At 58.4% G+C, this 115343-nt stretch carries 108 protein-coding genes and 7 pseudogenes (2 of these 115 cut by a window edge); 67 read left to right on the top strand and 48 right to left on the bottom strand.

Annotated features, from left to right (window positions below; translation table 11 throughout):
• The 4 genes from FHT28_RS16270 to FHT28_RS16255 form a co-directional block, all read right to left on the bottom strand.
• Window positions 1–374 carry the 5' portion of an NAD(P)-binding domain-containing protein gene (locus FHT28_RS16270; RefSeq protein ID WP_168596744.1) on the bottom strand. The gene continues 247 nt to the left of window position 1, outside the view, so only the first 374 of its 621 coding nucleotides appear in the window; its start codon is at window positions 372–374; its stop codon lies beyond the left edge, outside the window.
• Between the two features lie 109 nt (window positions 375–483).
• Window positions 484–1428, bottom strand: coding sequence for an SDR family oxidoreductase (locus FHT28_RS16265; protein ID WP_168596743.1), 945 nt, complete (start codon window positions 1426–1428; stop codon window positions 484–486).
• 116 nt (window positions 1429–1544) lie between these two features.
• On the bottom strand, window positions 1545–2516 hold the full coding sequence (locus FHT28_RS16260) for an SDR family oxidoreductase (protein ID WP_168596742.1): 972 nt from the start codon (window positions 2514–2516) through the stop codon (window positions 1545–1547).
• 37 nt (window positions 2517–2553) lie between these two features.
• Entirely contained in the window at window positions 2554–3189 is a 636-nt protein-coding gene (locus tag FHT28_RS16255) for an NAD(P)-binding domain-containing protein (RefSeq protein ID WP_168596741.1), read from the bottom strand.
• A 104-nt stretch (window positions 3190–3293) separates the two neighbouring features.
• Here FHT28_RS16255 and FHT28_RS16250 point away from each other — a divergent pair, with 104 nt between their 5' ends.
• Together FHT28_RS16250 and FHT28_RS16245 are read left to right on the top strand one after the other, a co-directional pair.
• Window positions 3294–3773 carry a helix-turn-helix domain-containing protein gene (locus tag FHT28_RS16250; protein ID WP_348644991.1) on the top strand — a complete coding sequence of 160 codons (480 nt, stop codon included), beginning with the start codon at window positions 3294–3296 and terminating at the stop codon, window positions 3771–3773.
• Between the two features lie 575 nt (window positions 3774–4348).
• Window positions 4349–5479, top strand: coding sequence for an alpha/beta hydrolase (locus tag FHT28_RS16245; protein WP_234903992.1), 1131 nt, complete (start codon window positions 4349–4351; stop codon window positions 5477–5479).
• A 241-nt stretch (window positions 5480–5720) separates the two neighbouring features.
• Here the strand turns inward: FHT28_RS16245 and FHT28_RS16240 are convergent, their stop codons facing one another.
• On the bottom strand, window positions 5721–6626 hold the full coding sequence (locus tag FHT28_RS16240) for a LysR family transcriptional regulator (RefSeq protein WP_168596740.1): 906 nt from the start codon (window positions 6624–6626) through the stop codon (window positions 5721–5723).
• Between the two features lie 203 nt (window positions 6627–6829).
• Between FHT28_RS16240 and FHT28_RS16235 the strand changes: the two genes are divergently transcribed.
• Both FHT28_RS16235 and FHT28_RS16230 read left to right on the top strand, forming a co-directional pair.
• On the top strand, window positions 6830–7132 hold the full coding sequence (locus FHT28_RS16235; RefSeq protein WP_168596739.1) for an alcohol dehydrogenase catalytic domain-containing protein: 303 nt from the start codon (window positions 6830–6832) through the stop codon (window positions 7130–7132).
• 46 nt (window positions 7133–7178) lie between these two features.
• Complete coding sequence (locus tag FHT28_RS16230) at window positions 7179–7766, top strand: hypothetical protein (protein ID WP_168596738.1); 588 nt, start codon at window positions 7179–7181, stop codon at window positions 7764–7766.
• Window positions 7767–8109: 343 nt separating this feature from the next.
• Here the strand turns inward: FHT28_RS16230 and FHT28_RS16225 are convergent, their stop codons facing one another.
• A complete protein-coding gene (locus tag FHT28_RS16225) occupies window positions 8110–8940 on the bottom strand; it encodes a helix-turn-helix transcriptional regulator (RefSeq protein WP_168596737.1) in 831 nt (276 codons plus the stop codon).
• Window positions 8941–9049: 109 nt separating this feature from the next.
• Between FHT28_RS16225 and FHT28_RS16220 the strand changes: the two genes are divergently transcribed.
• On the top strand, window positions 9050–9784 hold the full coding sequence (locus tag FHT28_RS16220; protein WP_168596736.1) for a sulfite exporter TauE/SafE family protein: 735 nt from the start codon (window positions 9050–9052) through the stop codon (window positions 9782–9784).
• 172 nt (window positions 9785–9956) lie between these two features.
• On the opposite strand, the gene FHT28_RS36200 is transcribed toward FHT28_RS16220, so the two are convergent.
• Entirely contained in the window at window positions 9957–10247 is a 291-nt protein-coding gene (locus FHT28_RS36200) for an aldo/keto reductase (RefSeq protein ID WP_234904007.1), read from the bottom strand.
• A 286-nt stretch (window positions 10248–10533) separates the two neighbouring features.
• Window positions 10534–10860, bottom strand: a complete 327-nt coding sequence (locus tag FHT28_RS16210; protein ID WP_047557506.1) for a DUF5335 family protein — start codon at window positions 10858–10860, stop codon at window positions 10534–10536.
• A 358-nt stretch (window positions 10861–11218) separates the two neighbouring features.
• Between FHT28_RS16210 and FHT28_RS16205 the strand changes: the two genes are divergently transcribed.
• The gene (locus FHT28_RS16205; protein ID WP_168596735.1) at window positions 11219–13870 is read left to right on the top strand and encodes an erythromycin esterase family protein; all 2652 of its coding nucleotides are present in this window, start codon (window positions 11219–11221) and stop codon (window positions 13868–13870) included.
• A 248-nt stretch (window positions 13871–14118) separates the two neighbouring features.
• Here the strand turns inward: FHT28_RS16205 and FHT28_RS16200 are convergent, their stop codons facing one another.
• The gene (locus FHT28_RS16200) at window positions 14119–14379 is read right to left on the bottom strand and encodes a hypothetical protein (RefSeq protein ID WP_168596734.1); all 261 of its coding nucleotides are present in this window, start codon (window positions 14377–14379) and stop codon (window positions 14119–14121) included.
• A gap of 700 nt (window positions 14380–15079) precedes the next feature.
• Between FHT28_RS16200 and FHT28_RS16195 the strand changes: the two genes are divergently transcribed.
• Together FHT28_RS16195 and FHT28_RS16190 are read left to right on the top strand one after the other, a co-directional pair.
• Window positions 15080–15526 carry a pyridoxamine 5'-phosphate oxidase family protein gene (locus FHT28_RS16195; protein ID WP_037200539.1) on the top strand — a complete coding sequence of 149 codons (447 nt, stop codon included), beginning with the start codon at window positions 15080–15082 and terminating at the stop codon, window positions 15524–15526.
• 69 nt (window positions 15527–15595) lie between these two features.
• Entirely contained in the window at window positions 15596–15928 is a 333-nt protein-coding gene (locus FHT28_RS16190; protein ID WP_037200538.1) for a hypothetical protein, read from the top strand.
• A 217-nt stretch (window positions 15929–16145) separates the two neighbouring features.
• Here the strand turns inward: FHT28_RS16190 and ligA are convergent, their stop codons facing one another.
• Window positions 16146–18284: an NAD-dependent DNA ligase LigA gene (ligA, locus tag FHT28_RS16185; RefSeq protein WP_318284051.1), complete on the bottom strand. Its 2139-nt coding sequence runs from the start codon at window positions 18282–18284 to the stop codon at window positions 16146–16148.
• A gap of 424 nt (window positions 18285–18708) precedes the next feature.
• Between ligA and FHT28_RS16180 the strand changes: the two genes are divergently transcribed.
• The 7 genes and pseudogenes from FHT28_RS16180 (at window position 18709) to FHT28_RS16150 (ending at window position 23066) form a co-directional block, all read left to right on the top strand.
• A complete protein-coding gene (locus tag FHT28_RS16180; protein WP_113102326.1) occupies window positions 18709–18921 on the top strand; it encodes a ChaB family protein in 213 nt (70 codons plus the stop codon).
• A 380-nt stretch (window positions 18922–19301) separates the two neighbouring features.
• A complete protein-coding gene (locus FHT28_RS16175) occupies window positions 19302–19826 on the top strand; it encodes an Hsp20/alpha crystallin family protein (RefSeq protein WP_037200533.1) in 525 nt (174 codons plus the stop codon).
• Between the two features lie 107 nt (window positions 19827–19933).
• Window positions 19934–20026 (top strand): annotated as a pseudogene (locus FHT28_RS16170) (BAX inhibitor (BI)-1/YccA family protein); the annotation flags it as partial.
• 293 nt (window positions 20027–20319) lie between these two features.
• The gene (locus tag FHT28_RS16165; protein ID WP_092576817.1) at window positions 20320–20562 is read left to right on the top strand and encodes a hypothetical protein; all 243 of its coding nucleotides are present in this window, start codon (window positions 20320–20322) and stop codon (window positions 20560–20562) included.
• 57 nt (window positions 20563–20619) lie between these two features.
• Window positions 20620–21267, top strand: a complete 648-nt coding sequence (locus tag FHT28_RS16160) for a BON domain-containing protein (protein WP_168596733.1) — start codon at window positions 20620–20622, stop codon at window positions 21265–21267.
• A 350-nt stretch (window positions 21268–21617) separates the two neighbouring features.
• Window positions 21618–21779 carry a DUF3309 family protein gene (locus tag FHT28_RS16155; protein ID WP_113118394.1) on the top strand — a complete coding sequence of 54 codons (162 nt, stop codon included), beginning with the start codon at window positions 21618–21620 and terminating at the stop codon, window positions 21777–21779.
• A 141-nt stretch (window positions 21780–21920) separates the two neighbouring features.
• Entirely contained in the window at window positions 21921–23066 is a 1146-nt protein-coding gene (locus FHT28_RS16150; RefSeq protein WP_113118393.1) for an SbmA/BacA-like family transporter, read from the top strand.
• Window positions 23067–23191: 125 nt separating this feature from the next.
• Here the strand turns inward: FHT28_RS16150 and FHT28_RS36195 are convergent.
• Window positions 23192–23374: pseudogene (locus FHT28_RS36195) on the bottom strand (PRC-barrel domain containing protein); the annotation flags it as partial.
• Window positions 23375–23937: 563 nt separating this feature from the next.
• On the opposite strand from FHT28_RS36195, the pseudogene FHT28_RS36190 reads away from it, so the two are divergent.
• A pseudogene (locus tag FHT28_RS36190) lies at window positions 23938–24012 on the top strand (DUF736 domain-containing protein); the annotation flags it as partial.
• Window positions 24013–24078: 66 nt separating this feature from the next.
• Here FHT28_RS36190 and FHT28_RS16135 read toward each other — a convergent pair.
• The 4 genes and pseudogenes from FHT28_RS16135 to FHT28_RS16120 all read right to left on the bottom strand — a co-directional run bounded on the left by FHT28_RS16135 (window position 24079) and on the right by FHT28_RS16120 (window position 25950).
• A pseudogene (locus FHT28_RS16135) lies at window positions 24079–24277 on the bottom strand (HU family DNA-binding protein).
• A 38-nt stretch (window positions 24278–24315) separates the two neighbouring features.
• A complete protein-coding gene (locus tag FHT28_RS16130) occupies window positions 24316–24627 on the bottom strand; it encodes a WGR domain-containing protein (RefSeq protein ID WP_051964217.1) in 312 nt (103 codons plus the stop codon).
• A gap of 152 nt (window positions 24628–24779) precedes the next feature.
• Window positions 24780–25012: pseudogene (locus tag FHT28_RS16125) on the bottom strand (type IV secretory system conjugative DNA transfer family protein); the annotation flags it as partial.
• A 311-nt stretch (window positions 25013–25323) separates the two neighbouring features.
• Window positions 25324–25950 carry a hydrolase gene (locus tag FHT28_RS16120; RefSeq protein ID WP_168596732.1) on the bottom strand — a complete coding sequence of 209 codons (627 nt, stop codon included), beginning with the start codon at window positions 25948–25950 and terminating at the stop codon, window positions 25324–25326.
• Between the two features lie 450 nt (window positions 25951–26400).
• Here FHT28_RS16120 and FHT28_RS16115 point away from each other — a divergent pair, with 450 nt between their 5' ends.
• The 14 genes and pseudogenes from FHT28_RS16115 (at window position 26401) to FHT28_RS16050 (ending at window position 40042) form a co-directional block, all read left to right on the top strand.
• Window positions 26401–27984 carry a Na+/H+ antiporter gene (locus FHT28_RS16115; RefSeq protein ID WP_168596731.1) on the top strand — a complete coding sequence of 528 codons (1584 nt, stop codon included), beginning with the start codon at window positions 26401–26403 and terminating at the stop codon, window positions 27982–27984.
• A 327-nt stretch (window positions 27985–28311) separates the two neighbouring features.
• Complete coding sequence (locus FHT28_RS16110; protein WP_168596730.1) at window positions 28312–29217, top strand: AraC family transcriptional regulator; 906 nt, start codon at window positions 28312–28314, stop codon at window positions 29215–29217.
• A gap of 103 nt (window positions 29218–29320) precedes the next feature.
• On the top strand, window positions 29321–30220 hold the full coding sequence (locus tag FHT28_RS16105) for an AraC family transcriptional regulator (RefSeq protein WP_234903995.1): 900 nt from the start codon (window positions 29321–29323) through the stop codon (window positions 30218–30220).
• 242 nt (window positions 30221–30462) lie between these two features.
• Window positions 30463–31119: a hydrolase gene (locus tag FHT28_RS16100; protein ID WP_168596729.1), complete on the top strand. Its 657-nt coding sequence runs from the start codon at window positions 30463–30465 to the stop codon at window positions 31117–31119.
• 128 nt (window positions 31120–31247) lie between these two features.
• Window positions 31248–31955, top strand: a complete 708-nt coding sequence (locus tag FHT28_RS16095; protein WP_168596728.1) for an alpha/beta hydrolase — start codon at window positions 31248–31250, stop codon at window positions 31953–31955.
• 34 nt (window positions 31956–31989) lie between these two features.
• A complete protein-coding gene (locus FHT28_RS16090) occupies window positions 31990–32259 on the top strand; it encodes a XapX domain-containing protein (RefSeq protein WP_037198727.1) in 270 nt (89 codons plus the stop codon).
• A 27-nt stretch (window positions 32260–32286) separates the two neighbouring features.
• Complete coding sequence (locus tag FHT28_RS16085; protein WP_037198725.1) at window positions 32287–34173, top strand: amidohydrolase; 1887 nt, start codon at window positions 32287–32289, stop codon at window positions 34171–34173.
• Between the two features lie 11 nt (window positions 34174–34184).
• Complete coding sequence (locus FHT28_RS16080; RefSeq protein ID WP_080760561.1) at window positions 34185–34631, top strand: DoxX family protein; 447 nt, start codon at window positions 34185–34187, stop codon at window positions 34629–34631.
• Between the two features lie 54 nt (window positions 34632–34685).
• Window positions 34686–35534: a glyoxalase gene (locus FHT28_RS16075; protein ID WP_112442403.1), complete on the top strand. Its 849-nt coding sequence runs from the start codon at window positions 34686–34688 to the stop codon at window positions 35532–35534.
• 52 nt (window positions 35535–35586) lie between these two features.
• Window positions 35587–36990: an alginate export family protein gene (locus FHT28_RS16070; protein ID WP_112442294.1), complete on the top strand. Its 1404-nt coding sequence runs from the start codon at window positions 35587–35589 to the stop codon at window positions 36988–36990.
• Between the two features lie 140 nt (window positions 36991–37130).
• The gene (locus tag FHT28_RS16065; protein ID WP_037198721.1) at window positions 37131–38111 is read left to right on the top strand and encodes an alpha/beta hydrolase; all 981 of its coding nucleotides are present in this window, start codon (window positions 37131–37133) and stop codon (window positions 38109–38111) included.
• Between the two features lie 109 nt (window positions 38112–38220).
• Window positions 38221–38901 (top strand): YoaK family protein, encoded by a 681-nt coding sequence (locus FHT28_RS16060; RefSeq protein ID WP_168596727.1) that lies wholly within the window; start codon window positions 38221–38223, stop codon window positions 38899–38901.
• A 132-nt stretch (window positions 38902–39033) separates the two neighbouring features.
• Window positions 39034–39573: pseudogene (locus FHT28_RS16055) on the top strand (hypothetical protein).
• A 295-nt stretch (window positions 39574–39868) separates the two neighbouring features.
• Complete coding sequence (locus FHT28_RS16050) at window positions 39869–40042, top strand: hypothetical protein (RefSeq protein ID WP_168596726.1); 174 nt, start codon at window positions 39869–39871, stop codon at window positions 40040–40042.
• A 47-nt stretch (window positions 40043–40089) separates the two neighbouring features.
• Here FHT28_RS16050 and FHT28_RS16045 read toward each other — a convergent pair whose 3' ends face one another.
• A complete protein-coding gene (locus FHT28_RS16045) occupies window positions 40090–41586 on the bottom strand; it encodes a mechanosensitive ion channel family protein (RefSeq protein ID WP_210255770.1) in 1497 nt (498 codons plus the stop codon).
• Window positions 41587–41768: 182 nt separating this feature from the next.
• Between FHT28_RS16045 and FHT28_RS16040 the strand changes: the two genes are divergently transcribed.
• The 5 genes from FHT28_RS16040 (at window position 41769) to FHT28_RS16020 (ending at window position 48068) form a co-directional block, all read left to right on the top strand.
• Window positions 41769–42629 (top strand): MBL fold metallo-hydrolase, encoded by an 861-nt coding sequence (locus FHT28_RS16040; protein ID WP_168596724.1) that lies wholly within the window; start codon window positions 41769–41771, stop codon window positions 42627–42629.
• The gene (locus FHT28_RS16035; protein ID WP_168596723.1) at window positions 42626–43840 is read left to right on the top strand and encodes an MFS transporter; all 1215 of its coding nucleotides are present in this window, start codon (window positions 42626–42628) and stop codon (window positions 43838–43840) included. The genes FHT28_RS16040 and FHT28_RS16035 overlap by 4 nt, the downstream gene beginning before the upstream one ends.
• A gap of 183 nt (window positions 43841–44023) precedes the next feature.
• Window positions 44024–45328 (top strand): c-type cytochrome, encoded by a 1305-nt coding sequence (locus FHT28_RS16030; RefSeq protein ID WP_168596722.1) that lies wholly within the window; start codon window positions 44024–44026, stop codon window positions 45326–45328.
• A complete protein-coding gene (locus FHT28_RS16025) occupies window positions 45325–45813 on the top strand; it encodes a (2Fe-2S)-binding protein (protein WP_037198713.1) in 489 nt (162 codons plus the stop codon). The genes FHT28_RS16030 and FHT28_RS16025 overlap by 4 nt, the downstream gene beginning before the upstream one ends.
• Entirely contained in the window at window positions 45810–48068 is a 2259-nt protein-coding gene (locus tag FHT28_RS16020; RefSeq protein ID WP_047557435.1) for a molybdopterin cofactor-binding domain-containing protein, read from the top strand. Before FHT28_RS16025 ends, FHT28_RS16020 begins: the two co-directional genes overlap by 4 nt.
• Here the strand turns inward: FHT28_RS16020 and FHT28_RS16015 are convergent.
• Window positions 48058–48957, bottom strand: coding sequence for a LysR family transcriptional regulator (locus FHT28_RS16015; RefSeq protein ID WP_168596721.1), 900 nt, complete (start codon window positions 48955–48957; stop codon window positions 48058–48060). The two genes, FHT28_RS16020 and FHT28_RS16015, sit on opposite strands and share 11 nt — an antisense overlap.
• 104 nt (window positions 48958–49061) lie before the next feature.
• On the opposite strand from FHT28_RS16015, the gene FHT28_RS16010 reads away from it, so the two are divergent.
• The 6 genes from FHT28_RS16010 to FHT28_RS15985 all read left to right on the top strand — a co-directional run bounded on the left by FHT28_RS16010 (window position 49062) and on the right by FHT28_RS15985 (window position 54538).
• On the top strand, window positions 49062–50273 hold the full coding sequence (locus FHT28_RS16010; RefSeq protein ID WP_052212296.1) for an MFS transporter: 1212 nt from the start codon (window positions 49062–49064) through the stop codon (window positions 50271–50273).
• Between the two features lie 9 nt (window positions 50274–50282).
• A complete protein-coding gene (locus FHT28_RS16005; protein WP_168596720.1) occupies window positions 50283–51395 on the top strand; it encodes an FAD-dependent monooxygenase in 1113 nt (370 codons plus the stop codon).
• A 216-nt stretch (window positions 51396–51611) separates the two neighbouring features.
• Window positions 51612–51851 (top strand): DUF2188 domain-containing protein, encoded by a 240-nt coding sequence (locus FHT28_RS16000; protein ID WP_037198775.1) that lies wholly within the window; start codon window positions 51612–51614, stop codon window positions 51849–51851.
• Between the two features lie 171 nt (window positions 51852–52022).
• A complete protein-coding gene (locus FHT28_RS15995; protein WP_168596719.1) occupies window positions 52023–53090 on the top strand; it encodes an MBL fold metallo-hydrolase in 1068 nt (355 codons plus the stop codon).
• 283 nt (window positions 53091–53373) lie between these two features.
• A complete protein-coding gene (locus FHT28_RS15990; protein WP_168596718.1) occupies window positions 53374–53952 on the top strand; it encodes an AraC family transcriptional regulator in 579 nt (192 codons plus the stop codon).
• Between the two features lie 190 nt (window positions 53953–54142).
• Window positions 54143–54538 carry a response regulator gene (locus FHT28_RS15985; RefSeq protein ID WP_168596717.1) on the top strand — a complete coding sequence of 132 codons (396 nt, stop codon included), beginning with the start codon at window positions 54143–54145 and terminating at the stop codon, window positions 54536–54538.
• Window positions 54539–54545: 7 nt separating this feature from the next.
• On the opposite strand, the gene FHT28_RS15980 is transcribed toward FHT28_RS15985, so the two are convergent.
• From FHT28_RS15980 to FHT28_RS15935, 10 genes are all read right to left on the bottom strand, one after another.
• Window positions 54546–55163 carry a response regulator gene (locus FHT28_RS15980; protein WP_051963925.1) on the bottom strand — a complete coding sequence of 206 codons (618 nt, stop codon included), beginning with the start codon at window positions 55161–55163 and terminating at the stop codon, window positions 54546–54548.
• A gap of 71 nt (window positions 55164–55234) precedes the next feature.
• Window positions 55235–56452 (bottom strand): ATP-binding protein, encoded by a 1218-nt coding sequence (locus FHT28_RS15975; RefSeq protein WP_112442302.1) that lies wholly within the window; start codon window positions 56450–56452, stop codon window positions 55235–55237.
• Window positions 56449–57270, bottom strand: a complete 822-nt coding sequence (locus FHT28_RS15970; protein WP_047557420.1) for an alpha/beta hydrolase — start codon at window positions 57268–57270, stop codon at window positions 56449–56451. The genes FHT28_RS15975 and FHT28_RS15970 overlap by 4 nt, the downstream gene beginning before the upstream one ends.
• Window positions 57271–57833: 563 nt before the next feature.
• The gene (locus FHT28_RS15965) at window positions 57834–58976 is read right to left on the bottom strand and encodes a Xaa-Pro peptidase family protein (protein WP_168596716.1); all 1143 of its coding nucleotides are present in this window, start codon (window positions 58974–58976) and stop codon (window positions 57834–57836) included.
• A 6-nt stretch (window positions 58977–58982) separates the two neighbouring features.
• Complete coding sequence (locus tag FHT28_RS15960) at window positions 58983–60203, bottom strand: M20/M25/M40 family metallo-hydrolase (RefSeq protein WP_047640265.1); 1221 nt, start codon at window positions 60201–60203, stop codon at window positions 58983–58985.
• Window positions 60204–60226: 23 nt separating this feature from the next.
• Window positions 60227–61864, bottom strand: coding sequence for an ABC transporter ATP-binding protein (locus tag FHT28_RS15955; protein ID WP_168596715.1), 1638 nt, complete (start codon window positions 61862–61864; stop codon window positions 60227–60229).
• A gap of 1 nt (window position 61865) precedes the next feature.
• Entirely contained in the window at window positions 61866–62696 is an 831-nt protein-coding gene (locus FHT28_RS15950; RefSeq protein WP_047557407.1) for an ABC transporter permease, read from the bottom strand.
• Complete coding sequence (locus tag FHT28_RS15945) at window positions 62689–63636, bottom strand: ABC transporter permease (RefSeq protein WP_047557640.1); 948 nt, start codon at window positions 63634–63636, stop codon at window positions 62689–62691. Before FHT28_RS15945 ends, FHT28_RS15950 begins: the two co-directional genes overlap by 8 nt.
• 112 nt (window positions 63637–63748) lie before the next feature.
• Window positions 63749–65299, bottom strand: coding sequence for an ABC transporter substrate-binding protein (locus FHT28_RS15940; RefSeq protein WP_168596714.1), 1551 nt, complete (start codon window positions 65297–65299; stop codon window positions 63749–63751).
• A 12-nt stretch (window positions 65300–65311) separates the two neighbouring features.
• Window positions 65312–66634, bottom strand: a complete 1323-nt coding sequence (locus tag FHT28_RS15935) for a M20/M25/M40 family metallo-hydrolase (RefSeq protein WP_112442407.1) — start codon at window positions 66632–66634, stop codon at window positions 65312–65314.
• A gap of 128 nt (window positions 66635–66762) precedes the next feature.
• On the opposite strand from FHT28_RS15935, the gene FHT28_RS15930 reads away from it, so the two are divergent.
• Window positions 66763–67518: a GntR family transcriptional regulator gene (locus tag FHT28_RS15930; RefSeq protein ID WP_168596713.1), complete on the top strand. Its 756-nt coding sequence runs from the start codon at window positions 66763–66765 to the stop codon at window positions 67516–67518.
• A 213-nt stretch (window positions 67519–67731) separates the two neighbouring features.
• On the opposite strand, the pseudogene FHT28_RS36185 reads toward FHT28_RS15930, so the two are convergent.
• The 3 genes and pseudogenes from FHT28_RS36185 to FHT28_RS15920 all read right to left on the bottom strand — a co-directional run.
• A pseudogene (locus tag FHT28_RS36185) lies at window positions 67732–67854 on the bottom strand (integrase); the annotation flags it as partial.
• 109 nt (window positions 67855–67963) lie between these two features.
• Entirely contained in the window at window positions 67964–69157 is a 1194-nt protein-coding gene (locus FHT28_RS15925; RefSeq protein WP_168596712.1) for an MFS transporter, read from the bottom strand.
• A 10-nt stretch (window positions 69158–69167) separates the two neighbouring features.
• Window positions 69168–71834, bottom strand: coding sequence for a winged helix-turn-helix domain-containing protein (locus FHT28_RS15920; protein WP_168596711.1), 2667 nt, complete (start codon window positions 71832–71834; stop codon window positions 69168–69170).
• Window positions 71835–72266: 432 nt separating this feature from the next.
• Here FHT28_RS15920 and FHT28_RS15915 point away from each other — a divergent pair, with 432 nt between their 5' ends.
• Together FHT28_RS15915 and FHT28_RS15910 are read left to right on the top strand one after the other, a co-directional pair.
• On the top strand, window positions 72267–72800 hold the full coding sequence (locus tag FHT28_RS15915) for a hypothetical protein (protein WP_047640260.1): 534 nt from the start codon (window positions 72267–72269) through the stop codon (window positions 72798–72800).
• A gap of 258 nt (window positions 72801–73058) precedes the next feature.
• A complete protein-coding gene (locus tag FHT28_RS15910; protein ID WP_168596710.1) occupies window positions 73059–73568 on the top strand; it encodes a hypothetical protein in 510 nt (169 codons plus the stop codon).
• A gap of 617 nt (window positions 73569–74185) precedes the next feature.
• On the opposite strand, the gene FHT28_RS15905 is transcribed toward FHT28_RS15910, so the two are convergent.
• Window positions 74186–74737: a hypothetical protein gene (locus tag FHT28_RS15905; protein WP_168596709.1), complete on the bottom strand. Its 552-nt coding sequence runs from the start codon at window positions 74735–74737 to the stop codon at window positions 74186–74188.
• 209 nt (window positions 74738–74946) lie between these two features.
• Between FHT28_RS15905 and FHT28_RS15900 the strand changes: the two genes are divergently transcribed.
• Together FHT28_RS15900 and FHT28_RS15895 are read left to right on the top strand one after the other, a co-directional pair.
• Window positions 74947–75855: an AraC family transcriptional regulator gene (locus tag FHT28_RS15900; RefSeq protein ID WP_210255768.1), complete on the top strand. Its 909-nt coding sequence runs from the start codon at window positions 74947–74949 to the stop codon at window positions 75853–75855.
• A 232-nt stretch (window positions 75856–76087) separates the two neighbouring features.
• Window positions 76088–76579: an AraC family transcriptional regulator gene (locus FHT28_RS15895; RefSeq protein ID WP_168596708.1), complete on the top strand. Its 492-nt coding sequence runs from the start codon at window positions 76088–76090 to the stop codon at window positions 76577–76579.
• Window positions 76580–77471: 892 nt separating this feature from the next.
• On the opposite strand, the gene fumC is transcribed toward FHT28_RS15895, so the two are convergent.
• The 5 genes from fumC to FHT28_RS15870 all read right to left on the bottom strand — a co-directional run bounded on the left by fumC (window position 77472) and on the right by FHT28_RS15870 (window position 82838).
• Entirely contained in the window at window positions 77472–78932 is a 1461-nt protein-coding gene (gene fumC, locus FHT28_RS15890; RefSeq protein ID WP_168596707.1) for a class II fumarate hydratase, read from the bottom strand.
• Entirely contained in the window at window positions 78925–80229 is a 1305-nt protein-coding gene (locus FHT28_RS15885; RefSeq protein ID WP_168596706.1) for a threonine/serine exporter family protein, read from the bottom strand. The genes fumC and FHT28_RS15885 overlap by 8 nt, the downstream gene beginning before the upstream one ends.
• Window positions 80230–80241: 12 nt before the next feature.
• On the bottom strand, window positions 80242–81735 hold the full coding sequence (gene mqo, locus FHT28_RS15880) for a malate dehydrogenase (quinone) (RefSeq protein ID WP_168596705.1): 1494 nt from the start codon (window positions 81733–81735) through the stop codon (window positions 80242–80244).
• On the bottom strand, window positions 81728–82144 hold the full coding sequence (locus FHT28_RS15875) for a cupin domain-containing protein (protein WP_037198688.1): 417 nt from the start codon (window positions 82142–82144) through the stop codon (window positions 81728–81730). The genes mqo and FHT28_RS15875 overlap by 8 nt, the downstream gene beginning before the upstream one ends.
• A 472-nt stretch (window positions 82145–82616) precedes the next feature.
• Window positions 82617–82838 (bottom strand): LysR substrate-binding domain-containing protein, encoded by a 222-nt coding sequence (locus FHT28_RS15870; protein ID WP_081999647.1) that lies wholly within the window; start codon window positions 82836–82838, stop codon window positions 82617–82619.
• 561 nt (window positions 82839–83399) lie between these two features.
• On the opposite strand from FHT28_RS15870, the gene FHT28_RS15865 reads away from it, so the two are divergent.
• The 5 genes from FHT28_RS15865 (at window position 83400) to FHT28_RS15845 (ending at window position 87689) form a co-directional block, all read left to right on the top strand.
• On the top strand, window positions 83400–84233 hold the full coding sequence (locus FHT28_RS15865) for a formate/nitrite transporter family protein (RefSeq protein WP_168596704.1): 834 nt from the start codon (window positions 83400–83402) through the stop codon (window positions 84231–84233).
• A gap of 89 nt (window positions 84234–84322) precedes the next feature.
• Complete coding sequence (locus tag FHT28_RS15860) at window positions 84323–84571, top strand: hypothetical protein (protein ID WP_162693751.1); 249 nt, start codon at window positions 84323–84325, stop codon at window positions 84569–84571.
• Window positions 84572–85022: 451 nt separating this feature from the next.
• Complete coding sequence (locus tag FHT28_RS15855; protein WP_037198753.1) at window positions 85023–86606, top strand: PAS domain-containing sensor histidine kinase; 1584 nt, start codon at window positions 85023–85025, stop codon at window positions 86604–86606.
• Window positions 86599–87276 (top strand): response regulator transcription factor, encoded by a 678-nt coding sequence (locus tag FHT28_RS15850; protein ID WP_037198683.1) that lies wholly within the window; start codon window positions 86599–86601, stop codon window positions 87274–87276. The genes FHT28_RS15855 and FHT28_RS15850 overlap by 8 nt, the downstream gene beginning before the upstream one ends.
• 32 nt (window positions 87277–87308) lie before the next feature.
• Window positions 87309–87689, top strand: a complete 381-nt coding sequence (locus FHT28_RS15845) for a response regulator (RefSeq protein ID WP_037198682.1) — start codon at window positions 87309–87311, stop codon at window positions 87687–87689.
• A 161-nt stretch (window positions 87690–87850) separates the two neighbouring features.
• Here FHT28_RS15845 and moaA read toward each other — a convergent pair whose 3' ends face one another.
• Window positions 87851–88888 (bottom strand): GTP 3',8-cyclase MoaA, encoded by a 1038-nt coding sequence (moaA, locus tag FHT28_RS15840; RefSeq protein ID WP_168596703.1) that lies wholly within the window; start codon window positions 88886–88888, stop codon window positions 87851–87853.
• A 109-nt stretch (window positions 88889–88997) separates the two neighbouring features.
• Window positions 88998–89255, bottom strand: coding sequence for a LysR family transcriptional regulator (locus tag FHT28_RS36845; RefSeq protein ID WP_348644988.1), 258 nt, complete (start codon window positions 89253–89255; stop codon window positions 88998–89000).
• Window positions 89256–89612: 357 nt separating this feature from the next.
• Between FHT28_RS36845 and FHT28_RS15835 the strand changes: the two genes are divergently transcribed.
• The 4 genes from FHT28_RS15835 to FHT28_RS15820 all read left to right on the top strand — a co-directional run bounded on the left by FHT28_RS15835 (window position 89613) and on the right by FHT28_RS15820 (window position 93937).
• On the top strand, window positions 89613–90176 hold the full coding sequence (locus tag FHT28_RS15835; RefSeq protein ID WP_047640253.1) for a hypothetical protein: 564 nt from the start codon (window positions 89613–89615) through the stop codon (window positions 90174–90176).
• A complete protein-coding gene (locus FHT28_RS15830) occupies window positions 90173–91165 on the top strand; it encodes an NAD(P)H-quinone oxidoreductase (protein WP_168596702.1) in 993 nt (330 codons plus the stop codon). Before FHT28_RS15835 ends, FHT28_RS15830 begins: the two co-directional genes overlap by 4 nt.
• Before the next feature lie 85 nt (window positions 91166–91250).
• Entirely contained in the window at window positions 91251–92096 is an 846-nt protein-coding gene (locus tag FHT28_RS15825; protein ID WP_168596701.1) for a nitroreductase family protein, read from the top strand.
• Window positions 92097–92341: 245 nt separating this feature from the next.
• Window positions 92342–93937, top strand: coding sequence for a Na+/H+ antiporter (locus FHT28_RS15820; protein WP_246704869.1), 1596 nt, complete (start codon window positions 92342–92344; stop codon window positions 93935–93937).
• A gap of 252 nt (window positions 93938–94189) precedes the next feature.
• On the opposite strand, the gene FHT28_RS15810 is transcribed toward FHT28_RS15820, so the two are convergent.
• Both FHT28_RS15810 and FHT28_RS15805 read right to left on the bottom strand, forming a co-directional pair.
• Complete coding sequence (locus tag FHT28_RS15810; RefSeq protein WP_168596700.1) at window positions 94190–95233, bottom strand: MsnO8 family LLM class oxidoreductase; 1044 nt, start codon at window positions 95231–95233, stop codon at window positions 94190–94192.
• A gap of 5 nt (window positions 95234–95238) precedes the next feature.
• Window positions 95239–96216: an MsnO8 family LLM class oxidoreductase gene (locus FHT28_RS15805; protein WP_168596699.1), complete on the bottom strand. Its 978-nt coding sequence runs from the start codon at window positions 96214–96216 to the stop codon at window positions 95239–95241.
• Between the two features lie 403 nt (window positions 96217–96619).
• Between FHT28_RS15805 and FHT28_RS15800 the strand changes: the two genes are divergently transcribed.
• Both FHT28_RS15800 and fdhD read left to right on the top strand, forming a co-directional pair.
• Window positions 96620–97201, top strand: coding sequence for a response regulator (locus tag FHT28_RS15800; protein WP_168596698.1), 582 nt, complete (start codon window positions 96620–96622; stop codon window positions 97199–97201).
• On the top strand, window positions 97198–98010 hold the full coding sequence (gene fdhD, locus FHT28_RS15795) for a formate dehydrogenase accessory sulfurtransferase FdhD (protein WP_168596697.1): 813 nt from the start codon (window positions 97198–97200) through the stop codon (window positions 98008–98010). Before FHT28_RS15800 ends, fdhD begins: the two co-directional genes overlap by 4 nt.
• A 47-nt stretch (window positions 98011–98057) precedes the next feature.
• On the opposite strand, the gene FHT28_RS15790 is transcribed toward fdhD, so the two are convergent.
• Both FHT28_RS15790 and FHT28_RS15785 read right to left on the bottom strand, forming a co-directional pair.
• Complete coding sequence (locus tag FHT28_RS15790) at window positions 98058–98702, bottom strand: response regulator transcription factor (RefSeq protein WP_047557355.1); 645 nt, start codon at window positions 98700–98702, stop codon at window positions 98058–98060.
• Between the two features lie 53 nt (window positions 98703–98755).
• Window positions 98756–101050, bottom strand: a complete 2295-nt coding sequence (locus FHT28_RS15785) for an FdhF/YdeP family oxidoreductase (protein ID WP_037198671.1) — start codon at window positions 101048–101050, stop codon at window positions 98756–98758.
• 311 nt (window positions 101051–101361) lie between these two features.
• Between FHT28_RS15785 and FHT28_RS15780 the strand changes: the two genes are divergently transcribed.
• From FHT28_RS15780 to FHT28_RS15735, 10 genes are all read left to right on the top strand, one after another.
• Window positions 101362–101829, top strand: a complete 468-nt coding sequence (locus FHT28_RS15780) for a DUF992 domain-containing protein (protein ID WP_168596696.1) — start codon at window positions 101362–101364, stop codon at window positions 101827–101829.
• 111 nt (window positions 101830–101940) lie between these two features.
• Window positions 101941–102396: a hypothetical protein gene (locus FHT28_RS15775; RefSeq protein WP_210255767.1), complete on the top strand. Its 456-nt coding sequence runs from the start codon at window positions 101941–101943 to the stop codon at window positions 102394–102396.
• A 368-nt stretch (window positions 102397–102764) separates the two neighbouring features.
• Entirely contained in the window at window positions 102765–102965 is a 201-nt protein-coding gene (locus FHT28_RS15770; protein ID WP_037198668.1) for a hypothetical protein, read from the top strand.
• Window positions 102966–103149: 184 nt separating this feature from the next.
• Complete coding sequence (locus tag FHT28_RS15765) at window positions 103150–103626, top strand: DUF992 domain-containing protein (RefSeq protein ID WP_037198666.1); 477 nt, start codon at window positions 103150–103152, stop codon at window positions 103624–103626.
• A 105-nt stretch (window positions 103627–103731) separates the two neighbouring features.
• Window positions 103732–104583: a DUF1003 domain-containing protein gene (locus tag FHT28_RS36180; protein ID WP_348644987.1), complete on the top strand. Its 852-nt coding sequence runs from the start codon at window positions 103732–103734 to the stop codon at window positions 104581–104583.
• 82 nt (window positions 104584–104665) lie between these two features.
• A complete protein-coding gene (locus FHT28_RS15755) occupies window positions 104666–105235 on the top strand; it encodes an HdeD family acid-resistance protein (protein WP_047557344.1) in 570 nt (189 codons plus the stop codon).
• 170 nt (window positions 105236–105405) lie between these two features.
• Complete coding sequence (locus tag FHT28_RS15750) at window positions 105406–106662, top strand: chloride channel protein (RefSeq protein WP_210166083.1); 1257 nt, start codon at window positions 105406–105408, stop codon at window positions 106660–106662.
• A gap of 260 nt (window positions 106663–106922) precedes the next feature.
• The gene (locus FHT28_RS15745) at window positions 106923–107438 is read left to right on the top strand and encodes a DNA starvation/stationary phase protection protein (RefSeq protein ID WP_037198664.1); all 516 of its coding nucleotides are present in this window, start codon (window positions 106923–106925) and stop codon (window positions 107436–107438) included.
• Between the two features lie 14 nt (window positions 107439–107452).
• Entirely contained in the window at window positions 107453–108427 is a 975-nt protein-coding gene (locus tag FHT28_RS15740; RefSeq protein WP_037198741.1) for an alpha/beta hydrolase, read from the top strand.
• Between the two features lie 242 nt (window positions 108428–108669).
• Window positions 108670–108936: a hypothetical protein gene (locus tag FHT28_RS15735; RefSeq protein WP_047557342.1), complete on the top strand. Its 267-nt coding sequence runs from the start codon at window positions 108670–108672 to the stop codon at window positions 108934–108936.
• A 459-nt stretch (window positions 108937–109395) separates the two neighbouring features.
• On the opposite strand, the gene FHT28_RS15725 is transcribed toward FHT28_RS15735, so the two are convergent.
• From FHT28_RS15725 to FHT28_RS15700, 6 genes are all read right to left on the bottom strand, one after another.
• Window positions 109396–110109, bottom strand: coding sequence for a molybdopterin-binding protein (locus FHT28_RS15725; RefSeq protein WP_168596694.1), 714 nt, complete (start codon window positions 110107–110109; stop codon window positions 109396–109398).
• Window positions 110110–110208: 99 nt separating this feature from the next.
• Window positions 110209–111810, bottom strand: a complete 1602-nt coding sequence (locus FHT28_RS15720; RefSeq protein ID WP_112442353.1) for an MFS transporter — start codon at window positions 111808–111810, stop codon at window positions 110209–110211.
• Window positions 111807–112913: an HlyD family secretion protein gene (locus FHT28_RS15715; protein WP_112442355.1), complete on the bottom strand. Its 1107-nt coding sequence runs from the start codon at window positions 112911–112913 to the stop codon at window positions 111807–111809. The genes FHT28_RS15720 and FHT28_RS15715 overlap by 4 nt, the downstream gene beginning before the upstream one ends.
• A gap of 135 nt (window positions 112914–113048) precedes the next feature.
• A complete protein-coding gene (locus tag FHT28_RS15710) occupies window positions 113049–113405 on the bottom strand; it encodes an AraC family transcriptional regulator (protein WP_162693755.1) in 357 nt (118 codons plus the stop codon).
• A gap of 331 nt (window positions 113406–113736) precedes the next feature.
• Complete coding sequence (locus tag FHT28_RS15705) at window positions 113737–114693, bottom strand: AraC family transcriptional regulator (protein WP_234904017.1); 957 nt, start codon at window positions 114691–114693, stop codon at window positions 113737–113739.
• Window positions 114694–114778: 85 nt separating this feature from the next.
• Window positions 114779–115343: the end of a HAMP domain-containing sensor histidine kinase gene (locus FHT28_RS15700; protein ID WP_162740578.1), read on the bottom strand. The gene runs 644 nt beyond the window's last position; the window shows 565 of its 1209 coding nt (coding positions 645–1209); its start codon lies off the right edge, out of view; its stop codon occupies window positions 114779–114781.

Raw genomic sequence — 115343 nt, 5'->3', positions numbered from 1 at the left:
TTCACGACATGCGCGCCTGCGGGAAGGCCCTTGGCGGTCTCCTGTGCGCCTGAACTGCCATGGGGCGTTACGAGGCCCGAGAGGTCGGGTGCGACGGGGTTGGCGATGTCGATGATCACCTTGCCGTCCAGCGTTGACCCGAAGTCGGCCACCGCCGCCGCCGCACCGGCATACGGCACGGCGAGGATGACGATGTCGCCCGCAGGTGCTGCGCCGTAAGTTCCTGTGGTGGCTCCGGCTCCAAGTTGGTCGGCAAGCGCCTGCGCGTTGGCCACGGTACGGCTGATCACCTCGACGGTGTGTCCAGCCTTTGCGGTGCGGCCGGCGATTGCCGCCGCCATTTTTCCTGAGCCGATGATGCTGATAGTGCTCATGTGCAGTCTCCTTTTGAATCGGGGGTATTGCTCGTCTTCCCTGGACGGATCACACCATCACGGCGTTGCTGTCCTCCAGGCGCGGTATGACTAGCCGGCCTGTCGTCCCTCATCGGTCGGCGGGGAAGTAATGGCCGTTGTCCAAGTCGGCGAACAGGCCGGGCTGAGTTGGTTCCCAGCCAAGGGTCTGGCGGGTGATGGCGTTCGAGGTCGGGGTGTCGAGCGTGACCAGATTCGCAAGGAACCCAAAATATCCCGGCAGCATCAGCACGTCTGCAGGAATTGGCACAGCCGGCAGCTTCAAACGCTCGCCAATGGCCTCGGCGATCTGGCGGTAGGGAACGGCCTCGTCGGCAACCGCGTGCCAGTTGCATCCGGCAGGCCCCTTCTCCAGCGCCAAGCGAAATACGGCGGCAAGGTCGCGGGCATGCACGGCCCCCCACCGGTTCGTACCGTCTCCGGGATAACCGACGACACCCTTTTCCTTCGCCAGCCCGATCAGCAGCGGAAGGAAGCCGGCCTTGTCGGTCGAACTGTGCATGATTTCAGGAATCCGCACGATTGAAGACCGCACGCCCTTCTCGGCGAGGCCAATCACCGTGGTTTCCACGATGTTACGAACCCGCAGGGTGCCCTTGTAGGGATCGCCGCCAGGAAGGGGCGGATCCTTCTCGGTGGCTGGTCGGCCCAAGCCTTCCCACCCAGGTGAGCCAATACTTCCCGACGCGATCAGCGGCTTTCCGCTTCCCGCCAGTGCCTCGCCATAGGCGAGCATGATCTGGAGTTCGGCGGCGGCTACAGCGTTGATCCCACCTGTTGGAATGAGTTCTTGCCGGTGCGCGACATGGATGACGCCGTCCGAGGCCGCGGCCGCCTCCATGAGACCGTCGATATCCTCGAGGCTGCCGCGACGCACCTTGGCGCCGAGCGCGGACACTGCCGCTGCGGCCGCGTCAGAGCGTGCCAAGGCGGTGACCGCGTGGCCGGCGGCGATGAGATCGGAAATGATGTACGGACCGGAATGGCCGGTGCCGCCAGTAACAAATACGTGCATGTAACTGCTCCTTGTGAGCGATTTGAGGTGAGGGCGTTGGTGCGAGTGCACTCAGCCGAGAAGGCTGATGCCGATTGCGAAGTTGGTGTGCCTGATGAGGAGAGGCTCAGATCAACTCAAGCGGCAGGGAAGTAATGGCCGTTGTCCATGTCCTCGATCAGACCGGGCTGGAGAGGCGCCCAGCCGAGCGCCCGTCGCGTGATGGCGCTCGATGCCACGAAGTCACCGGTGACCACCGCCGACAGGCCGCCGAAATATCCCGGCACCATCATCTCATCGGCGGGAACGCTCTTGGCGGGCAGACCGATGCGCTTGGCGACGGCCTCGGCGATCTCCCGGAACGGGACGCCCTCGTTGCCCACCGCGTGCCAGGTCTTTCCCGCAGCGCCCTTTTCGAGTGCAAGACGGAACAAGGATGCCAGATCGCGTGCATGTACGGCAGGCCATCGGTTCGCGCCGGCTCCAGGATAGGCGACGAAGCCTTTCTGCTTCGCGAGCCCCGTCAGCCCGACGAGAAAGCCCGCACGATCGGTTGGGCTGTGCACGATGAGAGAAATCCGGACGACCGAAGACCGCACCCCCTTCTCGGCAAAGCTTAGCACGGTGGTTTCCACGATATTGCGAGACACCAGAGTGCCTTCGTCCAAGGGGCCGCTCGGCAAAGCAGGGTCATCCTCCGTCGCAGGTCGGCCGAGGCTGATCGACGCACCGATGCGGCCAGCACGGCCTGCGTTCGAGGGCGCGCCGATGCTGCCCGCCACGATCAGCGGCTTATTCGTGCCGGCCAGCGCATCGCCCAATGCCAGCACGATCGCGAGCTCAGAATCGCGCAGGGCGGTTAGCCCTCCGGACCGGAGGAGGTCGGCCCTGTAGCCGAGGTGGATGACGCCATCGGACTCCGCAGCTGCCACCTTCAGCACATCGAGATCGGCGAGGTCGCCACGACGCACCTTGGCGCCGAGCGCGGACACCGCGGCGGCCGACTCGTCCGATCGCGCCAGACCGGTGACCTCGTGGCCGGCCGCGATAAGTTCCGGGATGACGTACGAGCCGGCGTGGCCGGAGGGGCCGGTGACGAAGACGTGCATGGCAATGCTCCTTGCGAAAAATGGGATATTAGGGCGCTCAGTCGAGGAGTTTGACGCCGATCGAGAAGTTGGTGTGTTTGACGGCATGGGTAACGAGCCCGAGCACAAGCATGCAGGCGTGTTCCAGCGCCCGCGCCATGGATAGCGGCCCGGCATCCATCGAGCGCAGTCCGAGGCTCTCGACGAAGACCGAGACGCGGGCCTTCGCCTGCGCGCCGTCTCCAGCAATGAACACGTCCACCGGGTGGCCCTCGACTGGGCCAGCGGCGAGGACCTGGGCATTCAGGGTGTTGAACGCCTTTACGATTTCCGTATCGGCAGGCGCAGCCTTGGCGATCTCTTGCGCGCCAAAGCTATCGTCAGGGGTCAAGAAGCCCGAGAAATCGGATTTGATGGGGTTGGTGATGTCGATGAGGATTTTGTCAGAGAGCTTCTCGCCATAGTGCTTCACGATGTCCAGAACTGCCGTGTATGGAACGGCGAGGATGACGATGTCCCCGGCCGGGGTGGCGGCGAACGTTCCTGTCGTTGCACCGGCGCCGAGCGCATCGGCCAACGTCCGCGCTTTGGCGGTGTCGCGAGCCATCAATTCGACCGTGTGTCCGGCTTTGACGGCAAGGCTCGCGATTGCCGCAGCCATGCCGCCTGAGCCGATTATACTGACAGTGCTCATGTTCGTGTTCCTTGCCGGTTTTCCTAATGACATCTCGTTACGCGTCGGGCGGGGTGTCTGTTGCCATTCACGCGCAAGCATTATGTCTACTGGACCGCTGATCCATTTATATTCGGATCACTGATCCAAATATACGGACCATCGATCCATTTATCAAGGCGCTTGATGAGAGCCGAAAAAAAATTTACAGCCACCTCCTCGCAGTCGCGCGTGACGTCGTTGCCGAGCACGGGACCGATGTATCGATGCGCGATATTGCCCGCCGGGCCGACTTTGGGTTGGCTACACTGCTCCGCCATTTCCCGACGCGAGAGCGCTCTTCGAAGTGCTGCTGCGGACCAACCTGGACACTGACACACAGAGCACATGAACTTGAAGCGTCGGCTCCGTCTGCCGAAGCGCTCCTGACCTGCTTTCGCGAATGGATCGCAATAGCTCAAAGCCACAGGGGCGTCGTTGCGCTGATGGCGGCTTGCCCACACGGACCCCGACTCCGCGCTTTATGCTTCATGCGCGGCGATGCTCGCAGCGCGCGCGACTGTTGCTCCAAGCTCAGGCCGAGGGGATGGCGCGCATTGACATGACAGGTGAGGATCTGTTCGGCGCTGACGTCAGCGCTTGGATGGCTCGTCGACCTGCCTTCATTCGCGCCACGGGCAGGACATCTGGTTCACATCGTCGCAAGCGCGATCCTGACAGATGGGCTTGGCGACGAAGTCGAGAATCAACGCGGCGGCCGTTCGCCTTCGCATACGGCAAAACCAACAACCGAAGATGATTTAAGGACCAAACATGACAATTGCACCCGAGCCAGATTCCGTGGGGCTGGCGTCTGAACAGCATTCGGCCGAAAATCCTGCCGCTTTATGGACCTGCTTCTAATGGCATCGCTGGCGAAGGGATCAAGTGGGCGGCTACATTCGATTAGAAATATGAGCGCGGCGGAAGGAGAAGTTTGCCTCCTTTCCGGCAGGGCGCAACTTATTGATTTTCATTCGTAAATTGATGTAGCGTCGGCCACGACCGGCGTAAGTCTTGACCCCCGCTACTTTTTCAATATCTTCAACGTTTTCAGATCGTTGTCGCGGATTCCAGCGGGGGTCGATCTTCGGCTCCGGGTCACACACTAAAGGACCATTGGACCAACCGGAGTTTGACGATGACAGCCGTACTTCAATCGATCAATGTTGCTGTCGGGCCAATGCCGGACCGACGTTCCATTCTCCTGCGAATGTCCGCGGACGCGATCTCCAGCGCAGCATGGGGTGCGCCTAGCTCCGCGCCAACGCTGGTGTCGCGCATTTTCAATACGCCGCGTCACACAACTCACTACCTCGAGTGCGGACCGGCCGACGGACCGTTGATGTTCTTCCTGCATGGGTTCCCGAGCATCAGTTTGATATGGCGGGCCCAGATGGAGGCGTTCGCCGGCGGCGGCTGGCGCTGCGTCGCTCCCGATCTGCGCGGCTTCGGCGGCTCTTCTGCCCCGGCAGCCAAAGACGCTTACTCCATACAGGAAATCGTGGCGGATATGACGGAGCTTCACGACCACCTTGGCGGCAAACCTGCGATCTGGGTTGGCCACGACTGGGGCAGTATCGTGGCTGGGGCATTGGCCTCGCATGAGCCTGAGCGCAGCCGTGGCGTTGTGCTGGCGTCGTGGGCGTATTTTCCTGAGGCGAACAGCCTGCCTACGCTCGTGTCGCTGGTTGATCGAACGATCTATCCGGCTGACCAGTATCCGGATGGCCAGTGGGACTACGTCCGCTACTACATGACGAACTTTGATGGGGCAGTCGCTGATCTTGAAGCAGACCATGCAGCATATCTTGCCTCGGCCTATCAACCCGGCAGTCCTGACGTCGTTGGAAAGGTTTCGCCGATGGCGATCGTAACGCGCGACGGAGGACGCTTTGGCGCTGCACATCGTGCCCCGCCGACTAAACCAAATCCCGCGCTGTGGCTCCCAGCGGACTTCGAGGTGCTGGTACAGTCGTTCAAGGCTCATGGCTTCCGCGGCCCCTGCGCGCTGTATACAAACGATGACGCCAACATCGCCTACGCCCGCGAAGCGGCCAATGGCGGGCGCCTCTCGCAGCCGATCCTTTTCGTTAACGGCGATTTTGATCAAATCTGCACCATCGCTGGAAATCGCCAAGGCGACCCGATGCGCGCGGCCTGCACAGACCTTACCGTGACGAGCCTGCCCGCCGGACATTGGCTCCCGCTTGAATGCAAGGCGGAACTCATCCAGGTCATCCGCAGCTGGCTTCAGAGCAAGAAGCTCTGATGACGGGATGGAAAAGTGGAGTCTCCAACGTGGAGCGGTCGGCCTACGATGGGTCAACCACGCCAGGTTTCGCGTTGAATAGGCCAATCAAGATGCAGTGCGACTTTGACCACTTATAAGGTCTATCGTGTGTTGGATACGAACCTGCATCGAGACCGACCGCCGATGAGCTGACCCACCGAGAGTTTTCGAAGCCTCGCAGACTCAGGCGTTTCAACAACACGCTAGATGGCGTCAGAACTCAAAGAGGTGACGCGACCTTGGGCAATGCCCCTGCAAGTGCGTCGATAGCGGACCGCACGCGGGTGGGCAGATGAGGTCCCTCGGGCCAGACGGCCCACACTTCCGACACGTGAGAAGACATCTGGGGCATTACTCTTACGAGTTCTCCGGACTCGACACGTTTCTGAACAAGCCAATAGGGCAACCAGGCCAGTCCGAGACCATCCGCCACGGCGTCCGCGATGGCGTCGATGTCGTCGAATCGGAACCGGGACCTCGGATTGAATTCGAGGACGGTTCCTTCCTGCTCGAGCGTCCAGGACTGCACCCTTCCGCTGCGGCCGTAGGTGACGGCGTCGTGAAAAGCGAGCTCCGACACTGTCCCCGGCTCGCCTCGAGCTTCGATATACGCCGGAGAGGCGTACAGCATCGTTTCCTCTTGGCCTATGCGACGGATTCGTATTCCCGCGCCGTTGCCCGGCGAGCCGTTGCGGATCGCGAGGTCGAATCCATCTTCCAGAAGGTCAACCTTCCGATCGCTGAAGTTCAATTCCAGTTCGAGTTCGGGATTTTCTTTCGCGAGGTCCCTGAGAACGGGGGCGACGCACATTCGTCCGAACAAGACCGGCATGGATACTCTGAGCTTTCCTCGTGGCACCTTCAGACCAGAATCAAATGCCGCCTCGACGGAACGCAGTTCCGTGATTGCTCTCTGACAATGCTCATAAAACATCTGCCCGTCCGCAGTGACATTTTGGTGGCGGGTGGTCCGGTCGAACAGCCTGACCTTCAGGTCCGCTTCTAGGCGAGCGACAGCCCGTCCGACCGATGACCGTGAGAGGTTCAGTCGGCGGCCGGCTTCCGAAAAGCCTGCACTCTCGACAGCGCATACGAAGACGGGAATATCACCCATTGAGATCGTCATGACGATATTGTAGCGCAGCGCGCAACATAGTCGAGCGAAAACGGCTCAACCGTTGCGCAAAGGGGAGTGATAACGTCCTTTCACCGATGTGAAAAGGACTGAAGCAATGCAAAAAACTCATGCGGCGTAGGGAATTGTCGGCTTTCGGCCCGGAGAACCTAAAGCTCAAAGACGCGCCTATTCCCGCGTTTGGAGATAATGAGGTGCTCATCAAGGTCAACGCAGTCGCACTCAATTACCGCGATCAGGAGGTCATCGCAGGCAATATGGGCGAGTTCAACTGGCCTGTGACGCTGGCTTCCGACATGTCCGACGCGGTCGTGGGCGCGGGGAGGTCCATTGCACAGTTCGCTGTCGGAAATCGCGTCATCTCCACATTCTTTCCAGAGTGGAGGGATGGTCGACCGATCATCGACGCTCGCTACGGCTTATCGAACCTCCCGCAAGCCCTCGAGCATCTCAATCGTGGTGCCTTCGGCAAGATCGTTATCGGTCTCTCGCTTTAACCAAACACACTAGAAACGAGGTGCTTTCATGTATCGTCGAAACTTCATGAAAACTACGGCATTCCTCGCCGCGGCAATGGCGGGTGGACTCGTCACTGCCACGACCGCCAAAGCGGCGGATAGAACAGAACTGAATGAACTCGGCGTCGAAGGGCAGCTGCTTGCAACTCGAATAGGACTTTGGGATCTGGCCGAAACCATATGGCGATCGCCGGGCGCGGGACCCGAGACATCGACGGGACTGGTGGCCGAGCGCTTCATGATGGGTTCTGTTCTTCAGGAGATCATCCGGCTGGAAAAGGACGTCGCAAGGCACGAGGTCAGGCGGACCGATCTGCTGACGTTCGATCGCGTCGAGGCCCGATGGCAATATGTCTCTTTCGACACACGCGATCCCGTCGGCCTGATGCCGGCGTGGAGTAACGTTGCCGGAGACGGGAAATCAGTGGAGCTGTTTTTCTATCCGATCGCGGCCTGGAACGACGGCGGAAGCGCGGGCACGCTGATGCGAATGCGGCAGGTGACGCGTTTCGATGGACCCGACACCGACGTCAAGGATCAATACTTCACCTTGGCGGACGGAAACGGGACGGAATGGCTTGGACATCGGTATAGTTACAGCCGGCGTCGGTGAGATTGAGTGGATCGATGCGACGGCGAATCAAAAATTCGACAGGGAATGCGCTCGTTCCGATGCGTGATTCGACGTCGATCGGCGGGGACCTGCTTGGATGCCGATCGGCAAGTCGGATTCCGTGCGAATGGGATCTCTCGCCGCTAAGGTGGCAAATTATTAAACCAACCAAAGAGAGCCTCGTTTACGGAGGCAGGCCGCTCGAGCATGAGTTCGTGGCCGGCATCTAGGGGGCGTTTGCGGTAGGGGGCGGAATCCCACCTAAGGCGACCGGAACTCTGTAACCGAATATCCCGGGGCGACTTCTGAGAGCGAGCTTTGCGCCGAGAATTGCAGATCGATTTCAGCTTGGCCCGGGACGCACTGAAGTTGACGGGCAAGACGATGCCTGGCCTCGAATGAAAATTACGATCCGCAGGTCTGGCCACGCTTCCGGCATCAGGAGGTGATGGTGAAAATGTTGGTCGCCATGGCGACGTGAATGGAAATGCGTGGCTCCTTCGCCAGGACTGCTCACCTCATAATCTGCCCACAGGCGGCGGAACTCGGGGCAGAGATCGGTCAACTCATTCACAAGAGAGAAAAAAGGTGCCTTGTCCGGAGCAAGGCCGAGGTTGACGCGGAACCTTGCGAGCAATGCACGGGCGTCCGCCTGCCAGTCCGGCATTGAGCGACGATGATAGCTACGGAGAAACATCAGCCGAATGACATTGCGCTCGGCTGGAGGAATAGAAGCGAAATCGCCGAACATCTCCGTGTTGGCGGTATTCCAGGTGGACACGTCGAAGCGGCTGTTTCGAGCGTAGGCTGGATTGCTGATGCCGTCGAGAAGGGCTTGTAAGCCGTAATCCTGCTGCGTTGGCACAAGCAAGCCGGACGGTGGTGGTCGCCGATGCTCTGCCAGGGCGAACAAATGCTCTCGTTCAGCTACGCTGAAACGTAGACCGCGCGCCAAATTGTCGAGAAATGCAGCTGAGACCTGGATGTCCTTGCCTTGCTCAAGACAAGTGTACCAGGTGAGACCGATCCCCGAAAGCGCTGCGACCTCTTCGCGCCGCAGGCCTGGTGCTCGACGCCCGGAGCCGCTGGGCAGGCCAAAATCTGTCGGGGACAACCTGTTGCGCCTCGATTTTAAGAACACCGCCAGCTCTGCCCGTACCTCCCTATCCACCATAACATTCCGCTCCAGCCTGATAGTGCCAATGGTAGCATAACTTCTCCACTTCTCATCGCCGGCCGCTTTCGGCATCCTTCAGCATGTTCAGATTATTTCGAGGGCCTGAATGGCGATGTTGATTTGTGCGCTGATGGCAGCAGCGGCGGCAGGATTTTCGCGAGGATTTGCCGCGTTCGGGACGGCGATGATTTACGTTCCCCTTGTTGCGCTAGCGTATGACGCTCAAACCGCTGTCGTTACATTGTTCCTCATCGATCTGCTGCCCTCCCTTCCTCTTGTTTGGAAGGCGATTCCACAGTGCGATAGGCGCACAATTTTCTGGATGGCCATCGGCGCGATTGCGCTGACCCCATTGGGTGTGATGGTTCTCCTTGTCGTCGAGCAGTCCCTTGCCCAACTGATCGTGGGCTTGTTCCTATTGTTGGCTACGTCAAACATGCTGTTCAGCAAGGCGTTCCGTCTTGGTGCCGGGCCGGCCCGGAGTGTGGGAGCCGGCGCAGTGTCCGGTTTCGCGGGAGGCGTGTGCGGAATCTTCGGGCCACCCGCGATGATCTATCTGCTTGGGCGGAATATGGACGCACGAACGACACGTGCTGACGCGATTGTGTTCTTGACCGGCGAGAGTCTGATCCTGGGTGCGACCTACATCGGTTATGGGATGGTTACGGCACCCCGACTCCATCTGTCGCTTTTGCTTGTTCCAATCTACGCGATCTGCATCTGGCTGGGGGCGAAAGGGTTTTCTCACACCAGCGAAGCTTCGTACCGGCGAATTGTTCTTTGGCTGCTGCTCGTCGTTTCCGTATTGATTACGGCGAAAGCCGCATTTTCCGTGGCTTGACAATGGCAATAGCCGGCGCGTTGGCCGACTGGGGCCGATTGTCGACCGTCCGCCGTTGTGAAATGCAACTCGACATGCGGAAGTTGGCCGCCCAAAGCCAAGGTTTGAAGGGCACGTCGCGGCCGTTTCCGAGGGCCTCGATGCGCAGTAAGGACCGCGCATCGATCTGGCATCAGACCGCAACACCCCGCACGGCTGCAGCGAGCGGTTCAAGTGTTGTCATCTCCTGCTCTGTTAGAGTGATGGAGACCGCAGCAACGTTCTCCTCCAGAAGGGGGCGTTTGCGTGTTTCGGGAACCGGAACCGCCTTTGCGTTCAACGTCCTTAACCGAGCGCAAAGCCACGCGAGGACAAGCTGAGCTGGCGTGATGCCTTTGGCTGACGCGATCTCCTCGATTTTGGCGACGAGACGCATGTTGGCTATGCGGTTGTCTGGAGAGAAGGGGGCAATGCTGGCGGACATCGCCACCGGATAGACCCGCTGGCAGATGCCTGGCCCGTGAGCATGCCGCAGCCAAGCGGCGAGTACCGCACGATCGTCACGCCGAGTTTGGCGGCCGCGGGCACGACATACGTCCCTATTTCACGGGGATCGTCGTATTGTCGTGTTCTCTCGGAAATCTCTTCTTTAGCCACGATTGGCATATGGAAATCCGCCGAACAAACCCGATCAATCGTGCATTGAAGCGCGCAGCCAAATCCGATTTATCCGTTGCGCCTCTTAATCCGCTTCGCTGTCACCGATCTCATTACGGCTGCCGCGATGGCAGCAGCGTCACGATCTGATGCCGATCGTCTTGATCGACGATATCCAACGCCACCAAGGTCCCATCATCTTCCCTGATGGAAATCGCCTTGGGGCGATTGATGATGTGTTCGAGGCCGTCCAAGGAGATCTCAAGCGTATTCTTCTTAGGTTCGTAGGTCATTCCCAACAGTGGTGACGACGAGGTAAGGACCTGATCGCCCAAGGTAATCCCGACCACTTCAACCCGAACGTGCTTACCGCTGAGGGTCTTTACAAGGCTTTTGAAATAGGCTTGCCATTCTGCTGGAGCGATGGTCTTGCTCATCATGGTCTTCGTCCTTTTGAAAGCATTAAACTAAGACCAGGTATCGCTGGAATGATATGATCTGAATCAAGGATATCCTTATTTCTTCAGAAATGGTCAGAACCACGAGATTGTTGCATGGCTGCCGTCGTAAGTGCGCAGTAGAAAACACGCGAATTCCGCGCGATCATTGTAGAGTTCTCCCTCTAACCAGCCCCTCGTCGCAAATAGATCGGGGAAAATAACCGGTCCCCATTTTTAGCTTCCGACAGCCGATCCAATGCGGCCATGAACTGTGATCTAGTTGCCGTTCTATATGCGGCCATAGCGAGGATTTGATCTGCATCAATGTGGCAGATCACTGACTAGACATAGTGTTTTTATGGTCAAATCACATTACCAGTTTAGCGACAGGTCCGATGCAGGCCGTCAGTTGGCGGCCAGATTGGTCACGCTCGCTGATCGTCCGGTCGTTTACGCCTTGCCGCGCGGTGGCGTGCCGGTGGCGCTGGAAATCGCACGCGCGCTTCGTGCGCCGCTCGATCTCATTCTAGTGCGCAAGATCGGCGCGCCGGGTGCTCCCGAAGTGGCGCTCGGTGCGGTTGTCGAAGGCGAAAGCCCTCAGACAGTCATCAACGAGGACGTGCGACTGGCGACCGGTGTCGATGACGCCTATCTCGAGCGCGCGCGGCAGCGGGAACTCACCGAACTCGAGCGCCGCCGCGCACTCTACCTTGGTAACCGCGCGCGACTGGAGCCGACCGGACATACCGCTATCATCGTCGATGATGGACTTGCCACAGGGGCTACAGCCAAAGCCGCGCTCATCGCGATTAAGAGCCAAGGTGCGGCCAAGACCATCCTCGCCATCCCCGTCGCACCGGAAGAAACGCTGGCCGAAATGCGTCAGCACGCCGACGTTGTCGTGTGTCTGAATCCCGCCAGGAATTTTCAAGGAGTAGGCGGATTCTATCGCGATTTCCACCAGCTCACCGATGAAGAGACGATCGGGCTGCTGAGACAAGGGTGGGCCGAAGGCGCTGACGCTGCGCCCGATCACTCCAGGCGCCGGATCGCAGTTCCCCCGCTCGGTCTGGTCGGCGATCTAAGCCTACCGCCGGATCGACGAGGCATCATCCTTTTCGCCCATGGCAGCGGGTCGAGCCGGCTCAGTCCGCGCAACATTGCCGTTGCCGACCGGCTGAATGCCGAGGGCTTCGCGACACTTCTTCTGGATCTGCTGACGGTGGATGAGGCGAGGGACCGCCGCAATGTCTTCGACATTCCATTGCTCGCGGAGCGTTTGCTTGAGGCCGCGATCTGGATCGGGGCGGAGCCGGACATCGCCGATCTGCCGCTTGGCCTGTTTGGCGCGAGCACCGGGGCCGGGGCAGCAATGCTGGCGGCAGCGGAGCTTCGGGGCCGCGTGGCGGCGGTGGTCTCGCGTGGTGGTCGCCCCGATCTGGCCAGCCCACGGCTCGGCGGGGTGGAAGCGCCGACACTGTTCATTGTCGGCGGCGACGACCAGCAGGTTCTTGCACTGAACCGCAAGGCACTGGCTGCCCTCACATGTGACAAGCTGCTGAGGATCGTCCCCAACGCCACCCATCTGTTCGAGGAGCCTGGCGCACTTGAGACAGTGACCGACATGGCAAGCGCCTGGTTCCAGCATTATCTGTCTCCGCCGGTGCAAAGCCACGTGCCGACGCCTGCAGGAGTTCAGCCAATATCGCCGATGTCGGTGGCAGCCTTGCTGCGGGCCGCAGCTGAACCGTTGCCCTCGCTGGATGATCCTGCCTTCCCCGCTGCCTTCGACCGGTTTGCTGATGCACGCGTGGTGTTGCTTGGCGAGGCCTCTCACGGCACCTCGGAATTTTACCAGGCCCGCGCCGCCATCACGCGTCGGCTGATTGAGAAACATGGTTTCACGATCGTTGCAGTCGAGGCCGATTGGCCAGATGGCGCCGCGGTTGACCGTTATGTGCGACAAAGCCCACATCAGCCGATGAATTCAACGCCTTTCGCCCGATTCCCGACCTGGATGTGGCGCAACAAGGACGTCGATGCATTTGTCAGCTTCCTGCGCAATCATAACGCCACAAAATTGCCCAACGACAAGGTCGGCTTCTATGGCCTCGACCTCTACAACATGACGGCATCGATCGCCGCGGTGCTCGCCTACCTTGACCGCGTCGATCCAGAGGCTGCGGCGGTGGCGCGCGGGCGCTATGCCTGTTTGTCGCCGTGGTCGCGGGAGCCGGCGGCCTATGGTCGTGCATCACTGACTGAAGGTTATGCACTATGCGAGCGGCCGGTGACGCGCATTCTCGTCGATCTCCTGCAAAAGGAGTTCCAATACGCCAAAAAGGATGGCGCTGAGTTCTTCGACGCCATGCAGAATGCTCGTCTTGTGGCCGATGCGGAACGCTACTATCGGGCCATGTATTACGGCGCTCACGAATCGTGGAATCAGCGTGACCAGCATATGTTCGATACCCTCCGGAATATCCTCGCATGGGCAGGTCCAAAGACAAAGGCTGTCGTCTGGGCTCACAATTCCCATATCGGGGACGCGCGATTCACCGATATGGGCATGGAGCACGGCGAACTGAACATTGGCCAGTTGTGCAGACAGGCCTATGGACACGACGCTGCCCTGGTCGGCTTCGGCACCCATACCGGAACCGTTGCGGCGGCCTCGGAATGGGACGCGCCAATGGAGATCAAGGCGGTGCGGCCATCTCGGCCCGATAGTTACGAGGCCTTATGCCACGACGTCGGTACTGAACGTTTCCTGTTGGACCTTCGCGCCGGACAGCACGAGGATCTCCGTCGCGGCATGGCTGAGCCGCGACTCGAGCGCTACATTGGCGTCGTCTATCGCCCGGAAACAGAGCGCTGGAGCCATTACAGCTACGCATCGCTGGCCGATCAGTACGATGCTTTCGTCTGGTTCGACAAAACAAGTGCCGTGGTCCCCTTGCCGACGCAGGTGGCTACCGGCGAGGATGAGACTTATCCATTCGGCCTCTGATCCAGAAGCACGCAACCGTTGTCCAAGTTGTTCCGCATGTCAGAATAGGTCAGCGGTCGTTGCCATCTTGCATCAACGAGCGCTGATCATCACCTGCACCCGTTCGCTCAGTGCGATGGACATCATTCTCCAGGACTGATCGACAAGTTTCAGGCGACACAGCAATGGGCGGCAATGTCGTCGCAGTCCTTAAGGTGCGGTTTGACAGCCAGTTGCCCTCATAAGCCGCCAGCCATTCTCGACCGGGTTCAATTCCGGCGATCTCGGTGGAAGGATGATCGGGTCGCCTGATCGAGAATGAGCACAGCGCGAGAACCTTTATCGACCGCATGGCTAATTTTCTCGCCGAATCCGGCTACCGTGGCGGACTTACGGCTCCATAGCTGCCCAGCGGCAACGCCGATCATCTCGCGCGACAAATCTGCATCCACGCCGTTCTCAACAAGCGAGCGCAGGTTCATGATGTCATTGCTCACCGGCGATCTTTCCATCAGCTTGGTCTTCGACAACACGACCCTACTGGAAAGCACTGAAGGCCTCCCGCAAAGCCGACCACCCGCTCTTCACCATGAAACGCGCGGGCATTCAGCGTTGCTGGCTGCCGTCGCGTACAGCACCTGCCGGCGCACAGTCGGGCGGAATTTTTTTGCCCTTTTGCCGCTCATATTGATTTGCCTCAATGCACTAACGCCACAGCAGAACTATCGTAAGATTGTTCGATAATGTATGCTCATTCAGGAGCGATGCTATGCTGAGAGTAAAGCGCGATAGTTTCGGAGGCCCGGCTGGTAACGCTGCGCCGTCGTTGGGTGAAATTGGGGGGCGAGTCTTCGTTCTTGAAGCTGTGGCGACCACCGCTCTAACAAGGCTTTTGAGGCACTGTGCTGCAGATGGTCGAACCGAACACATAGAAGCACTCCGGCGCGCAATCGAAAGGAAATGTCGCGAGGCAAACCTGCCCGAAGCTCAGATTGCGGCTGCGTCGGAATATGCTCAAGAGTTGTTTAAAGACGCAATGGAGCGGGCGGGGAAAACTCCAGTTACAGGGCAATGAGATCCAGAACGACGGTCCTTCGCCGTGGCAACTATTTGCATTCGCAGCGGCATGCCTTCGTGATCTCTATGCGCGCATTCGATTGCCGAAATGGAAGGTGCGGCGACGTTATCGTGTTGTTGATGGAAGATCCGCTATACCAGTGAGGAATAGCAATGAACATCCAAGAGATGGCATACGAGGATTGTATTGCCCTCGTAAAAAAACAATGGCTTGCGAGATTGGCCTGCGCGAACGCAAATATCCCGTATGTCGTCCCTGTTCAATATGCGTGCGCCGGTGACAGGTTATACGCATTTACTTTGCCAGGTAAGAAGCTGGATATCATGAGAGCGAACCCCAATGTATGCGTTCAAATTGACCAGCTTAAAAGCAAGCACTCTTGGAAAAGTGTAATTATCGATGCGAGATTCGTTGAGCTTGATGGCGATGAAAGTCGCGAAGAAAAGCATCGGGCCTGGTCCCTGCTAGCGCAACACCTTGATTGGTGGGAGCCTGGTGCTTTGAAACCATCCTCCAGATTGGCGGATGCAACCCCCAAAACACACACTTTCTTTGCTCTCGATATGATTGACGTGAGTGGGCGCGCCACGGCGAGCTAGGAAACCAGGAACTTCCAAGGTGCGAGGAGAGCAAAAAGTCGCTTTCGTCTCCTCATAAGGATTTTCGCCATGCCAAAAATCGACGGTAAAAATTCAAGTGACAAAGGCAATGCAATAGCGCCAACGATTGGGGAAATTGAAGGTCGTTTTCTTGTTCTTGAGCTTGTCGCTTTGAGTTCCATGACAAGATTGCTTCGTCTCCACGACGAACAGGAAAAAGCAGAGTTAATTGCAGAGATACGGCACGATATCGAAATTAAAGGCCGCGATTGTGGACTTCATTTTCGAGATATAATCGACGCGCAAAGCTACGCCGAAGATTTATTGAGGGACGCTCAAGCTCAAGCGGACGGTCTCGATGACATTAAGCATGCATTCCTGAAATCAGATAGGGATGAGTAAATGCTAGCGGGTAGTGGGCTCCCCATCGCTTTATGGTGAGTCCGGCATCACATTCAGGTCGATGCTTTGCGGGCATTGATGCCAGCAGATGGTCAAACAAGCACGAAGCGGGCGGATTGCTATCCAGGTGGTTCACGCACTCATCACGATTTGCATGATTGTCGGACCGATTGGAAGAATATGTGTGCTGACCAGCTGCGTTGTTGAGCCCTGACACCTACCCGCGCGCCATCCTCAGCCATTCCGCTTCAGACAGAACCGTGACCCCGAGCCTTTTTGCCTCGGCAAGCTTCGATCCGGCGCCTGGGCCGGCAACGACAAAGTCGGTTTTCCCCGAGACCGAAGTTGCGGCTCTGGCGCCAAGCCGTTCCGCCTGCTCTTCCGCCTCTTCGCGCGTCATCGATGTCAGCGATCCTGTAAAGACGACGATCCGTCCTGCCACGGGCGACAGAATGTCGGATCGCGGCATGTCAAGGATAACCACTTGCCCGATGAGGCGCCGGACGATGTCGAGATTGTGAGTCTCGCCAAAATAGGACGCGATGCTGTCGATAACGGTGTCGCCGATTTTGTTGAGCGCGTTCATTTCCTGTCTCGCTCCCGCATCGCCCGCCGCGATTTTCAAACATGCGGCTTCAAATTGGCTCCATGAGCGATAGGTTCTGGCCAGGACTAAGGCTGTCGTCTCGCCCACATGGCGAATGCCCAGCGCATAGATGAAGCGATCAAGGGCAATACGGCGGCGCATCTCAATCGCGCGAAACAGATTTTGAGCGGACTTCTTGCCGAAACCCTGCTGTCCTGCAAGTCCGATGTCGCTGGTGCGCCCTGCCAATGTGAAGATATCGGCGGGCTCGCAAATCCAACCATGTTTGAAGAGGAATTCTATTTTCTGTTCTCCGAGGCCTTCGATATTGAAGGCATGACGGGATGCCAGCAGCTTGAGATGTTCGATCTTTTGGTAGGGGCAGGCCAATTCTCCCGAACAGCGCAGATGGGCGCCTTGCTCCCCGGAATGTGTCAACTCTCGCACGACCTCCGTCCGCAGCGAGCACGGGCATGTCGTTGGAAAATGATAGGGTTGGGAGGTTTTTGATCGTTTTTCCGGCAAGACGTCAACAACTTGCGGGATCACGTCACCGGCGCGTTCGATGACGACTGTATCATTGATGCGAATGTCGCGTCCCCCACGAACAACCTGTCGGTTTGCGCTGACGCCTGCGATGTAATCCTTGTTATGAAGCGTGGCCCTTCTAACGACGACGCCCCCAATATTGATTGGCTCAAGTTTAGCAACTGGCGTCAGGACGCCCGTGCGCCCCACCTGCATCTCTATATCCGTCAGGACGGTTACGGCGCGTTCCGGTGGAAATTTGTGAGCGATCGCCCAGCGTGGGCTACGTGCGATCGAACCGAGCTTGTTTTGCCAGTCGATCCTGTCCACCTTATAGACGACGCCGTCGACATCGTAGTCGAGTTTCGCCCGAATCTCCTCGACTTCTTGATGAAACGCGAGCAATTCTCGATCCGAATGACAAGTCCTGGTCAGAGGGTTCGTTTTAAATCCGCAGGAAGCAAACCAGCGCATCATGTCGGATTGAGTAGCCGCCGGCATCCGGCTCATTTCGCCCCAGGCATATGCGAAGAAACCGAGGGGACGAGAGGCGGTAATCCGCGGATCCCTCTGGCGCAAGGAGCCGGCTGCCGAATTGCGCGGATTGGCGAAGGTTTGCCTGCCGGCCGCCACCTGAGCTGCGTTGAGTTTCAGGAAATCGGTCTTGGTCATATAAACCTCTCCCCGCACCTCACAAATATCCGGCACGTTGCCGCCACGCAGCCGCTGGGGTATTTCTGTCACCGTTTTGATGTTGGCCGTAACATCTTCACCTTCGGCGCCGTCACCACGTGTGGCGCCAGTGACAAGGGCACCCTTCTCGTATCGCAACGATATCGAAAGACCATCGATCTTTGGTTCCGCGCTGAAGGCGATGGCTTCCGTTCCCCGAATTTTGAGCGACCTGCAGATCCGGTCGAAGAAATCGCTGACTTCTTCATCGGACATGGCATTTTCAAGGGAAAGAACCGGCACGACATGGTGGACTTTGCGGAATTCGGTCGCCGATGCGGCGCCAACCCTCAAGGACGGGGAGTCGGCGCGTAGCAATTGTGGAAATCGTTGTTCGATCGCAGCGTTGCGGGCGCGAAGCGCATCGTATTCCGCGTCGGTGATTGTTGGCCGATCCTCTTGATAATAGCGCTGATCGTGAGCGGCGATTTCCTTTGCAAGCCGTTCGAGTTCAGCAGCGGCTTGTGCGGTGGTGAGATCGTCAGCAGCAATGTCGTTGGTGTTTTTCACTGTCGAACTCAGCCCTGGTGTTGCCGGAGGTAAGCATGTGAGACCCAATCCGAATCCCGGTTGTGGATGCCGCCGAGGCATCGACTCTTGCCTTCAGGCTTGAATCGGCGAAGGCATCGGGGGCTCCAGGCCGCATCTCATTTGTAACAGCCGGAGCAATCGACACGATGATCTTGATCAATCACCGTCGATCTGGCGCCAAATTCGCCGTCTTCGCAGTTTGATTGCGCGCAATGCGCTGCCAAGGCTGCTCGTTCAGAATACATTAGTGTGGAGCGGTCGATTTCGCGCGAGAAGTCCGCCAATGTCGAAAGAAATGTCATTTGAACCGCGCTTTATGGCGGGCGACCAGCGGCGATTTTGCGCTTATTCTCAGCGACTTCGCCCTCTCCAGCCCTGCCGATTCTTAAGGAGAATGACGTCGATGCCTTACAATTCGATAGGAGAATTGCCTCCTTCCGTTGGCAATCATCTGCCGATCCATGCTCAGGAAATTTATCGGGCAGCGTTCAACAATGCATGGGAGGAATATGCCGACCGCGGCAGGGTGCGGGAACAGATTGCACACCGTGTTGCTTGGGCAGCCGTCAAACGGCTTTACGTCAAACAGCGGGACGAGTGGATCTCCCGAGCCTGATGGGTATCCCTCCCATCATTCGTCTCCGGTTCCCTGGTCTTCCTCAAAGTAAACCGATCCCTCATGTGGTCGCGGCAACAATGAGACAGTTCGGCCTCCGTGCAGAAACGAACCATGGTCAGGCGTTTTGATCCACATCAATGAAGGACTGCTTAGAAGAGCGTTCTCTAAAATTCCTGCGGGATCGAGCCAGATTAGGTGACGCGACGCAAGATGAAGCGTCCCTGACGCATCGACAGAGTCATGAACCTGTATTGGCAGTGACATCCGGCAGGCAGGATTTGCCGCCCTTTTGCTTTTGCGCCTTCGGGAGAACTTAAGGCGGAAGAGCAAGGATTGGCGGTGCCTGTAGGGATTTGTCCAACTCCAGGAGATGAGCCATGGCTGACGCCGTTACAAAACTGCCTATCCAGAAATCCTCTGTGCCCGCAAAAGCTGAACAATGGGCACCGTTTGAGACCCTGCGTCGAGAAATCGACCGCGTGTTCGACGGCTTCCGTCCGTTCGATTGGCGTCTGCCGTCGAAAATGCTCGATTTCGAAGTGCCCCGTATCTCCCGCGCCGAATGGCAGATCGCTCCAGCCATCGATCTCGTCGAGAAAGATGGCGGCTACGAGATCACGGCGGAGCTTCCCGGCCTTGATGAAAAAAACGTCGAGGTCAAACTTTCCAATCACACATTGACGATCACGGGAGAGAAGAGCGAGGAAAAGGAAGACAAGCGGAAGGATTACTATCTGTCCGAACGCCGCTACGGTTCCTTCCAGCGCAGTTTCCAACTTCCTGAGGGCGTCGATGCCGACAAGATCGACGCCCAGTTCGCCAAGGGCGTGCTGACGGTCAAATTGCCAAAGACCGCCGAAGCAAAGAAGGCGGAAAAGAAAATTACCGTCAAGACGGCCTGATGTCCCGCGAGCCGCTTTCGGTGCGCCATCCGTTGTGGCGCACCATCGGTATGTCGGTTTCAGCATGTTCTGCGTATGCAGAAAACGACCCGGATGAAGCGCTATCAAAAAAGGCGCCGATGGGAGCCCTCACGCTCGATCTCGATTTTATCAATCTGTTCATGATGCTCTTGCGGTTCACCGGTCAACGACGGGCATAGCGATTGATTTGGTACCAGGAGTGAGCCACCGGGCAACTGCTTCTGTTGCGCTGATGGCCGGCGACCGAGCCGTTGGCGCCGGCGCCGCAGCCAGCCTGCACTTCATGCAGTTTCCTGGCAAGAACAAGTCAGGAAATCCGTATTGGAAGAGCAATAATTTGATTCAAATCAACGTCGTAGTATTCTGATTTTGCTTACTATTTGCAAAAATCAATCTGAAGAGCCCTCAGGTTTCCGCGGGGTGCTTGGTGTTTTTGCGAACGCCCTTTCTTTATTTCTGATGGAGAGTAAAGATGAAGATATTAACGGCAATTGCGGTCTCTTCTATGGGCCTCGTCGGCCTGATGACCGGTAATAATGGCAGCGATGCGGTTACCAAGGGCCCGCGAATTACACACCTGGCCGTTATCTCCGCGGAGCGAATCCGAATTCAGCAATCGCGTGCACGGCTAGATGCCTTGCGTGGGGCTTTGCTCCAGCAGAAAGCCCGACTGCGCGCGAAATCCGCAAACGACGGCGTCGTGCTTCCGGTATAAACGGGTGCGCCTTTCGTCGATTGCTTACAAGTCCAGAAGAGCTGAAAGGAGCAAGTCATGGACGATATCACCCTGAGACAAAACATTCTCGATGAACTTGAATTCGAACCGAGCATCGACGCCGCGAGTATCGGCGTCGCTGTCGACAATGGCATCGCAACCCTCACTGGCCATGTCAGCTCGTATTCCCAAAAGGAAACCGCCGAACGGGTCGTGAAGCGAGTGAAGGGCGTTCGCGGCATTGCCGAAGAGATCGAAATCAGGGTGTTCGGCACTTATGAAACGGAAGACGAAGACATCGCCAGCCGGGCCGTGAAAATGCTCGACTGGAATGTGTCCGTTCCGAAGGGCGCTGTCCAGGTCAAGGTCCAAAAAGGCTGGGTCACGCTCACAGGTAAAGTCGAATGGCAGTATCAGAAGAACGCTGCGGCTGATACCGTTCGCGACCTTGCTGGGGTGGTTGGTCTATCCAACATGGTCGAGATCACCCCACGTGTCAGTGCCAATGATGTGAAGAAGCGGATCGAGGACGCATTCAAACGGGACGCGGGACTCGAATCCCAACGCATCAGCGTTGAAGTTTCCGGCGGCAGCGTCACTCTCAAGGGTAAGGTTCATACCTGGTCGGAACGGACAGCGGCGGACCGTGCGGCCTGGTCCGCTCCGGGGATCAAGAACGTGATTGATCAAATCGCGGTCGGGTGATCTCATTCGACGAAGAAAGGGATTTGGTGCGACGTCAAACGCGTCGCACCAAATCTTCGATTCAAGTCCGTGGGCCTGCACAGACACCAGATACGAGCTGCGCCACCGATCCGGGCCGTCCTGGTCTACCACCGATCTTAACGGCCCATTGCTGCTCGCTGCGGATGAGGTTCCGTCCGCCAATTTTGACGCGGATCAATGTAGTTCTCTGCAATGCTGTTAGGTTTGGATCGCTAATTCAATAGGCGTTTGTATCGGCGTGCTCTGCTCGATCGCAGATTTGCAATATCTGGGCGATCGACAAAAGCCGTATTGCAATGAAGCGCGAGGCGAGCCCGAGGAGGCCACCCATGTCTCTACTATTGATAATCCTGATCCTCTTCTTGCTGTTCGGCGGCGGCGGATACTATGGCTATAGTAGATATGGCGGAAGGGGATTGGGCGGTGTCGGTCTTCTGCTTATCGTCGTCCTGGTTATTTTGTTGTTTGGTGGACACATGGGACGCTTCTAAAGCAGCGATTTGTTCGGTTACGCGCCGTTTGCAAGTCGTGCCACGAATTGTCGGAGTGTCAGCTCACGGGCAAGAGAAGATCAGGCTGGATGCATCCCCACTGTTGCAGAAGCGGCTACATACCACCAGGGAGCCTCTGCGTTGCAAAAGCACAACCCGCCTCCACCAAGAAATGTCGAAGCGTCGGTCCGAGAGACGGCCCCAACAGCAGGTTTTTCGGTGGATCGCCGACGCGCGTTGGTCAGCCGCTTCTGGCGGAGTGCGTCGGGCTTCTGGCGAGGCCCAAAGGCCTTAACGGCATGGTTGCCGACTGCGGCTCTCTTAGCAAGCGTGTTGCTGCAATTGCTGATCCAATATCGCCTGAACTATTGGGGGCGCGATTTTTTTGACGCTTTTGGGCGTCGTGACAGCGCCGTCCTGAGAGCCCAGGCACTGCTTTTCTTGCCACTTGCCGGTGCAAGCATTCTTGTTGCGGTTCTTGGTGTCTGGTCGCAGATGACGACGCAGCGACGATGGCGTGCATGGCTGACACAGCATTTGATTGATCGTTGGCTCGCCAATGACCTGTTCCGAAAACTTCCATTTGCCGTCGGCGAGGATCAGAACGCTGAATATCGGATCGCGGAAGATGCCCGCGTTGCAACTGATGCCCCAGTCAGCATGGCAGTAGGCTTGCTGAAGGCGGTACTCAGTGCGGGCATCTTTATCGGCATACTTTGGAATGTCGGTGGCGACCTCGTCATCGGCGTCGTCGGACATGAATTGACGGTGCCCAAATATTTGGTCATCGCGGTTGCGACCTATTCGGCGCTTATGACTCTCGCAATGACCATCATCGGTCGTCGTATGGTGAAAATTATTGCCGGCAAGAACGCTGCCGAGGCGCAGTTTCGTTCGATTGGCTCGAATTTGCGTGAACGCGACACGGCGGCGGCGAGATCGCAAGGAGAGATTCAACAGCAGCACTCGCTCAGTCTAGCGCTAGATGACGTAATAAATCGTTGGCGTGAGCTGTGCGCCCAGCTGATGCGTACGACCCTCGTATCTCAGGGAAACGTATTGCTCGCCCCGGTCATCGGCTGGGTCCTATGCGCTCCGAAGTATTTGGTTGGGACGATGTCACTGGGTGAGGTCGCCCAGGTGACCGCGGCGTTCGTTATTGTCCAGGCGGCGCTCAATTGGCTGGTCGACAACTATGCGAGTTTGGCGGACTGCCTTTCCTCGATCAATCGCGTCGCTTCGTTGCTCATGGTGCTTGATCAGCTTGATAGCGAAGGGCGCGATTAAGTTCGCCACGTGGTCTGCATCACGGAAAGTCGGGTCAAGGCTCGGAAGCAACCCATTCCAACCATGTGTGGGCAATGGACTTTGTCCACGCCCAGTTGGCCACGGCTCCGTCCCGTGTCCATTTTTTAACGGCGATGCTCAGGCATGTCCTTAAGCTGGTCCTTGGTCCAGGTCGTGACCGCATGGACCTCGCAATCCTCATCACCCATGAAGTCAAGGTCCGTCAACGGAACCGCAACCGGCTTGGCGCCTATTCTGAGAAACCCGCCGACGTCGATGATCGCCTGGCTGCCGGCATCGTGGACGTGCGTGCAGCTTGCGGCCTTGTGCAGGATTTGAGGCTTCTTATCTTTTAACTAGTTCTACAGGCAATTCTGCAATGGATCGAATGGTGCCCAATATGCTGTCCGAAAGCTCAGTCGAGATACTGCCGCCTGTGCGCGAAGACACGCCCGGACCGGATAGGGTTACATGCCTTTGCTGTCATAAAGCCCGATCGTTATCCAGCATGGATGACGATGGTTGCGGGATATGCGACGAGTGCCTCGCTCCATGACCGACGAAGTACTAGAGAACGGTCCCGCGCCGGCCTCGACGCTGGCACGTTCTCTCGTCAAGTTGCCACACGGCTGTCTCGAGTCGCGACGATCGAAAGCATTGGATCGTCGATCCGTATTGAAGGCGCCAAATTAAGGGACCGCGACCTCGAACGACTGCTCTCGAACCTCCGTCTCGGCTCGTTCACCAGCCGAGACGAACGGGAGGTCGCAGGCTATGCCGAGGTGATGGAAACGATCCTCTCCTCCTTCGACGCGATCCCGCTTAACGAAAATCACATCCGCCAACTCCATCGGGATCTGCTCGCTCACGCGAGCCAAGCTTCGCCGCCCCGATCCATGCAACCCTGATCGAGGGCGAAGGCGAGGAAGGCTTCTCGCTCATCTGATCCCGGTTGATCGGGGACTGATTGCATCGAAGGCCCCACCGAAAGGCGAGCCTTCCCTTTTGGGGATCATTTGTTCAGTGCATCCTTGAGCGCCTCCGCAGGCGCAAATCTCAGCTTCTTCGAAGCCCGGGATGGAGGTCTCAGCGTCGGAGCCGGCAGCTTCTGCAATTGCCTTGAACACGGCTTCGACGATGCCTTTGGCCTGGACCTTCGTCAGGCTGTTGTCGGCCGCGATCTTGTCGGCAATTTCATTGGCGGTGGTCATGGAATTCCCACGCATAATTTATGAAGACGGAATCCCTGTCAGCTTGCGATGAGTTTATCATTGACGCGCTGCGAGGACGAATGCCGGATAGCCGGGATTTCCACAGTTGGTTTTGGTTTGTAGCCTCGATTTCGTTTTTTGCGGAGAAGCTCGAGAAACAGCTCAACAGCATGCTTCTCTTCATTGAAGACGTGCATCTTCTGCTGGCCGTGTGTCCCGATCCTCCCCCAACTGCGCACCAGCGATACTTCTCCAAAGAGTGTCGGCTGGACGGCAAGCGCATAGAACCGTGCCATATTCTTCTCAGGCTCGATACGCTCGATATAAAGGTGATAGGGTTGAACGATCATCTACGCAGAATCGCGCGTTCGGATTCCGGCGTCCAATCAGAGTTTTGAATCGTTCGATGCGCACGGATTCATTTTCGTGATCGCAGGTTGCCGCGGACGCTGACTTGCCGCTGGTGGTGACGAAGACGGTATCTGGCGCGCGCTAGTCATCGTCACTCACGTCGTTTCACGCGTTCGACGTTCCTGTAAAATCGGCTCTCGCCGACAGATGCGTTCATATCTTTGCGTCGGAACCAGATAGCCCGCACCTGAGCGGCGGGTCGCCGGCGGTGAACACGATTTGTTCGTCGCCGCGCATGCGCAGAACCTCATGCGGAAGGATCAGTGGCCGACGCGTGAGCCGCTTCGAGCGTATGCGCGATGATCCCGACATCTGCGACGAACGGGGAGGCCCAAAGGCTTTCGTACAATCACAATATGCAGCCGTTGTAGAGTTCCGCAGTGAACCAACTCGTTCTTCTGCTTGGCTCTGACTGGGCCGCGCTCGAGACAAGGCAAATGAAAGACTTTACTTTTCATGACCATCGCAGGGTCACGACCAAAATGGCAAACTTGGTGGATTTTGCGCTGAACTCCACAATGTGCGTCGGCCAAGGCATGGCTAGGTGCTCTGAAGATCTCTCCGACTGGTCGAAGCTACGAGCTGGAACGATCTGTCATGCTGTCGGATTGAAATCGAAAGTCATCGTGGGCCCCTCAGGCGGGTTTCACCATGTCACGGGCATAGTCGAGTCCGATGCCATAACCGCCGCCGTGGTCAACAACGATGCTTCGTGCGGCCTCGTACGTGTCGTGCCTTGTCCAGTCCCGCTGCATCTCAAGCAGAAACTGCAGCCACGAAGTTATGATCGCGCCTGCCTGCTCCAATCGTCGAAGCGCTGCATCGTGGCTGGCCGACGTCAGGCCGCCGCATGCATCGGCGACGACGTAAACCTTGTAGCCATCGGCGAGCGCCGACAGCACGGGAAAGCTGACACAGGCCTCGGTCAGCAGCCCTGCGAAGACAAGCGTCTCGCGGCCTGTGGCGACGATTGCCGCCTTGGCCGCTTCGTCTTCCCAAAGATTCATATTGCGTCGCTCGATTGGGGTTATATCGGCTAATACGGCCCGCAGAGGCGGCATGAGCGGCCCGCTGTAGACCTTGGATGCAGACGTGCTGACGACGACGGGTATCGAAAAGGCTGTTGCCGTTCGCGCCAGGGCCACGGCGTTGCTGCGCAAAAGCTGCCGGTCCGCTGAACCGGCTGCAAAGGCAAGGCCGGCCTGTTCATCAACCAGGACCAGAGCGCAATCAGCGGGGGTGAGAAGCGGAATTTCGGCCATGACGGATCTCCGTGGGATTGTAAGGCATGATGTCGAGCGGAGAATAAGATCAGAGCGTCTGCATTATCTTGTCGATTGCACTCGAACTTGTCGGAATGCCCTCAGATCGGCCACGAACATGGTTGCGACCTGGTTGCTTGCGCGGTCGGTTTGGCCGGAGGGGCGAAGGAGCGCTCTCGTATCGGATCGCATCAGATGGTGATTGCGAGCGTGCCGGGAATGAACACTCGCAGAATGGCTGCCGGACGCTCGCGACAGCCTGATTGGAGAGAATAGGGTTTCGCGCTCGATGGGGGAAATCGGCAGTGCTTTTCTCCAACGCCAGCGCAATCGTCCAATCTCGCCGCCAGCATTTTCTTTACGTCTTGGACTATGCGACTTGGCCCGGCTGAAGTTGCTTGGACGAATTTCCGGTGCCGTAGCTAAAGGCTAAGTCAAACTCGAGCCCACATGTCAGTTGAATCAACATACGAATTTCTCGTTCTTCTGCTGATGGCGACGATCGTGCTTGAGCTTATCGCTCGCCGTTTGCGTTTGCCGCCAGCGGCAGCGCTCATCGTCGGCGGCGTGGTTCTTGCGCTAATGCCGGGCGTTCCAACGATCAAGATCGATCCAGAAATGATCATGCTGATCTTCTTGCCGCCTCTCTTGATGAGCGGCGCCTATTTCACGGTCTGGCACGAGTTCAAGAAGCATTTCGCGGAGATAGCCTCACTGGCGCTGGGCGCCGTTGTATTCACGACACTGACCGTCGGAACCGTCTTCCATCTCCTTTTGCCCCAATTGCCATGGGCTGTGGGGTTCTCATTGGGCGCAATCGTCTCGCCACCGGACGCCGTTGCCGCCGGAGCAGTTCTCGAGAGGCTCCGCCTTCCTAGCCGGATTTCGGCACTTCTCGAAGGCGAGAGCTTGGTCAACGACGCCAGCGGCCTCGTCCTGCTGCGGTTTGCCGTCGCCGCCGCCCTGACCGGGAGCTTCAGCATTCCCGAAGCGATCGGCGCCTTCACGTGGGTAACGGCCGGAGGGGTGATCATCGGCCTTGTTGTTGGTTTGGTGGGGGTTTGGGTAATCCGCAGGCTACGCGACAGCGAGCTGATCATTACGGCAACGCTTCTCCTGGCCGCGCTCTCTTATATCGGGGCTGAACGCCTTGATAGTTCGGGTGTTCTGTCGACCGTTACGACTGGGCTGATTCTGGGATTTCATCAGCACGAAACCTTTTCGGCTTCGACCCGGGTGCGAGCTCAAGCGTTCTGGAAGGCGCTGGTCTTTCTGCTGGAGTCCCTGCTTTTCATCCTGGTAGGCCTGTCGTTGCGAGGTGTGCTTGACCGAATAGGTGGTGCCGAGAAGGGTATCGGCGATCTAATCCTTCCGGTTTCCGCCGTCGTTCTGACAGTGATACTCGCGCGGTTTGCATGGTTGCTCGCAACAGGGACATTGAAACGCCTTTTGCTGTTTAGAGGTCACACGCGCGGAAAACCGTCCTCGCTGGCAACGGCCACGATTATCAGTTGGGCTGGGATGCGCGGTGTGGTGACGCTTACCGGGGCTTTGTCGCTTCCAGAACATATGCCCGGGAGAGACGTCGTCCTCATAGCGGCGTTTGCGGTCATCATGGTGACAGTGCTCGTGCAAGGCTCGACCCTTGCCCCTCTTGCAGCCTTGTTGCGAGTGGCTAGTCCCGACGAAGAACAGCATTTTCGGGAGAACGAAGCTTCGGCATGGAGGCGCGTGGCGGAATCTCAGTATCACGCCATCCAAGAGTGCTCACGGAAAGAGGATGGTGGCGAAAAACATCCTCGGCTACTCGAACAATACCGGCATCGGGCTGAGGTTGCCGCTCAGTACGAAGCTGACCGTGACACACACGAGAGCATCAAAGTGGCCCACTTCAAGGCGGTTCTCGTCGCGCTTCAAGCTGGCCGCGCCGAAATTCTGCATATGCATAGGGCAGGCGAAATCCAAGACCGCGTAATGCGCGATCTCGAACATGAGCTGGATCTGCAGGAAATAGCCGCCGAGAACCGATTGTGATCCGCAGCGCGGCCGGTCGGTTATAAATCCGGGTCCCCGCTGCCTTCCCTTGGATGAGAGACATGCATTGATGCGGGTCGCTATTCCTTGATGTTGGACAGTTATTAAAGCCACTTTTGCGGATTCGAGACCTTTGCGACCGTGGGCGTAAGATTGTACAAGATAATTTCATTGGTTGCGGTGAGGCTGGTTCTCACCGGGGTTGAAATCTGAGTTTCGGTGGGATGACCGTTGCGTACCTATGCGGTAGAGAATTATATGGTCTGTGGGGGCAATTGTTTTTTCGCGGGTCTCGCGAACACGTGAAAGCGTCTTGGAGGAGCGGGATTGAGCCTGGCCTATCTTGAATTGAACACGCTAGGTCCGTATTTCGGCCTTCCAGAGGCCGCCTCGCTGAACACCGTGCCTGTCAGGTCTTCATCTATTTGCGTGACGAGAATCGCCAAGGATGTCGCTGACGGCGAGAGGCCGATTGTCTGCCTTCCCGTTTGCGATGCCTACTTCCTGATGGTGTACACCAAGGAGGCGCATCATTGCGATATCTTGCCGGATGGAACCAGGACGCTGCCCCGCAGATTTGAGCGAGGATCGGTCTGCCTTGTTGACCTCTCCGAAGGAGCATCCATCGTCTTACACGCAGACCTTCATTCCGCTACTTTTTTTCTGCCAAAGGCACTTATCCAAGAGGTCGGGGAATTATCCAGAGCGAGCCCGACAATCCAGCTGCGGTGTCGAAGGGGCGAGAGGGATCCGGTCTTAAGCAATCTCACCGACGTCGTTCTCTCCCTCTTCGATCGACGGACTGCGTCGTGGGAGGCACTCCTGAAACACCTGGCAATTGCGATATGCTCTCATCTGATCGAGGACCTCATTGGGGAGACGGAGGCTGGCCTGGACGACGCGATCCTTCCCTATAATCGCGAAACCGCGGCAAAAGAGTTCATGAGAAAAAACCTTGCGCGTGAATTGTCCGTCGCGGAAATCGCCGCCGCGGCTGGCCTCTCCGCTAATCATTTCTCACAGGGATTTAAGAAGGTGACCGGCGTCACGCCCCATCAATGGCTGATGCATGCGCGCGTGGAGGCCGCAAAGGAGCTGCTGCGCGGAAGCGAGGCATCACTGAAAATGATCGCTGACGCGTGTGGCTTCGTGGATCAAAGTCATTTTACCAAGGTATTTTCCCGTGAAACCGGCGTAACGCCGGCAGTTTGGCGAGCCGGCTACATCAACTAGGGCTAACCAACCGGAACCGTTTTTTCGTAAAAAAATCGTTGGATTTTACCAGAGAAATACCGTAGCGTCGCGGTCGGTGAGGGTGGGTTTGCCGGAGTGGACATTGGAAAGAGAATCCGAAGGCGTAGATTTGCCTCGAATACCAGCTCCCAATCGATGGACGATGAAAGCGTCGGCCATCACCGTAACGCGCTTGAGTTACGACCGAGACGATCTCCCGATTGCTCCACCGAGCAAACGTGATGAAGCGGTGTCTGTCATTATCCAATTGACCGATTTCAAGATGCATCGGCTTTGGAAAAATAATGTGCTTATTTTCGAAGGCGGTCATCCGAAGGGCGCGATCGCGATCACCGATCTCAGAGACGAGTGGCAATGCCATCATCTCTCGCCATTCGATAACTTGCGATTCAACATACCCTTGTCATTTGTTCGCTCGTTCCTGGAGGATATCGGCCGTCCGCAATTCGACGGGTTCGATTGCAGGCCCGGCACGAAGGACGATGTTATTCTTGGCCTTGCTCAGGCTGTTTTGCCCTATCTGGTGCGCCGCCATCAGGCCAATCAACTATTTTTCGAGCAGATCAGTTTAGTGTTGTTGACGCATCTGACGCAGACCTATGGCAGCCAGTATTTTTCGACGAAGAAGAACGGTGTTCTTGCGCCGTGGCAAGAGAAGAGAGTACTCGAATTCCTGACCACAAACGCCTTTGCACAAGTTTCGGTCACCGATCTTGCTCAGATATGCGGCTTGTCACGCAGCTATTTCATCAGGGCTTTTAAGGAAACATTCGGCAGAACGCCGTATCGCTGGGTGATGGAGTACCGCATTTCGAAGGCGAAAGACCTCCTGCTCTCCGATCTGTCAATTCCAGAGGTGGCAGTTGCATGCGGCTTTGCCGACCAGAGCCATATGACGCGTGCTTTTTCCGATATTGCCGGCCATCCGCCTGCAACGTGGCGGCGGCAGCACCGACCGAAATCAGTTGATAAGCCATCGTAAAAATTTCTGAATACGTTCGAGGCGGCGCCTCTGAATAGGCGCGAACGCTTTTGCGCTCGAGATTTTACTGGCCCCCGCCAGCTTTTCAGTGTCGGGATCCGTGGACTCCGAAACAGTCCGAACATCCAAATCGTCCTTCTAAGCGACAAGAAGATTGTTGCGGCAGCGGGCATCATCCCCTCCGTCAACGCAATTTTGCTGAATGCCGACGCAGTTCAGCTCAACGCTTTTGAGGAAATACGATGACTGTAAATGCGACACCGACGCCGGGCTTGAAGCTTCTCACTCCGAAGGATCACACGCTGATCATGATCGATTTTCAGTCGCAGATGTCTTTTGCGACGAAAAGCATCGATGCTATCAATCTGCGGAATAACGCGGCTCTCGTTGCCCACGGCGCCAAGGGCTTTGGCGTCCCCACAATTCTGACGACGGTCGCCGAAAAGAGCTTTTCTGGCCCAATGTTCTCCGAGATCACCGATGCTTTTCCCGAGCAGAAGCTCTTCGACCGCACGTCGATGAACACCTGGGAAGACGCTGAGGTTATTAGAGAAGTCAACCGTATCGGCAAGAAGCGCATCGTCCTCTGCGGCCTGTGGACCGGCGTCTGCATCGTCGGACCTGCACTGTCGGCTATCGAACAGGGCTTCGAAGTTTTCGTACTGGCGGATGCCTGCGGAGACGTATCCGACGAAGCTCACAATCGGGCCATGGACCGTATCGTTCAGGCAGGCGCACAGCCGATGACGTCGCTTCAGTATCTGCTCGAGCTGCAGCGCGACTGGGCACGCACCGAGACCTACGACATGACCACGGGTATTGCCAAGAAGTTCGGCGGTTCCTACGGCCTCGGCATCATCTACGCCAAGACCATGTTCGGCGCCTCCGAAGCTCATTGAGCGGAGCAACCTGCCGCGACTTCCGAAAATAACGTCGTCGCGGCCAAATCCCTGCCTTGCTCCGTGGTGCGATTTTTCTGCGCCACGGTACGCCCAATCCGTTGTCACTCAAACGCAAGGAGCGAACCATGAACGCTTCACCGTCGAATCGCGCCACCGTCGTCCTCGTGCATGGGGCATGGGCAGACGCATCCAGTTGGCGATCCGTCATCTCCCGCCTGCAGAAGCAGGGTGCCTCTGTCGTTGCCGTCCAAAATCCGACGACGTCTCTATCGGCTGATGTCCAGGTCGTCCGCCATGCCTTGAACGGGATCGACGGACCCGTCGTTCTCGTCGGGCATAGCTGGGGAGGGACGGTCACTACCGAAGCGGGCAACGATCCCAAGGTGAAGGCTTTGGTCTATGTCGCCGCTTTCGCGCCGGATGTCGGCCAGTCGACGGGCGATCAGGTCGCTGCCTATCCGTCGCCTCCCGGCCTGGGGAAGATAAGTCTCGACCGTGGCGGCAGCTACATGATGAGCGTGGATGGCTGGATCAATGACGTCGCCCAGGATTTGCCCGAAGAAGAGGCGCGTGTCCTGGCTGCTGTCCAGCCGCCGCTTGGCGCTGGAACGTTTTCCGACAAGGTGACCGAGGCGGCCTGGTCCGATCGCAGGAACTGGTACGTTGTCTCGACCGAAGACCGCGCCGTCAGCGTCGAGCTTCAAAGGGCATTGGCCAAAAAGCTGAAAGCCCGCACAACAGAACTCAAAGCCAGCCATATGTCGTTGCTCTCTCAACCGGACGCGGTTGCCTCCGTCATTCTCGAGGCGGTTTCCGAGACATCCGCACGCTAGACGCCAACGCGCTAACCCCACAGGACAGATACTCGTGAAAATTTACCTTCTCTCACTCGGGGCGGGCTTGCTCGTCGGTATCGTTTATAGCCTGCTGAACGTCCGTTCGCCGGCTCCGCCCGTCATCGCCCTCGTCGGTCTCCTCGGTATCCTCGTCGGAGAGCAAATCATTCCCTTCGCCAAGACCCTGATCAACAAGGAGCCGGCCGCCGTCTCCTGGATGCATCAGATCAAGCCGCACGTGTTCGGCCACCTGCCGAAAGGCGATCGGCCCGCCGATACCACGCCTTCCGATAAGGCCTGATGCCCTTTCCAACCGAGGACGAAGACAATGGAAAATACGACCGCCGACCTCATCCTGCATCATGGCCTGATCAAGACGCTTGATCGCACAAATCCAAGTGCTAGCGCCGTTGCAATCAAGGACGGCAAGTTTCTCGCCGTCGGCCACGACGCCGAGGTCATGGCGCTGGCCGGTCCGGCGACGCGGGTGATAGACCTCAAGGGCAAGCGCGTCTTGCCGGGCCTGATCGACAACCACACGCACGTCGTTCGCGGCGGCCTGAATTTCAACATGGAACTGCGCTGGGACGGCGTGCGCTCGCTTGCCGACGCGATGAACATGCTGAAGCGGCAGGTGGCGATCACACCGCCGCCGCAATGGGTTCGCGTCGTCGGCGGCTTCACCGAGCACCAGTTTGCCGAAAAGCGCCTGCCGACCATCGACGAGATCAACGCGATCGCACCCGATACCCCGGTCTTCATCCTGCATCTTTATGATCGCGCGATCCTGAATGCCGCGGCTCTGCGTGTTGTCGGCTACACCAGGGACACGCCGAACCCGCCTGGCGGCGAGATTACGCGCGATACCAATGGCAATCCGACTGGCTTGCTGCTCGCCAAACCCAATGCCGGCATCTTATATTCCACGCTCGCCAAGGGGCCGAAGCTACCCTTCGACTATCAGGTCAACTCGACCCGTCATTTCATGCGCGAGTTGAACCGTCTCGGTGTGACCGGTGTCATCGATGCAGGCGGTGGCTTCCAGAACTATCCCGACGACTATGCCGTCATCCAGAAACTCGCCGACGAAGACCAGATGACGGTGCGGCTGGCTTACAACCTCTTCACCCAGAAGCCGAAGCAGGAGAAGGAAGATTTCCTCAACTGGACGAGCTCTGTAAAGTACAAGCAGGGCGATGACTATTTCCGCCACAACGGCGCCGGCGAGATGCTGGTCTTTTCCGCGGCCGACTTCGAGGATTTCCGTGAGCCGCGTCCCGACATGCCGCCGGAGATGGAAGGCGAACTGGAGGAGGTCGTCCGCGTTCTTGCCGAGAACCGCTGGCCCTGGCGCATGCATGCCACTTACGACGAAACCATCAGCCGTGCCCTCGACGTCTTCGAGAAAGTCAACCAGGACATCCCTCTCGAAGGTCTGAACTGGTTCTTCGACCATGCCGAGACGATCTCCGATCAGTCGATCGATCGCATTGCCGCTCTGGGCGGTGGCATCGCCGTCCAGCACCGCATGGCCTATCAGGGCGAATATTTCGTCGAACGCTATGGTCATGGCGCAGCCGAAGCAACGCCACCGATCGCCCGCATGCTGGATAAAGGCGTGAAGGTTTCTGCCGGCACCGATGCCACCCGCGTCGCCTCCTACAACCCCTGGGTGTCGCTTTCCTGGATGATCACCGGCAAGACGATTGGCGGCATGCAACTTTATCCTCGTGCCAACTGCCTCGATCGCGAGGCGGCGCTGCGAATGTGGACGGAGAACGTCACCTGGTTCTCCAACGAGGAAGGCAAGAAAGGCCGCATCGAGAAGGGCCAGTTCGCCGATCTCATCGTGCCGGACAAGGATTTCTTTGCCTGTGCCGAGGAAGAGATTTCCTTCCTCACCTCCGAACTTACCATGGTTGGCGGAAAGATCGTCTACGGCGCTGGCCCCTTCGCCGAGCTTGATGAAAACCCCGTTCCGCCCGCCATGCCCGACTGGTCGCCGGTGCGCAGCTTCAAGGGCTATGCCGCCTGGGGCGAGCCGGAGGGTGCGGGAAGAAACTCGCTGCATCGCCGCCTGATCGCCTCCTGCGGCTGCGCCAACGACTGCAACGTCCACGGTCATGCCCACGCCAATGCCTGGACGTCGAAGTTGCCGATCTCTGATCTCAAGGGCTTCTTCGGAGCCCTCGGTTGCGCGTGCTGGGCAGTATGAGGAGGAACGAGATGCACGCTCTTGAAAGCAAATTTGCTGGGATAGCGCGCCCCGTTTTCGGGGCGCCATGGATGCGCTTTGTCGCCTATCTCGGCCTCTGTGCCGCCTATCTGCAGGGGGGGCTCGACAAGCTCACCGACTTCAATAGCGCGATCGGCGAAATGAACCATTTCGGCCTGTCTCCTGCACCCGTTCTCGCGGTTCTGGTCATCATCCTTGAACTTGTCGCCTCGGCAATGATCCTCACCGGGTTCTTTCGCTGGCTGGGTGCGCTTGCGCTCGCCGCCTTTACGCTTCTGGCCACTTTCCTGGCGCTTCGCTTCTGGGAGCTACCTCCCGGAATGGAGCGCTTCATGGCGGCCAATTCTTTTTTCGAACATCTTGGTCTTGTCGGTGGCTTCCTGCTAGTAGCCTGGCTCGATCTCGGTCGGGATATCTCAATGACTATGGAGGCTTAAGACATGCTTACCCGTTATGCTTACACGATCGGACTTCTGACCGCCCTTGTCTTGATGCCGACTGGTGCCGTGCTTGCCCGGGCCACACACCCGCAGCTTGGCGTCGGTTCGCAATATGACACCTCGCATGTCTACGTCGATCCAGACAAAGTGGACAGCTTCGTCAGCAGCTTTCTTGGTACCTTTGGTGGCACCAGCACCAAGCAGGTCGTCGCCACGGTGACGCCGACACCGAGCAGCACGAGCTCGCAGCTCCTGCAGACGCCGGTCGGAACCGTGTCGCTCTTCGGCTTCAAGACGCCGATCCCTTATCCGTTCGGCTATGAGCGAACCGGATATCTGGTTACCGACATGGATCAGGCGATCGCTGCCGCCCGCGCCGCCGGTGCTTCGGTCGTTGTCGGCGTCTTCCCCGATCCGATCGGCCGCGATGTGGTTGTTCAATGGCCGGGCGGGGTCAACATGCAGCTGTATTGGCACACGAGCAAACCGGCTTATGCCGCCTTCGAGACGATTCCGGAAAACCGGGTCTATGTGTCTCCGGATGTCGTCAGCAATTTCGTCAAGGCATTCCTTGCTTTCTCTCAAGGCAAGGTCGTCTCGGACGACAAGAAAGCCTCGGGCATCGAAATCGGCCGCCCCGACGACACGTTCCGCCGTATTCGCATCGAGTCTGTTTTCGGCAAGATGACCGTGCTTGTCACGGACGGGCATCTGCCGTTCCCCTACGGTCATGAGACGACGGGATACCAAGTATCGGATCTCGCAGCGACGCTCGACAAGGCCAAGGCGAACGGAGCGACGGTCCTGGTCAATGCCTACAGCTCCGACAAGCGCCAGGCCGCGATGGTCGAATTCCCGGGCGGCTATGTTGCCGAGATTCATTCGCTTTCATCGCAGTAATCTTTAAAGGGGATCGTCACGATCCCGGTGCATCTCGGTTTCGGAGTTTGATATGCGCGCGCAATGCGTCTTGATCTTGATTGCGGCGGCTGCCTCGTGCGTGTCGTCGGCAGCGTCCGCTGCCGACAAGCCGGAAAAGCAGAAGCGCCCTTCGATCCAATCCAATCGCTGGCAGGAGAATTGGTCGGTGCTGGTAGATCCGACGCTCAGAACGGCACCGCTTGATGCACTCAAATATGTTCCGCTGTCGGGAAGCCAGTCTGGAACCTATGTTTCGTTCGGGGCCAACCTGCGCGAACGTTTCGAGAGCAATCGCTCGCCGGCCTTTGGAATAGGCGGTGTCGAGCGCGACAATTATGTCATTCAGCGTGCACAGTTCCACATCGACCTGCATCTTTTTGACGATTGGCAGGTCTTCACGCAGTTCGAAGACGATCGCGCCTTTGGCAAGAAGGACATCGGTCCGGCTGATGCCGACAAGGTAGATCTTCGTCTCGCGTTCGTCAGCTACTCTCATACATTCGACGCAGGAACCTTCAAGGCCCGGGTCGGCAGGCAGGACTTCGCGTTCGATCTGCAGCGTTTCGTCTCGTCGCGTGACGGCCCAAACGTCCGCCAATCCTTCGATGCGGTGTGGGCCGATTGGGAGTCGGACCCCTGGCGCTTCATCGGCTTCGTCAGCCAGCCCGTGCAATACAGGAATGAGAGGCCGTTCGACGACACGTCCAATGGCGATTTCCGTTTCAGCACCCTACGCATCGAGCGTCAGGTGTTCGACGGCAACGAGTTGAGCGCCTATTATTCGCTCTACCAGCGCCGGAATGCGCATTATCTCGACGCTTCAGGCGATGAGGATCGGCACATAGTCGATGCCCGCTTTGCCGGCAACCACAGCGCGGTCGACTGGGATATTGAAGGCATGGGGCAGTTCGGTACCGTCGGCGACAAGGACATAAGAGCTTGGGCATTCGGCGCCCGCGGCGGCTATACCTTTGAAGATGTTGCTTGGACGCCCCGCATAGGCCTCCAGTTCGATATCGCCTCCGGCGACCGTCATCCCGGCGATAACACCGTCGGCACATTCAATCCGCTGTTTCCAAACGGCTATTACTTCTCGCTTGCCGGTTACACAGGCTATGCCAACCTCATTCACCTCAAGCCTTCGGTCACCGTGAAGCCGAACGACAAACTGACGCTTACCGGCGCGGTCGGGTTGCTATGGCGGCAAACGACGGCAGACGCGATCTATGTCCAGCCCAGCCAGCCGCTGCTCGGAACCGCCGGTCGAGGCGGCGCTTGGACGGGAGCCTACGGGCAGATCAGGCTGGACTACACGTTCACGGCCAACCTTACCGGTGCGATCGAAGCGGTTCACTATGACATCGGCAATGCCATCCGCCATGCCGGCGGCCGCGACGGCAACTATCTCGGAGCGCAGCTGAGTTTCGCCTGGTGACACTGGGTCGAGGGGTTGAGAAAAGTCGTGAATGCCAAGCCCTCGTCACCTTAGCTTCGTCCAAACAACGCGACTATCAGACAAGAGCGGGGCGCTCTTCACAGGCTACTTCATGGGTGTGTAATCGAAGAGGAACGCCTATGTCTCACGACCCGGAAGTGATGATGTTTTCCCGCCGGCAGACACTACTTGCCGGTGCAACGCTTTCCGCCGCAATGGTGATGCCATCGCTCGCCCTTTCCAAAACCAACTCCGCACAGAAAGAAGGACTTCCGCCAATGACCACCAGTTTCATCGAAACGAAAGACGGCGTGCAGATCTACTACAAGGACTGGGGTCCGAAGGACGCCCAGCCGATCCATTTCCACCACGGCTGGCCGCTCTCCTCCGACGACTGGGACACCCAGATGATCTACTTCCTGCAGCACGGCTTCCGTGTCGTTGCACACGACCGCCGCGGCCACGGCCGTTCGTCGCAGGTCGCAGAAGGCCATGACATGGATCACTACGCTGCCGACGCCTCCGCCGTAGTCGAGCACCTGAACCTGAAGAATGCCGTTCATATCGGCCACTCCACCGGCGGCGGCGAGGTTGCCCGCTACGTCGCGAAGTTCGGTCAGCCGCAGGGGCGTGTCGCCAAGGCTGTTCTCGTCAGCGCGGTTCCGCCGCTGATGCTGAAGACTGAATCCAATCCGGGCGGCCTGCCGATGGAAGTCTTCGATGGCATCCGCAAAGGCGTCGCAGAAAACCGCGCACAGCTCTTCGTCGATTTCCCCACAGGTCCGTTCTACGGTTTCAACCGTGAAGGCGCCAAGATCTATCCCGGCGTGATCCAGAATTGGTGGCGCCAGGGCATGATGGGCAGCGTCAAGGCCCACTATGACGGCATCAAGGCCTTCTCCGAAACCGATCAGACCGAGGACCTCAAGAAGATCACCGTGCCGACGCTCGTGATGCATGGCGATGACGACCAGGTCGTTCCGATCGCCGACTCCGGTGAGCTTTCCGTCAAGCTCGTCAAGAACGGTACGCTCAAGGTCTACAAGGGTTATCCGCACGGCATGCTGACCACTCATGCAGACGTCATCAACCCCGATTTGCTCGCCTTTATCAAGGCCTGACGGTCTGAAGCCGGCCTGCGGCTACGCCTTTGCGCAGCCGCAGGTCTCCCGATCGAAGCACTGCTCAGAGCGCCAGATCACAGGCTGGATTTCCAACAGGGCTCAGTTAATGAAAAAAATCCCTCTTCCCCTTCTCCTCAGCTTCAATGGCGGCTATGTCGACACTGTCGGCTTTCTGGCGCTTGGCGGATTGTTTACCGCCCACGTAACCGGCAATTTCGTGACCTTGGGCGCATCGATAGCGCTGGGCACGGGTGGCGTGCTGTCAAAGCTTCTCGCTCTTCCTGTCTTTTGTGTCGTCGTCTTTGCATCTCGGATAATCGGAATTGTGTTGAGCCGAAGCGGGCGGCCAGTGCTGCGGTCCCTGCTTTTGGGCAAGCTGGTTCTGCTTCTCGCCGCATTTGCCGTCGCCCTAATCTATGGGCCGTTCAACGATCCAAACAGCCCGGCAGCCTTCGCAATGGGCATGGTCCTCGTCGCCGCCATGGCGGTGCAAAACGGCATCCATCGGGCTCACCTCCCAAAGTCTCCGCCTTCGACCCTCATGACCGGAACGACGACGCAGATCATGCTCGATCTTGCAGACATCGCCGCAGGGGGCAAATCGGAGAACACGACGGTTGCTTATTCGCGTCTCAAGCGGATGGTTCTGGCAGTCATCATTTTTGCGCTGGGCTGTGGGGCGGGAGCACTGGCATACGTCCTCGCCCCCATATGGTGCTTTGTCGTCCCCGCCATTCTCGCCATCTGTGCTCCCCTTGCCCAGATTGAAACGCCAGAGGGCGATTAACTCGTCTCTGATTGGCCCTGAGCATATCGAGCGATGTTCCGGCAAATGCGGGGGCGGCAAAATCCGACTCGCGTCAATTCCGGGAAGTCGCTTTCAAAGCGACTTCCACCCATCTCGTCAAAGGGGCTTGAAATGTCTGATCGTCAAATGTCGGATTCCAGCTACACCCATGTCATTGACGTCGGAATCGAGAATGTCGATATAGCCGAGTGGCTGTTCAGCCTGCCCGATGCGGAATATCAGCGTTGCTCCCCCGACCATATTGCCGCCGGCGCCACCTGGGCGGATGATGGCCGTCGGATGTCGATTAATGTCGAAACAATCGGCGGTAGCCTGGTGATCCAGCACTAGATTGCCGAGGTTGCCCGGCCGGACTATTGCAAGATGGTCTCCCTTTCGGACGTCATGACCGCTTACGGTCGGACCAAGGTGCAGGTCATTTGGGAATTGAGCGCCAAGGCGATCGACGCCGGTCGTTGCGAATACACCAACCATGTACGGGCATTCGCCACGGACGAATTTCTTGCATTCTGCGAGAAGAACAACATCAATTTCGCCGACGCCGCGAAAACCCGCCAGGAAGCATCGTCGGCGCACAATAAAGGCGAGACGCCGCTGTTTGCGGAGAGCATTGCGAGGCGTGCAAGGGAAAAGCATGATGTCGCAGCCTAGGGATTTCCCTGCGCCGAACTACGCGGGTTATCTCTCAGCAGCCCCTCCAGCGTTGGTAGCGATGGAGGGACGGCTTTTTCACTTAACTTTCACGACCCGGCGGCGCTGATGATCTCATCAACAATCGAACCTCATTGGTAACGGGGCGTTCAATCATATTCGATCCATTTCGCTATCCGCAGTTCGCCGTTTTGATGTGGGCGCATGTTCAAGTCTGAATGCGGATATTCAAGACGTTCGGATCGGGCGAAAGGATGATTGGTGAACGGATCGAAATTTGAAAAAGGACGTCTGAATGGTCGAAAAGAAGAGGATCGCCGATGCCCATGTTCGCAACGGTATTGCGAGCCTGCCGGAAATGGAAGACCTTTCGCTCGAGGTTCCCGTTACGAAGACATCGACCGAAGACAACGGTCTGGACGGAGCGCTTCCCGAGGGCGACGCGCCGGCCTCTGGCCGATTGGACTGATGTTGCAGCCATGTCGATGGACCCGTAGCCAGCCCTGAAGGCATCGGTCATGCCGTCGCTGAATGCGGCAGCTGGAAGAGATGGCGGATGCGGTTGGCCAATGTTTGCGCATGCTGCGCATGCATGTCGCCGACGCCCTGAAGACGCCTTTCCTGCTCAAGGCGATCGGCAAGCGTCAAGCCGATATCTTCCGCAAGAGCCGGACGGTCCCGCAAGATTTCGCAAAGCTGATCTCGGCCTATCTGACGGGTGACGACCGGTGTGAGCGCGACGATGCGGCCGGGCTCCTCCGCCCCGATCAACAGACCGCGCTCGCCGAAGAAATCGCCAGGCGAAAGCCGATTGAGCTCGATGTCCCCTCCATCCTCCTGCCGCACCACCATCACCACGCCGCTCTCGACGAGCATCAATGCAGACGAGCGTTCCCCCTGAGACAGGATCTCGGCACTCTTTGCATAGGTTCGCCGAACGGCCGCGTTCGAGAGGGTTTCGCGCTCCTTTTCGGTCAGTGCCAAAAACAACGGCAGCGTCTTGATGAGTTGCGACGACGTCTCGGGCGGTGCCTCTGATGCCGTCGCGAGCTGCAAGAGGGAGGGTGCAACGAGCGTGTTGTCACTGGCAAGCGCTATCCCCGCCGCCTGTGCGTGCCGGAACACCAGATCATAGATCTCATTCTTTGCGGTGAGTGTCTCAGATATGCTGCCGAGACGAAACGCCAGTTCAAATTCTATGGCCTCCTTGCTGAGGTTGACGATCGAAACCGTCGGTGCTGGAGCGCGCAAAATATGGTTGCTTGCCAACATGACCGTATCGAGCAATTGCGCCATGGCTGCTGGCGGTCGTGTCGGCGCAAGCCTGATCGACAGCGTAATCCCATGGGTTTCGTCGGGACTGTTGAGATTGACCAGTTGCGATTTTGCTAGCGCGCTGTTCGGGATGACCACGAGGTCGTTTGCCGCGTTGGACAGATGGGTGGCTCGCCAATTGGTCTCGATCACGCGACCTTGGACCCCGTTTTCGAGAATGATCCAGTGACCGACGCTATATGGGCGTCCGAGGTTGAGTGCGATGCCGGAAAAGACATCGGATAGCGAGCTTTGCAGCGCAAAGCCGAGGACGATCGCGAAGGCCCCCGATGTTGCGATCAGCGTGCCAACCGGCACGCTGAACACATAGGCCACCACGGAAAGGACTGCCCCCACATAGATGATCCCGGCGATCAAGTCCTGGACGAATCGGGCTTCGCGGGGGCGACGCTCGAAGATCAGGAATAATCTGATGCAACTGACGAGCATCATCGCGCCACCGAGCCACCAGATCGTCTTTGCGAGACCATAAAACAGCCGGTGCCACAAATCGGAAGCGTTGACCACCGCCGAATAGGGCGCAACCCCATTCGCCAAAAGAACAGCAGTCAGGGTTGCGAAGAAAGCGACATCGACGGCGAAGCGTACCGCCTTGTGCCGTGGCAGGGCAGAATGCGCCACTGTCAGCATGGCGACGAGAAACACAAATTGTACAATGGGATCAGATAGATATTGCATGGCGCGTTCCAGACTGCAGCCCACCAGCGGTAGACCATTGCCTAGGCGATGTCTTGGCGATTCCAATTGAATTTGGCGCCCCATTGTTCAGTAATAGTGAACAATTCATAGCTTCTGTAGCCAATTTCAATCTCGATCGAATTCGCCGACATCTGGTTCATGGAAACACAGGAGTTTGGCAAATGAACAAACCAATGACATTTCACAGCTTCAAGCATGGTCTCTTCGATGTCACGGTGCTGTCCGACGGACCGATCGTGCTCGACGGAGAAATTTTTGCGCCCCAAGCGACCGATGGTGAACGAGAGGAAATCGTCGCCCGGCTTGCCGGAGCCGATAACGTCGCCGAGGCGCAGTCCAACATTCCCCTGATCATCGCGGCAAACGATGTCATTCTTGTCGATGTCGGTGCGGGGTCGCTTTTTCAGCCGGGCGGGGGGCAACTCGAAGGCAATCTGAACTCCGTTGGTGTAAAGGCAGGGGATGTTACAAAGATCATCCTCTCGCATGCCCATCCCGATCATATATGGGGCATGATACGTGAGGACGGAACGCTGCGTTTCTCCAACGCGCGCTATTACATCACGCGCTCGGAATGGGAATTCTGGATGGGAGAAGAGGCAAGCGCCTTGCCAGAGGCAATTCAGCCTTTTGTCACCGGCGCTCGTCGCGACCTTCAAGCCATCGCGGATCGCGTGACATTCGTCGAAGATGGCGACGAGATCATACCCGGTCTCAGGGTTCTCTCGACGCCTGGCCACACGGCGGGACACATCTCGCTCGTGCTGGACGGCGACGTGCCGTTGATCATCACCGTCGATGCGACCGCCAGCCAGATCGTCTCCGTTGAGCATCCCGACTGGAGCTTCGGCTTTGACATGCATCCCGAAACGGCGAGAACCACGCGCCGCGCATTGCTGGAACGAGCCGCACGAGACAGTGCCATTCTTCTTGGCTACCACTGGACCTATCCCGGTGTCGGAAGTGTCAGCAAGGAGGGCGAGACCTTCAAATTCAGTCCTATGACGGAGGCACGATCATGAGGCGTAAGGTTCTCGGAAGAAAGGCGAGCTTCCTGACGGCTGCGGCGGTCGTCGCTCATACGATCTGGACCAGTGCCGCTCCTGCCCTGACGTATCCGCTCTATGCGCAGGAATGGCATCTGACGACCTTCACGACCACGGCGATCTTCGCCGTCTATCCGGTCTTTGTCGTCCTCATGCTCGTAGTCTTCGGCAATGTGTCGGACTATATCGGGCGCAGGGAGGCAATGCTGCTAGGTCTTGCGGCGTCGCTGACGGGCACGATCATGTTTGCGCTTGCGCCGGATGTGGACCGGATCTTCATCGGCAGGGCCTTCATGGGCGTCGGCGTGGGTCTGTCCGCTGGGCCGTCTGCTGCAGCGGTGGTCGAGTTCAGCGCGCCCGGCCGGACCGCCCAGGCCGGTAGTGCGACGGCAGCCGCCCAGGCGTTTGGCATGATCGGCGCAGCTCTGGCCGGCGGCGCATTGATCGAATATGCGCCTCTGCCGACGCGATTGAATTTCGTTGTCCTGACTGCGGTTCTTGTCGTCGTTATGGCTGCAACCTGGATGCTGCCGAACCATACGGCGTCGCGGCCAGCCGGCCGCTGGCGGCCGAGGTTGCCTTCCATCCCAAACGGCGTATTTGCGACGTTCGTGACGGCAACGGCCGCCGTGACGGCCTCTTATGTGCTCGGAGCCATGACGCTTTCTCTTGGCGCGCAGGTGGCGCGGGATATCATTGCGTCGCAGAATGCGCTCGTCAACGGCGGCACGATCGCTCTATTTGCGATTTCCTCCGCCATTGCCACCTTTCCGGCGCGAGGTGCCAAGCCTGGCAGGGTCATGCTCGCGGGTAGTGTTATCGCCATCGTTTCCTCGGGATTGCTGGCGCTCGCCGGGGCCCTGCACTCGCTGGTCTTCTATACAATTGCCCAGATCGGCAGCGGGATGGCCTACAGCCTGCTCCTTCTTGGGGGGCTTTCGTTGGTCAACGCCGCAGCTCCCGTGACGCATAGAGGCGCAACGCTCTCGGCGCTGTTCCTCGTTGCTTATCTGGCCCAGGCCGTCGTCGCCCTGTTGCTGGGTAAGATCGCGACCTGGGCGAGCCTCTCGTTCGCGGTGGATATCGGGGTGGCGACCGTCGCAGTGCTGGCATTGGTGACGCTCCTTCTCGACGCCGTCAGAAGTGCCGTCGCTAGCCGCAGCACCCGTGGGGCCCGCGGACACTGACCCCTTTCGCATAGGTGCAATGCAGAGCGGACCGTAAGGCGCGCCCTGCCATTGTTCTTGGACAGGGGAAGGGTTTGAGGATCAATCGATTTATCCAAAACGCCGGGCGTCGCGACAAGACACGGCAGAGGCCGAGGCCGATGAATGAAATAAAAGCAACGTTTACCAGAGCGAACCGCCCTCATGAAATTTTCGAAGCGATATCTGGCAATCGGAGCCGCGTTCGTGTCGGCTGCGATCGTTACCGGACTCGGACTGGCGGCATGGCTCGTCTACGAGCCGCCAATTGCCAAAATCCGCCGCCCGTCGGCATCAAACTTCGATCGCAACCTTGTGGTCAGGGGCGAGCAGCTTGTCACCGTCGGTGATTGCATCGTCTGTCACACCGCGCCGAACGGCGCTCCCTTCGCTGGCGCGCGCGCCCTGCCGACGCCCTTTGGGACGCTTTTTTCGAACAACATCACTCCTGACGAGAAGACGGGGATCGGCACCTGGTCGCTTGCTGCCTTCAGCCGCGCGATGAGGCAGGGCGTCGCTCGGGACGGAAGCCATCTCTATCCGGCCTTGCCCTACGAGCATTTTACCCATGTGAGCGACGAGGACCTCGAAGCCATCTATGCGTTTCTGATGACCCGCCAGCCGGTCGCGCGGCAGGCGCCGGAAAACCAATTGCTTCCGGGCCTTGGGTTTCGGCCGTTACTGGCCGGCTGGAAGCTGCTCTTCCTGAGGCAGACGGAATTCCAGCCTCTGGCGAGCGAAAGCGCCAGTTGGAACCGCGGCAAGTATCTGGTGGACGGCCTTGCCCATTGTGGCGGCTGCCATACGCCGCGCAATCTCGCCGGCGGCGAGGAGAGCGGACGGGAATTCGCCGGCGGCGTGGCGGAGGGCTGGAATGCGCCCGCGTTGGACGAGACAAACCCTTCCGCCGCCAGATGGAACGTTGCCTCCCTTTTCGCATATCTCAAGAGGGGGTCCGATAGCGGCCATGGCGCGGCAGGCGGACCGATGGGGCCGGTAGTCGAAGGGCTCTCCCGCCTCAACGACGCGGATGTCGAGGCGATCGCCGTCTATATCGATTCCCGGATGCATCCCGCTCCGATATCCGGTGAGCGGGCGGTTGATGCGGAACCCGCCATGGATAACCGTTCCGCTGCTGCTGCGGCGCATCCTGATGCCGATCTTCTTTTTGATGGCGCATGCTCAGGCTGTCATGCGCCGCGTGCGCCGATGAACCTCAACGGGCGACAGCTGCTTTCATTTACGACCGACCTGAAGGCCGACGATCCGAGAAACTCCGTGCAGGCATTGCTGCAGGGTATCGCGGCGCCTGGGGAAAAGGGAGCGTACATGCCGTCCTTTTCCGGCACCGTGACCGATCGGCAGCTAGCGGACCTGCTCGCCTATGCTCGCGCCCGCTTCACCGACAAGCCGGCATGGCGGGACCTGGAAGCGACCGTTGCCGACATTCGCAAGGAGAACGCGGAATGACCATCTCGATCAATGTCAATGGCAAGGACCACGTCGTGGAAGCCGAGCCGGATACGCCGCTTCTCTACGTGCTGCGCGACGATCTGGAGCTGAACGGCGCCAAATACGGATGTGGCCTCGGACAATGCGGCGCCTGCACGGTGCATATTGACGGCAAACCCATTTTTTCCTGCCTGACGCCCGTTGGCCTCCTTGACGGCAGGAAGGTGCGGACCATCGAGGGACTGGGCTCGGTCGAGAAGCCAAACATTGTCCAGAAGGCGTTCCAGGACGAACAGGCTGCCCAGTGCGGCTATTGCATCGCCGGCATGATCATGCGTGCGCAGGCTCTTCTCGACCGAAATCCTTCGCCGAGCGAGGAGCAAATTCGCGTGCACATGCAGCCCAATCTCTGCCGTTGTGGAACGCATGCACGAATATTGAGGGCGGTACATCGGGCGAGCCGTGAGATCTCCTCTGCCACTATGGACGGAGGTGCGCAATGAACGCCAGGCAGAACACGGGGTTGACCCGGCGCTCCTTTCTCGGTGCGAGCGGCATCGCAGTTGCATTTGCGCTTACTCGGCCGGCATTTGGGCAGCTTGCTGGCGGGGGCGAAGGAGGTGCTGGTCCGGAAGTCGTCGCTCCCGGACTTCCAGGAAGCCTGAAGTCGTGGCCGTATCTCGACTCCTGGATCCAGCTCGATAGTAAGGGACATGCGACTGTCTTCACCGGCAAGGCTGAACTTGGCCAGGGCATCAGGACCGCACTGTTGCAGGTTGCTGCGGAAGAGCTCGATCTGCCACCCGCGTCGGTAGCGCTCGTAACGGTCGATACGGCGAGAACGCCCGATGAGGGGCTGACCGCGGGTAGCCATTCGATGCAAGATAGCGGCACCGCGATCCGCAACGCATCGGCCAATGTCCGTATGCTGCTTCTGCAAATGGCAGCGGAGCGATTGCAGGTCGAAGCCGGACAATTGTCCACGAGCGGCGACGGCAGCATCCTCGCGCCCGATGGTCGCAGCGTCTCATACGGCGAGGTCGCGGCTACGCTCTCACTTCATGTCGAGGCGATCGCCGACGCGCCGTTGCGGAAGAAGGCCCAGTTCCGCACGATGGGCACGAACCTTCCTCGGCTCGATATTCCCGCCAAGACAACCGGTGGGCAGGCATTTATTCACGACATGCGGCTGCCGGGCATGCTGCATGCTCGCATGCTGCGCGGGCCGAGCGAACGGACGCGTTTGAAGCTGCCGCCAGCCGCCGAAATCGAAGCAATGCCAAAGGTCTTCAAGTTCGTCCAGAACGGCGATTTCGCCGCTGTCGTCACTGAGAGGGAATGGGACGCGATCAAGTTGATGCGAAAGCTCCAGGCGTCCGACTATGAGCCAGCCGGGGCGCCGTTCCCGACAGGCGATGTGACCGACACGTTGAAGGCGCTTCCGGCCCGCGACATCGTCATCCTCGATGTGGCCCATCCCGTTGCCGCGCCCGTCAAGACGGTATCGGCGCGCTACACGCGCAGATGGATCAGTCACGGTTCCATCGGCCCCTCGTGTGCGATCGCCTTGTTCAAGGACGATCTCCTGACAATTTGGACCCATAGCCAGGGTACCTATGACGTGCGCCGCGTCGCTTCGGAGTTGCTCGGACGGCCGATCGGCAAAATCCGCGCGATCCACGTGGAGGGTGCAGGCTGCTATGGTCAGAACGGCGCGGACGATGTCGCCGCCGAGGCTGCCTATATCGCCATGTCCGTTCCCGGCCGGCCGGTCCGTCTGCAATGGATGCGGGAGCAGGAGTTCGGATGGGAGCCGCTCGGTCCAGGCATGGTCACGGAGGTCGATGCCGGCCTGGATGCCTCCAACCGCATCGTGGCGTGGAAATACGATGTCTGGAGCAATCCCCATAATAACCGCCCGGTCGGCGCCGGCGGTGTGCTCATCGGCAACGAGGTCGTGCCCGGATTTCCGCAGCCGGAGGGCAAACCGATCCCGATGCCGGAGGGAGACGGAAGCCGCAACTCCAACCCGCTTTACGATCTGCCGAACATGAATGTGCTTTATCACTTCATCAAGGACATGCCGATCAGGGTCTCGGCGTTGCGTTCGCTGGGGGCGCATCTCAACGTCTTCTCGATCGAAAGCATGTTCGATGAGCTGGCGCTTGCCGGCAATATCGATCCTCTTGAGCTGCGGATGAATCATATGGCCGATATTCGCGCACGGCAGGTCATGCAAACCGCGACCGATGCCTTCGGGTGGCGCAAACGGCAGAAGAGGGGACCTTTCCACGGTTTCGGCATGGCCTTCGCACGATACAAGAATCTGGGCGCCTACTGCGCGGTCTGCCTGGAAATCAGCGTCGACCAGAATACCGGCCGCATCACCGTCCACCGAGTGCAGGCAGCCGCCGACTGCGGCGAGGTCGTCAGTCCGAACGGTGTTCAGAACCAGATCGAGGGTGCCATCATCCAATCCCTCAGTTGGTGCACGCGCGAGGAGGTGACGAATAACGAAACGATTCGTACGAGCTTCGACTGGAGCGCCTATCCGATCCTGCGTTTCCTCGATATCCCGGAAAAGATCGATGTGATCGTCGAAGAACAGCCGGGTCAACCGTTTCTGGGCGTGGCCGAATGCGGGCAGGGACCGACCTCGGCGGCACTTGCCAATGCGTTGGCTGACGCGACCGGCATACGCTTCCGGGACATGCCCATGACGCCGGAAAGGGTGAGGACGGCGATCGTCACTCTGTAGTTCCTTCAATACCGGCCTCCGCCAGCGCGGTACGCAAAGCTGCAATGAAGACACGGACCTTCGGCAGCACCAAACGTGTCGTCGGATAGACGGCCCAGATGTTGATCGGCTCTGGTTGTGCGCCTGGAAAATCGATCGGCACCAGGCGGCCGGCTTTGATGTCGTCGGCGGCATACCAGGTCGACAACAGGGCAATACCGGCTCCGCCAAGGCATGCCGTGTAACAGCCTGCGATGCTGCTGCAAGAAAAGCGTCCATTCAGTCTGGCATGCCGCTCATCGCCGTGTTCCCGGAAGGTCCAGTGGGTGGCGCCGGCAAGCGGCAGGCAATCGTGATTGGCGAGGTCGTCGAGAGACAATGGCACGCCGCGACGGGCAAGGTAGCGGGGGCTGGCGACGATGACCCGAGGATTGTCCGCGAGCTTGCGGGCGATAAGGCTGCTGTCCCTGAGACGGGCGATCCGGATTGCGAGGTCCGTTCCGGTCGTCACGAGATCGGGCAGGCTGTCGGTCATATCGACGGAGATTCTGAGATCAGGATTGTCTTCCAGGAGCCGTGGCACGATCGGCATGATGAACTTCAAGCCGAATGAAATTGGCACGGACATGCGCAGCAGCCCCGAGGCGCTTTCCGTTCCGGAATGCAGGAGCGCCATCGCCGCCGCCTCGTTATCGACGAGAGCCTGGGCGAACGGCAGGAAGCTTTCGCCCTCCGGCGTCAACGAGAGCGATCGCGTGGTGCGATGTAGCAGCCTCACGCCGAGCTCAGCTTCCAGCCCGGCCAGTCTGCGGGTCGCGACCATGGGGGTGACGCCAAGGCGCCGGGCCGCGGCGGCGAGGCTGCCGCTGGAAACCGCGGAGGTGAAGACCAGAACGTCATTCGTGTCCATTATATCGAAAACCGTTACACAGGCCAATCATTCAAGATGACTAAAACGTTTTTCGATAAAAAGCTAGATATCTGCATACTTCTTCAGCCAGAAAGGCAAGGACCATGGACACGATAAGTCAACACCGGCCGGCAGGTTCAAAACAGCTTTCGAAGCCGGCCCTATTCGCGATGGCAGCAGCCAGTGGCATCGCCGTGGCGAATATCTATTATAACCAGCCAATGCTCGGGATCATCGAAAACGAGTTCCAGCACCAGCCAATCACGGGCTTCATCCCGACAGCTACTCAACTGGGCTATGCGCTGGGTCTATTCTTCCTGCTCCCGCTCGGCGACCTCGTACACCGGCGCAAGTTGATCATCGGCCAGTTCATCGTTCTTGCCGTGGCTCTCGCGCTTGCGGCCATCGCGCCTTCGGCCTGGTCGCTCGTCGCGGCGTCACTCGTTGTTGGCGCCAGCTCCACGGTCGCCCAGCAAATCGTTCCCTTCGCCGCCTCGCTCGCCTCCCCCGACAGGCGCGGATCCACGATCGGCACTGTCATGGCCGGCGTCCTGTCCGGAATTCTGTTCAGCAGGACCCTGTCCGGATTCGTTGGCGAGCATGCGGGCTGGCGTCAGATGTTCTGGATCGGCGTGCCGTTGGCGCTTGCCGCGGCGGCTCTCATGTTTTTTGCGCTGCCTCACCACCGGCCAACATCCCGGATGGCCTATCATAATGCCATCAAGTCCCTTGCCCATCTGTGGAGGCGGGAACGCGCGCTGCGCACGGCGGCGCTGATGCAGGCCGCGCTCTTCGGCTCCTTTACGGCCTTCTGGACGATTCTTGCACTCTACCTGGCAACACCGCGTTTCCATCTCGGCGCAGACGTGGCTGGTCTCTTCGGCATCGTTGGCGCGGCCGGTATCTTTGCGGCGCCGCTTGCCGGTAAGATCGCCGACCGTCGCGGACCCGATTTCGTCGTCTGGATGGGCGCCTTGCTCACTCTGGTCGCTTGGGTCATCTTCGGTCTTTGGGCTTCGCTTACGGCACTCGTGATTGGCGTGGTCATTCTTGATTTCGGCATCCAGAGTGCGCTCGTATCGAACCAGCATATCGTCTATGCGCTTGATGCCGACGCTCGCAGCCGTCTGAACACGATCTTCATGACCGCGATGTTCCTTGGTGGGGCGGTCGGTGCTGCCCTGGCGACCGCTGCCTGGAGTTATGCCGGCTGGTTCGGCGTCAGTGCTCTCGGCGCCCTGCTTGCTCTTCTCGCCTTGGTGGTTCGCGCCGCTGGACATCGTACCCGTTCGACAACCGCCGCTCAGGCTCGATAGGAGAATATCATGAAGCGGTTGCGTATTCGGATCGTCGGAGGATCGCTTGCCGGCTTGTTCGCCGGCATCCTCCTCCAGCGCGATGGCCACGACGTCAGAATTTACGAACGCTCTTCGTCCGGTCTTGCCGGGCGGGGAGCAGGGCTCGTCGGCCAACGGGATCTTTTCCGTATCCTGCGTGTGATTGGATGCGAACAGGTAGCTCGCGTCGGCGTGGTCGCCGACGAGCGGATCTACTTCAACCGGGATGGAAGCATTGCCGAACGTCTCGCGACGCCGCAAATGCAGATTTCCTGGGATTTTCTGTATTCGACCGTCGCATCACATATGACCGCCGATAGCTATATGATCGGACATCCCATAGACAGCGTGGTCGAGAGCCCTGAGGGTGCGCAGATCATTTTCGCCGATGGCGGGCGTGAGGAAGCTGATTTGGTCATAGGCGCCGATGGACTTGGTTCGGTCGTTCGCCCTCTTCTGAACCGGGACGCAAGCAATCGTTTCGCCGGTTACGTCGCCTGGCGCGGTCTCGTTCCCGAGACAGCATTGCCACAAGAGGCCGCGATCCTGCTGGGCCGTTTTGCCTTCTATATCACCGGCGGGATCCACGTGCTTGGCTATCTGGTGCCTGGCCCACATGGCGAAACCGGGCGCGGCGAGCGCAGGTACAACTGGGTCTGGTATCGACCAGTGGCGGGGAACGATCTGCGGACGGAATTCACCGCCGCGGATGGCCGGATATTTGATTATTCGCTCCCGCGCGGTGCCCTGTCCGACGGGCGCCTGCAAATCCTGCAAAAGGATGCTCTTTCGATGCTGCCGCCGCAGCTTGCCATGGCGGTCGAAGCGGAACCCCAGCCCTCCATCCAGGGCATCTTCGATTTCGAAGCTGCGAAGATGGTATCTGCCCATATGGCCTTGGTCGGCGACGCGGCCTTTGTCGTTCGGCCGCACACGGCCATGGGTGTCTCGAAGGCCGCGGGCGATGTCCTCGCACTTCGAGAGGCCTTGATGGGCTCAGATGATCTGCCGGAAGCACTGGCTCGATACGAGCAAGAGCGCCTGCCTGTGGGCAAATATATCGCGGATTATGGCCGCCAGCTAGGCGCCTCCGCCCTTTGAATCAAACGCGCCAACTCTGAGCACGTCCTGGAAAGAGACCGCCTGTTGTTTGCCGTTTTGATCCCTTGGAATGCTGCAGCTCCCGCCGACATAGGCCAAAGGCGAAACGTCCATGGAGCATAGAAACAGACAATACTCATCGGCTGGCCTCTCCTACAATAACCGCATGCCTTGGCATCAACCCATGGAATGACGATGAAAGAAGAAAGCGCACCGATGCATCTGACTTATCACATTGGACGGCATGACGGCGGCTGGGCCTATCGACTTGGCGACGTCTGGTCCGAGCCATATGCCAGCCACTCCGACGCGCGAGCCGCGGCCCATCGTGCTGCCCGCAGGCAACAACTCGAGGGCCGGGACGCCGAGATCCTCTTTCAATCCGAGGATGGCTCCTGGCACCGGGAACATGTCGAAGCAGGGGATCGTCCGGAAGTCGGTGTGGCCGATGAGTAGCATGCGGCGGGTGAGGGATATGTTCCCTCACCGGATGCACCCGAACGGACGGGCTTAGCAGTACGACTCCGCCAATTGGCGCCTCAGATCCCGGTTCTGAACAAACGGCGACGCTGCGCAAGTTTGCACAGCGCAACGAACCGACATGTCCTCTTGCACAAGGAGAAACGTATGAAACGTAGACTTTTCCTCGGCGGTCCCGATGGGCGATCGCGATGGGCCGCGCGCCGGGCCTTGAACGCGGGTTTTCTTGTTGCCTGCTCGATTTTTACGGCAATGTTGTTTACCGGACACGCTCTTGCCGCAGCCCCTCAAGTTGGTACCCAGGCGCCCGGCTTCTATCGCATGATGCTCGGCAACTTCGAAATCACGGCCCTGTCCGACGGCACGCATCCTTTCCCGGTCCACAAGGTTTTCACGAAGTCGTCGTTGGCCGATGGGCAGAGTGTGCCGCTCGATCAATCATCACCGGGAGAAGCAGATGCACTGCTTGCCGAAAGCAAGCTTTCAGTTCCTGTTGCGGGATCGATCAACGCGTTTCTGATCAACACCGGATCGAAACTCATCCTGATCGATAGCGGTGCAGGGAGCCTTTATGGTGACTGTTGCGGCCATCTCATCGCGAATATGCGGGCAGCCGGTTACGCTCCGGAGCAGGTCGATGAAATCTATTTGACCCATTTGCACGCCGATCATGTCGGGGGCATTGCGCCCAATGGGAAAATGGCGTTTCCAAACGCCGTGGTAAGGGTAAGCCAAGCCGATGCCGACTACTGGCTCAAGGACGCCAACGAGGCTGCGGCACCGAGCCTGTTGAAATCGATGTTCGAAGGCGACAAGGCGTCCTTGAAGCCCTATATCGACGCCGGGCGTTTCAAGCCGTTTTTCTACGGCGACGAGCTGGCACCTGGTATCAAGCCTATCGCCGGCCCCGGCCATACCCCTGGTCACAGTTTCTTTGAGGTTGAAAGCAACGGCGCGAAGCTCTTGCTGTGGGGGGATGTCGTCCACGTCGCTCCGATGCAGTTTCCCGACCCGGCGATAACGGTTGCCTATGACAGCGACGCCGGTATGGCCGAAAGCGTGCGGCTCGCCGTCTTCGCGGACGCGGCGCAAAAGGGTTACTGGATTGGCGCGGCGCATATCTCCTTTCCCGGACTTGGGCATGTCAGCGCGAAGGATGGGCATTTCTTTTGGGTTCCCGCCAACTACGACGCAGCGCCTGGAACAGGAAACTGAACGTATCTCGTCCAGCATGAAGCTCAGAAAATCTGCGCGCGGGCTCTTCAAGCGAGGCAGGATGTTGTAGGCCTACAACATCCTGCCTTTTACCTGGGGGTCTGATTTTTCTGGGCACCCTTGCGGCCTCTTCCGCGTGTTCCAATTCCCCAGCAATAATACTTTGGTATGGTCTGTTAGCACGCACGTGTACCGGAACCGGATCAGTGTACGATTCCGCGAAGATAGCATCGGTCTCAAAATGGACCCCATGAAAGAATTCAGGGTTACTTGGAGATAGACAATGCCTGCAACCGCTGCTGTTCCCGCCCGCGATACGTCCCCCATCGCTTTCAAGAATGTCACGACGGAAACTGCAGAAGAGGTATCCTCGCTTCTTCTTTGCGCGATCCGCTGTGTCGAAAATGACGAGACAATCGCCATCGATCTCATGAAGCAGGCTTCCAATTTGCTGAAGCCTTTCTCCGTTCATGCCGAGCCGATAGAGCGCCAGAGGAGCAGTTCGGGAGGCCTTGCTCCCTGGCAGATCAATCGCGTGAAGAGTTACATCGAAGATCGCATATCCTTTCCCATTGCGCTCGATGAACTTGCCGAGGTTGCCAAGCTTAGCACGAGTTACTTCTCGGCAGCATTTAAGGTCACCTTCGGTATTTCACCCCATAATTACGTCGTTGAACGGAGGGTGGAATTTGCCAAGTATCGAATGCTGAACAGTGACGCTCCTCTGTGCGAAATCGCACTCGATTGCGGATTGGCTGATCAAGCTCATCTCTCGCGAATTTTCCGTCGCGTTACGGGGACGACCCCCAGTGCCTGGCGTCGATATATGGCGACCCCCGGCAGCCGATCAGCTGCCGCCTGAAGAGCGAATTATGTCGACTGAGGCTAATTTGATGCGAATCAAGGGCGAAATGAATGGACGAGCTATGGAACCTTTGCTTTCTTACCTTGTGATTGCCTCGCTACCGGGCAGTCGGGAACTTATGACTAGATGAATTAAGGATACGAATGTCCCGCGATGCTTAGCCGAGAGGCATCCTAGATCGACGCACATGAAACAAACTGAGATGCCGCCAACCGCACTTATTGGAATCGTCGATGATGACGCAGAGTTCTTGGCCGCTTTGAGCAGCCTGGTTCGCTCGTTTGGGTGCAAGGTTGAGAGCTTCAGTTCCGCCGAACGATTTATCAACCGAGCGAACCTCTTGGACTTTGCCTGCGTCATAAGCGACATCAACATGCCCGAGATGAATGGCCTTGAGCTGACGAGTATTCTCCGACGCACCCACACGGATCACCAATTGCCGATCATTCTGATGACCGGGCGTGATGCGCCGGAATTGGAGGGGAAGGCTCACAATTTCGGTGCCTGCGTCGTTGTTGCCAAACCATTTGGCTTTGATGAGTTGGCCACGAGCCTAAAGCAAATTGGGGTCTTGCCCCAATGATGCTGGCTCATTTCTCGTTTAATTTGAGTGCTTCCGACATCTTAATGAGGTCGGCCAGAGTACGGGCATTCATCTTGCGCATCGCGGACCCGCGGTGGATTTTTACCGTAACTTCGCTGAGGGATAGCCGGCCGGCTATCTGCTTGTTCATAAACCCCGATGCAACGAGTGTCATCACTTCCTTTTCGCGCACGCTGAGCTCCTCATAGCGGGCCCTCAGAGAGGAAACTTCCAATTCCCTGGACCTTTTTTGGCGATCGATTTCCAAGGCCCGAGAGACGGCGTCTAACAAATCCTGGTCTCGAAACGGCTTGGGAAGGAAATCGACGGCTCCGGCCTTCATCGCCCGAACCGTCATTGGAATATCGCCAAAACCAGTCATGAAGATCAGCGGGATGGACTTTTCGCTCATTATGAGTTGGTCTTGGAAATCGAGCCCGCTGAAGCCGGGAAGGCGAACATCGACCAGTGCACAACGCGGGCCATCCGAGGTCGTGAAAACAGCGAAATCCGGAACTGTCTCGTGAAGCACGGTTTTCAAGCCGACGGACCGAAGTAAGCTATCAAGCGAAAGACGTAGATCCAGGTCATCATCAATGACATGCACAATGGGTGTCGAATTCATATTCATATCAAAACCGAATTGAGATGCAGGTCGATTTACCGCGAGTACCGTCCTGTGAGCGGTTCATCACCTTATCCATCGGTCTGCACCTGTTCTGTCGGCAAGGCAAAGCTGAATCGTGCACCCAAATGAGGGGTCGACTGGAGCTCGATTTGGCTACCATGTGCTTCTATAATCGAACGGCAAATGGCAAGGCCCATGCCAATGCCGGTTTCCTTCGTAGAAAAGAAGCTTTCAAAAAGCCGTTCGCGAACATGGGCGTCAATGCCAGGTCCACTATCCTCGACTTCCACGGCGACATCTGCGATACCGCGCCGGGTGCGAATGCATAAGGTCCTATTCCACGCATGCCCGTCCGACATGGCTTGCGCAGCATTCAATGCGAGATTTACGATAACCTGCAATATCTGCGTTTTGTCGGCTTTTACCGACGGCAGGTTCGACGATAGATCAAGGCGTAGCGTGATCTGACGTTTGGCAAGATCGGTTCGCAACAGAAGGATCGCTTCCTCGACAACAGAATTGATGTCTGCCGGCAGGCGCTCTGACTTTTTGTTGCTCGCCAACGCCCGCATTGTCGTTATGACGCCGGCTGCTCGCTTGCCATTTTTCGCAATGCGCTCAAGCAGCTGCTGAACTTCAGCAATGTCGGGTTCATCTCTGGAGAGCCATCGCAATCCGGCCTCAGCACTCGCAACAATGGTGCCAAGCGGTTGATTGACTTCATGAGCGATCGAGGCTGTCATCTCTCCTAGCAGGGAGATACGGGCAGAACGGGCGAGGTCGCTTTGGAGACCATCCTTGGTTTGCTCGAGGGATATTCTCTCGCTGATACTCCAAAAGCTGAGATAGACGTCGTCCGGCGAGACATCGCTTTCGCCCTGCCAAAGGTTAAAGGCAACCTGGTGCTCACCTCCGCCGGCGATGGTTAAGCTGCCGTCATAAGCAATCGCCTTTTGCCCCTGAAAGAGTCGATATAGACCATCTGCAAACAGCCTGAGCGTGTCTTCCGGGAAGACAGATGCAACGGGAGCCATTGCGATGGTACCTGGATTTTCGATGTGCAGCAGCGCACAAGCACTTGGGTTTGCATCTGTAATCAGGCAGGCGTTGCCGAGCGTACAACTGACGTTCTGGCTCAGCTCAATCGCCTCACCATGGCTTTCCGAAGGAGTAAGTTCGGCAATGAGCTCCCATGCCCCTTTGGCGGAAAGACGGAAAATTCCCATCGGCAAGGAGCGGAACAGATTTGGATCGCCGGTGTAACCCAAGGACGCACCGTCGCTCATTGCTGCAGAAAGCCAAGCAAGTCTTCGTTCAGCCTGTCCTTATGCGTAAACAAAAGCCCATGCGGAGCGCCTCCGTAAACCTTGAGCACCGCATCGGGCATCAGCCGAATTGCTTGTTCGGCGGTTGCCTTGAATGGGACGAATGCGTCGTCTTCTCCGTGAATGATCAACACGGGAACGTCGAACTTCTCGATGTCGCCGCGATAATCCGTCGCTGCGCAGGCGGTAATCGCGTCGTGTGCCGCCTTCAGCGACCCTTGCATAGCGATCTGGTGCAACTGAATCATGCTTCCTTCGGAAACCGACGAGCCGTCCCGGTCCGCTCCAAAAAACAATCTTGCGAAACCGCGCATGAATTCCGCCCTGTCGGCTCTCAAACCAGCACGGACCCCTTCGAAGACAGGCTCAGGAACGCCACACGGATAGTCCGCGCTTTGCGCAAGCTTCGGAGTTGTTGCGCCGATGAGGACAACGCGGGAAACTCTTTCAGTTCCGTGCCGGCCGATATAACGGGCGATTTCGCCACCACCCATGGCGTAGCCGACAAGCGTGACATCCATGAGATTGAGCGCTCGAATAAGCTCGTCCAAATCGTCTGCGAAAGTATCGTGGTCGTAGCCATGCCAGGGTTGATCCGACCGGCCAAAGCCTCGCCGATCGTGCGCCACAACGCGATAGCCCTGGGATGCCAGGAACATCATCTGATTTTCCCACATATCGCTGCTAAGAGGCCATCCGTGGCTGAAGACCACCACCGGCCCGGTGCCCCAATCCTTGTAGTAAAGACGCGTGTCATCTCGGACAGTCAGCATAGGCATCCGTCTAAACTCCATTGAAAAAAGCTAAGAATTTCGAATTTATCGAACGGTAGCACAGCGATTTCTGCCGTACCATAGTTGGATTTTACAAGACGGAGCTATGAGGCAAAGGGCGCGCCTTTCGTTCAAAAGGGTCTGGAATTTCCTGAAGGATTATCCGACAGCGAACGATTTAAGACGGCTTGGCCATGGAGGGATTGGAATTTCGGGGCCGCCTGTTTGTGGACCTAGGCGGCCTGTTTCCGACGTTGAAATCAGCGAAGCTTGTTGGTGGCTCGTTTAATCCTTTCTTGCTCCAGCAGGATAATGTGCTCGCGCTTCAATGAAGGTTCGCCAGCAGATCTTGAGCGTTTGGGAATAGTCGATGAGGTGGCAGGCCACGAACGTGATCGAGTTTTCGGCCGTAGGCGATATCTAGCGATTCTTGCTCAAGGCACCCATCCGTCACCGCCAGCAGCTTGAAGAAGTCGAGCTATTTACGTGTCCACAATTCAAATTCTTTCAAAGCGAGCGCTGTCGGCCTGTGTAATTTACTCCTCGGAACAAATTCGAGCGAATGCACCTCATCCTCGTTGAAATCCGGATTGATGGGCGGTGAGAAGTTGACGGGCGGTTGCAGTCAGCCGTCTGCCGCCCTCTGGCGTCACCACGACCGTCTCGCTGAAGCCCAGCCGGGCGGCTGTTGCATAGACGTGGAAAACCATGCCTTCTTCAAGCGGCCAATCAGCGTCGGGCAGGAAAACCCGGGAGAAATCGCTGGTACGCGGCGTGCGAGTGTAAAGGCCGAGTGTATAGGCCGTCACATTGTCATAGCGCGGCCTCAAGCCGGACGCGATCAGACCCTGGCGCGTGATGGCATCGACGTCGCGGGCCAAGGCGCCGGGTTTCATGGCCTCGATCTGTTCGTCCTGCACGGCGAGGATGCGCGCGGCGATATCCCGAAGCTTGACGGTCGTGTCGCCGATGGCGATGGGCCGCATCAGCCGGGCCCCATAGCCGTCGACCCGTGGAATAAGCTCAACATGCAGAATATCACCGACACCGAGCAGTTCGCCTTTGAAGGCGCCGTGCAGAAATTCATGGTTGCCACTGGCTTTGACGATCGGGCCGGTCTCGCCACTATCAGCGCCCTCGAGCAGGAAAGTCGCGGCCGCAGTCGCTGCGGCAGCGCGCGTCGAAGAGCCGACGCGGACGTTCTGCGCAATTGCCCGCATGGCCTTGTCGGCGATGGCAGATGCATCCTTCAGAACCGTGATTTCACGCGGCGATTTGATCCAGCGCAAGCTGTCGCTGATGCCGGGAAGGGCGATGAATTCCGCCCGCGGCAGGCATGCCTTGAGGCGGGCGGCCGTATGGGCGCTGAAGCTGTAGGCGTTGACATCGGCGCCGATGCGGGCATCAGCGAAGCCATGGGCGCGAATGCTGTCCGCGACGGCCTGATGAGGATCATCGATATCTGCAAAGCCGATCACATCCGCGATCCAGGTCTTTTTTCGGCAAGGCACCTCGTCGAGTTCGCGAAGTACGAACCACGGCTGTCCTTGGCGTGGAAGCAAGGCGGCGCGGTACATCGTTTCGGAAACGGTATAGCCCGTCAGCCAAGCCAGCAGCTCGCCACTGTCGATCAGAAGGAGATCGACGGCTGCGGCATCCATTGCGGCGTGTGCCTTGGCGATCCGCCAGTCATATTCGTCACGAGGAAACATGCGGCCTCAGGTCATCTCGCAGATGTCAAGAATGGTGAGCATGTAGACGCGGATCATGTCGAGATAGTCGACGATATCGACCCGCTCGTCCGGCATGGTGTTGTAGCGCCCGCCGGGACCGCAGACGATGCCTTCCATACCGAGCTCGTGATAGAGGTGACCGGCATCCGTCCCGTAAAAGCGGGTCGGAGTGATCGCACCGGTCGGCTGCTTTTCGCCGCGCACGGCCTCATAGGCCGCATTGATCGATGTGACGATGCGGGAGGTCGGCGACACCTCGAAAGGCGGCATCAGCGGCCGCCCCTCGATCATCTCGGGAACCAGCTTGGCCTTGAGCCCCGGAAAACGCTTCTCAAGTTCGACGAGTTCGCCGGCGAGATCAGCAAGAACGCCTTCCTGCGTCTGGCCGGGCGCGTAGCGGGCCGAGCCCCGGATGCGGACGAAATCGGAGACCTGTGGCGGCCGCCATTCCTGGAGATCGCGTCCGAGAGCGCCATGGACGACGCCGACATGGCCGCGATTGATCGAGCGATGCACCTCACTTTTCGCGCCGCTGAAGGTCATCGCGTTGATGCGCGGAATGATGTCGCAGGCGGCAGCGATGGCATCGACGGATTGCTCGCGCTTGGAAAGATGTCGGGTGTCGCCGGTAAGCTCGATAACAAAACTCAGCGCTGCCGCATGCATCGTCACGGCTGCAAGGTCGCTCGGCTCGCTATTGATGAAATAGTCGGCCTTGATGCCGCCGCGGATCGCGGCGAGCGTGCCGACGCCGCCCTGCAGCTCACCCACGACATAGGTCAGGATGATATCGCCCTTGAGTTTCACACCGGCATTCAGCAGCGTTTTGACGGCGCAGAAATAGGCCGCGTCGCCCGCCTTCATGTTGGAGACGCCGATGCCGTAAATGAACTTGTCATCGACGAGGCCGCCCCAGGGATCGACGGTCCAGCCTTCTGTTACCGGATTGGTGTCGAGATGGCCGTTGAACAGCAGGCTCTTGCCGCCGCCCGATCCCTTCAACCGTCCGATGGCATTGAAGCGCTGACCGTCCTCGAAAGGCTGTAGCTCGGACTGGAGACCGATCGCAGCCATCTCGCGGGCCATGATGCGGGCGAGTTCGCGTTCACCATCGGTCTGGGAGTGGCTCTTCTGGCGTACCATGTTCGACAGGAAGTCGAGGCAGCTCTTCTCGTCGATTGTGCCGACGAGCGATTTCGGGTCCATTGTATGCTCCTTGCTCTGCAATTCTAGAAGGATGTGCCCGCGAGCGCCGGAACCGCCGCGATCAGCTGGCGGGTATAGTCGGCGCGGTCAGGGCTGGCGATTTCGTCTGATGGTGCGATCTCGACAAGGTCGCCGCGGTACATCACGGCGATACGATGGGCGATCTGGCGAACGAGATTGAGGTCGTGGGTGATGAAGAGAAAGGCCGTGCCGTGCTTGCGGTGCAGTTCCAGCAACAGCTGCACGATCGAGGCCTGCACGGAGACATCCAGCGCCGAGGTGATCTCGTCGCAGATGACGAGCTTCGGTTTCGAGGCGAAGGCGCGGGCAATGGCGACGCGCTGCTTCTCCCCGCCCGAGAGCTGGTGCGGATAGCGGTCGGCATGGGTGCGCGGCAGGCGAACCTGTTCCAGCAGGTCGCCGATCCGGTGCGACAGGGACCCGCCGTCACCCGCGCCGTAGAGTTTCAATGGCCGCGCGAGGATTTCATGAATCTTCTGCCGCGGATTGAGCGAGGCGTCGGGATGCTGGAAGATAAGCTGGACATCCCTGCGATAGGACCTATCCATATCGGCAAGTCCGGCGATCGTCCGTCCGGCGAAGGTCATCCTTCCCTCGAACGGGTTGAGCCCGGTCATCGCCTTGGCCAGCGTCGACTTGCCCGAGCCGGACTCCCCGACGATGCCGAGGATTTCGCCCGGCTGCACAGTGAGGCTGATGGCGCGATTGCCGGTGAAGCGCTTGAAGGCGCGGCCCGTCAGCGCCGAGAGAAACGGTTTGCGGCCGTAATGCACGCTGACGTTCTCGACCTCCATCAGCGGCTTGGCCTGATAGGAGGGGCGCGTCACGACCAGCCGTTTGGCGGGTTGCGGCACGGCGGAAAGTAGCTCCCTCGTATAATCCTGGCGGGGCGCTCGGAAGATATCGTCGATCGTGCCTTGCTCGACGATCTCGCCGCGCCGCATTACCGCCACGCGCTTGGCCGTCCGGGAGAGCAGCGCCAGATCGTGCGAGATATAGAGCGAGGCGACGCCGGTCTCGGCTTGAAGATCGAGAAACAGATCGAGGATCTGCCGTGAAGTGATCACGTCCAGCGCCGTGGTCGGTTCATCGAAGATGATGCATTGCGGATTGCAGGCAAAGGCGGTCGCGATGACGACACGCTGCTTCTCGCCGCCCGATGCCTCATGCGGCATGCGCTGCATCATCTGGGTCGGGTTCTTCAAGCCCACGCGGGCAAGCATGGCTTCCCCTTCGCCCCATGCCTGCCTTTTCGTCAGGCCGCGATGGCGTCTCAGCGCCTCCGTCAGCTGCGTGCCAAGCGAAAGGGTAGGGTTGAGCGAAGTGCCGGGGTCCTGGAACACCATGCTGATCTGCTTGCCGCGCATGCGGCCGACTTCGGCCGGCGATTTCGCCGCGAGATCTTCGCCCCGCAGCCGGATGGCGCCGCCGACTTCGCGGGCATTGTCGGGCAGGTAACGCATGATCGACCAGGCAAGCGAGGTCTTGCCAGAACCGGATTCGCCGACGAGACCGAGGATTTCCCCGGCTGCGATCTCCAAGTCGATATTTCTCAATGCGTGGAAGACGCCGTTCACTGTCAGATAGTCGAGCGAATAATTGCGGATCTGTAGAACACTGTTTTGGGCGGGTTCGCTCATCTCATCCTCCCGTGCGCGGGTTGAGGGCATCGCGCAGTCCATCGCCGAGCAGATTGAAGCCGACGGCGACGATCGCGATCGCCAGGCTCGGCCAGATGAGGATGCCGGCGCTGATATGCATGTATTGGCGCGCTTCGGAGATCATCAGCCCCCATTCCGTTGCAGGGGGTTGTGCGCCGAGCCCGAGGAAGCTGAGCGTCGCGAAGAGCATCACCGCGAAGGAGATGCGGATGGTGGTCTCGACGATGATCGGGGCGATGACGTTGGGCAGCATTTCGCGCAGGATGATGTAGGACGAGCTTTCGCCGCGGGCTATGGCGGCACTGACATAGTCCTGCTTGCGGATGGAAAGAGCGACGCTGCGGGTAATGCGCGCCATGCCGGGCGCGAAGGCGACGGCGACCGCCACCAGCGCATTAACGCTGCCGGAGCCGAGCAGATTGACGATCAGAAGCGCGAACAGAAGGTTCGGGATCGACATGATGGCATCGATCGTTCGCATGATCATCTCATCGGCGCGACCTCCGAGATAGGCCGACACCGTACCGATGAGGGCGCCGGCAAGGGTTCCGGCGAGCGTCGCGACGACCGCCGTGATGACGGTCGCACGGGCACCGATCAGCAGCCGGCTTAGGATGTCGCGGCCATATTGATCCGTTCCGAGCAGGAAGGTCATGCTCGGCCCCTTGTAGCGAGCAAGGATCGACATGGCTTCGGGATCGCGGGGGGCGAGCCACGGGCCGAATGCGACGACAATGAACACCAGAGTGATGAGGATCAGGCCGGTGGCGCCCTGCGGCGTACGCAACAGCCGCTTGAGAAGATCAACCATATTGGATCCTCTTGTCGAGCCAGGCATAGAGAAGGTCGGCCGCGAAATTGACGATGGAATAGGTGGCCGCCATGAGGAGGACGCCGGCCTGGATGGAGGGTAGGTCGCGCGTCTGGATGGCGACGATGAGCTGACGCCCGATGCCGGGAATGGCGAAGATTTCTTCGACGACGATGATACCGCCGAGCAGATAACCGACATCCAGCGCAACGACAGTGATGGTTGGCAGCAACGCGTTGCGAAGGGCATGGCCGAACAGAACGCGTGAACCGGAGAGGCCCTTCAGCCGTGCCGCGCGGATATAGTCGGTATGCAGCACATCGACGAGTTCCGAGCGGACCATGCGCGAGACATGGGCGATGAGGATGATGGAGATGACGCAGACCGGCAGCGCCAGATGTGCGAGGCCATCGAGGAAATTCTCGGTGAGCGGCACGTAGCCCGTCGCGGGCAGCCATTTGAGCCAATCGGAGACGAGCAGCACCGCCACTGTCGCCGTCACGAATTCAGGCAGCGAAACGCCCGCATAGGATACGAGGCTCACCAGCATATCGGTCAGGCGGCCGCGCCGCATCGCAGCGATAACGCCGAGCGGAATGGCGAGCACCAGCATCAGGCCGATCGACAGGCAGGCGAGCAGTAGCGACCGTCCCAACGCTTCGAACATCACCGGGCCGACGGGTTGGCCCGTGCGCAGCGACTGGCCGAAATCGCCGTGCAGAATGCCGGTAAGCCAGTGCAGATATTGCATCCACACAGGGTCGTTCAGCCCCATTTGCTGGCGCAGGGCGTCCAGGGCCTGCGCGGTGGCGTTTTCCCCCAGCATCATCACCGCGGCATCGGCCGGCAGGACCTGGGTAATGGCGAAGACGACGAGCGACACGACGAAGAGCGTGTAGACGATCATCAGCAGTCGCTTGATGAGATAGTGCGGTGACAAAGACTTGTTCCCCGGCGTTCCTGCGGCCGGCTGCGGATGGCGCGGCCGGCCTTTGGGCTGCGTTGCGCGTCCAAAGACGACGCGCAACGCCTATGTCGACTTGACCGCGAGGTCAGCTCCGCTTCGGCGCCTTGTCGGTCAAGGTGGTGTAATCGAGGCGGAAGACGGATGCGCGGGGATGGACCTCATAGCCCGAGACCCAGTCGCGTTTAGCCGCGAGCACGTCGAAGAAGGCGGGGATGATCGAGGGGACTTCCTCGTTCATCAGCTTTTGCGCCTCCGCATACAGTGCCTTGCGCTTGGCCTCGTCGGTGATCCCGCGTGCTTCGTTGACGACCTTGTCGAAGGCCGCGTTGTTCCAGCGCGTCTCGTTCCAGGCCGCGTCGGAGGTGTAGAGAAGCTTGAAGATGGCATCGGCCGTCGGCTGCATATTGTAGAAGCCGACATAGAAGCTGCCCTTCTTCCAAACCTGATCGAGATAGGTGGCATGCGGCATCGTTTGGACGTTGATCCTGATGCCGGCTTCCTTGGCCATTTCGCGAAGCGCCACGGCAAGCTGCGTCCGCTGGCTCGGCTTGTCGGAAGCGATCAGAGTGGCCTCGAACCCGTCGGGATAGCCTGCCTCGCTCAGCAGCTTCTTTGCTTCCTCGATATTGGCCTGGCGCAGCGGCAGGTCCGTGTAGAAATGGTAGGAGGAGTTCAGCGGCGTGTCGTTGCCCGGTGTTCCGAAGCCTTCGGTCACGAAGTCGACCATGGCCTGCCGGTCGACGGTCAGCGCCAGGGCGCGCCGGACGCGAGGATCGTTGAAGGGCTTGGAGTCGCAGCCGAAGTTGATGTTGCAGAACTGGCCGGAGGGAACGCGCAATACGTTGACACCCTGGGCGTCCTTCATGCGCAGATATTCGGTGGGCTGGACGGTGGAGACGACGTCGATGTCGCCGGCCAGAAGTGCGGAGGTTTGCGCCGAGATATCCGGGAAGATCTGGATTTCCACGCGGTCGAGATAGGGACGCTTCGGGTCGTAATAGTCCGGATTGCGCTCGACGACGATCAGGCGGTCGGGCTCATAGGACACGAGCTTGAAGGGGCCGGTGCCGTTCGCTGTCGTCGAAAGCTTCTTGAGATCGCCGGTCGCGATCGAGGCGGGAATGATGCGGGCCACCGTATAGGCCATGGCGACCGGGAAGTCGGCATAGGGACCGGAGAGCTTGAAGACGGCGGTCAGAGGGTCGGCGGCCGTGACATCGGCGATCGGGCCGACATTGTTGCGGGCCGGAGACGCATTGCTCGGGTTGAGGATCGCCTTGAAGGTCTCGACGACGTCGGTCGCGGTGAAGGGCGAGCCGTCATGGAATTTCACACCTGCGCGAAGCTTGAACGTCCATTCGGTCAGCGCATCGTTTGCGCTCCAGGATTCGGCAAGGTCCGGCTCGATGGTCATGTCAACCTTCAGCCGCGTCAGATTGCTGTAGAGCAGCTCGGTGACCATGTATTCGGGATTGACGCGGGTCAGAAGCGGATGGATCACGCTTGCCGCCTGGTCGACGGAGATCCGCAATGTCCCGCCCTTGGCGGGCGCGGCGGTCTGGGCAAGGCCGAGAGACGGCGCGGTCAGGAGCGCCGCCGTTCCGGCCAGAAAATGACGTCGGTTCAACTTCAGCATCTGGTGTTCCCCTTATTTTGACGCGGAATAGTCTGGAATGAGATCGGCGGAAAAATCGCGCGCGAGATAGGCGAGAATGCTTTTCGCCAGGGCGATGATATCCGTCGTTGTCGTGTGTTCTTCCGGGCTGTGAATGCAGCTTTCGGGGCGCCCGAGCCCGCCAAGCAATATCTCCCGCATCACGCCTGCCTGCTGGACGTAACCGAAATCCGAGCAGCTGGCGGCGCCCCACTTGCTGAATTCATCAGGCTGGTAGCCGAAGCCGAGGCTCAGCGCCTTCTGCCAGCGTGGCCAATGGGGACCGTCGGGATCTGCCGTGGGGATCAGGTGGCCGACGAGGTCGATCTCGAAGCTGACCCCCGGCGTTTGCGCCACGCATGCGCGTACCAGATCCTCGAGTGTGGTACGCGCGGCTTCATAGCTCTCTTCCGGAGCATAGCGACGGCTGACGAGGATCTTGATCTCGGCTGCAACCTGCCCGCCTGAGGTGCCGCCATTGACGGCGGATATGGACAGCTGCGGCCGCAGTGGACCGCTCGCATGGGGCGGTGGCGGCAGTTTGGACTCGAAAGCAGCAATCTTCGGCTTCAGCGCATGAAGCGCATTGAGGAGGGGAAGGGCGCCCTCGATGGCGTTGACGCCCGAGCCGGTACGATTGCCTTCGCCCGCATGAACGGCGTGCCCCCTGATGGTGATCTGCAGATGAAAGACGCCGAAGCAGCCGGCCCAGATGCGCGGCGCGGCCGAACCGTTGAAATTGACGATGTGCCCCTTGAGCATGCCCTGTTCGGCAAGATAGCGGATACCGGGATAAAGCCCGCCTTCCTCGTCTGTGCACAGCAGCAGCATTGGATCGTAGGCAAGCTCGACGCCGTGCTCCTCCGCAGCGCGCAGCGCAAGCAATGTTGCGGCAATCGTCCCCTTCATGTCGGCGGCGCCCAACCCGAAAAGCCGGTCTCCCTCACGCGTCAGGCGCAGCGGATGACGCTGCCAGCCGGGAGACACAGGAACGGTATCCACATGGTAATAAAGGCCGCAGACCGGCTTGTTTGCCGGACGCTCGGCGATGAGATTGACGCGCTCTCCACAAGCCGGGCCATTGGCGACACGCCACAGCGCATCCGGTACCGTGACGCGTCTGGTATCAAAGCCCAACGGCTTCAACAGCTCTTCCATCAGCTCCGCGAAGGCAAGATAACCCGTGCCAGGGGGGAAGGAGGTGTCGATGGCGATCATCCTTGCCAGATCCTCGACCGCTTTTTCGACATCGCGTTCGACTGCTTCCAAGGCATTTGCAAATGATATCGCCTGGGGTGATAAGGCTTGATTGCTCACGTTGAGTTCCGAAAAGATGTGCGAAATGGAGGTTTGCTCTGCTGTCTTATTCATATAAACTATATAGTAATGATGCTTCCTCGCCTTCCGCGAGTCAACTCCAAATAAGAGGCAATTAATTGCGCGAAATGCCCAATTTTTTAGCGGACACATCGCGAGCGGCGGAGTTTTCCCTGCCGCTCTACGAGGTGGTCAAACGACAGATCACGGAAGCGATCATGATGGGCAAATGGCCGGCCGGAACCGTCCTGCCCAGCGAGATCGCGCTATCGCAGATGTTCGGAGTGGCGGTCGGCACCATCCGACGGGCCTTGGCGGATCTGACCAATGAGGGATTGCTGAGCCGCCGGCGCAAGACGGGGACGGTGGTGACGGGGCGCACGCCGCAACACAGCTTGCGCTTCTTCTTTCAGTATTTCCGTCTTCATGGCCTCGACGGCTCGCTGCAGAATTCCACCTCGGAAATCCTGTCCCTTGAGAAGCGCCAGGCGAGCCGGGACGAGAGCGCGAGCCTGCAACTGGAAAGTCCGACGGAGGTGATCAGCTTTCATCGCCTGCGCAGCGTTGGCGGGATACCGGTCATGCATGAGATCATCACGCTTCGGGCGCACTTGCTTCCGGGGTTCCCCGAGAAGAAAGAGGACATTCCAGCGCTGCTTTATCTGTTTCTTCTCGATCGCTATGGCATCCGCATTTCCGCGGTTCGCGAACAGATCGCGGCAACGCTTGCGACGGAAGACGATGCCCGCCTGCTGAAACTCACTTTGCCGGACGCCGTGCTGACGATCGATGAGGTGTCCTACGATCAGTCCGCCGCCCCGGTCCTTGTCGCGCGCCATCGGGCCACAACGAGAAGTCACCGCTATGTACATGAGGTGCAATAGCGCTCCGGACACATATCTCTCCGACACTTCGGATTTGGCGAACTTGTCAACGTGTCGAATACAAGAATTTCTCTCGGTCAATATGACGCCGGCGAAACTGCGCCTTGCTCAAGCCTCAATGAGTTTACGCACAGCGATCACACATGCGGGTGCTGTGGCGACCAGCGCGAAGACTTGGCCTTCTTGTCGACTTTAGGAATTTTGGAAACGCACCTAGAGCAGGCGAGCAGCCCTGCCGCTTCGGCGCGTGGGACTATCGTAATATGCCGATGCCTGCTGCACGGAGCGATGTCATGATTGCTCCATCGCCTCAGGGAGGGGAATGCCACGAGCAGCGAAGTGCCCTAAGAGGACTTGGTTCGCCGGTAGGCTGGGTAAGCATCTACAACGAATTAATGTCGGGTTTCTAGAGCTAACTACGGCAGCCGCTAGTTTGGTTGATCACTCAGTTATTCCCGCGTGTATCCGCCAATCTAAACGAGAATGCGAATACAGCAGCCGCCATCGCAGAAGCAAGTCCGGCCGTAACGACCAAGTGGCTCGACCCTTGAGCATAGAGAAATCCAGCTGCAACGGGACCACAAGCGAGCCCCAGTTTTGAAGCTAAGCCGCCCAGGACGGTACCACGCCCGCCTTTGTCGTCCGTCGCGCAGGCTGCAAGCACATAGGGTAGCGCCACCGCCATGGTAAAGTAGATGGAAGATACAGAAAGCGCGAAGGCGGCAGGAGTCGTTCCAACGAGCACGAGTGTCTTAGCCACGCCGGCGATGAGCAATGCGGGGGCTACGGGCCGCCATCCCAACTTTCGACTCAAGAGGATCATTAGCAGCGATCCCGGAATTCCGGCAGTCAAGCCCAAGCCCACCACAAGGCCTGCGAAGGCGCGAGATTGCCCAAGATCCGCAGCAATCCCGATCATAAAAGCGCCGAGCCCGAGGTTGGCTGCTTGAAAAAGAAAAATCCCGCAAACCTTCAATATGAGCGGTAGTGTCAACCACTCCGTCAAGGCGGCAGAGCGAGATCGTGATGAAGGACCCGGCTGTCGAAATTGGGGGAGCAGGGGCACTATTACGGCGGCGATCATTCCGAAGGCCGCCAGAATACCGAAGACGATACCACTGTGCATCTTGCCGGCGAAGAACGACGACATGGCTATACCAATACCACCAAAGCCAAAGTGGAAGACGAACAGCACGCCAAAGCTACGCCGGGTGTCAGCGGTCTGAGACATCAGCGCGTAGGCAACGCTCGCAAGCAGGCCGCCGGCAAGTCCGTGGATGAAGCGAATGCTGAGCATCCAATAATAGTCATGGACTGCCATTGTCGCCAGATCGGCAACGATCAACGTCGCGAGAAGGCCGATCAGAAACGCGCGCCATGGGACGCGTGATACGAGAAACAAGGCCAGCAACGCGCCAAGCATCGAGCCATAGCCATTCGCACCGGCCACGAAGCCTGCCTGATCCGGGCGCAGGCAGTATTCCGAACGAAGGGTCGCGATGATGGCCGGCATGATATCGACATAGAGCGGGCCGGCCATTGCAACCAGGGCCAGAATGATGTCGACCGAAAATGTGCCGCGCCGGACTGTTGTACTCGCGGCGTTCAGCGAAGCGGTTGGAGAGGATTGTTCGGTCACGGCATCTCCTCTATGGGACTTGTCCGGCAGGGCGGCCTTCAGGGGTGAGCGACATCAGCGATGTCGTCTCCTCACAGCGCGTTTGCCACGCAACCATCATGTTTTGCTGTGCGATCAATTTTGCTTGCTGCAGTAATGTGAACGCCGCTTCAGGAGACACCCGGTGCAATAGCTCGGCCTTCACCCGCAAAAGTTCGGGCAGGTGCCAAGCCTCGCCGCTTGCAGCGCACATCGCAAGGGCATCCTCAATGCATCGACCCCCTTCATCAAAGCGACCATGACTATTGAGCGCCTGAGCAAGAATGCTCAAAAAAAATGTCCGTCGGACCGGCCATCTGGTGCGGGTCAGTTCTTCGAGCCCAATCGAAAGCTGCTCGATTGCCGCCTCCAACCTGCCTCGCCCGAATGAGAGAGCGCCACGGAAACAACCGCCCCATGCTCGCCAGGGTCCAAAGGTCTGTCTTCCGGCAATCGATTGAAGCAGGTCCACTCGCTCTTCCATAATATCAAGGGCGCCGCTGTAGTACGGCACAGGACACCCGGCTTCGACCAGGACAAGAGAAAGGGAGGTCGTATGCCCGCGCAACCGGGCATCCTCGACGCAGCTGGCAGCTGATGCTAAGGCTGCGTCTTGTCGGCCAAGTAGCCACATCGTCATGGCGTGGTAGGCCCGTGCGCTTGCGCTTTGATCGTATTGCATCCTTACGATTGGGCTCAGCGGCGGGGACTGGCTATCAATATAGGCTTCCAGGCTTTCACAAGCACCGGAAACTTGCCCGACGTAGAGTCGCGAAACACCCAGCAATCGATCCCCGATCCGAACTGCTGCTCCCGGGATATTTTCGGCCTTGGCGTGGGCCAAGACCCGGAACGTTTCGGCCGTTGCAAGCGATCTGCGATACTCACCCCCAGCTATCTCAGAAAGCCATGTGCCGTAAAATGCATCGAGCATGAGTGAGGGGTCACCGGACGCTTCAGCAATCCGCGCGGCCTTGGCCCAAAGTCGGTCCACTTCGGGTCCGGGTCCGATCGTGTAGATCAGGGCCGTACCCAATGAACTTAACAGCGATATCACCCGGGCGGGGTCGGTCTGGCTGGTTGGCTCGAGTGCGGCGATCGCCTGCTCGAAATAAATGCGGGCCTCGCTGACAAGCGATAGCTCAAACCAGACGGTCGAGGAGGCGATCGCAAGCTCGACACCCAGTTCTGTGTCGCCATTCGGGCCAAAGCACCAAGCCAGGCAAACACGAAGATCATCGACCAATGTGGCGAACGCACTTATACGATCAGGGCTTGCTGTATGGCCCTTGTCTCGACCGATTTTCTCTAGCCTCGCCTGAACCAATATTGCATGGCGTTTGCTGAGACGGTCGAACTCGCCACGCTTTCGAAGTTTGGCCCGGGCATAAACTCGCGTCGTTTCCAGGAGACGGTAATGCGGCATTTCTTGCGTGAAGTCCGCGTTCACCAGCGACTTCATGACCAGGCTCGCGATGTCGTCGGTCGTGCTCCAAATAGGTTCCGCGATCGATGCGAGCTCAGCGCCGGCATCAAGAGAGAAAAGGCCCGGGAAAACCGAAATTCTCGCAAGGGTCGTCTTCTCGCTGTCCGAAAGCTGATCAAAGCTCCAATTCAGCGTCGCCTGCAGGGTCTGATGGCGAGGAAGAGCTGTGCGCCGACCGGTCGTGAGCAACTGAAACGCGTCATCGAGGCGCTGACCAAGGCCTTTGATCCCATAGGCGTCGACACGGCCGGCAGCAAGTTCGATCGCCAGTGGCATTCCTTCAAATCGCCTGCACAGCTCAATAATGATCGGAATGTCCGGCGGCTGGGGAACATAGTTTCCAAGGACCGATGCAGCGCGCTCTACGAAAAGACGAACCGCCGCAAAACTAAGCGGGTCCACCAATGAGCTGCCATCGTCGAGAGGCGGCACCTTTAGACCGGAAAGGCGAAAGACCAGTTCGCCGGCAGCGCGCAGTGGCTCGCGACTGGTCGCCAGGATTTTTGCTTCCGGTGAATTGCGCAGAAGCTCTTCCGCAGCCTCCGCTGTTGCTTTCAGGAGATGCTCGCAATTGTCGAGGATGATTAGAGAGGAGGGGATTGGCAGCGGCTCCGATAATGGCTGCTGCTGGATCATTAGAGTTGAGGATATTGCGGCTTTGATAGTGCTGGCGACATGTGAGGCGTCGGTGACGCGGGCGAGGTCTACGACGATGACGGCGTCGTGCTCGTGAAGCAGGGCCCGTCCAACTTCAATCGCAGCTGTCGTCTTCCCAACACCACCAGTCCCCGCAATCGTCACGAGGCGCCTTCCGGCCAAATGCATGACCAACTGAGCGACGACTGTTTCACGGCCGATTACGGATTGCAGCGGGCTGGGGAGGTTATGAAATGTCGAAAGTCCTGGCTGCTCCTGCGCATCTCCCCCAGTCTCTGATCCGGAGAACTGAATTCGGCCGGAAAAGACATAGCCTTGCCTTGCAACGTTTTGGATAAAGGCCTGACCGTCGTTGCCGTCGCCCAGAATGCGCCGAAGAGCAGTCACCTGCACCCGAAGGTTAGCCTCCTCGACGAAGACCTTGGGCCATGCGCTCGCGATCAGATCCTGTTTCGAAACAACCTCGCCAGCGCGCTCCACCAGCGCGATCAGGATCTCGAGCGCGCGGCCACCCATCGTGACTGGGGCCCCTGATTTCGCAAGCTGTCTGTTCGTTAGCGATAAACGGAAAGGGCCAAAGGACGCTACCGAGCGATCGCCATTGTCGTCTGGGAAAGGGGGCACTTGGGCGTCGCATCCTGATTTTTTCTATCCTTGTCAGATATGATATCGGGGCGGCACTATACGTAAGTATAGGTTCCTGGATGTATGGAGGCCGCAGCTAGGCCGTTGAAGGGGCGCAGCGCCGACCGCCGAGGTGTCGGAATTGGAGGTTTCGAACTTTTCAAAAGCAGGGGCAAGCGATCTATCGCCTGAGTGATTGCATGTTATGCGGGAGTGCATTGGCCGCCGATCGCCCCTGGGATGTGAAAAATTTACAGTTTTTTGCACCTTTGTCCGACGCACCTGAGCTATTCTCTCCTCCAGCCAGCTCTGACGGAGATTGCCATGAGTGAGACGGATTGCAATCAGTTGATCCAGAAGTTGCAAGATCAAGATGGAAGTTGCGCAACGATCGATGTGCGGGGATACCGGTTAATCCGGCAAGCTCTTAGAGAGGTGGCCTCCTTAGGAACTGACTGCGAGATTGAACAAATGGTGCGGGCACGAAACGTTCCTGCAAGCCGCCAGCGCGTGCAAATTCAGCTTGAGCATGATGCGTCTGGTGCGATTACAGCGGTGCGGGTGACATTCGAGCAGGACGGCGAAATCCTTCGCAACTGGTCGACACTTCAGCACAGCGAAATTTTCAAACTACTCGCGGACAATCAAGGAACAGATATCGGCGAACTCACAGATCGCTTTACCGCGCTTTACATAAATTTGCATACGGCCCGCCAATACATCTGCCTGCAGGATATCGCGGAAGCCAAGAAGATATTCGACAGAACGATTCCCCAGATGTTGGCGTTCTGGCATCAATCGAGAGACTACAATCTAGTCCGGGCCACCGCAAATCCAAATCCGGCAATTGACCAATAGGCCGCAAAGCGCTGGTCTGTCCCGGAATTCACTTATTTCTCCGGCGCCCTTCGTCATCGAAAAGCTTGCGGCATCTCATTCTGCGCGGGCTTTTTTGTCAGGCTGCTTCAATTCTCGCAAAGCCTTTAGAGACAATCGAAATCTTCAAGCCTACTGGCCGACGATCAGTGGTTCTTCGCCAAGTGACATTCTGGCCAGTGACCTTTCAGCAGTCGCTTCTCAATGACACTTCGAGAAATGATACGGAGACCAATACCCATGAAGCGACTTTTCTTTCTGGTAACTTCCGCTGCTGCGATCGCAGCATCGACCTCGGCCTTCGCGGTCGATGCCGTGGACCAGATTCCTACCGCTCCTGTGGCTGTCGATGCAGCCACACCCTTCGACTGGAGTGGCGCATATATCGGCGCCCACACCGGCTATGGCTGGGGTACAGGCAAGACCAGGGGTCTCGGCTCCGACAGCTTCGATGGTTGGCGGCTGGGAGGTTTCGGTGGCTACAACTGGCAGCTCTCCAACGGATTTGTTGCCGGTGTCGAAGGCCATCTGGTCGCCGCAGATCTGGAAATGAGAGGATCAACGATTGCGACGCGCGATAGCCCAGGAGACAGCCGTGGTAATGACTACCACGGCGAGAATCATGAGGAGGTCAAGAAAGCTGACCCGGTCGAAGCCATCATTTCGGGAGAGAACGAAGCCGGCAATCGTCAAGACGAAACAGACAAGCCCGGTATAGGCGACGCCGGCGGCAGAAAACACCAGGATTGAAAGCAGGATGAGTGGCACGTAAAGGGCGCTCGAGAACGGCGACATCGGCCCGAGAATATCGAGTAGGAAGATAGCCGATGCGCAAAGCGGCGTGATGAGCAGGAGTATGCTCGGTGCGCGTTCGTTGATGATCATGATCGCATTCCTTCTGGCATGCCGGTCGTTCCGCATCAGGCCGCGCATCGGCAGCAGGGAAGACCGGATTGGGTTCAAACATGCTCTGAAGCTGAAAGCTGTCCGGCGATTGGTGGCCTTGTTTCGGCCTCCGACGGATCACTGCTTCAGAACTGTTCGCTTCGCCGTGAAAGATACGATTTGGATGGTGTCGGCGGAATCGCCCGATGGTGTAACGCTATGGCACCTTAGTATAGGCCGATCTGACGCGGCCGTGTTCAGGGCGAACGGTCGCCCGTGCATCGTGCCGCGTCGAAAGGAAAGTCTTGACACATCAATCTGCCCGAAATGCCGGATCGGTCGATGCGCGTGCCTGAGGAAGTCTCTGAACCGCTCGCTCGGCGGATCGGTCAACAAGGCTTTCGGATCGCCGTCATGGATCACACGAATTCAGAGCTGACTTGAGGTGAGGACCAAGCGCTTGCGGTGAGCGTAAGGAGGCTTCAGTTCAGACGGGCCGAACGCCCGTATTGATGGGCAATATGGGCACACAACGCCAAGGCGATATGGGGTAGTGAATGTCTTTCCGCCCCGCCGCTCGAGTGACAAAGGGGGATCAGCGCGGCTCCAAGGTCTGCAATCGTCTGGTCTTCGATCCCCCTGCAAGTCGCCAAGTCGTCGACAGGGGGCTGGCCGGCTCGCTCAGTCAGTTCGATGAGGTTCTGGCGGGGAATGTGGAACACGATAGCTTCAAACCGTCCTCGGATCGCGATCGCGGCCCCCTGTTTGAGACTGATCAAGCATATTGAACCCTTCGGATACCGTTTCAAAGGCGCGGCCGGACGATCTGGAAAAAGATCGCGATGCTCAACATCTATGAGGTAAAGGACAACGAGAAATGCGTCATCGGAAGGCAAGACGACCGGCGGATCATCTTCGTCGTAGTCACGCGATAGATGCGTGATGGCAAGTTCTGCGCCCTGCAACGGCCTAGTCACAAGAGAGCGGGCATTGTTTGCGCCGAAACAATCGGCGACTTCTTCACCTGTTGCCAAAGTTCTTCTCACTAAAATCCCGTGGCCATCATTCAAATTCGCAACAGTCTGTCCAGCGCCGATTTGTATATTGTTGCCGCGTTTTTCGCCTTATCCCTTTGCCGCTATGGCGTCGAAGAGCAAAATCGGCCAACATATAGCGGTTGGCCGTTCCTCCTATCGGATGATATCTGATCGGCCCCGTCCTAGACCAAAGAGAGCTAAGCGATTTGGACCATAATCCCGCCATTGGGCCAAAGGCGCAGGCCGATCAGGTCCAGGACAGCTTCGGTTGCCCCTTCGACAAGCTTTACAAGAACCAGACCGTTCAGGGCGCCGATATAAGATTCTTCCGCAAGGGTACGAAGAAGCTAACCCTTGATCAGGTGACGACCGCAGCCAGCGATCGTGGTTTCGTCATCGGGATTTCGACAACTAGTGGCCATTCCCGTCGGATTTTCCACGAGCACCATGCCACGACTTACGAATTTGCGGAAAATTCGATGTATATCCGCAATCTTGCCGACCCTTACAAGGCCGACCTGGGGGGACCCTTCGACTTCCTGTTGCTCGAGATTTCGCCAGCCTCGTTGCAACGCATCGCCCAGGAGAGCGACCTCTCCGGTGTCTTTTCCCTCGATGTCAAGACGGCATACAGCGATCCAGTCCTTGCCAATCTGGTCAAGACTTTGATCCCTGCGCTGGAGCGGCCGGAACGGGCCAGCCAACTCTTTGTCGATCAATTGGCTTCCGCGATCGGCACGCACATAGTGCAGGAGTATGGTGGGAAACTGCCGTCCGTGAAGAGGATCCGGAAGCTATCCCGTGCCCATGAGGCCCTGGCGAAAAATATACTGCTCGAAAATCTGAAGGGGGATATCTCGATCCTGGACGTTGCCGAGGCTTGCAATCTCTCGCGCGGATATTTCATCCACGCGTTTCGCGAGACGACCGGGATGACGCCCTACAAATGGCTGCAGAGCGAGCGGATTTCGCGTGCGTGCGAATTGCTTCGTACCACCGAACTGCCGTTGTTGGACGTCGCGACAGCATGTGGTTTTGCCGATCAGAGCCACTTCACGCGCGCTTTCACGACTGCCGTCGGTGTGTCACCTGGGACGTGGCGTCGCAATTCCTGACCGAAGGCTATCGGTCTCTGCTTGGCACGTTGTGACTCCTCGATTGCCGGTTATTCGGGTCGGCAGATTGTCGCGCGCTACCGTAATGGCCCCTGCGAATCCTACCATACTTAGGTATCACTGCCTCACACGGAGAGCCATCCGACATGTATCTCAGTTGAGTTTCGATGCATCTGCCTGACCGGCACTATCGCTCCCATCAAGTGCTTCATCAGTTGCATCGGAGATCGATATGCCGTTCCAGACCATCAGCGCTGAGCGCGTCTTAAACTTTTCCAACGTCGGCGGAATTTCCGCGAAGGGCGCATTCCCGGACGCAGTGCCGTATGTATCTGAGATAAGGCCGGAGCAGGTCACCAAGCCGACGTCGGGTGGGCTGGCGCCCTGGCAGGTCAAGCGCGTGACCGCCCATATCGATACGCGTCTGTATGAAAAGCTTTGCCTCGACGGGCTTGCGGAACTGGCCAAGTTAAGCACCAGCTATTTCTCTGCAGCCTTCAAGCGTAGCGTTGGCACCTCCCCACACGTGTATATCACTACTCGTCGTGTTGAGCGGGCAAAGCAACTGATCGCAGACGGCATGCCGCTTTGCGAAGTCGCACTCGAATGCGGCCTTGCCGATCAGGCGCACCTGTCGCGCGTATTTCGCAGGGTGGCAGCGACAACGCCGACAGCCTGGCGTCAAAAGCAGAAGCGTCTGGCTGCGGCGCGCATCGCAGCTTGATGGATGTCCGGGAAGGCTGCGGTGTGTCCGGACGCGGCGGATCACCGGCCAGTCGATGGCCTCGGGCGTCCTTTCGAAAAGCACGAGAATATCTGGCAGGAACTGGCGCTGGCGTCGCATTTCGGAGAAGACGGTCAGGTGGCGGTCATCAAGGACACCCTTGCGCAATTCGGTCAGTTTCTTCGCGCCTGCGCCATTTTCTTTCTCTTCGACATATTCGCGGAGGCGCGCCCGAAACCCGGTGTAGGCGCTCTTGCGGGCTACGGGCATGATCTCCCGGTTCAACGTCAAGACATCGATCGTGAATTCTGCCCTGGCCAGATCTGCCGGAGCGAGAGTGTCAACTGCCAGGAAATTGAAAGTGCCTTCGAGCACGGTTCCGTCTGGCGTCGTCCCGCCAAGGTCAAGCTCGGGATATACGGTTGGATCCTCCTGTCGTGGATCAATGCATCCTGCAGGACCGGCGGGAGGAGGAACAACCGGCTTCAAGGCCGCGTCCGAAATTGTTATGTGCTTCGGCCTAGGAAGCGGTGGCGACAGCCGTGCCGGCGATCGTCAAGGCGACGAGACCTACGGTGACAAACTGACGAGTGCTCATCATCATGGTCGTGATCCTTTCGAACGGTCAGCTGCTATGTCTGATATGCATGACCGTGGGTGGGACATTAGCTCCGGGTTGATTACCGCAAATTTTCCAAACAGTTAAACGTTGTTAACTTTGGGACAATCCGCTTGTGATTGCAACCTTAGTGCGCGTAATTGCTGGCCTTCCGGAAAAGTTGTGCAGCCAGTCGCTGGACGAGTATCGTGATCTAGTTGCGGCGCTGCAAACCTGGCTACTTTGCGGCCGTCTCTCCACCTGGAGACGGCTGCATTTGCTGTAAGTGATCGATCAGGCGCCGGCCAAGCCGCTGCCAATCATGTTTCCGGGAACGATAACCTTCTCATACTGCTCTTCGGTCACGAAACCGGATGAAAGCGCGGCCGCCTTGAGGGTCGAGCCGGTCGCGACGGCATTTTCGGCAATATGGGCGGCCTTCTGATAGCCGATAACCGGAGACAGCGCGGTGACCAACATCAGATTATTATCGACATAGGACTGGATCCGATCCCGGTCGATCTCCGTGCCTTCGACTGAATAGGTGCGGAATTTCTCGCAGCCGTCGGCCAGAATTGCCGCCGAGTGCAGGAAATTATTGATGATGATCGGCCGCATGGCGTTGAGCTCAAAATTGCCCTGACTGCCGGCGAATGCGGTCGCGGTGTCGTCGCCGATCACCTGGATCGAGATCATTACCATCGCTTCGCATTGTGTCGGGTTGACCTTGCCGGGCATGATGGAAGAGCCCGGTTCATTGGCCGGCAGTTTCAGTTCGCCAAAGCCGCAGCGCGGGCCGGAGGCGAGCCAGCGCATGTCATTGGCGATCTTCATGAGGGAGACAGCGACACCGCGCAGCGCGGCCGAGGCGCGAACCATGGGATCGAGCGAACCCTGCGCCATGAACTTGTTGGGTGCAGTTACGAACGGCTTTCCGGTGAGTTCTGCAATCTTGTTCGCGACATTGACCGAAAAGCCCGCCGGCGCATTGAGGCCGGTACCGACGGCCGTACCACCGAGTGCAAGCTCAAGCAGGCCCTCGCGTGCATGCTGGATTTCGGCGATGACTGCGCGGATCTGGGCGGCCCAGCCGGACCATTCCTGCCCGACCGACAGCGGTGTCGCGTCTTCGAGATGGGTGCGGCCAACCTTGACCACGTCCATCCAACCAGCTGCCTTCTTCTCGATCGTCGATGCCAGCTTCTCGAGTTCGGGAATGAGCCGATCGTCGATCGCGGTCACCGCGGCGATATGCATAGCCGTCGGAAAGCTGTCATTGGAAGACTGGCCCATATTGACGTCGTCGTTCGGACCGACCGGATGCTGCGAGCCGAGGGTTCCGCCGAGCAGCTGGATCGCCCGGTTCGACAGTACTTCGTTGACATTCATGTTGGACTGGGTGCCCGAGCCGGTCTGCCATACGAAGAGGGGGAAGTGCGCATCGAGATCGCCGGCGATTGCCTCGTCGGCGGCCTTTACGATGGCGTCCATCTTCCAGCCCGGAAGCTTACCGGACTGGCCGTTAACGAGAGCCGCCGCCTTCTTGACGACACCGTAGGCACGGTAAACAGCCTTCGGCATCCGATCGCCACCGATATTGAAGTGAAGCAGTGATCGCTGCGTCTGCGCCCCCCAATAACGGTCAGCAGGAACCTTTACTTCGCCCATGCTGTCGAACTCGGTGCGTTCGCCAGTCGCGTTGAGGCCGATGGGAATGTCCTGCAACACCGGATGGCTGCTTGTGGTGTCATTCATGGTCTTGGTCCTTTCGTGAGTTCGCAGGTGAAGGCTCGTTCGGGAAGCCCGAGAGCGGCAACGCCAGGCCGATGGCAATGGCGATGGTGGTGATTGTCGTGATGATGGCGAGCGAGAATGTGTTGGCGACGAGGTCAAGCGGAGCTTTGGCGCCCAGAGACATAATCTCGAGGCCGCCGATACCAGCGCGGAAGCCGAATGATCCTGGGATCATTGCGACGACGCCTGGAAAGGCAAACACCACGGCGGGCACCTGGTGAATGGATGCCGCCAATCTCGCGATCAGTGCGGCAACTATGGCACCAATCAGCGAGGCGATCGGGAGGTTTATGCCCAGTTCCTCCAGGCCGGTGCGCAGTCCGTGGCTTGCCATTCCTGCGATGACGCAGAAGGCGATGCCCCGAACAGGAACGTTGAAGAGCAAGGCAAAGCCGATGGCTGCGAGTGCGGAGAACAAGAGATCTTCGGGGACCGGGAGCATGCCCGGCCCCACATCGACCGGCAACTTGGCGCCCGTGACAACACCCACCACATAGAGCGCGAAGCCGATCGTTAGGACGAGGGTTATCCCCGTTGTCAGCCGGGCAATGCCGTTTCCGGCGTGGCCCGTGGCAATTTCTCGAATGCCGTTGATGAGGGGGACACCCGGAACGAGGATCATCCCGGCTGCCGTCAGCGCGAGGATCGGCGATTCCTCCGGCCGCAGCCGTAATGCAAAGACTGCGACAAGGCCGCTGATGATGGCCACAGCGAAAGTGACCGCGAAGGGGTTCGGTAGAAGCTCCGGCAGGCGCCGCCTTAGAAGGGTGCTGACCAAGCCTGTTACAAAAGATGCCAGCGCCACCGTCCAGGAAGAACCGAACAACATGGCCAGGGAGCCGGTCGTCACCGCTACACCCAGGATGACCACATACTCGGGATAGCCATGACTATTTCGTTCGGCGTCATCGATCCGACGCTCGATCTCGAATGAGCCATCTCGGCGCAGGAGGATATCATCGGCGATTTGCTGGATCTCCAGCAACTTGCCCATGTTCACACCGGTCGCGGCCACTTCATGGCCGAGTTTGGTGCTGAACTGTTCCTCGGTTCCAACGGTAACGAGGATGCCCTCCGGGGTGACCAGGGCGTGGGCAGGATGCCCAAGGTGCCGGGCAATCTCGGTGACGTTATGTGCGACATGCCGCGTATCGGCCCCATTCATGTAGAGAAGGCGGCCGATACGCGCGGCAAGGTGGGCCGCGCGAGCCGCCGGGACAGAGGCCCGAGGATCTACGGCTTGTTTGTCCCGGGCCATATCCATATCAGATCAAACGAATTCCAGACCGAGCACGGAGGCGGTCTCTGATCTGATCTTGCGGCAGGCATCAGCGTCCGTCTTGAGGTCGATGCCGTAAGTCGGGATGACTTCACGCAGGCGTGGCAGCCAGGCGTCTTCGGTCAGCCTGTCGGCAAAGCACTTTTCGAGGACTTCTATCGCGATGAAAGCTGCCGTTGAAGCACCAGGGGAGGCACCGAGGAGTGCGACGAGGGAGTTATCGGCGGCAGCAATCAGCTGCGTGCCGAATTCCAGTTCGCCACCCACATGTCCCTTCGGCTTGATGATCTGGACGCGCTGACCGGCGACGGCTTCGGTCCAGTCTTCTTCCTTTGCCAACGGGAAGAAATGCTGTAGCGTCTCGAACTTTGCGCGGTCAGTCGCGACGACCTGGCCGACGAGATATTCCTCGAGCTGCAAGCTGTGGAATGCCACATCCAGCATCGGCAGAATGTTGGCCGGACGGATCGAACCGAAGAGATCAAGATATGATCCCTCCTTCAGAAACTTGGTCGAGAAGCCGGCATAGGGGCCGAACAGGACCGAGCGCTTGCCGCCGATGATGCGAGTATCGAGGTGAGGCACCGACATGGGCGGAGAGCCGTGTGCCGCCTTACCGTAGACCTTGACATGATGGCGGCTTGCAACGGCATCGTCGTCACACCGAAGCCAGATGCCGCTAACTGGGAAACCGCTATAACCGTGACCTTCGGGAATGCCGGATTTCTGGAGGAGCTCGATGGACGCGCCGCCGGCGCCGATGAATATGAAGCCGGCAACGGTCGAGGACCTGTCACCGCTTGTGACATCCTCCACCTCGACGCGCCATTTTCCTTCCTCGGTCCGCGACAGGTCCGTGACGCGGTGCTTAAAGAACACCGAGAAGCCGCTCTGCGCCGAAAGCTGGGCCATCAGAAGATGGGTGAGGGCACCATAGTCGACATCCGCACCGCTGACGATACGGGTAGCTGCAACCGCTTCGCCATTGGCGCGACCTTCCATGACGAGCGGCGCCCACTCCTCGATCTTGGCCGAAGCGTCCGAGAACTCCATGCCATGGTAGCAATGGCTTTTCGTCATGGCATCGAAGCGTTTGCGAAGAAACGCGACATTGGCGTCCCCGGTCACGAAGCTCATATGGGGGCAGGCATGCAAGAAGGCGCCCGGATCCTGGATCGCGCCCTTGCGGACGAGATGTGACCAAAGCTGCCGCGAGACGTCGAATTCGACGTTGACTTCGAGGGCCTTGTGGATATCGACGGTGCCGTCTGCGAGCTGGGGCGTGTAGTTCAGTTCGCAATTGGCCGCGTGGCCCGTACCGGCGTTGTTCCAGCCATGGGAGCTTTCGAGCGCGCAGTCCTCAAGCACTTCGAAAGCAACCATGGACAGCCCAGGTTCAAGCTCCTTGAGCATGGTCGCCACAGTCGCGCTCATGATGCCGGCGCCGATGAGAACGATGTCGGCTTTCTCGTTGACGTTAGCCATGCACCTGCTCCTTGCTCTGCGACGACGTGGTTGCGACGAACCCGGCGCTGGCAGCGTTTGCCAGGATCACATATGCGCGACGCCACGGATCTTCCCCGAGCAGCCGCCAACGATGGCCTGTGCCCGTTGTGTCCTCGGCAAGTAGAATGTCGCCCGGATGAATGGTGAAGCGCTTGCCGCTTTTGGTTTCGAACTCGAGCGTGCCGCTCAAGGTGAGAACGAACTGGCGGATGGGGGCAGGATGCCAGGCATATTCTCCGCCAGGCCCGGTCTCGCGAAACGAGATGGAAGTGCTCTTGAACACCGCACTTAATGTGTCTCCGCGTTCACCCTTCGGGAGATCGATGACCCCCTCCTCGAACTTGGAATTGCCCTCGCTGTCGGTCCAGATTCGGACGCATCGAAACATGTCTTTCACCTCACTTTGGTTCAGACACCCGTTGCATTTTCGGGCCTGATCTGTTTGCAGTGAGGTGCAGCCTAAGCTGCTGGCGATCGGCGGCGATACCACGCTTAGGTATAGATTCGACCAGACTTTAGCCTATCGAGGATTTGTCTTGTCAGGCGTAAGCTATTGAAAATCAATAAATTTAAATAATATAATTCTGTTCCCCTCCAAAGCACTAGCGCGCATCCTGTACTGCCCAAGGCAACGGATGGGATAGACCTCCACGTAGCGGTTTAGATTGCTGTCAGTCTTTCGGAAGAACCGATCTGAGACCACGTAAGGAAAACTTGGAGCTCCATTCCGACAACGCGCTTAATGTCGTTTACGGTCCGGTTGGCGAGAAGTTGCCGCACGCCGCAGTAGATCATCATGGCGTGGAGTCGCCGGATTGCTTCGGCTTATATCGGCAAGGCTTGACCGTTCGTCGGGTCTCCTATTCATCAGGCCGCGAAAGAGGGCCCAGCATTTCTGTAAGCTTTTCGTCAAGCGCTTCTATGAATGCTCTTACTTTGGGCAGAAGCATGCGTGTCGTGGGATAGACAGCCCAGACAGCGAGTGGCTCGGGTTCCACCCCTTGGATCTTGATTTGGACGAGGCGGCCCGCACGCACGTCATCGGCCACATTCCACCGGGCAACAAGACCTGCAATAGACATTTACCGGGCAATCCGGACGGTCTTCTCGGTTCTCACTTGCACGAGGCGAACTTTCCGACCTGCGACGCAGGCTGTTGCGTGAGGATGCAGCAAGGCTTCTTCCGCCACAGTTCATCGTGGCGATCGATGCGGAGGAGGCCCCGTCCGTCCAGGGCATTTTCGATTATGAGGCGGACCGGATCAGCGGGACTTCAACCGCTCTGATCGGAGATGCGGCGTTCGTGGTTCGCCCCCCTACAGCAATGGGCGTGGCCAAGGCGGCCGGCGACGTCCTGTCGCTTCGTGCGCATCTTCGGCGGGCAACAATCTTGTGGCGGCATTGCGTGGTTTTGAAGCGGAGAGGATCGTGGTCGGCCGCGAGATTGCCGCATACGGGCAGCGACTCGGCCGTTCGTCCATGCGATAACGATGTTCACCTTGCCGGACTAGCCTGCGGAGCACGCACAAAACGATACCATAGGGCTGGTCCCCTAAACGTACGTATGGTTCAGCCATGGTGCGATGAGGGCTACGGTTCGACAACTCAAATGTTACGCCCGGATGGGCGCGAGAGGTCGAACGATGTACGAAGATTCCGTCAACAGTTTCGCGGAAGCTGGCGTCCACAAGGCGCAAGTCGTCAAAACCCAGTTTTTTGCTTTCGTGATCGGCGCAGCAATGGCCGGAGCCTATATCGGCTTCGGCGATGTTCTAATGTTCACCGCCGGTGCTCACGTCGATCCTGCTTGGGCCCATCTGGTCATGGGCATCGTCTTTTCGTCTGCTTTGACGATCGTCGTTTTTGCTGGCTCCGAATTGTTTACGGGAACAGCCATGCACATGACGCTCGCGGTTCTGACCCGGCGGGCGACAATCGGTGATGTCATTCTGGTTTGGTGTGCGGCGTGGATCGGCAATCTGGTCGGCGCAGTTATTCTTGCGGCGCTCATCCATCTTGCAGGTGGCGGCGTCATCCTTGGTGATGGCAGCCAGACATTCTTCAGTATCGTCTCTGCAAAGATGTCGGCTGGCTCTGCAGCACTTCTGGCGCGAGGGATCCTCTGCAACTGGCTTGTATGTCTGGCTATTTGGATGGCCGGCAGAACCGACAACGCCGCGGCAAAGGTCATGCTGATCTTCTGGCCAATCACGATTTTTGTCGCCGCCGGCTTTGAGCATTCGGTGGCAAACATGTTTACCTTTGCAGTCGCGCTCATCGGTGATCATCCACCAAGCGTGACGTTCGCTGGGGCCATCCACAACCTCGTCTGGGTGACGCTCGGCAATCTGATTGGCGGCGCCGTCTTCATGGCGCTTGGATACTGGGCCCAGTTCTATAGCAGTGGCCACGTTTCCTTTGCGCCATCAGCTGTCCCCTCTCAATCACGTATCAAGGCAACGCGGGGTGACCAGTGATGTCTCCGCCAACCGAACCCGGCGAGAACAATGGTGCCGCACTCCAGTTGGCGTTCCCCAGCGTCCGGCCCGATGATGCCGGCGCCCAGATGAAGCATCTCAAATCCATGACCGCTCATGCGCGCCATGGCATCGTCATAGGCCTTTGTGCCAAGCTCGAAGAAATGTCGCTTGTGGCAAAGGCGAGGGCAATGGCAGACCTGGAGGTGATGCTGGCAGACCTATCGCAATCAATACGGCTTTCCGCCGCCGAGATCTCTGACGCCACCTTTGGGCCCGCATTAATAGGAAAAATGTCCGCTTCAGTCAGCCGGATCGAACAGAATTTCACTGGATGACGCTCGCGAGATCGGATGCTTTGAGGCGCCGCTTTTCTGGCGCCAATTCTAGAATCGCCAGGACGCGAAGCCCGCGACACAATCGTGGGAATGTCCTCAAATGCCGTGGGCGCGTGCGCGAACGTATATGGTCGGCGACACCTAAGTATAGTTACGTTCATTCGAACAGCCCGCTAATCTGACACTCGTTACCTCGATCGCCGCCCCTCGACGAGGCCGGCAGCGCCAAGGCGCTGCAAGGTCCGAGCAACCCTCCCCTCGGACCGACTGCGGACCACCGCGATCCGCAAAGGCCGCCTTCCACTGCCGGGAAGGCGGCCTCTTTTATTTGGCGACTCTGCCTCGAATTCCCTCGTTTCGAAGGGTTCCCGTAATGAGCAACTAGACCATTGTATAGGTCCGGCGGACGCCGCGAAAAGCTATCCTTCATCTCAAAGATATGGAACCGCCCATGACACAGGTGCTGGAATTGAGATTGGCAAGGTTGGAAGCAGGTCGATACGATCTGATCTTTGGTAGTACAGCCCTGCTCGTGGCTGCGGCGGTTTTTGCCGTCGATATGTTCTCCCAGATCGAGGGTGCGATAGCCGTTCTATATGTGATTGCGCTTCTGCTGGCAGCTGAGTCCGTAAACAGGCTTGGTCTGATCATCGTCACGGCGCTCTTCATGGTAGGCGCGTTGACTTCATTTTTCGTGACACACGCGTCGGATCCTGACTTTCCGACTTTCCTGCGCCTTTGTGTAGCACTTGCCGCTCTAGCAGTGACAGCAGCGTTGCTGTTGCGAACAGACCAAGCCAGAACGGCGCTTCTTCAGACAAACTCTGCGTTGCGCGCTAGTGAAGCCCGCTATCGTGCGATTTTTGATCGCACTCGGGTCGCCTTGTGGGAGTGGGATTATTCGAAATTGCGCGAATTCCTGATGAGTCTAAAATCTCGCGGCGTGACCGACGCGAAGGCCTATGCGCAGTCGAACCCCGGCTTTTTGAAGGATTGCGTCTATAAGATTGAAATCGTTGATGCCAACGAGGCGGCGGTTGAGCTCCTTGGTGCATTTGCTGCCGATGTTCCAGGTGGCATCATGCACCGGATCATCCCGAAGGATAGCGATACGTTCACGGCCCTGCTGCAGGCTATCATGGATGAAGCAACCTATTTCGAAGACAATGCAGAGGTGTTCAACGAAGATGGCGAACCGAGAATCGTTCTTCTCGACATCAGCTTTCCGAAAGATCCATCGGCGTTCAGTCGTGTGATCGTCAGCATGGTTGATGTGACGCAGCGAGAGGAAGCACGCAAGGCGCTTGCCGATGCACAGGCTGAACTGAGCCGTGCTTCGAAAGCGGCGACGGTCGGTGCGTTGTCGGCGTCGCTCGCCCATGAGCTCAATCAGCCACTTGGAGCAATCGCAGTCGCTTCGCAGACCCTTATTCGCTGGCTTGATCGGACACCGCCGGACATTGAATCGGCAAAGCGATCTGCAGAACGGATCCTACGCGACAGTAATCGGGCGAGTGACATTTTCAAGAACACACGTGTCATGATGCTGCCGACACCAAAGGAGAATGAGACCGTTGATCTGGCGAGTTTGGTCAACGACACACTCACGCTGATGGACCACGATCTGCAGCGCGAACAAACGGATGTGGAGGTCGTCCAAAAGACGAAACTTCCAGAGGTTGCCGGCATTCGCGTCGAGATGCAGCAGGTCCTGATAAATCTGATTTCCAACGCGGCGCAGGCCATGACGGGATCGGATGCCTCCAAGAAACTGGTGACCATCACGCTGGATGCGCCAGCCGACGCAACTCACGTCTCAATCACGGTTCGGGATACAGGGCGAGGACTTGATGCCGATGCTCAGCAGAACCTGTTCAAGCCTTTCTTCACGACCAAGGAAAACGGCATGGGGATCGGCCTTTCTATTTGCAGAAGTACCATTGAAGCCATAGGCGGCTCGCTTGATGGGCACAATCATCCCGATGGCGGCGCGATTTTTGAGATCAAATTACCGAAGGAGAAAGCCGATGCTTGAAATGAAGACCAGCAAGCGGAACCCGGACTCCCCCGTCATCTATATTCTCGATGACGATCTTTCGATGAGGGAGTCCCTGATCGACCTCTTTCGCTCCATGCAGTTCGAGGCTGAGGCCTACGCAAACCCGAACGAGTTTATGGGGATGGCCGATCTCAATCGCGCGGGTTGCATCGTTCTTGACGTTCGCTTGCCTGGCATCAACGGCCTGGACTTCCAGACCCATCTCGAGCGTGCCGGTAGCCTTCTCCCCATCGTCTTCATGACCGGATACGGCGATATCTCCATGAGCGTCCGTGCCATGAAAGCGGGCGCCGTGGATTTCCTGGCCAAGCCATTTCGCGATCAGGATATTCTGGATGCCGTCCTTGCTGCAGTCGAACGCGATGCAACCCGCCGACGCGAAATGCGCCGCCACCAAGACGTCGCAACCCGCTTCGAGACCTTGACAGTTCGAGAGCGTGAGGTGATGGAGGCAGTTGTCGAAGGTCTAATGAACAAGCAAATCGCCTTCAGGCTCGGTATAAGCGAGATCACCGTAAAACTGCATCGAGGAAACGTCATGAAGAAGATGCAGGTGAAGTCGGTCGCAGAATTGGTTCGCGCGACTGAGCATGCCACTGAACATCTGGCACGATCGGCAAGTCCCACGCTCGTCCGCGTTGCCTAAGACCAATAAGAAAACAATGAGAGTCGGAATAAGTGTCCCAATCTTCCCTAATCGCCGTTGTCGATGACGATCTGGCAATCCGCGAAGCGCTCGATGACCTGATCAAATCGCTCGGATATCAAAGCAAGCTGTTCGAGTCTGCTGAGGCCTTCCTCGCATTCAAGCAGCGCTCTACCGTGGACTGCATGGTCGTTGATGTGAAAATGCCCGGTCTGAACGGTATCGAACTTCAAAGTCGTCTGAATCAGGACGGAGACCGTCCTCCCATGATCTTCATGACGTCTTATCACGACGAATATACCCGAAGCGCAGCGCTTGACGGTGGTGCGCTAGCCTTTCTCGGCAAGCCGGTTGATCTGACCAAACTGATCGAATTTATCGATGTGGCGCTGGCTTTACCCAAGCGCGCCTGACCAAAGATCGGTCGTTCAACGACCGTCATTATCCAAATGCCAGGGAGACGGAGAAGGCCTCGCACAGCGGCTTTCCCAGAAGCTGTCAGTTAAGGCGATGGAGAACCGGAGGAGGTCGTCGTTGTTGAACGCGACTGATAGATCTTTTTACCAAACGTGGCTCAACCACCGGTCATGCTCATATGCCGGGCGACGCTCGGACGATTGTTCGAGCGGTCGATGATAAAATCATGGCCTTTCGGCTTGCGACTGATCGCTTCCGAAATTGCTGTATCGAGGGCCGTGGCGCTTCCATCAGTGCGCAGTACAGACCGAAGGTCCGCGGCGTCGTTCTGGCCGAGACATAGGTAAAGCGTACCTGTGCAGGTCAGTCGAACGCGATTGCAGCTTTCGCAGAAATTATGGGTCATGGGCGTGATAAAGCCCACACGACCACCTGTCTCCGCAACCTTCACGTAGCGCGCCGGACCACCGGTGCGATACGTCAAATCGTGAAACGTGAATTGTTGCTCCAGATCGGAGCGCAACTTTGAAAGCGGCAAATATTGCTCAGTGCGGTCTTCGTCGATCTCTCCCATCGGCATCGTTTCGATAACGGTGAGGTCCATTCCGCGACCGTGAGCGAACTGGATGAGAGCTGGCATCTCGCTGTCGTTAAAGTCCTTGAGGGCAACGGCATTGAGCTTGATCGCGATCCCGGCCTTCTGCGCAGCGTCCAGCCCTTCCATGACACGGTTGAAATCACCCCACCGAGTGATCTTACGGAATTTCTCCGGGTCGAGCGTGTCAAGCGAGACGTTGATCCGCCGCACGCCGCAGTCGGCGAGTTCTGAAGCGTACCGCGCCAGCTGGGAGCCGTTGGTTGTCAATGTCAGCTCGTCGAGCCCCTGACCGATATGTCGGCCCAGCTCGCGGACCAGATACATTATGTTCTTACGAACCAGTGGCTCTCCGCCCGTCAACCGAAGTTTGCGGACACCTCGCTCAATGAAGGCAGAGCAAAGCCGATCGAGCTCGTCGAGTGACAACAGATCCTTTTTTGGAAGGAACGACATGTTTTCTGCCATGCAATAGGTGCAACGGAAATCACACCGGTCTGTCACGGAGACGCGCAGGTAAGTAACAGCTCTGCCGAACGGATCGATCAATCCGTTTTCGGCTGGGGTTTCAAAGCTCTGCGCAGTCTGAAGAACTGTCATCTGTCTCGCGGTTCCTTCCGATTTCGCATGAAAATCCAGCACACGAAGCGCCAGGACAACCATACTTATGTATAGGCTAATGTCCTGCGCGTGCATCACGCAGTGGACGTCACTCGTCCGCGACGAGGTCGCTCGGAAAGTTGATTAAGACGTCGGTTCCCAGTGTGGGGTGTTCCAATCGACGCCATAAGCGCTTTCGTGAAGGCGACAACCTTGGCACTTGGGCTCTGGAGGGTCCGTAGAAGGTAAATACCGGGCGGATCGTCGTTCCAACAGCCGACGGCGTGACGGCACGTTTGCGGGCTGCTCCGGAGAAGCTTCCTTCCTGGACGACATCCACGAATGTGGGAAGAAACTCAGCTTTCATATTTGCATTCCCGGCAAAACCGTTTTGAGGAGATTTGGGCTTATACCTGCGGCCTATAGGGTCCAATTTCCTGCTTGCCAGAAAACCTCAGAAACAAGCGTTTTCGCTGTATTTCCCTGCATTCTGCGCAAAAAACCGGACTTTCCTCCAACACCTTTGCCGATGGCGAAGGCGAGAAGCCAAGACCAAAGGATAGGGTCGAGACTAATCAGTATAATTGAGGCCAAGCCCGTCGAATGCCAATTTCACCCCAGAGCAGACAACGGGTTGCTCGAAAAGATCACCGCAAGAGTGCCAGGAACTTTGCCGGAAAGGCCTTGGGTTCGGGTGCAAAAAACAGACCGAAAGGATAGAACCATGAAAGTCATCACCGACAAGCTGCTTTCGCTCTCCGCTTACTCGCATGAGATCGACGTCCCGCTCGACCAGATCGATATCGCCGATTGGCTCTTCAACCTGCCGGAAGCGGAATATCAGCGTTGCTGCGTGCCGGATCACGTCTCGTGCGGCGCCACCTTCACCGATGATGGCCGCAAGATGTCTATCAACGTCGAGAAGATCGGCACGGGCCTGGTCATCCAGCACTATGTCGCCGACGAGGCCACGCCGTCCTATTGCCGCATGAATTCCATCTCCGACGTCTTCACGCCCACCGGCGAGCGCACGCAGGTCAATGTCGTCTGGGAGCTGATCGCGGAAGCGATCGATGGCAACCGCACCCGTTACACCAACAAGGTTACCTGCCACCCGACCGACGCCTTCATGGCCTTCATCGAGCAGCACGGCCAGTCGTTCGAAGATGCTGCAGCTGCCCGCCAGGCTGCCGGTGGTGACCACAACCATCGCGAAACGCCGTTCTTCGCCGAAAGCATTGCCCGCAAGGCTCGCGCTCGCGCCGCCGCCAAGGTCGCTGCAGAGTGAAGGCGATCGTCTATGACAACTTTGGCAAGGCGGATGTTCTCCGCCTTAACGAGGTTCCCAAACCGGAGCCGCGCCCAGGCGACCTCCTTGTCGAGGTCAAGGCACTCGGTGTTAACCGCGCCGACCTGCTACAGCGCCAAGGCTATTACGGCACCCAAACCTATGGAGAAAGTGTCTTGCTGGGATTAGAGCTGTCGGGCAGAGTTGTTGCCGTCGGATCCGACGTGACGGACGTGGAGCCTGGCGATCACGTCATGGCTATCGTCGGCGGTGGCGCCTATGCCGAGTATGCGCGTGTCGACCGAGGCATGGCAGTGGCCATTCCTGAAGGTTTCGGCTTCGTCGAGACCGCAGCAATCATGGAATCCTTCGTCACCGCCTGGGAGGCGCTCGTTCATCTTGGCGAGATCGCGCCTGGCAGTTCGATCCTCATTCATGCGGCAGCTGGTGGTATCGGCTCGGCGGCAGTCCAGATCGGCAGTGCTCTGGGAACACGCGTCTTCGCGACCGCGTCTGCGTCGCGACGGGCGGAAGTCGAGGCACTCGGTGCGGAGCGTGTCTTCGACTACAACTCCGAGGACTTCGAGCGCGGCATCCGTGATGCCACTGATGGCCAGGGCGTCGATGTGATCGTCGATTTCGTAGGTGGCCCTTATCTCGGGCGCAACCTTCGCAGTCTGCGTCCCGGCGGCCGGCTGGTCCAGGTTGGCCTGCTCAGTGGCCAGGATAACACAGACATTTCTCTGGGCCTCGTCCTCCACAACCACCTGAAGATCATCGGCACGGTGATGAAATCGCGCAGCGCTGAAGAAAAGCGCGAAATGGTCCGCCGGTTTACCGAAGACGGTCTTCCCATGTTCCGCGATGGCCGATTGCGGCCAGTGATCGGGCAGACTTTCCCGCTTGCTCGCGCCTCTGCCGCCCACAGTGCAATGGAAACAGGTGGCGGCTTCGGGAAGATCGTTCTCACGATCGATAACGAGGACTGATCCCCACGGTTACCGCCGCTTGGCGGTGACCGCCGATTTTTGAGGCCGCAATCGCGGCGAAAGCCGTTCACAAGCGAGCGTAGCGATGGACTACTATAAAAATTATGCCGTAAAATACCGTCGCCCTGTCGCTGATGCCGTTGCGGATCGATATGGTGACGCAGATAGCCTCGTCCGATCCGGCAATCCCATCATCGATCATATGTTGATGCATCGAAGCATTCGCCGGTTTACATCCGATCCGGTGGCCGAAGGCGATGTGAGGACTGCGATTGCCGCCGCCCAGTCGGCAGCGAGGTCGTCCAACCTTCAGAGCTGGAGTGTGATCAAGGTGTCGGACCCGTCGCATAAGCAGGAGGTCAATCGCCTTTGCGGCAACCAGGGCCAGATCGACGATGCGCCCCTGATGCTCGTATGGCTAGCCGATCAGAGCCGCAACTATGCGATCGGTGAGGCTTACGACACACAGCTTGAGGCCTTCGACTATCTCGAATCAACGATGCTCGGCATGGTCGACACCTGCATTGCCGCTCAAAATGCAGCATTGGCATTCGAAGCGCTTGGCTACGGCACCTGCTTTATCGGAGCCGTGCGGAATAACGCCGAGGCGCTGGCGGCGCTCCTGCAACTTCCCGCACGGTGCGTTCCGGTCATCGGTCTCGCCGTCGGGCGGCCCCATCCCCGGCATGACAGCGACATCAAGCCGCGCTTGAGTCAGGACATCGTGGTGCATGACGAGGTCTATCGCGTTGCTGAAGGCCAGGAGATCATGGCCTACGATCGCGTCATGACAGAATTCCAGGGCAAACAGGGAACGGCTCCTCACGGATGGTCAGGGGCTGTTGCCGTCCGGCTGGGCACAAGAAGAGCGCTCCACGGCCGAGATCGGTACATGGAATTCCTTCGTGTAGCCTATATGTGGACGCGGTAACGCCTCCTCAGCCGGCGCCACAGACACGAGCAGAACGCAACATTTGTGCCGGTTCGCGACGAGCCATCTGATCGGCAGGCCGGCTCTCGCGACGAGAGAGTTCTGCCCTGGCGTAAGCGTCAATCCGGTTGATTTCTGGGTCGATCGCGCCGGTCATACGCAGCTGAAATAGGTCCAAAAGGTCCTACGAACACGACCCGTGGTGCCGGCCTCGCTGGCACATCCTGATCTGCGAGCCTGCTGACATGTCTATCGAACTCGACTACGAATTTCTTGTCGGTCTGCTGATGGCGGTGCTCGTTTTGGCGTTCGCCGCCAAACACCTTCACCTGCCCTCTGCTGCCGCCCTGATTGGCGGCGGAATCGCGCTTGCCTTCATCCCCGGAATTCCTGTCGTCGCGATGGATCCCAATCTCGTGATGGTCGTGTTTCTGCCGCCGCTTCTTCTCAGCAGCGCGTATCAGACCGTCTGGCTCGACTTCAAACAGTATTTCGCGGCGATCTCTTCGCTGGCCGTGGGCGCCGTGGCGTTCACGACACTATCTGTGGGGGCGATGGTCCATTGGCTGCGCCCGGATATTCCCTGGTCTGCTGCGTTTGCATTGGGTGCCATCGTATCGCCCCCGGACGCAGTTGCCGCGCGCGCCGTGCTCGATAAATTGCGACTACCCACCCGTGTGACGACGGTCCTGACTGGCGAGAGCCTGGTCAACGATGCGAGCGGCCTTGTCCTCTTCCATTTTGCCGTCTCTGCAGCGGTGAGTGGCACTTTCGACGCGCCGGTGGGAGCCGCGACTTTCTTCGTGGTGTCGCTTGGCGGCGTGATGGTCGGTGCCACGCTCGGTTGGGTGGCCCTGCGGCTTTTGCGACATTTCCAAAGCAGCGAGTTGATCGTCACAGCCACGCTGCTGCTTGCAGCCGTATCCTATATGATCTCCGATCGCCTGGGCTTTTCCGGTGTCCTTGCCACGGTGACGACCGGCCTGATGTTGGGATGGCAACAGCACGAGATCTTTTCCGCTGCGACACGCATCAGGGCGCAGGCATTCTGGCGTGTCCTCGTGTTTCTGTTGGAATCTCTACTGTTTGTGCTGATAGGTCTGTCTCTGCGCCAGGCACTCAATCACTTTGAGAGCGTCGGTGACGGCATTCAAACATTGGGGATTCCTGTTGCGGCCGTCGTCGTCACCGTGATCGTGACGCGTTTCGTGTGGCTTGTCGGATCGGATATGATTTGGACAGGGCTATCGCGGTTCGGAATACACCCCAAGCATCTTCCATCGCTCCCCGCGACCGTTATCCTAAGTTGGGCTGGTATGAGGGGTGCGGTGACACTGGCAGCCGCGCTGTCACTGCCGATGGAATTCCCGGGACGAGACCTGATATTGGCATCCGCCTTCGGAGTGATACTGGTCACCGTGCTGTTGCAGGGCACGACACTGCCGCTCGTCATCAAGCTGTTTCCTTCGATCACGCCGAAAAGCAATGCTCAACTGGCAAGGGATGAGACTGGAATACGCAAGAAGATTGCCGATATTCAGTATCAGGCAATGCTCGAATACCTCCATACGAGTCGGGCGCGGGGCCTGCCCCATATGTCGGATCGCTACCTCTTCAGTGTCTTGTCAGCCCCGCATTTCAACATGGCGCCAGAGAGAAAGAAGTCGCTGTCTGCCGAGCATTTCGAGGCAATCCTGGCGGCAATTCGAGCGGGACGCGCTGAAGTTCTGAAATTGTATAGGACCGGTCGCGTCACCGACCGGGTCATGCGGAATATCGAGCAGGATCTGGACTTGCAAGAACTCGCCACGCTTAAGCGACGGGACGAGCGCGTCGTCTGACGTTCATTCCTGACTTGTGTAAGAACGCGGCCCGACCGCGGTAGAGTCGCGGATGCACCCAAAATGAACTTTCAAGAAGCAAGAGTAACTCGTTTGGGATAGTGGCGGAGCTTGTGGACCACTCCGTCTCAGTCGATTGCCGCAAAGTCGTTATCGGTCGCTTCGACGACCTCAACTCGGGCGGGATCTCTCAGAATCTTTGCGAACTTGAATTTGAAGGCGCCACTGGAAAGTCGCGCCCGATCTCAGTGCCTACTGAGGGAAGCGCTCAGCCAACGCGGCAAGGGTAAATTCGCGGTTCGGCGCCCGGTCCGCTGGCTGCGAAGAATAGGCCGACACCACCGGATTGATCATCATCTCCGACACGCCGAGATCGGCAGCAAGATTTGCAACTCCTTCGGCGGCACGGTCCGGCGATCCGATGATCCAGGATCGACGAAACATCTGCACGAGACTTTCGTGGCGAGATGGAAACTCCTTTCCATCGGCTTCCTCGACCAGCATTTGCGACTGCACGGGCTCGCCCGATCGGAATGATGACATGAAGAACAACTGCGGGCGAGCCAGCCGCTCTGCTTCTTCGTCGGTTTCTCCGATCACCACGATCGCCGAAACGAGGACCTTCGGCTCCGCCAGATAGGCGCTGGGTTTGAAGCGTTCCCGGTAGAGCGCGATCGCTTCCTTGGCGCCTTCAGCGCGGATGTGATAGCCGAAGGCATAGGGCAAACCGAGCTCCGCGGCGAGCTGCGCCGAATACCAGGATGTCCCCAATATCCAAGGCGCCGGCGCACTTGAAGCGTTGGGGACCGCCCTGAAGGTGAATTCGCGGTCATCCTGCGAGACAGTCAGACCTTCTGGCCGATTGAGGGCAAGCAGATTGCGCAGGTCGCCGATCATCGCTTCATCGGATTTCATCTCGGTGCCGCCACGCAGAAGCGAGCTCGTCGCCCAGTCGGCGCCGGTCGAGCGGCCGATGCCAAGGTCGACGCGGCCGGGATAGCAGGCCTCCAGCAGGCCCATCTGTTCTGCGACGAGCAGCGGCGGGCAATGCGCCAGAAGCACGCATCCACCGATCCGGATGCGCGCCGTATGCGCTCCAATGACTGGCGCAAACGCGGCCGTATGGCTGGCTGCGACGGCCGCGACGTTGTGATGTTCCGCCAACCAGTAGCGGTGATAGCCGAGCTTCTCTCCAAACTTAGCCAGTTCAATCATGGAATTGAAGCAATCCGTCGCCGTCTGGTTCGAGCGGATCGGGCCGATGTCGAGGATGGATAGGGTCAGCTTCTCGCTCATGTCGGTCAGCTCACAATTCTGTCGGCGATCTGGTGGAAGGCGCGGATCTTGTCCTCGATGTCGAAACACATCATGGTCAGCATGACTTCATCAGCATCATAGGCGGCGCCCCGCGCCGAGATTTCCGCCACGGCATCATCGATCAGGCCGATGACTTCGCGGTTGGCGATCTGATCGAGATAGGCTTTCTGACTTGCGGAGAAGTCGATGCGATCGAGCGTGTCCGGTGATGGGACCGCCTTCGGATAGTTGCCGCTATCGCGCATCAGCCGGAAATAGTCGGAGGCCTTCTTCAGTTCCGCCAGTTTCGCCGGCGTATCAGCGCCGACGAAGTTAAGCGCGATCAGGACGCGCGGCTCGGGGAATTCAGGCGAAGGTCTGAAATTGCGTCGATACAGATTGACGGCTTCTCGCGTCGCCGCCGGATTGATGAAGAGCGCGATGGCAAGGCCCATTCCCTTTTCGGCCGCCATGCGCCCGCTCTCCGGATGAGAGCCGGCCGAGAGGAGCCAAAGCGACGGGGCACCGTCCACCTTGGGCATTGCAATCGCCTTCCGGTGCTCGTCGTGGAAGAAGCGCTCGAGCTGACCGACTTGCTGGGGAAAGTCGATCCCTTCGGGAGGGTTGAGGAGAGCGGTGGAATAGGGATCTCCGCCACTCGCTCGTCCGATACCGCAATCGATACGGCCGGGAAACAGGGCTTCCAGAACCCGGAAATTCTCAGCCACTTTATAGGCGGAATGGTTCGGAAGCATGACCCCACCCGAACCAAGCCGAATACGGTCAGTCTTGGAGCCGACGGCGGCCAACAAAACCTCCGGGGACGAGCCCTGTAGAATGCTCATGTTGTGATGTTCTGAAAGCCACAGCCGCTCGTAGCCGAGATAGTCTGCCTCCCGCGCCAACCACACCGTGTTCTGGATCGCATCTGTCGGAGAGCTATTTTCCGAAAGGGTCGACTGTTCGAGGATGGAGATTTTCACCGCTGTTCCTTTGATGAAGGGTGGCTACCCTTCTCATGCTGTCGGTTCGCATGCCGGCAGGGACATTTTGAGAGAGTACGCCTGCGTGAGTATTCGCGAGCTAGATTGTCCGGGCGAGCCGTTTAAGCCGATTACCGCCGGTTGACCGTGGGTACGCTAGACGAAGGTGTGTGGGCCCGTAACTATACGAGAGTGTAGGGACGGTTATTCCTAGATCCAGTGGCCGAGACGGCCTGCATTCCGGAGTGGAATGCCAGGGGAGGATCGCGCGCGGTGTCTCAAATGCACGCTTGGGCATCAAGCTGGGCTTACCGCTCGTATGGGCTAACCTAGCCCTACGTATAGTTCAGACGCGTTGCCGATCGCCGTAATCTGCAGTTGGCTCGAGATCTGGAAGGTGGACATGGCAGAAGGACGTTTGGAGAAAGATTTCCCTGGCCGACCGGGTCGCCAATCGGTGTTGATCGCAGATCCAGGGCAGACCCTCGACGGTGAAATCGTTCAACACCTCGTTCGCGAAGGCTTCGACATCATGGTGGCGAGAAGCGTATCGGACGCTGCAAGCGAGATGGCCGCAGCGGAAATCTCATACTGCATGACTGAACTGAGGTTCTCTGACGGCACGGGCTTGGACATCTTGCGCATGATCGCAGGGCATCACCCATCCTGCAGAACCATTGTTCACAGCGGCCACTGCGATATCGCCACCGCGGTTTCGGTTGCGCGCGCTGGCGCAGCTGACGTCCTGCCGAAGCCGATGACAACCGATTTTCTTCTGGCGGTTTTGCTCGACAAGGACTTGAGACATTCGGGCTGTATGGAAACCTTGCAAGGCCCAAACGTGGTCCGCGAGGAGCATATCCGGCAGGTTCTGATATCTTGTGGGGCGAACGTATCACGCACCGCGCACAGATTGTCGATGCATCGGCGCACCCTTCAACGGATGCTGGAAAAATCGCCATCTCTTCGGGCGCTGGTCCGATGACCCTTCTTCGGCCGACACTGCAATCGACTCCAAGCCGCTCCATCAGAAATACCCATTTCGAGCGAAACACCATCCGCTTCGTACCTGAGGAGGTCCCGGTCGCGATCTCTTATGCCGGCTCCTCACATGCCGTTTTGATGGCCACACCGGATGATCTCGTCGACTTTGCGATCGGCTTCAGTCTGACGGAAGGGATCGTCCAGAATGCTTCGCAAATCCGTTCGCTTGACGTCGTCGAAGGCGAGCTCGGGATCGACGTGCAGGTCTTTCTCGCCGACGATGTGTCAGACCGGCTGCGCGCAAGAAAGCGCAGCATGGCCGGCCCCGTAGGCTGTGGGCTTTGCGGTATTGAGTCGATCGATCAGGCGATGCGTACCCTACCTGACCTGTCTGCGGTCGAACTCCGGATGTCGCATGCCTCTATTGTGGCGGCGACGGCGGAGCTGGCGAGGGCACAGGACCTTCATCGCCAAACCAGGGCGGTTCATGCGGCTGGTCTCTATGTTGAGGGGAGCGGTCTCGTAGGAGCGCGCGAGGATGTCGGTCGCCACAACGCTTTGGATAAACTCTGTGGCTTCGTGTTCAGGTCATCCGTTGCGGCGGAAAAGGGCGCCGTCGTCGTTACCAGCCGCATATCGGTCGAGATGGTGCAAAAGACCGCCATGCTGAGCTGTGCGATGCTGATTGCAGTATCTGCTCCGACTGCGCTCGCCATCCGAACGGCTGAAGCGGCCGGCATCACCCTGATTGCGCTTGCGCGTGGTGAAGACTTCGAAATCTTCTCGAATCCCCATCGTGTTGGCCCATAACGGGGTTATTTCCTCGTCACCAAGCCTACCAACCAGCGCTTGCGAATTCAGGGCTGCTTTCCGTAGCCGAGCGCCTCGCCGACCCGCACAAGATCGGCAAGTGAGCGCACATCCATTTTGCGCATCACGTTTCCCCGGTGGAGTTTGACGGTTACCTCAGTAATACCGAGTTCGAAGGCGATCTGTTTGTTCATCAAACCGCGCACCACAAGCTGCATGACCTCCTGTTCACGTGGCGTCAGTGTCTGGTAGAGGGCCGCCGCCGCATCGATTACCGTGTCGCCCTGACGGATCTCATCGTCACGGGCCAGCGCGACGTTTACGGCCTCGATCAGCGCCGCCTGATCGAAGGGTTTGGTGAGGAAGTCGGATGCACCGGCTTTGATCGCCTTCACGCTCATTGGGATATCGCCATACCCCGTCATGAAAATTATCGGCATCTTGTTGCCTTTGGCGTTCAGATGCGCCTGCAGTGCCAGACCGTCAAGATCTGGTAACCTGACGTCGAGCAGGATGCAGCCTGCTCCAGGCCTCGCGGCGGCCAGGAACGTTTCCGTATTTTCAAAGGCAACGGCGTCGATTGAAAGGGAATGGAAGAGGTCGACGAGCGATTCTCGCATGGAGAGGTCGTCGTCGACGATATAGACGACCGGACCGGGCGGACGGGCAGGGGGCTTTCGAGAGGCGATCATGAGATCAGTCTTTCCAACTCCTGCTCAAGCCATGTCAATGCCTGGGATCGCCGTCATGCCGCCTCTGCGCGGACAATCTTCACCGGAACGCCCTTATAGGCCGGCGTGCCGGACTTTCGGTCGTAATGGCTGAGTGCCACGATGGCATTCATCTCCGGATAATAGCCGCCGACTGAACCCTGCGGAAGATCATATGCGACGGCAGTATAGCCACGGACCGAGCGCTCGAGACCGTTTTCCGCCACGGCATGCACATCAATCCGGTCGCCTTCCTTCAGACCGCGGGAGGCAAGGTCCGCGGCGCTGATGAAGATGACATCGCGCCGCCCGAAAACGCCGCGGTATCGATCATCCAGACCGTAGACGGTGGTGTTGTACTGGTCATGACTGCGCATCGTGGCCAGCACGAGCGTATCCGGATCTTTCAGTCTCGGGTCCTCGTCGAGACCGCAGGCAATCAGAAAATTCGCCTTTCCGGTCGATGTCCGCCATTCGCGATGGGAGGCCGGGACATTCAGCCGGAAGCCGCCGCGCACCCTGACCCGCTTGTTGAAGTCGGCGAAATCGGGGAAGACGATCTCGATCTTGTCGCGAATGCGGTCATAATTCTCGATCATGCCGAGCCAGTCGATCCCATGCCTGTTGCCGACCGTGGCATGGGCAATGCCGGCGAGGATGGCCGGCTCCGACTTTAGGAACGGGCTCGGCGGATTGAGGAATCCGCGCGAGGCGTGAACCATCGACATGGAATCCTCGACCGTGACCGATTGCGGTCCGGATGCCTGCGTATCGAGGTCGGTGCGACCGAGACAGGGCAATACGATGCAGGTCTTGCCGGTCAGAAGGTGCGAGCGATTGAGCTTGGTCGAAATGTGGACGGCGAGATCGAGCTTGCGCATGCCGGCGAAGGTAATCGTCGGGTCAGACATTGCCACGGCCAGATTGCCGCCGAGGCAGATAAGTGCCTTGGAGCGCCCTTCGGCGATGGCCTCGATCGCTTCGATCGCATTGTGACCCTTGTCGCCCGTCGGGCGGAAGCCGAAGGCACGTTCCATACCGTCGAGAAGGGCGGTATTGGGGATTTCGGTGATGCCGACCGTGCGATCGCCCTGGACGTTGGAGTGGCCGCGAACCGGGCAGATGCCGGCGCCCTCGCGTCCGATATTGCCGCGAAGCAGGAGTAGATTTGTGGCCTGCTGGACATTGTGGGTGCCGTTGGCATGCTGGGTTAGACCCATGCCGTAGCAGAGAATGACATTCTTGGCCTTGAGATAGACGTCGACGGCGCTTTCAATCGATGCGCGCGACAGGCCGGAATAGTGGAGGATATTGTCCCAGCTGGTCGCTTCCACGTCGCGGCGCAGGTCTTCAATGCCGACCGTGTGTTGCTCGATAAAGGCCCGGTCGAGGACACCGCTGCCGCCATTGGCCAGATCCAGCGCATCCCTTTCGAAGATCAACTTCATCATGCCCTTGATCGCAGCCAGATCGCCGCCGGTGCGGACCTGATGGTAGGCCGAGGCAATCTCGGTCGAGGAGAATGTCGCCATCTCGATCGGGTCCTGCGGCGCCGCGAACTTTTCCAGCGCCCGCTCCTTGAACGGATTGAAGACAACGATCGGCGTACCCCGGCGCGACGCTTCGTGCAGCGTGGTCATCATGCGCGGATGATTGGTGCCGGGATTATGGCCGAAGCTGAAGATCGCATCGCAATGATCGAAATCTTCAAGCGTGACCGTGCCCTTGCCCACGCCGATCGATTCCGGCAGCCCGACGCTCGTCGCCTCGTGGCACATGTTCGAGCAGTCCGGAAAGTTGTTGGTGCCGAAGGCGCGCACGAATGCCTGATAAAGGAAGGCGGATTCATTGGAGGCGCGGCCGGACGTGTAGAATTCCGCCTGATGCGGACTTTCCAGTGCGTTGAGCTCCTTGCCGATAACGGCGAAGGCGTCGTCCCATTCGATTGGCTGATAGCGGTCGCTTGCCGCGTCATAGATCATCGGATGGGTGAGGCGCCCCTCGTTTTCCAGCTCGTGATCCGTCCAGGTCCACAGTTCGGAAACGGTATGGGTGGCGAAGAATTCCGGGCTGACGCGTTTGGCGGTCGATTCCCAGGTGATTGCCTTGGCGCCGTTCTCGCAGAATTCGAAGGACGATGTGTGCTTTGGATCGGGCCAGGCACAGCCAGGACAATCGAAGCCTTCCGGCTGGTTCGCCTTCAGAAGCGTCGCCGTCCCTTGGGCGACAACCTGCTGCCGGGCGAGTGTTTCGGCAACCGCCTTGAGGGCTCCCCAGCCGCCAGCTGGTTCGTTATACGCTTTGATGCCATCGGGCCGCTTCTTTGTCATCGGGGTCTCCACGGTTCGTATGCGGATAGCCTAGCAGCGAAAGGAGATGGCCGAAGCTATACAGAAGCATAGGTCGGCTCCTAAAAAACGAGATGCTGGCAATCGACGCCGGATAACATCGAGACATTTCGCCGAATGAGGCGTGCTGGTTCCCGTCAATCACCTCGTTCGAGAGGCAGGGCGGACCAAGACCCTCGTTTGGCCGACCTATATTCATGGATGATAGCAGGGTGAACCTTCGCGGCGTTACGACTTCATGGAAGCGCGCCGGCATCGGTCCGCAATCCAGCAGCGCGACAGCGGAGAAAGCTATGAATCGTATTTCGAAGATCGCAGTGGTGACCTTGTCCACGATGGTGGTCCCGCAATTGGGCCATACCCAAACTGCGTCAGGACCTTCAGCCGGAATGCTCGTCTGTGTGGTCGATACCCGAAAAGATGAAATGAGCGACCCCGATCAGGATGTCGTTTGCGATTTCATTTCGGCAAGTGACGGAAGCCAGACCCGCTACTATGGGACGATCAAGGACTTGGGAATCGACGTTGCCGAAATAGATGGCGGGCATATGACCTGGCTCGTGCGTAATCCTGCATCCATCGCCACAATCGCGGGTGCTTACGGGGCATCACCTGCCGCATCAAATCTTCAGCTCCCTCCACATGCGATGGTTTTGTCCGGTGAAGGTGGAACGGGGATCGTGCTGCAACCCGCAATGCTCGAAGGCTATGGCCTGAATTTCGCAGTCGGCGTAAAGGCTCTCACACTCACCAAGTCATGAAGTTTAGCTCGCCCCATACGAACGCATAGGGCGGATGTCTACCCGTATGATTTTCGAACGGGCGAGAACTGACGAAACTTCCCTCGTCAAATCCCCAATGGAGAGTGGAAAATGCCCTTCAAGAAACTTGCACCAAGCAATCGGCGCCTCGGTTTTGCAATCATCACCATGGCCGGCCTTTCACTGGCGCTGGCATCCTGCGAAACGGTATCGCAGACCGTTCAGTCCAAGGAAGATAATCTCTCTGCCGCCGGCTTCGTTGTCCGCCCCGCAAACACGCCGGCTCGCGTTGCAATGCTGAAGCGCTTGCCTGCGAACAAATTCCTCATGCGCAGCCGGGGCAACACGGTGAGCTACGTCTATGCCGATCCGATCAACTGCAACTGCCTGTATGTCGGAACGCAGAAGGCCTACAGCCAGTACCGCCAGACGCAGGCTCAGGATCGGATCGCCAATAGGCAACTGCTGGCGGCTCAGACCTACGCCGACGCGAAATGGGATTGGTCCGGCTGGGGACCTGACTTTCCGGAATTCTATGGCCCCTTCGGTGCAGGCTACGGCTGGTGATCAATCGGTATTCTGACACGCGCGGTGGCAGCATCGACATAGGCTCATCACCAGAGAACGTTGCATAAGGCTGCTTGATTGGGCCTGACCTCGGCGTGCTGAATGAATGCGCGGTTCCAGAAATGGAGCCGCGCATTTTTAGTTCCTGAATGACCTCGGTCCTGTTCCCACTTCCGATTGCCCTCTCGCCCGAAAACGGAGACCTCAGCATAGCCCGTCCATACCTTCGTGTAGGGTTCAGGTTCCATGAGTATGATTTTCCCAGGCCGATCAAGTCCGTAACTTTCGGGTCGTCGCCAAAGAGCGGCGATAGGGGAGCGCTTTCGCATCGGCGTCTCGTCCCCAATGTCTACCGAAAGGAATATCTCATGAACCGCGTTTCGAAACTTGCCAGCGCTGCAATCCTGCCCTCCATGTCGTTTGCCGGCGCAAGCTATGCCGCCGATAGCCTGAAGATGAACTGGGAGCCCGAGCTCGAAAAGACCCTCACGACGTTCAAGGCGCCGTTCAACGTCGACTACACCGATGATTACAATCGCGGCGATGACGATACGAAGCCGGGCCGCTGATGGCAGCGTGACTTTCTGGTTGTAGTAATCGACCGGCCCGGGCCGGTCTCCGGCCCACCCATTCCCTTCTACGGTTCGTGGTTGTCCAGCACTCCTATCCACCCGCTGGCACGACGGCCGCCACGCGCTCCTTTCCAAGGATCGCCCTCCCTCGAATGATCCTTAGCTTGAAAGGACCCAAACTATGCGCAAACAACTTCTCTTCTCCGCAGCAATTGCCGCCCTGTCTTTCATCGGGGCTCAGTCCGCCTCAGCTGTCGAGCATGTCGAAGCCGGCCGCCTCGACTGTGACGTCTCTGCCGGTCTTGGCGTGATTGTCGGATCGCAGCAGGACATGAGTTGCGTTTTCACGCCCAGCGACGGTGGTGCGAAGGAAGACTATACCGGCAAGATTACTGAGTTCGGGATCGATATCGGTGAAGTCAGCAAGGCCAAACTGGCATGGCTGGTCTTCGCGCCGGCCTCCCGTGAGACCTCCGCGCTATCCGGCACGTATACCGGCATCACCGCTGATGCGGCGCTCGGCGTCGGTGTCGGCGCCAAGGTTCTCGGTGGCGGCCTGCATGGCACCATCGCCTTGCAGCCGATCGCGCTTCAGGCCGAAGAAGGCGTCAACGTCGCGGCCGGTATTACCGCCTTGACACTTCACACCAAGAACTAAGCGGAAAGCCCCGGCATGTGCGGCACCATGCGTGGCGCACATGCCGATCGTCGAGACATGAGGGGCATGTTTGCTCCTGGCATATGAGTATTGGGGATCAGTCGCGTGAACGCGCCCGTAACACATACCGCAAGAGCCAGCACAGGACGATCGCCGAAGGGAAGCAACCTGATTGCCAACCGGCCGATTGATGCCGTAAGTGGCGTGCTGTTGAGACCAGGCCACGAATGCCGCATCGATGAGCTACGGCCCGGGCTTGCCGACTACCTGCGCCGCCGGTACCCCTCGCTGAGACCTGATGACTATATCGATAAGGCCAGCATCGAAGAGTTGCGACGTCAGTCCATCCTTGATTTGCTACGAGAAGATCGCGGCGAACTGACGTCGATCGAGAACGAAGTCGCCGAAAGCATTGCGTCACGCGAAACTCTAACGGAAAACCCCGAAACCGAGTTTGACGATCGCGAGAGCCTCGGCAGCCGGGTTGCCGATCTCGTCGCAGACTTCGGCGGCAGCTGGCCGTTCATCATCGGCTTTGGCGGCTTCCTTGCGCTTTGGATGATATTCAACACGCTGATCGGCCCTCGCGATGTCTTCGATGCCTATCCATTCGTTCTTCTCAATCTCGTTCTATCGACAATCGCCGCTTTCCAGGCGCCGGTGATCATGATGAGCCAGCGTCGGCAAGAGGCCAAGGACCGCCTTCGCTCCACGAACGATTACAAGGTCAACCTTAAGGCGGAACTCGAAATCCGGCGGCTTCACGAGAAGGTCGATCATCTCATTCAGAAACAGCGCCGCTCGCTAGACCTGGCAGAGCGCCGAGAGACCAAATCGAACGTCGGGGCCGCCGGCAAAGTCCATCGGGTCAAGCCGGCCCGAGTGACATCGTCGAAGGCGCGCTCGCCGTCGCTACGAAGGTCGATCACCGTAAGCCGAACTGAACTTACCCAATAACCCAAAGACCAGCAGCACCACAGTCGAGACCAGACCGACGTGATGAGCCCTTCCGATTCACCACCCTGTTTAGGAGCCGAACATGACCACCATCACCGCAAATTCCAATTTGAGCGCTGCGCTGAAGACCGGCCGCACCAGTTGGGTATGGTATGTGATCCTCGGAGTTGCCCTCATCGCCGTCGGCTTATTGGCCAGCATCAATCTCTTCGCCACAACCATCGTCTCGGTCATATATATCGCAGCCATGATGCTCGTCGGGGCTGTCTTCCAGATCGCTCACGCCTTCGCTGCCAGGAACTGGCGCCGACGCACGTTTGACCTGATCAGCGGCCTCTTCTACGGGGCGGCCAGTGCCATATTGATCTTCGATCCCATCTTGTCAGCCGTCGATATCGCGCTTGTCATCGGAGCGCTGCTGATCGCGGCGGGCATCTTCCGGATCGCGACGGCTCTCCGAGATCGTTCCAGAACGGGGTGGGGTTGGGTGCTCTCGAGCGGGATCGCCACAGTCGTTGTCGGTTTGCTGATCGTTCTGACATGGCCAGCGGTCGGATTGGGCTTGCTCGGCGCGATGTTGACGATCGACCTAGTGTTCCAAGGGTTTGGATTTCTCGCGTTCGGTATCGCCTTGCGGCGCCTGGTCAGCTGATCTCCCAACGGCGCCGGGGCGGCGGAGAACGACTACCCGGCACGCCAGCGAGGCGCAATGAGGAGCGAGCGATGTCATCCCAGGACTGCATCAGGGATTTGGGGGATGGGGGTAGGCCGGCTGGTCGAGGCATTGCTGAGCTTTTGCGCGTCTACATGCCGGGGACCTTGATGCCTCACCTGCGCTTGCTTTTCTATGCACTGCTCTGCGGGTTGCTATCGGGCCTTGGCGGCCTGTCCCTGGCGCTTCTACTTCATGCCATCCAGCATATAGCTTTCACCTACAGTCCTGGTGAAATCATCGGGTCCGAGAGCTTCCTGCAGGGCGTGTCAGCCGCCACGGCCGAGAGACGTATCCTGATCCTTTGCATTTGCGGGCTCGTCGCCGGTCTAGGGTGGTACAGTCTTGCCAGGTATGGTCAGCCGCTCCGTTCGGTCAACGCCGCGGCAAAGGGGGCAAGGTTGCCGCCGCTCGAAACCGCCGTCCACGCATTGCTGCAAGTCGTCACGGTTGCCCTTGGCTCACCCTTGGGCCGTGAGGTGGCTCCGAGAGAGGTCGGCGCGCTCCTTGCCCAGCGGCTATTATCAGGCGCTGCCCTTGCCCCTGAGCAATACCGCCTCCTGCTGTCGTGCGGGGCAGGCGCCGGTCTCGCCGCGGTTTACGATGTCCCCGTTGCGGGGACGGTATTCATCCTCGAAGTGATGATGAAGCAGGCGCGTATTGCCGTCATATGGCCTGCCGCCGTCGCGAGTTTCACAGCGGCGATCGTCGCACGCTCGGCTTTGGGTGACGCGCCTCAATATCTGATACCCGACCATCACGTGACGTTGACGCTGGTGGTCGTCAGTGCTTTGCTGGGGCCGTTCTTCTCCGGCCTTGGCGCGGCCTTCAGGCGCCTGACAGCCGCCGTCACGCGAGACGCATCGCCGAGCCTTCGCGGGATATTTTACGCGCTGGCAGCCTTCGCCTTTATCGGGCTGTTGGCGGCCAAGGTGCCGGCACTTCTGGGAAACGGAAGAGGGCCGGCCGAACTCGCGTTTTCCCAGGAGATTTCCTTGCAAGCGGTTGCATGTCTAGTCGTCATGAAACTCGTGGCGATCGGGCTAGCCTTGAGGGTCGGTGCGAAGGGCGGGCTGCTAACGCCAGGATTTGCTATCGGGGCACTTATCGGTCTTCTTGCGGGCGGATCACTCGCGGTCTGGTTTCCAGCTGTCGAGCCTGGAGCGTTGGCGCTGATCGGTGGAACGTCATTTCTTGCCGCATCAATGCTGATGCCGATAACAGCTGTCTGCCTGGTGATGGAGTTTACCAATGCGCCTCTTGATATGGTGATCCCGATCGCGGCCGCGACAATCATGGGAGAGCTGTGCAGGCCTTGGATCAGGCGCGGAATTGCGCCGTTGCGAATCAAGTTCGCCGTGACCTGATACGTGTCACGGTTGGGACGACCGCGATAAATCCATGGGATTTCCGGCTGTGCTTGGCCGCACTAAGATCACCGGGGTGGCGAAACCGCGGTATTGATCATCGCGCGGAGGGCCCGGATTGCGACGAAATTCCCGAGCCTACCTATACGAAGGTGCAGGCCGTCCGATACTTCAATCGGATATGAAGAGCCGGACAGTTTTCGTAGCTTCAGTCAGGTTTTCCGCAAGAGCGGCAACCAGTATTGATCCTGGAGATTGTCATGACCAGTCCGTCACTCGCCACACGGCGCCTTTCGCCGCTCACCACTCCCACCGACCTTGGTGCGATCGCTCGCCAGGAAATCTCGGCATCTCTGACCGCTCTGCTGGCGGATGTCTTCGCGCTCTATCTGAAGACGAAAAATTTCCACTGGCATATGTCCGGTCGCAACTTCCGTGACTATCACCTCCTTCTCGACGAGCACGGCGCAGAGCTCTTCGCGCTCACCGACGTGATCGCCGAGCGGGCCAGAAAGGTCGGCGGCACCACCTTGCGCTCGCTCGGTCATGCAACACGGCTTCAGCGGATCGCCGACAACGATGCCGACTTCGTCACGCCTGACGACATGCTGGCAGAGCTTCGCGAAGACAACACGCAGCTGGTTTCCATCCTGCGTGCGCTGCACGGCACGACCTCCGAGCATAACGATGTCGCAACGACGAGCCTGATCGAGGGCTGGATCGACGAAGCCGAACGCCGAGTCTGGTTTCTGTTCGAAATCTCCCGCAACGTCTGATGCGGTCGCCCTCCATGATCAGCAACTCTCTCCCGATCAATCGCCGCAACGTCCTGATTACAGGCGCCGCGACGGCCGCCGCAATGGCCCTTCCCTTTTCGTCCGCAGCACAGGCGGCCACGAAGAAGCACCTGAAACAAGGAAATATGACGATGAGCTACGTTACCACCAAGGATGGCGTCGAGATCTTCTACAAGGACTGGGGTCCGAAGGATGCACAGCCGATCCACTTCCACCATGGCTGGCCGCTGTCGTCTGACGACTGGGACACCCAGATGCTGTTCTTCCTCTCCAAGGGCTATCGCGTCGTAGCGCATGACCGCCGTGGCCACGGCCGTTCGAGCCAGGTCTCGGAAGGTCACGACATGGATCACTATGCCGCCGATGCCAATGCCGTCGTCGAACACCTGAACCTGAAGAACGCAGTCCATATCGGTCATTCGACCGGCGGCGGTGAAGTCGCCCGCTATGTCGCGAAATACGGCCAGCCGCAGGGTCGTGTGGCGAAGGCGATCCTGGTTTCCGCTGTTCCGCCACTGATGGTCAAGACGGCCTCCAATCCTGGCGGTACGCCGATTGAAGTCTTCGACGGCTTCCGCGCTGCGCTTGCCGCCAACCGCGCCCAGTTCTTCCTCGATGTCGCCTCCGGCCCGTTCTATGGTTTCAACCGTGCCGACGCGAAGGTCTCTCAGGGTGTTATCGACAATTGGTGGCGCCAGGGCATGATGGGCGCAGCCAAGGCGCACTATGACGGCATCAAGGCCTTCTCGGAGACAGATCAGACCGACGACCTGAAGAAGATCACCGTTCCGACGCTGGTCACGCAGGGCGATGATGATCAGATCGTGCCGTATCAGGATGCTTCCGAACTGCAGATCAAGCTGCTGAAGAACGGCACGCTGAAGATCTACAAGGGCTATCCGCACGGCATGCTCACGACCCATGCGGACGTGATCAATCCGGACCTCCTGGCGTTCATCAAGGGTTGATCGAGAGCAACAGTATGGCCGGCTGATTGGGCTAGGCTCTGCCCCTTCGTTTATACACATGGCGACCCGATGGTCGCCATGTGCGGAGCCTTCTTCGTGATAGATCCAAGTGGGATCGAACAACGGAAGGGAGGGCCGAATTTCAGCTTGCCTATATCTTCGTATGATAACCCGGAGCCGCGCCTGCAGCTAGAAGGTCATACACTACAGTCATCCCGACACGACCTTGGAGGCAAACGACGATGGACGAAGAGCTCACAATGTCCGAGATCCTGACCGATCCGCTCATCCGCGTGATGCTCACGGCCGACGGGATATCACTCACGGACTTTGCCAACTTCCTTCATGAAGCCGCGTTGAGGCTGCAGGCTGACATGTATGTATCTGCAGCGAAGGCGCATTCGCTTGAAGCTGACCCTATCAAGATTACGCCCACAAACCCTTGTGGCGCCGTAGCTTCCTTCCCGCGTTGTACGGTCCAGAGAGGTATTGGATTGGCATTCGCGTAGATTGGGGCGGTGCTCAATTCGAGCCTTCGGTGACATGACCCACCGTAGCTGCCGCCATTGCAGTGTCGCGGAAATCTTACAGACTGTCCGATTAACGCGATAGTTGTTTTGCCGATTTTGCGATGTTGTAGAATATGATGTTCTGCAGCAGCCACTGGAATCGCAAACTGCGCCTTCCGCGACGAGGGGCTGCTGGTTTAGCCGCTACACGTCCCATAACTGGACCACATCGACGATATCACCCTGCTGCACGTCACCGCGGTTGCTGTTCAAGACGATCAACACTGTCGCATTTGAGATCGACTGGAGACTCGCAGATCCGCGCTCGGGCAATGGATCCGCGATCGTCATGCTTCTGACAGGGTCGATGACAAGCCGGCCGGGAAGGATTTGAGTGCGCCCCAGTGGTTTTGAAAAGGAGCGTGAAATCGGCAGCCTCAGGCGGTCGCTCTCAACGATCTAGCAGCCCGCCAACCGATAGACGAGTGTGCGACCCAGAATCGCGCATCCTGCAACTGCCGCGAGCGGGTTGCCGGGAAGGATGAGGATCGGGCAATGATCGACATCGCCGAAGCCGATTGGCTTGCCCGGCCGCATGTCGAGCCTCCAGAATTCCAGATGCCCGCGCTGAGAGACCGCTTGCGTCAGATGATCGGCAAAGCCGGCCGAGGCTCCCCCCGACGTGACGATCAGATCGTGGTCGCCTGCGGCGCCGACGAGGGCCGCGAGGAGCTGATCCGTGCCGGTACGCCGGATATGAGGCTTATCGCTGGCTGATGTGAAAACGCGAACTCGATCGCCATTCATCCGAGCATTTTCCTGAACGACAACGCGATCTGCGCCCTTCGGAATCATCGCCCCAGTCATGATGCGCGCTGCTTGACCGGGTCCGATCTCATGGAAGCCTATTTCACCTGCAGCGATTATCGCTGTGACCTTGAGATCCGAACCGGTCTCGCCGGCGGTAAGATCTGCTGAGCGAACGGCGAAACCATCTATGGCGGCGTTGTCGAAACGGGGTAGCCCTGCCGGTGCTGTCGCATCACGTGCAAGAATGCTGCCGATTGCGTCACCCAATGGCATTTCCTGGGATCTCGGGAAGACCTCGAGATAGCTGGCAATGAACTCGCACGCCTCTGACAGGGTCTTGGGTATGGGATTATCAGTGCTCATGCTTTGCTCGTTGGCTGCCAATCCGCAGATACGCGGCCTGAATATCGCGACGAACCGGTGCGCCGTCGTCTGGTCAGTGACAGGGAACGCATGCAGCGATCAGCTTTTGGGCGCCTCAGGTGGGGGCGGCTTGAAATCCGGATGGAGAGGACCATAAGGCATCGATACCATAACCGCTGCAATAGCAAGACCAGCAATAGCCGCCCAGAATGACAGGACGAAAAGATCGCTGTAGGCAAGCACGGTTGCCTGGCTCCTGATCTGGGTTGCGACAACGGATAGGCTTTCAAGGTGGGCGCGTGTACCGGCGCCGAAAACATGCTGTAGCTTGCCAAGAAGCACATGTAATTGCTGCGACGTGGCCGAGATCGGGCTATTCAGGATGTCCGAATGATACTGTTCTCGGTGCCTCTGCAGTGTTGCGAGAATGCTCGTGGCGATTTCGACGCTGCCAAGCCGGACGACCTGAATATAGGCTGATACTGCTGTCGAGCGTGACGGATCTGAATTGCCGATGAGATAGACTATCGTGGCGAAGAAGGCGAAGGACTGGCCGGCTGTATGAAGGATGACTGTCGGGAAGAAGTTCCACGGCGCCCAGGATATCGTCAGTTGCGATCCAAACTGTGAGCCAATCGCCATCAGGCCCAGTCCCAACACGATGCACAAACGGGCGTCGAAGCGCCGCAGCAGCAGGCCGGCCAATGTAATGAATAGAAAGACCGGGATGACCGCTCCGGTGAGATAGAGGCCTGCGATGGATATAGGTCTCAAGCCCACGACGTTTTGCAGGAAGCCTGGAATGGCGATCGAGGCCCCGGCGCTCGAAAGCGCGTAACAGATGATGATCGCGTATCCAAGGCCGATATTACGGGTCATGATCACGCTGAAATGCGCCCAAGGATGCGTGACCAGGCTCTCGTTAATCAGAAACCCGATCGCCAGGATAAAACTGCCGGCGAGAAGCGCGATGATCGGGCCGGACTGCAGCCAGTCAAGGCGGTTGCCCTGGTCGAGCGCGACGTAGAGCATGGTCATGGATGATCCGAGCAGCATCATGCCACCCCAGTCAGCATTTTCCAGCAGGTTGACGTTGATCTGCTCCTTTGGCGCGGCAATGAACAGCAGAAGCGCGATGAGCGGCGCAACGATGACGTCCTGCCAGTACATCCATTGCCATCCAAGATAGTCACCGTAAAAGCCGACCAGCACGAAGCCGAGGTTCTGCGACAGAGGGACCCGAAGTGAGTAGATGGCGATGCCGATCAGCCAGTATTTCTTGTCGAGGTTACGAAAGATGACCATGATTGTCGCCGGAATGAACACCCCGAGCAGCAGGCCCCTGATCGCATGAAGGGCAAAGAGCAGCGGCCCGTCATTGACGAGCGGGATTTCCAGCGAGACGACGGAATAGACGAGCGCCGTCGGGATCATGATCCTGCGGACGCCAAAGACCGTCGCAAGCCAGGCGACGCCTGAGGCGATCAGGATCTGCGGTGCATTGGCGATGGTGCTGAGCCAGGATGCTTCATCGACACTCAACGAATAGGCCGCGCGCAAGTCCGGCAGACCCACCACGAAGACGCGTGTGTCAAACCCGACGACAAAGGACGCGAGCATCAGGGCGGCGACGATCAGGATCGGTCGCGTGACTGTGGTGCCGCTGGTGATCGGACCGAACGAGCGAATAACCGTCGTCATGGACGTGCGCTGTCGGGCGTTTCGACTGTGACGGTAGCAGACATGCCGGGCCGAAGGCGGTCCATCAATGACTGGCCTCCGTCAATCGCAATCTTGACTGGAAGACGCTGGACGACCTTTGTGTAATTTCCCGTCGCATTGTCGGGGGGAAGAAGTGCGAAGATCGATCCGCTGGCTGGAGAGAGATCGACAACGGTGCCGCGCAGCAGCTCTCCCGGAAAAGTGTCGATCCGGATTTCGACCTTGTTGCCGGCGGACATGCGTGACAGCTGTGTTTCCTTGAAGTTTGCGGTGACATAGACGTTTGGCAGCGGGACCTCGGCCAAGATCCCCGCTCCGGCGCTGACAAAATCGCCCTCATGAACGAGCTTTCTGCCAAGCATCCCGTCGAAAGGCGCATAAATCCGCGTATAGCCCTCGTTGATCTTCGCCGTATCACGATTGCCCTTGGCGGCATCGACCTGAGCCCTGAGCAATGGTTCCTGACCCTGCAGAACTTTCAATTGGGCCTGCTGTTGCGCAATCGCGGCGGCCGTCGATCGAACGGACGCGGTCGCCTGAAGCGCGGCAGCCTGTGCTTGTTGCAGAGCCTGTTGTGTCGTTGCGCCGCCGAGGTCGCTTTGGCGTTGATACTCTTCGACCGTCTGCGTCTGCTGGGCGAGGGCCGAGGTGTGCTGTGCTTCTGCCGCATCGATCGCGGCCTTCTGCAGCTCGATCTGGTTTGCCAGGTTTGCAAGGGTGGCATTTGCGGAAGCGAGATTGGCTGTGGAGACGGCGACCGCGGCTTCGTAGCTACGGGGGTCGATCTGCGCGAGCAGCTGCCCTTTCGTTACTCTCTGATAGTCGGCCACCGGCATGCTGCTTATCGTACCGCTGATCTCGGCACTCAGCGTCGAGATATCAGCGTTGACGATCGCGTCGTCGGTTGTCTGGCGAGAGGCACCAGCAACCCAGCTGTTCCAATCCAGCATGGTCGATGTCACTGCACAGGCAATGACAACGACTGCGAGAGCGGGGATTGCGACACGCTTGATTGTTGCCAAGACAGGTGAGGGGGCTAGCGCCGCGGAACTGCCTGTCCCTGTTGTGGTCTGATCAGTCATCTGTAGTGGAGCCTGTCCTGCGAGGTGTGACGAAAATTCTCGCGCGCAGGGTAACAAGTGGCAACGAGGCCGGACACTATACGCATGAATAGGTTCAGTGACCGTCGGTAGGGGGCAAACAGTCGCAGCGTGCGATCAGGCGGACTTCCGCAACGCGCCCAACGGAGCCGCCTCGACCGATGTCCCAATTGCGATCGTGCCGTCGGCGGGCTGGGTTGATCCCATATCCCTTCGCCAGATGGAGGGAGGAACGCCTTTGGTATTTCGAAACACCCGGGCGAAGTGCGCTTGATCTGCAAAGCCGCATTGTGCAGCGATTTCGCTGAGCGGAAGCAGCGTGCTTGTCAGAGTTTGCGATGCTTTCTCTATCCGGTGCTGGGCAAGCCACCTGTAGGGAGAAAGCCCGGTGGAAACTTTGAATGCCCTGGCAAAATATGTCGAGGATAGGCCGCACTCGATTGCGATCTGTGACAGGCTCATGCGGTTGGTCACGCTGCTTTCGAGAAGGGCGATGGCACGGCTAAGTCGCAGTGGCGTCAATCCGCCACGGTTAATTTCCGACATTTGCCTTGCGCTGCCTTATTTCGGTTGATCGTCATATTCGAGACGATGACAACTGCAGCGAAACCAGTCGGGCGATAAGCCATTATTTAGTCGAAACCGTTTTGCGTAAAAAGCAAAGGCAAAGCAGGTGCTTGCTTTGGCTCTCGCCATTGTCGAGTTGTTGCGTCGCCGTTGTCGCACAGGGGTGCATGGTCTGCACGCCGCATATCCCATCGGCGTTGATCACGGGCGTGGTACGCGGACGGTCAAGAACCGACCGTCAGTCAGGGCGAAATTTCGGAGAGACCTGATGCATGCTAAAGGAAGGCGTGAGGATGATGTTGCGTCGCCAGGCGGCGGGCGGCATCCCTTTGGCCTTACTGAAAGTCCTGGAAAAATGCGCCTGATCGGAAAAACCGCAGGCGATCGCGATTTCCTTCAAGGTTATCGAGGAATTTCTCAGCAGATCTGACGCCTTGTCCAGCCGCCGCTGAGCAAGCCACCGATGTGGTGTTCCGCCGGTGGAGACCTTGAACGCTCGCGCGAAATAGGAGGATGAGAGGCCGCATTCTCGCGCAATATCGGACAGATTCAGCCGACCATGCAGGTTGCCATCGAGTAGCGCGGTCGCGCGGTTGAGCTGCATCGGAGTTAGCCCGCCGCGACGGATATGTGATTGGCGGTGAATACTGCCGTAAGTCGATGCAAGGTGGACCAGAAGACCGGTGCCGACATAATCCAAGAGCAGCTGGTTGGTGTCAAAGCGTCCGTCGAATATCGGGATCAATGCGTTGACGATGTTATGGACGACCGGGTCGTCGATATCTGCCCCCGGCGCAACGTTGAACCCTTCAAGTGGCTTGGTGCCGATCTCCTCCTCCAAAGAGTACAGTGCTCGTCTGGAGATGTAGAAGTTCGTGCAATCAAACGGTGACTGCAGGTCCGCTCGCCAAACTCTCGAGTAATCGTAAAGAGTGAAATTTCCCTGCCTGCTCCCGCGAAAATCGACCTTTTTCCCGTCGACCCACATCGCACCCTGGTAGTCGCGCTTCTGGAGAGAAAGCATGAACGCGTCTTCCAGTACGTGATCGTCGGTCATGCCGTGACCTGGCGTATCCCGCTTGATCCTGGATGCTGAAAGTAGCCCACCCGTTAAAGACGACGCAACGATATGCGGTGTCCGCAGTACCCGTAGATATTCCATGTTGCGGTTGTCTGACGTGTGGTCTTTCGACAATCGAGCCTCTCCATCCGCGCTACGGCAAGTAGCAATTCAAAGTCTGTGTCACATATTTTCAGCATGTGCCACGGATCGACAAGCGTTAAAAGTATCCTGGCGAGCGGTCTGGCCTGAGCGGCAATTTGAAGAGCATCGTGGTTCCTCGATCGTCAGACCGGGCGATTTCGAGGTTTCCGCCATGAAGCTGAGCGATGGTACGTGCGATCGCGAGCTTGATGCCACGGCCGCCCTGCTTCGAGGAATAGGACGGGTCAAAGATCGCGTCCCGTGCCTCAAGCGGAATGGATTGGCCACTATCAGAGAGCGAAATGACCAGTTCATTGTCAAGCATGGTGCTTGAGATGTTCAATCGGCGTGGCCCTTGAACCTTCTTCATGGAGTCCAGGGCGACGCTGACCAGAGTGGTGATAGCTTGTTCGATCTGCTTAGCTTCAGCCAAGACGGCGGCTCCTTGTGAAAAATCGCATTCGCTCTTGACATCCGCCTCAATCAGGTCGTCGGCAAGAATTTCGAGTGCGGCCTGTACACATGAGCTGACATCAATCAATTCTAACGCGGATCCGCCGGATCCTGTGGCAGAGCGATAACTCCCCATGACGCTTCCGACCGAGAAAGTCGATGCGGCGATCTTGCGCAACGACCGCCGA

The organism is Rhizobium sp. SG570 (assembly GCF_012275345.1).
In the GTDB taxonomy this organism is placed as follows: domain Bacteria; phylum Pseudomonadota; class Alphaproteobacteria; order Rhizobiales; family Rhizobiaceae; genus Rhizobium; species Rhizobium lusitanum.
The sequence above is the reverse complement of the archived record's forward strand: the minus strand, read 5'-3'. Positions and strand labels throughout refer to the sequence as shown.

Excerpts from the sequence above, each read along its gene's own strand:
- FHT28_RS16265 (WP_168596743.1), bottom strand. The coding sequence starts at position 1,428 with ATGCACGTATTTGTTACTGGCGGCACCGGCCATTCCGGTCCGTACATC.
- FHT28_RS16260 (WP_168596742.1), bottom strand. The coding sequence starts at position 2,516 with ATGCACGTCTTCGTCACCGGCCCCTCCGGCCACGCCGGCTCGTACGTC.
- FHT28_RS16255 (WP_168596741.1), bottom strand. The coding sequence starts at position 3,189 with ATGAGCACTGTCAGTATAATCGGCTCAGGCGGCATGGCTGCGGCAATC.
- FHT28_RS16245 (WP_234903992.1), top strand. The coding sequence starts at position 4,349 with ATGACAGCCGTACTTCAATCGATCAATGTTGCTGTCGGGCCAATGCCG.
- FHT28_RS16240 (WP_168596740.1), bottom strand. The coding sequence starts at position 6,626 with ATGACGATCTCAATGGGTGATATTCCCGTCTTCGTATGCGCTGTCGAG.
- FHT28_RS16230 (WP_168596738.1), top strand. The coding sequence starts at position 7,179 with ATGAAAACTACGGCATTCCTCGCCGCGGCAATGGCGGGTGGACTCGTC.
- FHT28_RS16225 (WP_168596737.1), bottom strand. The coding sequence starts at position 8,940 with ATGGTGGATAGGGAGGTACGGGCAGAGCTGGCGGTGTTCTTAAAATCG.
- FHT28_RS16220 (WP_168596736.1), top strand. The coding sequence starts at position 9,050 with ATGGCGATGTTGATTTGTGCGCTGATGGCAGCAGCGGCGGCAGGATTT.
- FHT28_RS36200 (WP_234904007.1), bottom strand. The coding sequence starts at position 10,247 with ATGTCCGCCAGCATTGCCCCCTTCTCTCCAGACAACCGCATAGCCAAC.
- FHT28_RS16210 (WP_047557506.1), bottom strand. The coding sequence starts at position 10,860 with ATGATGAGCAAGACCATCGCTCCAGCAGAATGGCAAGCCTATTTCAAA.
- FHT28_RS16205 (WP_168596735.1), top strand. The coding sequence starts at position 11,219 with ATGGTCAAATCACATTACCAGTTTAGCGACAGGTCCGATGCAGGCCGT.
- FHT28_RS16195 (WP_037200539.1), top strand. The coding sequence starts at position 15,080 with ATGAACATCCAAGAGATGGCATACGAGGATTGTATTGCCCTCGTAAAA.
- FHT28_RS16190 (WP_037200538.1), top strand. The coding sequence starts at position 15,596 with ATGCCAAAAATCGACGGTAAAAATTCAAGTGACAAAGGCAATGCAATA.
- FHT28_RS16180 (WP_113102326.1), top strand. The coding sequence starts at position 18,709 with ATGCCTTACAATTCGATAGGAGAATTGCCTCCTTCCGTTGGCAATCAT.
- FHT28_RS16175 (WP_037200533.1), top strand. The coding sequence starts at position 19,302 with ATGGCTGACGCCGTTACAAAACTGCCTATCCAGAAATCCTCTGTGCCC.
- FHT28_RS16165 (WP_092576817.1), top strand. The coding sequence starts at position 20,320 with ATGAAGATATTAACGGCAATTGCGGTCTCTTCTATGGGCCTCGTCGGC.
- FHT28_RS16160 (WP_168596733.1), top strand. The coding sequence starts at position 20,620 with ATGGACGATATCACCCTGAGACAAAACATTCTCGATGAACTTGAATTC.
- FHT28_RS16155 (WP_113118394.1), top strand. The coding sequence starts at position 21,618 with ATGTCTCTACTATTGATAATCCTGATCCTCTTCTTGCTGTTCGGCGGC.
- FHT28_RS16130 (WP_051964217.1), bottom strand. The coding sequence starts at position 24,627 with ATGATCGTTCAACCCTATCACCTTTATATCGAGCGTATCGAGCCTGAG.
- FHT28_RS16120 (WP_168596732.1), bottom strand. The coding sequence starts at position 25,950 with ATGGCCGAAATTCCGCTTCTCACCCCCGCTGATTGCGCTCTGGTCCTG.
- FHT28_RS16115 (WP_168596731.1), top strand. The coding sequence starts at position 26,401 with ATGTCAGTTGAATCAACATACGAATTTCTCGTTCTTCTGCTGATGGCG.
- FHT28_RS16100 (WP_168596729.1), top strand. The coding sequence starts at position 30,463 with ATGACTGTAAATGCGACACCGACGCCGGGCTTGAAGCTTCTCACTCCG.
- FHT28_RS16095 (WP_168596728.1), top strand. The coding sequence starts at position 31,248 with ATGAACGCTTCACCGTCGAATCGCGCCACCGTCGTCCTCGTGCATGGG.
- FHT28_RS16085 (WP_037198725.1), top strand. The coding sequence starts at position 32,287 with ATGGAAAATACGACCGCCGACCTCATCCTGCATCATGGCCTGATCAAG.
- FHT28_RS16080 (WP_080760561.1), top strand. The coding sequence starts at position 34,185 with ATGCACGCTCTTGAAAGCAAATTTGCTGGGATAGCGCGCCCCGTTTTC.
- FHT28_RS16075 (WP_112442403.1), top strand. The coding sequence starts at position 34,686 with ATGCCGACTGGTGCCGTGCTTGCCCGGGCCACACACCCGCAGCTTGGC.
- FHT28_RS16070 (WP_112442294.1), top strand. The coding sequence starts at position 35,587 with ATGCGCGCGCAATGCGTCTTGATCTTGATTGCGGCGGCTGCCTCGTGC.
- FHT28_RS16065 (WP_037198721.1), top strand. The coding sequence starts at position 37,131 with ATGTCTCACGACCCGGAAGTGATGATGTTTTCCCGCCGGCAGACACTA.
- FHT28_RS16060 (WP_168596727.1), top strand. The coding sequence starts at position 38,221 with ATGAAAAAAATCCCTCTTCCCCTTCTCCTCAGCTTCAATGGCGGCTAT.
- FHT28_RS16050 (WP_168596726.1), top strand. The coding sequence starts at position 39,869 with ATGGTCGAAAAGAAGAGGATCGCCGATGCCCATGTTCGCAACGGTATT.
- FHT28_RS16045 (WP_210255770.1), bottom strand. The coding sequence starts at position 41,586 with ATGCAATATCTATCTGATCCCATTGTACAATTTGTGTTTCTCGTCGCC.
- FHT28_RS16040 (WP_168596724.1), top strand. The coding sequence starts at position 41,769 with ATGAACAAACCAATGACATTTCACAGCTTCAAGCATGGTCTCTTCGAT.
- FHT28_RS16035 (WP_168596723.1), top strand. The coding sequence starts at position 42,626 with ATGAGGCGTAAGGTTCTCGGAAGAAAGGCGAGCTTCCTGACGGCTGCG.
- FHT28_RS16030 (WP_168596722.1), top strand. The coding sequence starts at position 44,024 with ATGAAATTTTCGAAGCGATATCTGGCAATCGGAGCCGCGTTCGTGTCG.
- FHT28_RS16025 (WP_037198713.1), top strand. The coding sequence starts at position 45,325 with ATGACCATCTCGATCAATGTCAATGGCAAGGACCACGTCGTGGAAGCC.
- FHT28_RS16020 (WP_047557435.1), top strand. The coding sequence starts at position 45,810 with ATGAACGCCAGGCAGAACACGGGGTTGACCCGGCGCTCCTTTCTCGGT.
- FHT28_RS16015 (WP_168596721.1), bottom strand. The coding sequence starts at position 48,957 with ATGGACACGAATGACGTTCTGGTCTTCACCTCCGCGGTTTCCAGCGGC.
- FHT28_RS16010 (WP_052212296.1), top strand. The coding sequence starts at position 49,062 with ATGGACACGATAAGTCAACACCGGCCGGCAGGTTCAAAACAGCTTTCG.
- FHT28_RS16005 (WP_168596720.1), top strand. The coding sequence starts at position 50,283 with ATGAAGCGGTTGCGTATTCGGATCGTCGGAGGATCGCTTGCCGGCTTG.
- FHT28_RS16000 (WP_037198775.1), top strand. The coding sequence starts at position 51,612 with ATGCATCTGACTTATCACATTGGACGGCATGACGGCGGCTGGGCCTAT.
- FHT28_RS15995 (WP_168596719.1), top strand. The coding sequence starts at position 52,023 with ATGAAACGTAGACTTTTCCTCGGCGGTCCCGATGGGCGATCGCGATGG.
- FHT28_RS15990 (WP_168596718.1), top strand. The coding sequence starts at position 53,374 with ATGCCTGCAACCGCTGCTGTTCCCGCCCGCGATACGTCCCCCATCGCT.
- FHT28_RS15985 (WP_168596717.1), top strand. The coding sequence starts at position 54,143 with ATGAAACAAACTGAGATGCCGCCAACCGCACTTATTGGAATCGTCGAT.
- FHT28_RS15980 (WP_051963925.1), bottom strand. The coding sequence starts at position 55,163 with ATGAATTCGACACCCATTGTGCATGTCATTGATGATGACCTGGATCTA.
- FHT28_RS15975 (WP_112442302.1), bottom strand. The coding sequence starts at position 56,452 with ATGAGCGACGGTGCGTCCTTGGGTTACACCGGCGATCCAAATCTGTTC.
- FHT28_RS15970 (WP_047557420.1), bottom strand. The coding sequence starts at position 57,270 with ATGCCTATGCTGACTGTCCGAGATGACACGCGTCTTTACTACAAGGAT.
- FHT28_RS15965 (WP_168596716.1), bottom strand. The coding sequence starts at position 58,976 with ATGTTTCCTCGTGACGAATATGACTGGCGGATCGCCAAGGCACACGCC.
- FHT28_RS15960 (WP_047640265.1), bottom strand. The coding sequence starts at position 60,203 with ATGGACCCGAAATCGCTCGTCGGCACAATCGACGAGAAGAGCTGCCTC.
- FHT28_RS15955 (WP_168596715.1), bottom strand. The coding sequence starts at position 61,864 with ATGAGCGAACCCGCCCAAAACAGTGTTCTACAGATCCGCAATTATTCG.
- FHT28_RS15950 (WP_047557407.1), bottom strand. The coding sequence starts at position 62,696 with ATGGTTGATCTTCTCAAGCGGCTGTTGCGTACGCCGCAGGGCGCCACC.
- FHT28_RS15940 (WP_168596714.1), bottom strand. The coding sequence starts at position 65,299 with ATGCTGAAGTTGAACCGACGTCATTTTCTGGCCGGAACGGCGGCGCTC.
- FHT28_RS15930 (WP_168596713.1), top strand. The coding sequence starts at position 66,763 with ATGCCCAATTTTTTAGCGGACACATCGCGAGCGGCGGAGTTTTCCCTG.
- FHT28_RS15920 (WP_168596711.1), bottom strand. The coding sequence starts at position 71,834 with ATGGGTGGCCGCGCGCTCGAGATCCTGATCGCGCTGGTGGAGCGCGCT.
- FHT28_RS15915 (WP_047640260.1), top strand. The coding sequence starts at position 72,267 with ATGAGTGAGACGGATTGCAATCAGTTGATCCAGAAGTTGCAAGATCAA.
- FHT28_RS15910 (WP_168596710.1), top strand. The coding sequence starts at position 73,059 with ATGAAGCGACTTTTCTTTCTGGTAACTTCCGCTGCTGCGATCGCAGCA.
- FHT28_RS15895 (WP_168596708.1), top strand. The coding sequence starts at position 76,088 with ATGCCGTTCCAGACCATCAGCGCTGAGCGCGTCTTAAACTTTTCCAAC.
- fumC (WP_168596707.1), bottom strand. The coding sequence starts at position 78,932 with ATGAATGACACCACAAGCAGCCATCCGGTGTTGCAGGACATTCCCATC.
- FHT28_RS15885 (WP_168596706.1), bottom strand. The coding sequence starts at position 80,229 with ATGGCCCGGGACAAACAAGCCGTAGATCCTCGGGCCTCTGTCCCGGCG.
- mqo (WP_168596705.1), bottom strand. The coding sequence starts at position 81,735 with ATGGCTAACGTCAACGAGAAAGCCGACATCGTTCTCATCGGCGCCGGC.
- FHT28_RS15875 (WP_037198688.1), bottom strand. The coding sequence starts at position 82,144 with ATGTTTCGATGCGTCCGAATCTGGACCGACAGCGAGGGCAATTCCAAG.
- FHT28_RS15870 (WP_081999647.1), bottom strand. The coding sequence starts at position 82,838 with ATGTCTATTGCAGGTCTTGTTGCCCGGTGGAATGTGGCCGATGACGTG.
- FHT28_RS15865 (WP_168596704.1), top strand. The coding sequence starts at position 83,400 with ATGTACGAAGATTCCGTCAACAGTTTCGCGGAAGCTGGCGTCCACAAG.
- FHT28_RS15860 (WP_162693751.1), top strand. The coding sequence starts at position 84,323 with ATGAAGCATCTCAAATCCATGACCGCTCATGCGCGCCATGGCATCGTC.
- FHT28_RS15855 (WP_037198753.1), top strand. The coding sequence starts at position 85,023 with ATGACACAGGTGCTGGAATTGAGATTGGCAAGGTTGGAAGCAGGTCGA.
- FHT28_RS15850 (WP_037198683.1), top strand. The coding sequence starts at position 86,599 with ATGCTTGAAATGAAGACCAGCAAGCGGAACCCGGACTCCCCCGTCATC.
- moaA (WP_168596703.1), bottom strand. The coding sequence starts at position 88,888 with ATGACAGTTCTTCAGACTGCGCAGAGCTTTGAAACCCCAGCCGAAAAC.
- FHT28_RS36845 (WP_348644988.1), bottom strand. The coding sequence starts at position 89,255 with ATGAAAGCTGAGTTTCTTCCCACATTCGTGGATGTCGTCCAGGAAGGA.
- FHT28_RS15835 (WP_047640253.1), top strand. The coding sequence starts at position 89,613 with ATGAAAGTCATCACCGACAAGCTGCTTTCGCTCTCCGCTTACTCGCAT.
- FHT28_RS15825 (WP_168596701.1), top strand. The coding sequence starts at position 91,251 with ATGGACTACTATAAAAATTATGCCGTAAAATACCGTCGCCCTGTCGCT.
- FHT28_RS15820 (WP_246704869.1), top strand. The coding sequence starts at position 92,342 with ATGTCTATCGAACTCGACTACGAATTTCTTGTCGGTCTGCTGATGGCG.
- FHT28_RS15810 (WP_168596700.1), bottom strand. The coding sequence starts at position 95,233 with ATGAGCGAGAAGCTGACCCTATCCATCCTCGACATCGGCCCGATCCGC.
- FHT28_RS15800 (WP_168596698.1), top strand. The coding sequence starts at position 96,620 with ATGGCAGAAGGACGTTTGGAGAAAGATTTCCCTGGCCGACCGGGTCGC.
- fdhD (WP_168596697.1), top strand. The coding sequence starts at position 97,198 with ATGACCCTTCTTCGGCCGACACTGCAATCGACTCCAAGCCGCTCCATC.
- FHT28_RS15790 (WP_047557355.1), bottom strand. The coding sequence starts at position 98,702 with ATGATCGCCTCTCGAAAGCCCCCTGCCCGTCCGCCCGGTCCGGTCGTC.
- FHT28_RS15785 (WP_037198671.1), bottom strand. The coding sequence starts at position 101,050 with ATGACAAAGAAGCGGCCCGATGGCATCAAAGCGTATAACGAACCAGCT.
- FHT28_RS15780 (WP_168596696.1), top strand. The coding sequence starts at position 101,362 with ATGAATCGTATTTCGAAGATCGCAGTGGTGACCTTGTCCACGATGGTG.
- FHT28_RS15775 (WP_210255767.1), top strand. The coding sequence starts at position 101,941 with ATGCCCTTCAAGAAACTTGCACCAAGCAATCGGCGCCTCGGTTTTGCA.
- FHT28_RS15770 (WP_037198668.1), top strand. The coding sequence starts at position 102,765 with ATGAACCGCGTTTCGAAACTTGCCAGCGCTGCAATCCTGCCCTCCATG.
- FHT28_RS15765 (WP_037198666.1), top strand. The coding sequence starts at position 103,150 with ATGCGCAAACAACTTCTCTTCTCCGCAGCAATTGCCGCCCTGTCTTTC.
- FHT28_RS15755 (WP_047557344.1), top strand. The coding sequence starts at position 104,666 with ATGACCACCATCACCGCAAATTCCAATTTGAGCGCTGCGCTGAAGACC.
- FHT28_RS15750 (WP_210166083.1), top strand. The coding sequence starts at position 105,406 with ATGCCTCACCTGCGCTTGCTTTTCTATGCACTGCTCTGCGGGTTGCTA.
- FHT28_RS15745 (WP_037198664.1), top strand. The coding sequence starts at position 106,923 with ATGACCAGTCCGTCACTCGCCACACGGCGCCTTTCGCCGCTCACCACT.
- FHT28_RS15740 (WP_037198741.1), top strand. The coding sequence starts at position 107,453 with ATGATCAGCAACTCTCTCCCGATCAATCGCCGCAACGTCCTGATTACA.
- FHT28_RS15735 (WP_047557342.1), top strand. The coding sequence starts at position 108,670 with ATGGACGAAGAGCTCACAATGTCCGAGATCCTGACCGATCCGCTCATC.
- FHT28_RS15725 (WP_168596694.1), bottom strand. The coding sequence starts at position 110,109 with ATGAGCACTGATAATCCCATACCCAAGACCCTGTCAGAGGCGTGCGAG.
- FHT28_RS15720 (WP_112442353.1), bottom strand. The coding sequence starts at position 111,810 with ATGACGACGGTTATTCGCTCGTTCGGTCCGATCACCAGCGGCACCACA.
- FHT28_RS15715 (WP_112442355.1), bottom strand. The coding sequence starts at position 112,913 with ATGACTGATCAGACCACAACAGGGACAGGCAGTTCCGCGGCGCTAGCC.